At 66.1% G+C, this 113,225-nt stretch carries 91 protein-coding genes, 1 tRNA gene and 3 pseudogenes; 57 read left to right on the top strand and 38 right to left on the bottom strand.

The features are described from left to right. The first annotated feature begins 379 nt into the window (after window positions 1-379). From Q0316_RS16770 to Q0316_RS16685, 18 genes are all read left to right on the top strand, one after another. Window positions 380-841, top strand: a complete 462-nt coding sequence (locus tag Q0316_RS16770; protein WP_298674445.1) for a hypothetical protein — start codon at window positions 380-382, stop codon at window positions 839-841. A 51-nt stretch (window positions 842-892) separates the two neighbouring features. After that, window positions 893-4,093 carry a glycosyl hydrolase gene (locus tag Q0316_RS16765; protein ID WP_298674444.1) on the top strand — a complete coding sequence of 1,067 codons (3,201 nt, stop codon included), beginning with the start codon at window positions 893-895 and terminating at the stop codon, window positions 4,091-4,093. A 99-nt stretch (window positions 4,094-4,192) separates the two neighbouring features. Next, complete coding sequence (locus Q0316_RS16760) at window positions 4,193-5,083, top strand: hemin ABC transporter substrate-binding protein (protein ID WP_298674443.1); 891 nt, start codon at window positions 4,193-4,195, stop codon at window positions 5,081-5,083. Window position 5,084: 1 nt separating this feature from the next. After that, window positions 5,085-6,140 (top strand): iron ABC transporter permease, encoded by a 1,056-nt coding sequence (locus Q0316_RS16755; protein ID WP_298674442.1) that lies wholly within the window; start codon window positions 5,085-5,087, stop codon window positions 6,138-6,140. Then, window positions 6,140-6,937, top strand: a complete 798-nt coding sequence (locus Q0316_RS16750) for an ABC transporter ATP-binding protein (protein ID WP_298674441.1) — start codon at window positions 6,140-6,142, stop codon at window positions 6,935-6,937. The genes Q0316_RS16755 and Q0316_RS16750 overlap by 1 nt, the downstream gene beginning before the upstream one ends. 44 nt (window positions 6,938-6,981) lie before the next feature. Then, entirely contained in the window at window positions 6,982-9,165 is a 2,184-nt protein-coding gene (locus Q0316_RS16745) for a TonB-dependent receptor (RefSeq protein ID WP_298674440.1), read from the top strand. A gap of 244 nt (window positions 9,166-9,409) precedes the next feature. Beyond that, entirely contained in the window at window positions 9,410-11,482 is a 2,073-nt protein-coding gene (locus tag Q0316_RS16740; protein WP_298674439.1) for an FUSC family protein, read from the top strand. Continuing rightward, window positions 11,479-11,703, top strand: a complete 225-nt coding sequence (locus tag Q0316_RS16735; RefSeq protein ID WP_298674438.1) for a DUF1656 domain-containing protein — start codon at window positions 11,479-11,481, stop codon at window positions 11,701-11,703. The genes Q0316_RS16740 and Q0316_RS16735 overlap by 4 nt, the downstream gene beginning before the upstream one ends. 2 nt (window positions 11,704-11,705) lie before the next feature. Next, window positions 11,706-12,605, top strand: a complete 900-nt coding sequence (locus tag Q0316_RS16730; protein WP_298674447.1) for an efflux RND transporter periplasmic adaptor subunit — start codon at window positions 11,706-11,708, stop codon at window positions 12,603-12,605. Next, window positions 12,599-13,663 carry a TolC family protein gene (locus Q0316_RS16725; protein ID WP_298674437.1) on the top strand — a complete coding sequence of 355 codons (1,065 nt, stop codon included), beginning with the start codon at window positions 12,599-12,601 and terminating at the stop codon, window positions 13,661-13,663. The genes Q0316_RS16730 and Q0316_RS16725 overlap by 7 nt, the downstream gene beginning before the upstream one ends. Further along, on the top strand, window positions 13,590-14,036 hold the full coding sequence (locus Q0316_RS16720; protein WP_298674436.1) for a TolC family protein: 447 nt from the start codon (window positions 13,590-13,592) through the stop codon (window positions 14,034-14,036). The genes Q0316_RS16725 and Q0316_RS16720 overlap by 74 nt, the downstream gene beginning before the upstream one ends. Before the next feature lie 96 nt (window positions 14,037-14,132). Next, on the top strand, window positions 14,133-15,362 hold the full coding sequence (locus Q0316_RS16715; RefSeq protein ID WP_298674435.1) for a pyridoxal-dependent decarboxylase: 1,230 nt from the start codon (window positions 14,133-14,135) through the stop codon (window positions 15,360-15,362). A gap of 60 nt (window positions 15,363-15,422) precedes the next feature. Beyond that, the gene (locus Q0316_RS16710) at window positions 15,423-17,693 is read left to right on the top strand and encodes an arylsulfatase (protein WP_298674434.1); all 2,271 of its coding nucleotides are present in this window, start codon (window positions 15,423-15,425) and stop codon (window positions 17,691-17,693) included. A gap of 704 nt (window positions 17,694-18,397) precedes the next feature. Then, window positions 18,398-20,710: a TonB-dependent receptor gene (locus tag Q0316_RS16705; RefSeq protein ID WP_298674433.1), complete on the top strand. Its 2,313-nt coding sequence runs from the start codon at window positions 18,398-18,400 to the stop codon at window positions 20,708-20,710. Window positions 20,711-20,743: 33 nt separating this feature from the next. After that, window positions 20,744-21,445, top strand: a complete 702-nt coding sequence (locus Q0316_RS16700) for a response regulator (protein ID WP_298674432.1) — start codon at window positions 20,744-20,746, stop codon at window positions 21,443-21,445. Next, window positions 21,429-22,847 (top strand): sensor histidine kinase, encoded by a 1,419-nt coding sequence (locus Q0316_RS16695; protein ID WP_298674431.1) that lies wholly within the window; start codon window positions 21,429-21,431, stop codon window positions 22,845-22,847. The genes Q0316_RS16700 and Q0316_RS16695 overlap by 17 nt, the downstream gene beginning before the upstream one ends. 729 nt (window positions 22,848-23,576) lie before the next feature. After that, the gene (locus tag Q0316_RS16690; protein WP_298674430.1) at window positions 23,577-25,859 is read left to right on the top strand and encodes a TonB-dependent receptor; all 2,283 of its coding nucleotides are present in this window, start codon (window positions 23,577-23,579) and stop codon (window positions 25,857-25,859) included. 16 nt (window positions 25,860-25,875) lie between these two features. Continuing rightward, window positions 25,876-26,061, top strand: coding sequence for a hypothetical protein (locus Q0316_RS16685; RefSeq protein WP_298674429.1), 186 nt, complete (start codon window positions 25,876-25,878; stop codon window positions 26,059-26,061). Here the strand turns inward: Q0316_RS16685 and Q0316_RS16680 are convergent. The 4 genes from Q0316_RS16680 to mgtA form a co-directional block, all read right to left on the bottom strand. Continuing rightward, window positions 26,058-26,672, bottom strand: coding sequence for a response regulator (locus Q0316_RS16680; RefSeq protein ID WP_298674428.1), 615 nt, complete (start codon window positions 26,670-26,672; stop codon window positions 26,058-26,060). The two genes, Q0316_RS16685 and Q0316_RS16680, sit on opposite strands and share 4 nt — an antisense overlap. After that, on the bottom strand, window positions 26,669-27,760 hold the full coding sequence (locus Q0316_RS16675; protein WP_298674427.1) for a HAMP domain-containing sensor histidine kinase: 1,092 nt from the start codon (window positions 27,758-27,760) through the stop codon (window positions 26,669-26,671). The genes Q0316_RS16680 and Q0316_RS16675 overlap by 4 nt, the downstream gene beginning before the upstream one ends. Window positions 27,761-27,907: 147 nt before the next feature. Continuing rightward, window positions 27,908-28,213: a hypothetical protein gene (locus tag Q0316_RS16670; protein ID WP_298674426.1), complete on the bottom strand. Its 306-nt coding sequence runs from the start codon at window positions 28,211-28,213 to the stop codon at window positions 27,908-27,910. Further along, window positions 28,204-30,918 (bottom strand): magnesium-translocating P-type ATPase, encoded by a 2,715-nt coding sequence (gene mgtA / locus Q0316_RS16665; protein WP_298674425.1) that lies wholly within the window; start codon window positions 30,916-30,918, stop codon window positions 28,204-28,206. The genes Q0316_RS16670 and mgtA overlap by 10 nt, the downstream gene beginning before the upstream one ends. Before the next feature lie 562 nt (window positions 30,919-31,480). Between mgtA and Q0316_RS16660 the strand changes: the two genes are divergently transcribed. Continuing rightward, window positions 31,481-31,609: a hypothetical protein gene (locus Q0316_RS16660; RefSeq protein WP_298674424.1), complete on the top strand. Its 129-nt coding sequence runs from the start codon at window positions 31,481-31,483 to the stop codon at window positions 31,607-31,609. A 29-nt stretch (window positions 31,610-31,638) separates the two neighbouring features. Next, window positions 31,639-32,154, top strand: a pseudogene (locus Q0316_RS16655) (transposase); the annotation flags it as partial. A gap of 281 nt (window positions 32,155-32,435) precedes the next feature. On the opposite strand, the gene Q0316_RS16650 reads toward Q0316_RS16655, so the two are convergent. Next, window positions 32,436-32,951 carry a hypothetical protein gene (locus Q0316_RS16650; RefSeq protein WP_298674423.1) on the bottom strand — a complete coding sequence of 172 codons (516 nt, stop codon included), beginning with the start codon at window positions 32,949-32,951 and terminating at the stop codon, window positions 32,436-32,438. Then, window positions 32,941-33,309 carry a MerC domain-containing protein gene (locus Q0316_RS16645; protein WP_298674422.1) on the bottom strand — a complete coding sequence of 123 codons (369 nt, stop codon included), beginning with the start codon at window positions 33,307-33,309 and terminating at the stop codon, window positions 32,941-32,943. The genes Q0316_RS16650 and Q0316_RS16645 overlap by 11 nt, the downstream gene beginning before the upstream one ends. A gap of 121 nt (window positions 33,310-33,430) precedes the next feature. On the opposite strand from Q0316_RS16645, the gene Q0316_RS16640 reads away from it, so the two are divergent. After that, window positions 33,431-35,479 carry a TonB-dependent receptor gene (locus Q0316_RS16640; RefSeq protein ID WP_298674421.1) on the top strand — a complete coding sequence of 683 codons (2,049 nt, stop codon included), beginning with the start codon at window positions 33,431-33,433 and terminating at the stop codon, window positions 35,477-35,479. 213 nt (window positions 35,480-35,692) lie between these two features. Here the strand turns inward: Q0316_RS16640 and Q0316_RS16635 are convergent. The 3 genes and pseudogenes from Q0316_RS16635 to Q0316_RS16625 all read right to left on the bottom strand — a co-directional run. Further along, window positions 35,693-36,151 (bottom strand): annotated as a pseudogene (locus tag Q0316_RS16635) (transposase); the annotation flags it as partial. 315 nt (window positions 36,152-36,466) lie between these two features. Beyond that, the gene (locus Q0316_RS16630; RefSeq protein ID WP_367179704.1) at window positions 36,467-37,114 is read right to left on the bottom strand and encodes a DNA methyltransferase; all 648 of its coding nucleotides are present in this window, start codon (window positions 37,112-37,114) and stop codon (window positions 36,467-36,469) included. Window positions 37,115-37,662: 548 nt separating this feature from the next. Next, window positions 37,663-37,737, bottom strand: a tRNA-Thr gene (locus Q0316_RS16625). Between the two features lie 81 nt (window positions 37,738-37,818). Between Q0316_RS16625 and Q0316_RS16620 the strand changes: the two genes are divergently transcribed. Continuing rightward, the gene (locus tag Q0316_RS16620) at window positions 37,819-37,971 is read left to right on the top strand and encodes a hypothetical protein (protein ID WP_298674419.1); all 153 of its coding nucleotides are present in this window, start codon (window positions 37,819-37,821) and stop codon (window positions 37,969-37,971) included. A 154-nt stretch (window positions 37,972-38,125) separates the two neighbouring features. On the opposite strand, the gene Q0316_RS16615 is transcribed toward Q0316_RS16620, so the two are convergent. Continuing rightward, window positions 38,126-39,925, bottom strand: coding sequence for an aminopeptidase P family protein (locus tag Q0316_RS16615; RefSeq protein ID WP_298674418.1), 1,800 nt, complete (start codon window positions 39,923-39,925; stop codon window positions 38,126-38,128). Between the two features lie 23 nt (window positions 39,926-39,948). Continuing rightward, window positions 39,949-40,890 (bottom strand): annotated as a pseudogene (locus tag Q0316_RS16610) (DUF808 domain-containing protein). Between the two features lie 444 nt (window positions 40,891-41,334). On the opposite strand from Q0316_RS16610, the gene Q0316_RS16605 reads away from it, so the two are divergent. Genes Q0316_RS16605 through Q0316_RS16595 form a run of 3 tightly spaced genes read left to right on the top strand, consistent with a single transcriptional unit; the run spans window position 41,335 to window position 44,344 of the window. After that, window positions 41,335-43,395 (top strand): S9 family peptidase, encoded by a 2,061-nt coding sequence (locus Q0316_RS16605; RefSeq protein ID WP_298674417.1) that lies wholly within the window; start codon window positions 41,335-41,337, stop codon window positions 43,393-43,395. Beyond that, a complete protein-coding gene (locus tag Q0316_RS16600) occupies window positions 43,392-43,952 on the top strand; it encodes a DedA family protein (RefSeq protein WP_298674416.1) in 561 nt (186 codons plus the stop codon). The genes Q0316_RS16605 and Q0316_RS16600 overlap by 4 nt, the downstream gene beginning before the upstream one ends. Continuing rightward, entirely contained in the window at window positions 43,949-44,344 is a 396-nt protein-coding gene (locus tag Q0316_RS16595) for a thioesterase family protein (RefSeq protein WP_298674415.1), read from the top strand. The genes Q0316_RS16600 and Q0316_RS16595 overlap by 4 nt, the downstream gene beginning before the upstream one ends. A 62-nt stretch (window positions 44,345-44,406) precedes the next feature. On the opposite strand, the gene Q0316_RS16590 is transcribed toward Q0316_RS16595, so the two are convergent. From Q0316_RS16590 to Q0316_RS16565, 6 genes are all read right to left on the bottom strand, one after another. Then, on the bottom strand, window positions 44,407-44,706 hold the full coding sequence (locus Q0316_RS16590; RefSeq protein ID WP_298674414.1) for a hypothetical protein: 300 nt from the start codon (window positions 44,704-44,706) through the stop codon (window positions 44,407-44,409). A gap of 74 nt (window positions 44,707-44,780) precedes the next feature. Beyond that, a complete protein-coding gene (gene ppc, locus Q0316_RS16585) occupies window positions 44,781-47,450 on the bottom strand; it encodes a phosphoenolpyruvate carboxylase (protein ID WP_298674413.1) in 2,670 nt (889 codons plus the stop codon). Between the two features lie 73 nt (window positions 47,451-47,523). Next, entirely contained in the window at window positions 47,524-47,757 is a 234-nt protein-coding gene (locus tag Q0316_RS16580; RefSeq protein ID WP_298674412.1) for a formate dehydrogenase subunit delta, read from the bottom strand. Continuing rightward, window positions 47,754-50,591: a formate dehydrogenase subunit alpha gene (gene fdhF, locus Q0316_RS16575; RefSeq protein WP_298674411.1), complete on the bottom strand. Its 2,838-nt coding sequence runs from the start codon at window positions 50,589-50,591 to the stop codon at window positions 47,754-47,756. Before fdhF ends, Q0316_RS16580 begins: the two co-directional genes overlap by 4 nt. Continuing rightward, the gene (locus Q0316_RS16570) at window positions 50,591-52,120 is read right to left on the bottom strand and encodes an NADH-ubiquinone oxidoreductase-F iron-sulfur binding region domain-containing protein (RefSeq protein WP_298674410.1); all 1,530 of its coding nucleotides are present in this window, start codon (window positions 52,118-52,120) and stop codon (window positions 50,591-50,593) included. Before Q0316_RS16570 ends, fdhF begins: the two co-directional genes overlap by 1 nt. Further along, window positions 52,117-52,614 (bottom strand): NAD(P)H-dependent oxidoreductase subunit E, encoded by a 498-nt coding sequence (locus tag Q0316_RS16565; protein WP_298674409.1) that lies wholly within the window; start codon window positions 52,612-52,614, stop codon window positions 52,117-52,119. Before Q0316_RS16565 ends, Q0316_RS16570 begins: the two co-directional genes overlap by 4 nt. A 135-nt stretch (window positions 52,615-52,749) precedes the next feature. Here Q0316_RS16565 and ald point away from each other — a divergent pair, with 135 nt between their 5' ends. The 4 genes from ald (at window position 52,750) to Q0316_RS16545 (ending at window position 56,788) form a co-directional block, all read left to right on the top strand. Further along, window positions 52,750-53,832, top strand: a complete 1,083-nt coding sequence (ald, locus tag Q0316_RS16560; RefSeq protein WP_298674408.1) for an alanine dehydrogenase — start codon at window positions 52,750-52,752, stop codon at window positions 53,830-53,832. A gap of 84 nt (window positions 53,833-53,916) precedes the next feature. Then, window positions 53,917-54,960, top strand: a complete 1,044-nt coding sequence (gene hrcA, locus Q0316_RS16555; protein ID WP_298674407.1) for a heat-inducible transcriptional repressor HrcA — start codon at window positions 53,917-53,919, stop codon at window positions 54,958-54,960. A 22-nt stretch (window positions 54,961-54,982) separates the two neighbouring features. Beyond that, window positions 54,983-55,522 carry a nucleotide exchange factor GrpE gene (gene grpE / locus Q0316_RS16550; protein WP_298674406.1) on the top strand — a complete coding sequence of 180 codons (540 nt, stop codon included), beginning with the start codon at window positions 54,983-54,985 and terminating at the stop codon, window positions 55,520-55,522. Between the two features lie 42 nt (window positions 55,523-55,564). After that, the gene (locus Q0316_RS16545) at window positions 55,565-56,788 is read left to right on the top strand and encodes a threonine synthase (RefSeq protein WP_298674405.1); all 1,224 of its coding nucleotides are present in this window, start codon (window positions 55,565-55,567) and stop codon (window positions 56,786-56,788) included. A gap of 18 nt (window positions 56,789-56,806) precedes the next feature. Here the strand turns inward: Q0316_RS16545 and Q0316_RS16540 are convergent, their stop codons facing one another. Together Q0316_RS16540 and Q0316_RS16535 are read right to left on the bottom strand one after the other, a co-directional pair. Further along, entirely contained in the window at window positions 56,807-57,262 is a 456-nt protein-coding gene (locus Q0316_RS16540; RefSeq protein WP_298674404.1) for a hypothetical protein, read from the bottom strand. A 146-nt stretch (window positions 57,263-57,408) separates the two neighbouring features. Further along, window positions 57,409-58,242 (bottom strand): TauD/TfdA family dioxygenase, encoded by an 834-nt coding sequence (locus tag Q0316_RS16535; protein WP_298674403.1) that lies wholly within the window; start codon window positions 58,240-58,242, stop codon window positions 57,409-57,411. 74 nt (window positions 58,243-58,316) lie between these two features. Here Q0316_RS16535 and Q0316_RS16530 point away from each other — a divergent pair, with 74 nt between their 5' ends. Both Q0316_RS16530 and Q0316_RS16525 read left to right on the top strand, forming a co-directional pair. Further along, window positions 58,317-58,967: a Crp/Fnr family transcriptional regulator gene (locus Q0316_RS16530; RefSeq protein WP_298674402.1), complete on the top strand. Its 651-nt coding sequence runs from the start codon at window positions 58,317-58,319 to the stop codon at window positions 58,965-58,967. Between the two features lie 124 nt (window positions 58,968-59,091). Beyond that, window positions 59,092-59,832, top strand: coding sequence for an SDR family oxidoreductase (locus Q0316_RS16525; protein WP_298674401.1), 741 nt, complete (start codon window positions 59,092-59,094; stop codon window positions 59,830-59,832). A gap of 184 nt (window positions 59,833-60,016) precedes the next feature. Here the strand turns inward: Q0316_RS16525 and Q0316_RS16520 are convergent, their stop codons facing one another. Both Q0316_RS16520 and acs read right to left on the bottom strand, forming a co-directional pair. Next, entirely contained in the window at window positions 60,017-60,250 is a 234-nt protein-coding gene (locus Q0316_RS16520; RefSeq protein ID WP_298674400.1) for a hypothetical protein, read from the bottom strand. A gap of 137 nt (window positions 60,251-60,387) precedes the next feature. Next, window positions 60,388-62,325 (bottom strand): acetate--CoA ligase, encoded by a 1,938-nt coding sequence (acs, locus tag Q0316_RS16515; RefSeq protein ID WP_298674399.1) that lies wholly within the window; start codon window positions 62,323-62,325, stop codon window positions 60,388-60,390. 120 nt (window positions 62,326-62,445) lie between these two features. Here acs and Q0316_RS16510 point away from each other — a divergent pair, with 120 nt between their 5' ends. Then, window positions 62,446-63,462, top strand: coding sequence for an NAD-dependent epimerase/dehydratase family protein (locus Q0316_RS16510; RefSeq protein WP_298674398.1), 1,017 nt, complete (start codon window positions 62,446-62,448; stop codon window positions 63,460-63,462). Between the two features lie 6 nt (window positions 63,463-63,468). Here the strand turns inward: Q0316_RS16510 and Q0316_RS16505 are convergent, their stop codons facing one another. Together Q0316_RS16505 and Q0316_RS16500 are read right to left on the bottom strand one after the other, a co-directional pair. Next, entirely contained in the window at window positions 63,469-63,954 is a 486-nt protein-coding gene (locus Q0316_RS16505) for a GNAT family N-acetyltransferase (RefSeq protein WP_298674397.1), read from the bottom strand. A gap of 25 nt (window positions 63,955-63,979) precedes the next feature. Then, entirely contained in the window at window positions 63,980-65,338 is a 1,359-nt protein-coding gene (locus Q0316_RS16500) for a short-chain fatty acyl-CoA regulator family protein (protein WP_298674396.1), read from the bottom strand. Between the two features lie 236 nt (window positions 65,339-65,574). Between Q0316_RS16500 and Q0316_RS16495 the strand changes: the two genes are divergently transcribed. From Q0316_RS16495 to Q0316_RS16465, 7 genes are all read left to right on the top strand, one after another. Then, a complete protein-coding gene (locus tag Q0316_RS16495; RefSeq protein ID WP_298674395.1) occupies window positions 65,575-67,101 on the top strand; it encodes an acyl-CoA carboxylase subunit beta in 1,527 nt (508 codons plus the stop codon). A 27-nt stretch (window positions 67,102-67,128) separates the two neighbouring features. Beyond that, window positions 67,129-67,548, top strand: coding sequence for a methylmalonyl-CoA epimerase (gene mce, locus Q0316_RS16490; protein ID WP_298674394.1), 420 nt, complete (start codon window positions 67,129-67,131; stop codon window positions 67,546-67,548). A 10-nt stretch (window positions 67,549-67,558) separates the two neighbouring features. Continuing rightward, complete coding sequence (locus Q0316_RS16485; protein ID WP_298674393.1) at window positions 67,559-68,347, top strand: enoyl-CoA hydratase-related protein; 789 nt, start codon at window positions 67,559-67,561, stop codon at window positions 68,345-68,347. Between the two features lie 20 nt (window positions 68,348-68,367). After that, window positions 68,368-70,509 (top strand): methylmalonyl-CoA mutase, encoded by a 2,142-nt coding sequence (gene scpA, locus Q0316_RS16480; RefSeq protein ID WP_298674392.1) that lies wholly within the window; start codon window positions 68,368-68,370, stop codon window positions 70,507-70,509. Further along, on the top strand, window positions 70,506-71,783 hold the full coding sequence (locus Q0316_RS16475; protein ID WP_298674391.1) for an O-acetylhomoserine aminocarboxypropyltransferase: 1,278 nt from the start codon (window positions 70,506-70,508) through the stop codon (window positions 71,781-71,783). The genes scpA and Q0316_RS16475 overlap by 4 nt, the downstream gene beginning before the upstream one ends. Beyond that, a complete protein-coding gene (gene bioB / locus Q0316_RS16470) occupies window positions 71,780-72,787 on the top strand; it encodes a biotin synthase BioB (protein WP_298674390.1) in 1,008 nt (335 codons plus the stop codon). Before Q0316_RS16475 ends, bioB begins: the two co-directional genes overlap by 4 nt. A 73-nt stretch (window positions 72,788-72,860) precedes the next feature. Further along, window positions 72,861-74,840 (top strand): acetyl/propionyl/methylcrotonyl-CoA carboxylase subunit alpha, encoded by a 1,980-nt coding sequence (locus tag Q0316_RS16465; RefSeq protein WP_298674389.1) that lies wholly within the window; start codon window positions 72,861-72,863, stop codon window positions 74,838-74,840. 123 nt (window positions 74,841-74,963) lie between these two features. On the opposite strand, the gene Q0316_RS16460 is transcribed toward Q0316_RS16465, so the two are convergent. From Q0316_RS16460 to Q0316_RS16440, 5 genes are read right to left on the bottom strand one after another with little or no spacing between them, the layout of a single operon-like run. Further along, window positions 74,964-75,566: a nucleotidyltransferase family protein gene (locus Q0316_RS16460; protein WP_298674388.1), complete on the bottom strand. Its 603-nt coding sequence runs from the start codon at window positions 75,564-75,566 to the stop codon at window positions 74,964-74,966. Then, complete coding sequence (locus tag Q0316_RS16455) at window positions 75,553-76,476, bottom strand: XdhC family protein (RefSeq protein ID WP_298674387.1); 924 nt, start codon at window positions 76,474-76,476, stop codon at window positions 75,553-75,555. Before Q0316_RS16455 ends, Q0316_RS16460 begins: the two co-directional genes overlap by 14 nt. Next, entirely contained in the window at window positions 76,476-78,674 is a 2,199-nt protein-coding gene (locus Q0316_RS16450) for a xanthine dehydrogenase family protein molybdopterin-binding subunit (protein ID WP_298674386.1), read from the bottom strand. The genes Q0316_RS16455 and Q0316_RS16450 overlap by 1 nt, the downstream gene beginning before the upstream one ends. After that, window positions 78,671-79,639: a xanthine dehydrogenase family protein subunit M gene (locus Q0316_RS16445; protein ID WP_298674385.1), complete on the bottom strand. Its 969-nt coding sequence runs from the start codon at window positions 79,637-79,639 to the stop codon at window positions 78,671-78,673. The genes Q0316_RS16450 and Q0316_RS16445 overlap by 4 nt, the downstream gene beginning before the upstream one ends. Further along, entirely contained in the window at window positions 79,636-80,136 is a 501-nt protein-coding gene (locus Q0316_RS16440) for a 2Fe-2S iron-sulfur cluster-binding protein (RefSeq protein ID WP_298674384.1), read from the bottom strand. The genes Q0316_RS16445 and Q0316_RS16440 overlap by 4 nt, the downstream gene beginning before the upstream one ends. 118 nt (window positions 80,137-80,254) lie before the next feature. Here Q0316_RS16440 and Q0316_RS16435 point away from each other — a divergent pair, with 118 nt between their 5' ends. Continuing rightward, complete coding sequence (locus Q0316_RS16435) at window positions 80,255-81,247, top strand: glycerophosphodiester phosphodiesterase (RefSeq protein WP_298674383.1); 993 nt, start codon at window positions 80,255-80,257, stop codon at window positions 81,245-81,247. Then, window positions 81,244-81,495, top strand: coding sequence for a hypothetical protein (locus Q0316_RS16430; protein ID WP_298674382.1), 252 nt, complete (start codon window positions 81,244-81,246; stop codon window positions 81,493-81,495). The genes Q0316_RS16435 and Q0316_RS16430 overlap by 4 nt, the downstream gene beginning before the upstream one ends. A gap of 234 nt (window positions 81,496-81,729) precedes the next feature. On the opposite strand, the gene lpdA is transcribed toward Q0316_RS16430, so the two are convergent. From lpdA to pgi, 3 genes are all read right to left on the bottom strand, one after another. After that, window positions 81,730-83,124: a dihydrolipoyl dehydrogenase gene (gene lpdA / locus Q0316_RS16425; RefSeq protein ID WP_298674381.1), complete on the bottom strand. Its 1,395-nt coding sequence runs from the start codon at window positions 83,122-83,124 to the stop codon at window positions 81,730-81,732. A gap of 79 nt (window positions 83,125-83,203) precedes the next feature. Beyond that, complete coding sequence (gene gorA, locus Q0316_RS16420; RefSeq protein WP_298674380.1) at window positions 83,204-84,553, bottom strand: glutathione-disulfide reductase; 1,350 nt, start codon at window positions 84,551-84,553, stop codon at window positions 83,204-83,206. Window positions 84,554-84,644: 91 nt separating this feature from the next. After that, window positions 84,645-86,138, bottom strand: coding sequence for a glucose-6-phosphate isomerase (pgi, locus tag Q0316_RS16415; RefSeq protein WP_298674379.1), 1,494 nt, complete (start codon window positions 86,136-86,138; stop codon window positions 84,645-84,647). Between the two features lie 111 nt (window positions 86,139-86,249). Here pgi and lepB point away from each other — a divergent pair, with 111 nt between their 5' ends. The 3 genes from lepB to era all read left to right on the top strand — a co-directional run bounded on the left by lepB (window position 86,250) and on the right by era (window position 88,751). After that, a complete protein-coding gene (gene lepB / locus Q0316_RS16410) occupies window positions 86,250-87,107 on the top strand; it encodes a signal peptidase I (RefSeq protein WP_298674378.1) in 858 nt (285 codons plus the stop codon). Then, window positions 87,062-87,790, top strand: coding sequence for a ribonuclease III (gene rnc / locus Q0316_RS16405; RefSeq protein ID WP_298674446.1), 729 nt, complete (start codon window positions 87,062-87,064; stop codon window positions 87,788-87,790). The genes lepB and rnc overlap by 46 nt, the downstream gene beginning before the upstream one ends. Before the next feature lie 67 nt (window positions 87,791-87,857). After that, window positions 87,858-88,751, top strand: coding sequence for a GTPase Era (gene era / locus Q0316_RS16400; protein WP_298674377.1), 894 nt, complete (start codon window positions 87,858-87,860; stop codon window positions 88,749-88,751). Window positions 88,752-88,987: 236 nt separating this feature from the next. Here the strand turns inward: era and Q0316_RS16395 are convergent, their stop codons facing one another. Both Q0316_RS16395 and rpsD read right to left on the bottom strand, forming a co-directional pair. Continuing rightward, complete coding sequence (locus Q0316_RS16395) at window positions 88,988-89,710, bottom strand: NAD-dependent deacylase (RefSeq protein ID WP_298674376.1); 723 nt, start codon at window positions 89,708-89,710, stop codon at window positions 88,988-88,990. Between the two features lie 92 nt (window positions 89,711-89,802). Further along, window positions 89,803-90,417: a 30S ribosomal protein S4 gene (rpsD, locus tag Q0316_RS16390; RefSeq protein ID WP_298674375.1), complete on the bottom strand. Its 615-nt coding sequence runs from the start codon at window positions 90,415-90,417 to the stop codon at window positions 89,803-89,805. 196 nt (window positions 90,418-90,613) lie between these two features. On the opposite strand from rpsD, the gene Q0316_RS16385 reads away from it, so the two are divergent. Genes Q0316_RS16385 through Q0316_RS16375 form a run of 3 tightly spaced genes read left to right on the top strand, consistent with a single transcriptional unit; the run spans window position 90,614 to window position 94,484 of the window. After that, window positions 90,614-90,913: a chorismate mutase gene (locus tag Q0316_RS16385; RefSeq protein WP_298674374.1), complete on the top strand. Its 300-nt coding sequence runs from the start codon at window positions 90,614-90,616 to the stop codon at window positions 90,911-90,913. 56 nt (window positions 90,914-90,969) lie between these two features. Beyond that, the gene (locus Q0316_RS16380; RefSeq protein WP_298674373.1) at window positions 90,970-93,432 is read left to right on the top strand and encodes a DegT/DnrJ/EryC1/StrS family aminotransferase; all 2,463 of its coding nucleotides are present in this window, start codon (window positions 90,970-90,972) and stop codon (window positions 93,430-93,432) included. Beyond that, window positions 93,429-94,484, top strand: a complete 1,056-nt coding sequence (locus Q0316_RS16375; protein WP_298674372.1) for a glycosyltransferase family 2 protein — start codon at window positions 93,429-93,431, stop codon at window positions 94,482-94,484. The genes Q0316_RS16380 and Q0316_RS16375 overlap by 4 nt, the downstream gene beginning before the upstream one ends. Here the strand turns inward: Q0316_RS16375 and Q0316_RS16370 are convergent. Further along, on the bottom strand, window positions 94,466-95,107 hold the full coding sequence (locus Q0316_RS16370; RefSeq protein ID WP_298674371.1) for a murein L,D-transpeptidase catalytic domain family protein: 642 nt from the start codon (window positions 95,105-95,107) through the stop codon (window positions 94,466-94,468). The two genes, Q0316_RS16375 and Q0316_RS16370, sit on opposite strands and share 19 nt — an antisense overlap. Before the next feature lie 174 nt (window positions 95,108-95,281). Here Q0316_RS16370 and Q0316_RS16365 point away from each other — a divergent pair, with 174 nt between their 5' ends. The 4 genes from Q0316_RS16365 (at window position 95,282) to Q0316_RS16350 (ending at window position 100,871) form a co-directional block, all read left to right on the top strand. Next, entirely contained in the window at window positions 95,282-96,418 is a 1,137-nt protein-coding gene (locus Q0316_RS16365) for a nitronate monooxygenase family protein (protein ID WP_298674370.1), read from the top strand. A 107-nt stretch (window positions 96,419-96,525) separates the two neighbouring features. Beyond that, a complete protein-coding gene (gene ptsP / locus Q0316_RS16360; RefSeq protein ID WP_298674369.1) occupies window positions 96,526-98,802 on the top strand; it encodes a phosphoenolpyruvate--protein phosphotransferase in 2,277 nt (758 codons plus the stop codon). Window positions 98,803-98,918: 116 nt separating this feature from the next. After that, the gene (locus tag Q0316_RS16355) at window positions 98,919-99,881 is read left to right on the top strand and encodes a helix-turn-helix domain-containing protein (RefSeq protein WP_298674368.1); all 963 of its coding nucleotides are present in this window, start codon (window positions 98,919-98,921) and stop codon (window positions 99,879-99,881) included. Between the two features lie 66 nt (window positions 99,882-99,947). Beyond that, entirely contained in the window at window positions 99,948-100,871 is a 924-nt protein-coding gene (locus Q0316_RS16350; protein ID WP_298674367.1) for a hypothetical protein, read from the top strand. A gap of 260 nt (window positions 100,872-101,131) precedes the next feature. Here the strand turns inward: Q0316_RS16350 and Q0316_RS16345 are convergent, their stop codons facing one another. Continuing rightward, on the bottom strand, window positions 101,132-102,007 hold the full coding sequence (locus Q0316_RS16345) for an MBL fold metallo-hydrolase (RefSeq protein WP_298674366.1): 876 nt from the start codon (window positions 102,005-102,007) through the stop codon (window positions 101,132-101,134). Between the two features lie 72 nt (window positions 102,008-102,079). On the opposite strand from Q0316_RS16345, the gene Q0316_RS16340 reads away from it, so the two are divergent. From Q0316_RS16340 to Q0316_RS16325, 4 genes are all read left to right on the top strand, one after another. Beyond that, complete coding sequence (locus Q0316_RS16340; protein ID WP_298674365.1) at window positions 102,080-102,391, top strand: helix-turn-helix transcriptional regulator; 312 nt, start codon at window positions 102,080-102,082, stop codon at window positions 102,389-102,391. Window positions 102,392-102,395: 4 nt separating this feature from the next. After that, a complete protein-coding gene (locus tag Q0316_RS16335) occupies window positions 102,396-102,914 on the top strand; it encodes a rhodanese family protein (RefSeq protein ID WP_298674364.1) in 519 nt (172 codons plus the stop codon). A gap of 7 nt (window positions 102,915-102,921) precedes the next feature. After that, on the top strand, window positions 102,922-103,701 hold the full coding sequence (locus Q0316_RS16330; RefSeq protein ID WP_298674363.1) for a sulfite exporter TauE/SafE family protein: 780 nt from the start codon (window positions 102,922-102,924) through the stop codon (window positions 103,699-103,701). A gap of 302 nt (window positions 103,702-104,003) precedes the next feature. After that, window positions 104,004-104,978 (top strand): L,D-transpeptidase family protein, encoded by a 975-nt coding sequence (locus tag Q0316_RS16325; protein ID WP_298674362.1) that lies wholly within the window; start codon window positions 104,004-104,006, stop codon window positions 104,976-104,978. A gap of 24 nt (window positions 104,979-105,002) precedes the next feature. On the opposite strand, the gene Q0316_RS16320 is transcribed toward Q0316_RS16325, so the two are convergent. Then, the gene (locus tag Q0316_RS16320; RefSeq protein WP_298674361.1) at window positions 105,003-105,575 is read right to left on the bottom strand and encodes a NifU family protein; all 573 of its coding nucleotides are present in this window, start codon (window positions 105,573-105,575) and stop codon (window positions 105,003-105,005) included. 155 nt (window positions 105,576-105,730) lie between these two features. Further along, complete coding sequence (locus Q0316_RS16315; RefSeq protein ID WP_298674360.1) at window positions 105,731-106,561, bottom strand: aspartyl/asparaginyl beta-hydroxylase domain-containing protein; 831 nt, start codon at window positions 106,559-106,561, stop codon at window positions 105,731-105,733. Window positions 106,562-106,792: 231 nt separating this feature from the next. Here Q0316_RS16315 and Q0316_RS16310 point away from each other — a divergent pair, with 231 nt between their 5' ends. Continuing rightward, complete coding sequence (locus tag Q0316_RS16310) at window positions 106,793-109,690, top strand: pitrilysin family protein (RefSeq protein WP_298674359.1); 2,898 nt, start codon at window positions 106,793-106,795, stop codon at window positions 109,688-109,690. Window positions 109,691-109,820: 130 nt separating this feature from the next. Here the strand turns inward: Q0316_RS16310 and Q0316_RS16305 are convergent, their stop codons facing one another. Next, the gene (locus tag Q0316_RS16305) at window positions 109,821-111,611 is read right to left on the bottom strand and encodes a long-chain fatty acid--CoA ligase (RefSeq protein WP_298674358.1); all 1,791 of its coding nucleotides are present in this window, start codon (window positions 111,609-111,611) and stop codon (window positions 109,821-109,823) included. Between the two features lie 146 nt (window positions 111,612-111,757). Here Q0316_RS16305 and Q0316_RS16300 point away from each other — a divergent pair. Then, window positions 111,758-113,225: gamma-glutamyltransferase family protein (locus Q0316_RS16300; RefSeq protein ID WP_298674357.1), on the top strand; the 1,468-nt coding region annotated here is incomplete at its 3' end.

The following is a 113,225-nucleotide window of genomic DNA, read 5'->3' as shown; positions in this document are numbered from 1 at the left end:
CGCCAACTATTTCGCTAACGCCGGCTACGATGCAGACTGATCGAAAACCGCTCTAGCGTTTCGGCCGGCATCCCGGCCGTCGCAGGCCTGCCCAAATTGCCGCGTTGTCCGTCGCGACCTTCGATCCATGATCCTTCAAATGCGGGATCGCGCTTTATCGGAGATATGGCGGATTGCGGATGCTTCGTGCTGGAGAGCGCCGGGGCCGTGGCTTGTCGAACGTGCAGCTGCATCTGAATCCAGGTGGCGCGTGCCCTGCATCCGGCGCCGCGCCTGAACTTGGCTGAGCGCGAGTATCTCCGGCAAAATCTGCGACATACGATTGACACCCGCTTTCCGGTGAGTAATTTTAATAGCGTTCGTTGTTATTTAAGAACCGTTGCGCGGCGCGAACCGTGAGCGGAAACGAAGAACAGCGGGCCAACTGCGCCATGAGGCGTCCGGATGCGCGGCGGTCAACGTCGAAGCGGAACGGAAAAAAGGTGAATTGAGTCGCCGGGAGGGGTTTGTGTCGGACGTTCTTCGCGTTTCATCCATTGAAAGCGCCTGGCGTCTGGCGATCGACCCGCTCTCTGGCTCGCGGTTCCGTTGCCCCATCGCCGCAACCGGGCCGAAGCGCATAGCGAATATCCGGCGGGCGCCGGCTGCCATCCATCCCGCGACCATCGGCGCGCCGTCCGGCGAGGGCGTCGCTGGTTCGCTGACGGCTGCGCAGCGAAGCCGTGATTTTCACCGGAGCGGGCGGCGTATTTTGAACGGCATCGATCCGGGCGACCGCCGATGGCGCAATCCGGCGGGAATCGCGATGCGCCGCATCGGGCCATCAACCACGATACAATAGCATAACGCCCGCATCGAAACGGGCGATTGGGACACCAAGGGGGAGCATATGATGAAAAAGAAGATTTCTTTCGCGGCATATCTGTTGGCGGGAGCACCTCTCCTTCTGTCCGTGCCGATCGCCGCGAAGGGCAAAGCCGAACCTGTTCGGGCGACAAGTGAGGCGGCGGCCACCTTTGGCGGCATGGAATATCGCCAGATCGGCCCGTTCCGTGGCGGGCGCGCCACCGGCGTGGCCGGCGTGCCGGGCGATCCGACGATCTATTACGGCGGCATGGCCTCCAGCGGCGTATGGAAGACGACCGATGCCGGGCGCACCTGGGTTCCCTTGTGGGACAAGTTCCCGGAAGCATCGCCGGCGGTCGGCGCGCTGGTCGTATCGCCGTCCAATCCCAATGTGATCTATATCGGCACGGGCGAGGGCGGGGCGCCGCGTGGCAATGTCGTCGGCGGCAACGGCGTCTATAAATCGACCGACGCGGGCAAGACCTGGTCCTTCGCCGGTTTGCGCGGGTCCGAGTTCATTGGCCGGATGGCGATCAGCAACACCGATCCCAATCTCGTTTTCGTTGCCGCGGGCGGGCCGCTGTTCCGCGATGGCGGCGAGCGTGGCGTCTATCGCACCCGAGATGGCGGCAAGAGCTGGGAGCGCGTTCTGTTCGTCGACGACAAGACAGGCGCGGTTGATGTGCAGATTGATCCGACCAATCCCAATATCGTCTGGGCCGCGATGTGGCAGGTGCATCGCAAGCCGTGGATCATGGAAAGCGGCGGCCCCGGCAGCGGCCTCTATCGCTCGACCGATGGCGGCGCGACCTGGCAGAAGATGGCGGGGAACGGGCTGCCGGAGGGGATTCTCGGGAAGATCGGCGTCGCGCCGACCTCCGATCCCAAGCGCGTCTATGCGCTGATCGAGGCCGAGAAGGGCGGCCTTTATCGCACCGACGATGGCGGCGCTTCGTGGCAACGGATCAACGACGACAACAGCTACCGGCAGCGCGCCTGGTATTACACCAACGTGTTCGCCGATCCGAAAGACCCGAACAAGGTGTTCGTGATGAACACCGGCGCCTACAAATCCACCGATGGCGGCAAGACGTTCAAGTCGATGCCCACCTTCCACGGCGACAATCACCAATTGTGGATCAATCCGCTCGACACCCGTTACATGGTGAACAGCAACGATGGCGCGGTGAACGTCTCGGTCAACGGCGGGGAAAGCTGGACCAACGGGGATAATCAGCCGACCGGGCAGATCTATCACATCGCGGTCGACAATCAGGTGCCGTACAATATCTATGGCGCGCAGCAGGACAATTCGACGATCCGCATCGCTTCCGCCAATGTGGAAGGCGGGATCACCATGCGCGACTGGCGCCCGGTGGGTGGCGGCGAAAGCGGCTATATCGTTCCCGATCCGAAGGATCCGCACGTCGTTATCGCGGGCAGCTATTGGGGCGAGGTCACCCGCTTCGACGATCGCACCGGGCAGGCGATTCCGATCAAGCCCTGGCCGCATGAGACGATGGGCTGGGCGCCGAAGGATCTGAAGCATCGCGGGCAGTGGACCGAGCCGCTTCTGTTCTCCCCGCATGATCCGAAGGTGCTCTACAACGCCAACGAAGTGGTGTTCAAATCGACGGATGACGGCCAGTCGTGGGAAGTGATCTCGCCGGACCTCACCCGTAACGACAAGAGCAAGCAGCTTGCCTCGGGCGGTCCGCTCACCAAGGACAATACCAGCGTCGAACTGTACGGCACGGTTTTCTCGCTCGTCGAATCCCCGGTGCAGAAAAATCTGCTTTGGGCGGGCACGGATGACGGACTGGTCCATATCACCACCGATGGCGGCAAGGTGTGGGCCAACATCACGCCGAAGGACATGCCCGAATGGGGCACGGTCGATATGGTGGAGGCGCATCCGCACAAGGCGGGCACCGCCTATATCGCGGTGGAGCGGCACAAGATGGGCGATTACAAGCCCTATGCTTTCCGCACCGATGATTTCGGCAAGACCTGGGTGTCGATCACCGACGGTCTGCCGGCGGACGCCTATGTCCATGCGGTGCGCGCCGATCCGGAGCGTGAGGGGCTGCTTTATGCCGCCACCGAGAACGGCATTTTCTATTCGTTCGACGATGGCGCGCACTGGAAGCCGCTCCAGCTAAACCTGCCGCGCGTGCCGGTGCATGATCTCGTCGTTCATCCGCGCGGCGACATCGCGGTGGCGACGCATGGCCGCGCTTTCTGGGTGCTGGATGATCTCAGCCCGCTGCGCCAGTGGACGCCGGGTATCACGCAGGAGCCGGCGCACCTGTTCAAGCCGCGTCAGACGATCCGCATGGTGTTCACCGGGCGCGGCGATTCGATGACCAAGTTCACCGGCACCAATCCGCCGCAGGGGACGATCCTCTATTACAACCTCAAACAGGATGTGGCGCCAGAGGCGATCAAGCTGGAAATCCTCGATGCGTCGGACAAGGTGATCCGCACCTTGAAGGCGGCCACCAAGCCCGCCCCGAAGGCGGGCGGGGATGACGATGAGGATGAAGCGCCCCGCACCCCCGCGCCGTCGCTCGGCACCAAGGCGGGGCTGAACCGCTTCGCCTGGGATATGCGCGTGCAGGGGCCGGTGCACGTGCCGAAACTGGCGATGTGGCACGCCTCCACGCTCGGGCCGGTTGCCATTCCGGGGCAGTATAAGGCCCGGCTCACCGTCAACGGCAAATCGGTGACGCAGCCGTTCGAGATCGTGGCCAATCCGAACGTCAAGGTAACCCAGGCGCAGCTCAAGGAGCAGTTCGACCTTGCCATGGCGGTCAACACCGAGCTGAACGCGGTGCAGAACGCGGTGCTGGAAATCCGCGAACTACACGAGAAGCTGGCCGAGGCGCGCAAGGGCGCGAACGGCAACGCGGCGATCGTTCAGGCCGCCGATGCGCTCGACGCCAAGGCCAGCGCGATCGAGGAGAAGCTGACCCAGAAGCTTTCCATCGCGTCGCAGGATCCGTTGAACTTCCCGGTTCGCCTGAACAATCAGCTCGCCTCGCTGGCGCTCACCGTCGGCACGGGGGACAACCCGCCGACCAGGCAGGCCTATCAGGAGTTTGAAGACCTGAAGGGGCAGGCGACCGCCCATCTCGCCGAATGGAACCAGTTGAAATCAGGCGAGCTTGCCGGATTCAACACGCAGATCGGGCGGGTGAAGTTGCGACCGATCACGATCACGCCGCACGTTTCGACCGGCATCTGATCCGTCACGAAAAGGGGGGCCGCGCGATCGGCGGCGCCCCTTTTCCTTCATTGCCCGGCGCTGTGACGGCGCAATCCGATCCGGGAGGATCCTTGTATCATGTCTTCAGACCACGCGTTTCTTTCCCGCCGCGATGCCGGTCGGCTCCTTCTGGCGGCGGGCGCGGCAGCGGCGTTCCCGATTGCGGGCCGGGCCGCCGGGCCGGGCAACCGGGTGGTGTGCGTATCCAAGCAACTCAACGAGTTCGTCTTCGCGATCGGTGCGCAATCGCATCTGGTGGCGCGCGATCTCACCTCAATCTATCCCCCGCAGATCACCCGGCTCTCGTCGGTCGGCTATCACCGCGCGCTGAGCGCGGAGGGCATCATCTCGATGCGACCGAGCGTCCTGCTCACCGATGGCAATGTCGGGCCTGATCCGGTGCTGGCGCAGGTGCGCGCGGTGGGCATCCCGGTCGAAACCATGGAGCCGGGGAAAACGCCCGCGACCGCGCAGCAACTGATGCTGAAGCTCGGCGCCTATTTCGGTCGCGAGGCTGCGGCGAAAGCCATCGTCGCGCGCTGGCAGGCGGAAATGAAAACCGCGCTCGCCGCGATGACGCCTTATGCCAGAACGCCGAAGCCGCGCGTGCTGATGATCCATTTCGGGCAGATCGTGAACAATTATCTCGGCGTGACGCGCGGCAGCGCCGCCGATCAGATCATCACCTGGGCGGGCGGGGTCAACGCGCTCGATCAGGTGGGCGGCATGTCGCGCCTGACGCCCGAGATCATCGCCCGTTCCGTGCCGGATATCATCATCGCCACCGATGTCGGCTTCGATCGCTATGGTTCGGCGGCGAAATTCCGCGAATTGCCGGGCATCGCGCTTACGCCCGCGGCAAAGAGCCTGAGCATCCACCGCATCGACGAAACCGAGATCATGTATTTCGGCCCGCGCACGCCGCGCGCGCTGCGCAAGATCGCGGGCTGGCTGCACCCCGGGCGCTGAGATGGGCGCCAGCCGATTATCATGGGGGCGGATTCACCTTCTGCTGGGATGCGGATTGCTTGGCGCGGCGCTGCTGTCGCTGTGCGTCGGCTCCTTCTATTTCTCGCCGGCGCAGATTCTCCGTTTCATCCAGCATTGGCTTGGCCTTGCGCCGATCGGCCCGGACGAGGCGCTGGACCTGAACGTCTTCGCCACGCTGCGTCTGCCGCGCGTGCTGCTCTGCGCGGTGACGGGGGCGACGCTCGGTCTGTCGGGTGCGTTGATGCAGGGGCTGTTCCGCAATCCGATCGTCGAGCCGGGGCTTGCGGGCACCTCGTCCGGCGCGGCGCTTGGCGCTTCCATGGTGTTCGTGTTCGGAAATTCCGCGCTTGCCTTCACCTCGCCGCTGGGCACGGCGGCTGTGCCGGTGATGGCGTTCGTCGGCGGCTTTCTTGCGACGCTGCTGGTCTATCGGATCGCAACCTTGTTCGGGCATACCGACGTGCTGGCGCTGCTGCTCGCCGGCATCGCGGTGAACGCGGTGTGCAACGCGGGCACCGGATTCCTGTCATACATCGCCCGCGATCCGCAGGCCCGCAACATCACCTTCTGGAACCTCGGCACCTTCACCACCGCGGACTGGCGGGGCACGCTGCTCGTCACCGCGATCTTCGTGCCGTGCCTGCTGTTCATCCTGCGCCGCGGCAAGGATCTGAACGCGCTGATGCTGGGTGAGGACGATGCCGCGTTCATCGGCTTCGATCCCGACAGGCTGGTGTTCCGGCTGCTGATCCTGAACACCCTGATCGTTTCGGTGGCGACCGCGATGGTGGGGGTGATCGCTTTCGTCGGGCTGATCGTGCCGCATATGATGCGGCTGCTGCGATCGTCGGACTATCGCTTTCTGCTGCCCGCCTCGGCGCTGTTCGGCGCGCTGCTGATGGAGGTGGTCGATCTGGTCGCGCGGCTGGTCATCCGCCCGGCGGAACTGCCGGTGGGGATCATCACCGCGCTGATCGGGGCGCCGATCTTCCTGTGGATATTGCTGGCCTATCGCCGCCGGGTGACGACGTGGTGATGGCGACCACACCGACCATCGTTCTGGATGAGGTGCACTGGTCGACCGGCGGCGCGTCGATCCTTCAGCCGATCAGCCTCGCCTTCGCCGCGGACAAGGTGAACGTCATCCTTGGCCCCAATGGCGCGGGCAAATCCACGCTGATGAAGATAGCGGCGGGCCGCCTGAGGCCTAGCGGCGGCGCGGTGCTGCACGGCGATCGGGATATCTTCTCGATCGAGGCGAAGGAACTCGCGTTGCAGCGCGCCTTCCTGTCGCAGCATGTGGAGATCGACTTCGCGATCACCGTGGAAGAAGTGGTGCTGATGGGGCGCTATCCGCATTTCGCGCGCGCGCCGGGCCGCGAGGATCGCCGCATTGTCGATGCCGCGCTCGATCTGGTCGGGATGGGCGACAAGCGCCGTCAAATCTATCCCACGCTCTCGGGTGGCGAACAGCAGCGCGTGCAACTCGCCCGCGTGCTCGCGCAGGTGTGGAGTGACGACGCGGCGCCGGCGCCACGAACCATTTTCCTCGACGAACCCGTCGCCAGCCTGGATATCCATCACCAGCTTCAGATTCTCGATCTCGTGCGCTCGCTGCCCGCCCGGCGCTGCACGATCGTCGTGACGCTTCACGATCTTAACCTCGCCATGGATTATGGCGACAGGTTCATCTTCCTGCGCGACGGCCGCCTGCAGGCGATCGCCGAGGAGCCGGCGGCGGTTTCCGCCGATCTCATCCAGCGCATCTTCGATGTCCGCGCCACCAGCCTCGACACCGAAGACGGTGGGCGGGTGCTGCGCTTCGGCCTTTAGGCATTGAAAAAACGAAATATTCTGGAACATTCGGGAGTGTCGCAGTGAAATTGTCTCTTATTCACGGATCATCACTTTGCGTCCTGGCGGTCACGCTTGGCGGCGCGCCGGCATGGGCAGCGCCGGAGCCATCGGATGCCACCGTCGTCGTCACCGCCCCGTCGACCACGCCGTTCGACGCGGCGGCGGGGCTCGACAAGACGGGCACCGCGCTTTTCGATGTGCCGCGCAGCATTCAGATCGTGCCGCGTGAACTGATCGACCAGCAGGGCGCCACCCAGCTCAAGGATACGCTGCGCAATGTCAGCGGCCTTGTGCAGGGCGGGCAATATGGGTTCGGCTTCTATGACCGTTTCGTGTCGCGCGGGCTGAACGTCACCTTTTTGAATGATGGTCTGCCGGATACGACCTCCGATCTCGGCGGCTATGTTCATTCGCTGATCGGCGTGGAACGGGTGGAGGTGCTCAAGGGGCCGGGTTCGGCATTGTTCGGCACCAGCGCGCCGGGCGGCACGATCAACCTCGTTCATTATCGCCCGACCGCCAAGGCGTCCGCCAGCGCCGCTATCCAATATGGCTCGTTCGATACGATCACCGCCAGCGGCTCGCTGAACGGGGCGCTTGGCGATGGCGTGAATGCGCGCGTCGACGGCCAGTTCCAGCGTTCGGACGGCTTTCGAGGCACCCGCGGCAGGAGCGGCGAGGTTTATGGCTCGCTCGGCTTCCAGCCGGCGAATCACGATATCCTCGCGCGGTTCGAATATCATCGGATCGAGGCTCGCCCGGATGCGATCGGCTTGCCGTTTTCCCCGCCCGGCGGCACCGGGCTGCCTGCCGATGTGAACATCAACAATCGCTATTACACGCCGTTCGCTTATGCCGATCAGTCGATCAAGCGCGCGTTTCTGAGCGACGCATGGGCGGTGAACGACAGCCTCACCGTCAATTTGCGCGCCGCCTATACCGATCGGGACGTTGATCTGGCGCGCAATGCCGGGGGGCGTCTGACGGCGGCGGGCGGCACTTATGCGCTCACCGGGCGGCAGCTTCGCCGGCAGAAGGACAATATCCACGATTTCGTGTTCCAGGCGGAGCCGACGTGGAAGTTCATGGCCGGGTCGATGCCGGTCACGCTGCTCACCGGCTTCGAATATCGCAACGTCAGCGCGACCACACGCCGCAGCACCGCCGATCTCGGCAATATCGCGGACATATATCATCCGGTGACGCCGGAAGCGGGGCTGGCCGCGCTCAATTTCCTTTGCGACAAGACCCATAGCTGCAACGACGCGAAGGTCGATGGCCGCTTTTACGGCCTCTACGCGACGGCGCAGATTGATCTCACCCCCCGGCTGAAGCTGCGCCTGTCGGGCCGGGAGGACTGGTTCAAAACCGCCGCCGAGGGGCGCTCGGCGATCCCGCTCAACCCCGGCTCGGAGCATCCGTGCAACCCGCCACAGGCCACGGCTACCTGCCCGTTCGTGCCCGGCCAGCCGGTGGTGCGCAAGGACGATCGTTTCGAATGGGATACGGGCGCGGTCTATCAGGTTACGGATTCGTTCGCGCTTTTTGGCGGCTATGCCAACAACAGCTATCCGATCTTCAATACCGAGGAGCCGCAGAGCATCGGGCAGGTGCCCGAAAAGGGCACGCAGGTGGAGGCCGGGCTGCGCGTGCGCCAGGGAAGCTGGCTGTCGCTCTCGACCACGCTGTTCCGCACCACGCGCAAGAACGTCTATGTGATCCTGCTCAACGAATCGGAAACTTACTCCTATCGCGTGAAGGGGTGGGAAACCGATCTCAGCCTGCGCCCGCTGACGGCGTGGAACATCAACGCCAATTTCACGCTGCAGGATGCGGTGCTGGCTGATTATCCGCAGAATGTCGCGCTCATCGGCAATCGCGTGCCGAGCGTGCCGAAGCGGATCGGCAACGTCTGGACCAGCTATGATATCGCGTTGCCCCAGCGAGCGGGCACGCTCCAACTCGCCGCCGGTTTGCGGTATCGCGGGGATTATTACGGCGATGCCGGCCAGACCCGGCTCCTTCCCGGCGCCACGATGGCCGATCTCTCCGCCGCGTTCCTCAATGGCCCGTGGACGATTCGCGGCGGCGTGAGCAATATCGGTGACGCGCGGAACTATGCTTATGCCGCCGGGGTGGGGAGCGGCGCCATTCCCGGACCGGGCCGCACGTTCTTCGTTTCCGTCGGCCTGAAGACATTCTGAAAAAGGGGCAGGGGGAGCTTGAGCGGCTCCCCCGCGCCGACGCGCTCTATCGGAAAAGCGCACGGACCGGAGGCGATGAAAGCGCAGAATTTTTGCGCTTATCAAACAATATTTCGATTTATGAAATCAATCCCGGAGGCGGCTAAGGCGCCGCTCCGAACGAGGGGGAGGCGTTGGCCACGGCTCCCGTTGGTCGCGACGATCCCGATTTCGCCCAGATCTCCCGTTTTCACGATTGCCAGCGATGCCATCCTCGCCCGCCCTTGCAGCAACAGGTCGCGTCCGCCTGTCGCTGCCGTCCTTCGCGATCGACCCGCAGAAGCTGCTGTTTTCGGCCAGCAGCTTCATCGCGGCGGCGATCACGCTCGCGATCGCGTTTTCGGCGAGCCTGCCGCGCCCGTGGTGGGCACTGCTGACCGTCTATGTCACCGCGCAGCCGATGGCGGGCGCGTTCCGGCCGAAGGTGCTTTACCGGCTGGGCGGGATCGCGATCGGCGCGATCGTCACGATCCTGCTCGTCCCCAATCTCCAGAATTCGCCCGAATTGCTGGTACTGTGTCTCGCCGTCTGGACGGGCCTGTGCATGTATCTTGCCGTGCTCGATCGCACGCCGCGCGCCTTCCTGTTCCAGATGGCGGCGTTCAGCGCGGCGGTCATCAGCTTTCCCTATCTCGACGATCCGCGGGATATTTTCGACACCACGATCGCGCGGGTGCAGGAGATGACGTTGGCGATCCTGTGCGTCACCGCGGTTCATGCGCTGCTCCAGCCATGGAGCGCCACCCCGGTGATTCGCGATCGGGCGCAATCCTTTCTGGCGCACGCGCGGCGCTGGGGCGCGGAGGCGCTGGGCAGCCGGCACACGCGGCTGGAGAACGAGCATCGCCGGATGCTCGCCGCCGATGTGACCGAACTGGGCATGATCGCGATCCATCTGCCGTTCGATCAGCGCTGGGCACCGGCGACGCGACGGCGGGTGACCGCGTTGCAACAGCGGCTGGCGCGCGTCCTGCCGCTTGCTTCGGCGGCGGCGAACCGGCTCGATCTGCTGCGCAGCGATGCCGGTTTATCGCCCGAACTTGATGCGCTGCTCAAAGATATCACACGCTGGCTGATCGAGCATGACAGCCAGATCGGCCAGGTCGGGCCGCTGATCCGGCGGTGCACCGCAATGGCCGAAACGGCGGAGGCGAAGGGTGACTGGACCGCGCTGCTCACCGCGAGCGTCTGTATCCGGCTGGCGGAGTTCCTCGCCGCGCTCGCCGCGAGCCGGCGGCTGGCGGCGCGGATCGGCTCCCCCGGTCGCCCCAATCTGGCGGGCGTGGCGAAGGCGCCGTTCGCGCTCGCGCGCGATCATGGCGTGGCGGCGCTGGCCGGGCTGGCGACGGCGAGTGCGATCATCCTCTATTGCGCGGTATGGATTCTGCTCGCCTGGCCCAGCGGATCGGCGACGGCGGCATTCGCGGCGCTCATCACCTGTTCCTTCGCGACGCAGGACGATCCGGCGCCGGTGATCGGGCGCTATCTGATCGCGACGCTCAAGACGTTTCCGCTCGCCGCGCTCTATCTGTTCGTCATCCTGCCGCGCGTCGATGGTTATGAGATGCTGGTCATCACGCTCGCGCCGGCGTTGCTGTGGATGGGCTATATCCAGGCCGATCCGCAACGCTCGCCACAGGCGCTGCCGATGTTTTCCTGTTTCATCGTCGCGATGGGGTTTCTCGCCCGGTTTCAGGCCGATTTCGCGCTGTTCATAAACACCGGGCTGGCGCAGCTCGGCGGAATCGTCGCCACGCTTGCGGTAACGCGGATGTTCCGGTCGGCGAACGTGCTGTGGACGGCGCGGCGCATCCTGCGCGCCAATTGGGCCGATCTCGCGCAACTCGCCGACATTCGACGGCCCTTTCGGCCCGATCGCTGGACGGCGCAGGCGGTCGATCGGCTCGGGCAGGTGGCGGCGCGGATGGCGGTCGCGGCGCCGGGGGATGCACTGCACGCGGCGGACGGGCTGGCGGACCTCAGGATCGGGCGCAACATCATCCCGATCCGCCGCGCGCTGCCGCACGTCCCGCATGGCGAACGACATGCGCTCGGCGCGCTGCTTGCCGGGCTGGTGGAATTCTATCGCGCGCGGTGGCGGCGCGATCGGGTGGATCCTCCGCCGCCCGCGCTGCTCGGGCTGATCGATCGTGCGCTGAACGCGCTGCTGGCGCTCCCGCGCGAGGAGCCGCGCCGCCACGCGATGCGCGCGCTGGTCGGGATGCGGTGCAACCTTTTTCCCCTCGCGCCGCCGCTGATGACGGAGCCACGCGGATGATCGAGGAGATTCACCTGCTCGGCGTCTATATGCCCGCGGCGCTCGGTTGGGGCGTGCTTGCGGCGGTGCTGGTTCATTTCCTGCGCGCGCCCTTGCAGCGCCTGCCGCTCCACAAGCTGCTGTGGCACCCGGCGTTGCTGGAACTCGCGTTGTTCGTCGCCTTGTGGTGGGGGCTCAGCGCCTTCGCTGACACATTCCTCCAAGGATGGTTCGCAAGCTAATCATGTTTCACCGACAGAATCTCCTGCGCTCCGCCGGGACGCTGCTTGTCCTGCTCGTCATTCTTGCCGGCATCTACGCGCTCTGGCTGCGCTATCAGGTCGAGCCGGTGACGCGCGACGGCAAGGTCCGCGCGGATATGGTGCCGGTCGCTGCGGACGTGAGCGGGCTGGTCGCGGAGGTGCGCGTGACGGACAACCAGGCGGTGAAGAAGGGCGATGTGCTGTTCGTCATTGATCGCCCGCGTTATCGCCTGGCGCTGGAACAGGCGCAGGCGAATGTCGCGAGCGAGCAGGCAGCGCTGGCGCAGGCGGTGCGCGAGGATCGCCGCAACCGCGCGATGCCGGAGGCGTTGGCCGCCGAGGTGATCGAACAGGGCCGCGCGCGGGTGGAACAATTGCGCGCGGCGGCGGGGCAGGCGGCGGCGGCGCGCGATCTGGCACGGTTCAACCTCGAACGCACGCTGGTCCGCGCGCCGGTTGACGGCACGATCGCCAATATGACGCTGCAACCCGGCGTCTATCTCACCGCGGGTAAGGCGGCGCTGGCGCTGGTTTACGATCGTTCGATGCGGGTGGAGGGCTATTTCGAGGAGACCAAATTGCCCGCGATCCGCGTCGGCGATCCGGCGAGCATCTATCTGATGGGCGTCGGCGAGGAGATCGCCGGGCATATCCAGAGCATCGCCGGCGGCGTCGAGGATCGCGAGCGTGCCGGCGGCGAAGGGCAGCTTGCCAATGTCAATCCATCCTTCACCTGGGTGCGGCTGGCGCAGCGCATTCCGGTGCGCATCGCGGTCGATCGCGTGCCGGCCAATCTGCGGCTGATACCGGGGCAGACCGCGACGATCGTTATCCACCCGCGCGACGATGGCCGCAACATCCGCCGGAGCCTGCCGTGGTAAGGCGCGGATGGGCGCTGCTGCTCGGCGCGCTGCTCGGCGGCTGCGCGGTGGTGGGGCCGGATTATCGCGTGCCGGATCGCGCTTTGGTCAACGCCGCGCCGGCGCAGGGCGCGTTCCTTTCAGGGGGCGCCGCGGTCAAGGCGGAGCCGCTGCCCGATCATTGGTGGGCGCTGTACAAGGATGCCACGCTCGATCGCCTGATTGGCGAAGCGTTCGCCGCCAATACCGATCTGCGCGTGGCGCAGGCCAATCTTGAACGCAGCCTTGCGCTGCTCGGCGAGCGGCGGGCCGGGCGCGAGATACAGGGTGGCGTGGATCTCGAAACGAGCTGGGCGCAGCGTTCGGCGGAGGCGGAATTGTCGCATGTCCAACCGCCCGTGCGGCAGATTTACAATCTCGGCGCGGCGGCGAGCTATGACCTTGATCTGTTCGGCGGGCTGAAGCGCGGGATCGAGGCGGCGGGCGCCGATGCCGAGGCGGCGGTCGCGGCGCGCGATCTGGTCCGCGTCAATGTCGCGGCGGAAACCGCGCGCGCCTATGCCGATATCTGCAACGCTGGTTATCAGCTCGATGTGCTGGCGCGGCTCATCGCGGTGCAGCGGCGCGGCGTGGCACTCACCCGGCTGCTGGTTGCGCATGGCCGTGCCGCGTCGTGCGAGCTTGATCGCCGGCAGGGGCTGCTGGAGGCGGGAGAAGCGCGGATGCCACGCCTCGCCGCCCGGCAACGAGGCGCCCTGTTCCGGCTCGCCGCCTTGACCGGGCGGGTTCCGGCACAGGCGGACGCCAGCTTGTTGTCATGCCGCCGCCCGTTGCAACTGGCGCAGGTGATCCCGGTTGGTGACGGCGCGGCGCTGCTCAGGCGCCGCCCCGATATCCGCATGGCGGAGCGGCGGCTCGCGGCGGCGACCGCGCGGATCGGGGTGGCGACGGCGGCGCTTTATCCCGATATCCGGCTCGGCGCGTCGATCGGCTCGACCGGGGGCGATGGCGGATATGTTCTCGCCGCTTGCCAATCGGTTTGGCCTTGGCCCGCTGATCGACTGGACGCTCAACCGTAATGCGGCGCGCGCGCGGATCGCCGCCAGCGAAGCTGAGGCGCGCGGCGATCTCGCGGCGTTCGATGGCGTCGTCCTGAAGGCGTTGCGCGAAACGGAAAGCGCGCTCGACGATTATGCCGCCGGAATCGAGCAGCAGCAGCGGCTGGAACGCGCGCGCGCCGATGCGTCGCGCGTCGCATCGCGCACCGCCGAGTTGCGGCGCGGCGGGCGGATTGCGGAGCTGCCGGCGCTGGAGGCGGAGCGTGATCTGGTCGTGGCCGAACAGGCGGCGGCGGAGGGCAGGGCGGCGCTGAACGACGATCAACTAGCCTTGTTTCTCGCGTTGGGGGGCGGATGGACGGTCGATCAGCCACCCGCCCGCGACGGGCTTTAGCGGGGGCTGCCGCCGCGATGGCCGCTTAAAACGGGTGGTCAGACGAAATCGCTTTGGCACAATGGCCGAAACGATTCGAGCGGAGGGAAGCGGAGCATGAACCAGCCATTGCCCTTGACCGGCACTCCCTGGCCCGAACTGCGCGAGCGCATGGCCGCGATGGGCGGCGGCGATGTGAAATGGCGGGATGGGCGCGCCGCCGTCTATGTGTTCAATGCCGGGGCCGAGATCGAGCAGGTGCAGAAAGAGGCCTATACCCTCTTCATGTCCGAGAATGGGCTGGGGCCGTCCGCATTCCCCAGCCTTGCCGGGATGGAGCGCGCGGTGATCGGATACGGCCTTGCGCTGCTCAACGCGCCGTCTGGCGCGGCGGGCAACATCACCTCGGGCGGAACCGATTCGATCGCGATGGCGATGAAGGCCGCGCGTGATTTCGCCCGCCGGGAAAAGGGGCTTTCCGGGCCGTTCAACATCGTGCTGCCGCGCTCTGCCCATCCCGCGTTCGACAAGGCTGCCGCGATGATGGAAATCGAGGTGCGGCGCACTCCCGTGAAAAATCTGCTGGCCGATCCCGCCGCGATCGACGCGGCGGCGGATAGCGCGACGATGATGATCGTCGGGTCCGCGCCCTGCTTCCCTTATGGGCTGATCGATCCGATCGCGGCGTTGAGCGATCTTGCCGTCGCGCGCGGCCTGTGGCTGCATGTCGATGCCTGCGTCGGCGGCTATATCGCGCCGTTCGTCCGCATGAACGGCGCGGATTTGGCGCCGTTCGATTTCTCGCTGCCCGGCGTGCATTCGATGTCGGCGGATCTCCACAAATACGGCTATTGCGCAAAGGGCGCCTCGACGGTGTTCTTCCGCACCGAGGCGCTGCGGCAGTTCATGGTGTTCAACTGCAACGACTGGCCCGGCGGCGCGATGATTACGCCGACGCTGGCGGGCACGCGGCCCGGCGGCGCGATCGCGGCGGCATGGGCGGTGATGAACTTCCTCGGCGTGGCGGGGTATCGCGCGCTGCACGCGAAGGTCATTGATGCGCGGGAACGGATTCAGCGCGGTGTCGAGGCGATGGGTTATCGTGTTCTTGGCGAGCCGCAACTTGGCCTCATCGCCTTCACACGGGATGGATTGAACCTCGCCGCGACCTGGGCGCACCTTCATGCGCACGGCTGGTTCATCAGCGTCACCACCGATCCTCCCGGTCTCCATCTCATGCTGTCACCGATCCACGCGCAGGTGGTGGACGAATACCTTGCCGCGCTGGCAACGGCGCCGCGCGAAGAAGTGTCGCCGGGCGCGCCAACACCGGGATACGCGGGATAACGTCGCGCGCGGCGAAACCGAAAAGGGATTGCATAAACCGACCGCACAAGGCCGAATGGCATGGCCGTCAACGCGCGGCAGGAAGAGGATCGGCATGGTGGCTTTTTCATGGTGAACGCGCGTGATCCGCTGGCGACGCCGCACAAGCCGCATTGGCCCGTGCCCCCGCGCGCGCCGGATGGGGCGCCCAATATCGTCGTCATCCTGTTCGATGATGTGGGGGTCGCCGATTTCGGCTGTTACGGATCGTCGATCCGCACGCCCGCGATAGACGCGATCGCGGCGCGCGGCCTGCGCTATTCAGGATTTCACACCACCGCGATGTGCTCCACCACCCGCGCCGCGCTGATGACCGGGCGGAACCATCATTCGGTCGGCATGGGGTGCCTCGCCAATTTCGATAGCGGCTATCCCGGCTATCGCGGCAAGATCCGCAAGGAGGCGGGCACGCTGGCGGAGATGCTGCGCCCGCACGGCTACAATAATTACATGGTCGGCAAATGGCACGTCACACCGCTGGGCGAGACCGGCCCGGCGGGGCCGGTGGACGGATGGCCGCTGGGGCGCGGGTTCGATCGCTTCTATGGCTTCATGGATGCCGAGACCGATCAATATGCGCCCGAACTGGTGCGCGACAATACGCCGGTCACCCCGCCGGGAACCTATGAAACCGGCTATCACCTGACGACCGACCTCACCGACGAGGCGATCCGCTTCGTCGGCGATCATATCGCGGCGAAGCCCGATGCGCCGTTCCTGCTGTGGCTCGCCTATGGCGCCTGCCATGCCCCGCATCAGGCGCCGCAGGATATCATCCGGCAATATGATGCGGAGTTCGGCCACGGCTGGGATATCGAGCGCGAGCGCCGCCTCGCCGCGATGAAGGACGCCGGGCTGGTTCCGCCCGGCACGCGGATGCCGCCACGCAATGATTTCGTGCAGCCGTGGGACAGTTATGGCGCGGATGAGCAGCGCCTCTTTACGCGGTTGCAGGCGGCCTATGCCGCGATGCTCGACCACGCCGATCGCAATATCGCGCGGCTGATGGCGTTCCTCGATCGCGCCGGGCTGACCGACGATACGCTGGTGCTGGTGCTGTCCGACAATGGCGCGAGCCAGGAAGGGATGCTCTACGGCTTCGTCAACGCGATGGGGCCGTATAACCAGCGCCCGGAGCCGATCGAGGAGAAGATCGCGCGGATCGACGATATCGGTGGCCCCGATACGCACGCCAATTTCCCGCTCGGCTGGGCGATGGCGGCGAACACGCCGCTCAGGCGCTACAAGCAGAATACGCATGGCGGCGGCATCCGCGATCCGCTGGTGGTGAGCTGGCCGGCGCGCATCCCCGCGCGGGGCGAGATGCGCCATCAGTTCGCGCATTGCGTCGATGTGGTGCCCACCTTGCTCGATCTCATCGGCCTCACGCCACCCGATCAGGTCAACGGCGTGCCCCAGATGCCGCTGGAGGGGATAAGCTTCGCGGCCAGCCTGTTCGACGCCGGCGCGCCCGCGCGCGATGCGCCGCAATATTTCGAGATGTTCGGCCATCGCGGCATCATCCATCAGGGCTGGAAAGCGGTCGCCTTCCACCCGCCGGGCACGCCTTACGACAGCGATAAGTGGGAGCTGTTCCACCTCGACAGCGACTTTTCGGAAACCAATAATCTCGCCGAGGCCGAACCGGAAAAGCTCGCCGCGCTGATTGATCTGTGGTGGCGGGAGGCACAGGCGCATGATGTCCTGCCGCTGGACGATCGCTTCGGCCCGCGCTTCGCGGAAAATGCCGCGCGGCGGCTCGGCGCGCGGCGCGTGTTCACCTTCCACAAGGGGATGGGGCATATCCCCACCGATATCGCGCCCGATCTGCGCGCGCGAAGCTACCGGATCGAGGCACATGCCCGTCTTCGCCCCGGCGACGAGGGCGTGCTGATCGCGCATGGCGACGCCACCTGCGGCTACAGCCTGTTCCTGCGCGACGGCCATCTGCATTTCGACGTGAACGTGGGGGAGCATCAGATCGTGCGCTCCGACACGCCCGTCGCTCCCGGCGATCACGTCCTCGCGGTGGAGGTTGTTCACGGCGCGCCGGCGAAACTCACGCTCAGGGTCGATGAAACGGCGGTGGGCGCGGGGGCGATTCGCCACGGCTTCGTCAATTTCATCTCCTGGTCCGGGCTCGATATCGGGCATGACCGATCAAGCCCGGTGTCGGATTACGCCGCGCCGTTCGCCTTCACCGGGGAGCTTCGGAAAGTTGTCGTAACCATCATCGACGACCCATCCGGAGACGATGAAGCGGCGGCCCAGGTGTTGCTCGCGCGGGAGTGATCGGGGGCTGGTGGGTCCGCTGCCTACCACCATCATCGCGATATTTGGCGGATTTCCAGCAATTTCTGTAACCGCTACCGGGCAAATGCCCCCATGAACGCCCCGCGAAAAATTTATTAACATGCATGGAGATACCACATGGGGTGGGGCACTCCGAAAGTTCCTAGCCGCCAATGGATCGCGTAAACCCCAATGTCGTTCCTCTGCTTCCTGCCTCCGACCCATTGTCGCGAACGAATGCATATTAGGCGAGTCAGAAAAAAGACGAACCCCTTGTTCTCGACGCTGAGCGAATGTGGGCCATGCCAAAGGGTCTGCGTATCGTAAACGGAACCGGCGCATTGGCTTTTGGCGCGCTCATTCATCTGTCCCCTTATTGCATCCTACTATGATGAATCACCTCTCAACGCGACAGCCACGCCCTCTTGGAGCAGCCTACCAGAGCATCTTCAACGTATGTTTCGTGCGAACCGCCGCCTGCGCCGGGGCGATAATTTCATCCTTAAAAACAGCATGTTCATTAGAGTTTTTCGCGCGGATGATGCAAATATCCGGGCTATCAGCCGTTTATCAGGAACAGCGCCTAACGTCGCGGCCGAGACATTCCTCTCGGACAGCAAGAGCACGTTTGGGCATTATCGATGAAATTCAATTCCCCTATCGCCTTATCGATCGTGGTCGCGTCGCTGATACCCGCAACGGCTTTGGCACAGCGGAGTGTGGGCAAGGAACAGGCCGCGGGCAAGAACGCGAAATCGAACGACTCTGCCCTTCAGGAGGATATCGTCGTCTCCGCCAGTACGCCGCTGCTGGGTACCGGGCTCAACGCGGACAAGGTGCCCAACGCTACCCATGTCTTTGGTCGTCATGATCTGGCGCGCACGGGTGAGGCAAGCCTGACGGGCACGCTCGACAACCTCGCGAGCAGCGTCAACCTGAACTCGACGATCGGCAACCCCAACCAGCCCGATCTTCAGTTCCGTGGCTTCACAGCCTCGCCCTTGCAAGGATTGCCGCAGGGGCTTGCCGTTTATCAGAACGGTATGCGCATCAACGAATCCTTCGGCGATACGGTCAACTGGGACATGATTCCGATGGCGGCGGTGGATTCGATGAACCTCACCAGCTCCAATCCGGTCTTCGGCTTCAACGCGCTGGGTGGCGCGGTTGCGTTGCAGATGAAGAACGGCCGCACCTGGCAGGGCAATGTCGCCGAGGTGTCGACCGGCTCTTTCGGCCGCTTCAACGCCACCGGGGAGGTCGGGCGGCGGTGGGACGACTGGAACGCCTATCTGGCGGCGAGCCGCTTCAGCGACAGCGGCTGGCGCGAGCGCATGCCCTCGCGCGGCGTGCAAGTCTATTCCGACTTCGGCTATGATAACGGTGCCAGCAAGCTGCATCTGACGTTCAACGCGGCGGACAATTACCTTGTCGGCACGGGACCGACGCCGGAGGCACTGCTGGAGCGATATCCGCGCACCGCGCCGGGGCTGAACTATCCGGCGTCGAACAAGAACCGTATGTACATGGCCGGGCTGCAGGGCGAACACGATCTGGCGGATCAGTTGCGGCTTCAGGCCAATCTCTATGTTCGCTGGTTCCGCCAGAGGCTCATCAACGGCAATGTGACCGACGCCAGCCCGTGCGAGGACGATCCGACCATCTTCTGCTCCAGCGGTACCGACAATGATGAATTCCCGCTCTACGATCCCTCCGGCCGCCGCGTCCCGGTCACGGCGGGCGGCGACTATCCCGCCGAGCTGGACTGGGCGCACACCGGGACGCTGAGCCGGGGCGGATCGCTGATGCTGACGCGCAATGCGCAGCTATTCGGGCATGACAACCATCTGGTGATCGGTGCGAGCCACGATCGCGGGACCAGCACGTTCGACGCCGGAGCGGAGATCGGCACCTTCGATCTCGATCGCGTCACCCACGGGAGCGGGCTTCAGGTCGATTCCGAAGGCGCGATCCGGCAGACGCGGCTGCGCACGTGGACGCAATATACCGGCATCTATCTCAGCAACACATTCGACATCGACGATCACCTCTCGCTGACAATCAACGGACGCTACAATATCGCGGGCATCCGCTTGCGCGACCGGCTCGGTGGCGCGCTGAACGGCGATCATCGCTTCAGCCGCTTCAACCCTGGTGTCGGCGCGACCTGGCGCTTCGCCGCTCACGCGACGGCCTACGTCAACTATGCCGAGACCAACCGCGTGCCGACGGCAGCCGAACTCTCGTGCGCAGACCCGGAAATCCCCTGTACGATGGCGAGCTTCTTCATGGCCGATCCGCCGCTCTATCAGGTCGTGTCGCGCACCTGGGAGGGCGGCCTGCGCGGCACGGCGTCGTTGGGCGCGAAGAACAGCCTGAAGTGGAGCGCCAGCCTGTTCCGCACGGTTAACATCAATGACATCATCGAGATCGCCAGTTCGATCCCAGGGCGCGGCTATTTCCAGAATGCTGCCAGGACTCGCCGGCAAGGTATCGAGATCGGCACCAACTATCGTAGCGAACGCCTGCAATTGTTTGGTAACTACAGCCTGATCGACGCAACCTATCGCAGCGCGCTGACGTTGAGCAGCCCGTTCAACCCGGGGGCTAACGACGATGGCGAGATCTTCGTCACATCCGGCGATCGTATTCCGGGCATTCCGCGCCACCGTGTGAAGCTGGGCGCTGATTATCTCGTCATGCCCGGGCTGACAGCGGGCTTCTCGGCGCAGGCGGCGAGCAATCAGGTCCTGTTCCAGGATCAATCGAACCAGACTCCCCGGTTGCCCGGCTATGTTGTGGTCGGTGTGCATGGCAGCTATGAATTACTGTCGGGCCTGTCGCTGTTCGGCAGTGTCAGCAACTTGTTCGATCGTCGCTACTCGGTGTACGGCACCTGGACTGATGCGAGCGGCGTGCCCTTCCCGCAATTGCCGGGTGGCGAGATCGGCGTGACCCGATCGTTTGGTGCCGCGCCGCCGCGCGCGATCGTGGTCGGCATCAAGGCAAGGATATAGGCGGGAGCCGATTAGTGTCGGGGAGGTCGGCGCATGCTGCGTGTCCGCCTGACTGCCAGAAGGATCGCGATGCGCCTGTTATTGGTTGAAGACGATGCGATCATGGCCGAGGGCATGTGTCGGGGGCTGGCCGAGATGGGCCATGCCGTCGAGCATGTTGATACGGCCGAAGGCGCGCGTCTGGCGCTGGACATGGTGCCGTTCGACCTCGCCATCATTGACATCGGCTTGCCTGATGAATCGGGGATCAGCCTGGTCCGGGGCCTGCGCCGGGCGGGCAACCCGCTGCCGGTGCTGATCGTCACCGCGCGGGATTCGGTGACGGATCGCGTTGATGCGCTCGATCTCGGGGCGGACGATTACCTCGTCAAGCCGTTCTCGCTGCTGGAGCTTGCCGCGCGGTGTCGCGCGGTGGTGCGACGGATCAGCGCGGCGGCCAGTTCCGAACTGGCGATCGGTGATCTTCGCCTTCATCTCGCCGATCGTAGCGCGACTCTGGCCGACGCGCCGCTGGCGCTGACGCCGCGCGAATGGGCGGTGCTGGAATGTCTCGCGATCCGGGCTCGCCGTGTCGTGCCGAAGGAACGGCTGCTCGCCGCGATCAGCGGCTGGGATCGTGATCTGTTGCCCAATACGGTGGAGGCGCTGATATCGCGGCTGCGGACCAAGCTGGGGGACAAGGCATGCATCACCACGTTGCGCGGGTTCGGGTATCGCCTTGACGACGCCCAGTGATCACACGACTGGCGCGCGATACACGATCCGACGCCGGCTACTCGCGTCGCTGCTGCCCCCGTTGGTGGTGCTGCTCGCGATCGGGGTGGTGCTCGATTATCGCAACGGGGTGGCGCCACTCAACCTGGCCTATGACCATGCGCTCGCCAATGCGGCACATGCGCTCGCATCCTCGGTGCAGGGGAACGCGCATGGCATCGCTCTGCCTGAGCCAGGCCGCGCGTTGGCCAAGCTCGAAGCAAGCGCGGCCGGCTATAGCAGCTATTATCGCGTGCGGCGGCCGGCGGATGGCGCCGAGATCGGCGATGCCGGACTTCCGGAGGCGCCCGGCGGGCATGAGCGTGTCGCCTATGCCGATCTCGAATATCTTGGGCAGGCGTTGCGTGTCGCCAGCTACCGCGTCGATGGCCCGGCGGGGCGGCTGGTCATTACCGTCGCCGAATCGAAGCATCAGCGCATAGGAGCAAGCTGGCGTATCGTCGGCAGCCTGGTGTTGACCGATATCCTGCAACTCGGCGCGACAGTGCTGCTGGTGCTGTTCGGTGTGAGACAGGGGCTGAGGCCGCTGCGACAATTGCGCGATGAGATCGCCCGGCGTTCGCCTAGCGCGTTGGGGCCGCTGGACCCGTGGAGTACGCCGGAAGAGGTCCGTCCGATCGTCGAGGAACTCAATCGCCTGTTCGCGACCGTGCGCGACAGCGCCGCCGCGCAACAGCGCTTTCTGGCCGATGCCGCGCATCAGATCCGCACGCCGCTCGCCGGACTGCGCTCACGCCTCGACCTGCTGCTCAGGAACGCCGGTGACGATACCCTGCGGGAAGATCTGGAGGCGTTGCAACTCAGCGTCGGACGGCTGACACGGACAACGCATCAATTGCTGGCTCTGGCGCGGGCGGACCCGACGGCTGGCGCGTTGCTCACCGGCGCGCCGGTCGCACTGTTTACGCTCAGCGCGGAGGTGGTCGAAGGCGAACTCGATCATGCGGTGTCGCGCGGTATCGATCTGGGGTTGGAGGCCGAACCGCTTATCATCGACGGCATCGCCTGGCTGTTGCGAGAATTGCTGGTCAATTTGCTCGACAACGCGATCCGCTACACGCCTGAAGGTGGCCGGGTAACCGTACGTTGCTTTTCGCGCGATGGGATGGCGGTGCTGGAAGTGGAAGATAGCGGACCCGGCATCTCCCTTGCCGAGCGGGATCGCGTTTGCGAACGTTTCTATCGTCTGCCGGGGACAAAGGAATCCGGATGCGGCCTGGGGCTGGCGATCGTTGCCGAGGTCGCGCGTATCCACGGGACGCGTCTGATGATCGCGGAAGGAGAGGGAGGGGCTGGCGCGCGCCTGTCCCTGGCGTTTGCGATGGAGACATCCGGTGGAAAGCTGGCGCCGTCATTTTCATAGCCGGTCGATGCGCCCCGCTAAGGCGCGACGATCGAAGGATGATTCCAGCCCTCGCTGATGAACCGCTCGCGGCGAACACGGTGTGCAAGAACATCCCTGGGTTGCGAGGCGTCTCAAGCACATCACGAACGGTGCCCTTGACGGCCAGTAGTGCTGCGATCTTCTTTTGATGGTGCAGGTGAACGTCGCCCCGCCGCGCGTTGGTTGCGTTCGGCTATACTATCGTAGCGTTGAACCATACCCACCTTCGAGAATAACTCCGTCAGGCGAAACGGGCTGACGCAACTGATGTTAGGCCGGTGCAAAACAAAGGGGATTTGATGAATCCGCGGACCGACAACCTGCCGGACGATGGTGATAATAGGCGCAGCGCCCCTCGTTTCACATCGTTCGGTCCCCATCACGGCGGGGATGACGACAGGCAGTTCGGCCTCGACGCGGGAAGGCCCGCAGCGAGCTGATCGCCGTTGCCTCCCGGCCGCTCCCGAGGAGGCAAGGATGAACGCCTGATCATTCCCTCGCCGGCTGCCCGCAAACGGTGCCGGCGACATCTATCCAATCGCGCAGCCGTGTTTCGCCGCGCGAGAACCATTCCAGCCCGCGCTCCTCACCCTGCTGCCCAGATGCGGCGGGGAAGTGTCGCGCGTGCCGTCGTCAGAAAGCATTTGCGTGATCCAGTTCCCGAAGCTCCTTGCCGCATGCGGCACACCCGCCCTGGTTGCCGCGATGATGACCGGCATCGCCGTGCCCGCTCGGGCTGAAGTTTCCAGCATCACATCCGCGACGGATATAGAGCCCCAGCCGATCGATGAGATAACGGTTACGGCCGCGCGCCGTGCGCCCGCCTATGGCACCGCAAGACCGGCCGAGGGTGGCGGCTACAGCCTGACGGGAGACGACTGGTCGGACGTGTTGTCGGGCAGCAGCGCTTTGGCGCTGGTGAAGAACCTGCCGGGCGTCACCTTTACCTCCACCGACGCCTATGGTCTCGACCTGTCCGACGGTTTCCTGCTTGTGCGCGGCTTCCGCCAGAACGAACTGGCGATCACCTTCGAAGGGATTCCGCTGAACGACGGCAGCTATGGTAGCGTCACCGGCACCGCGCCGCTCAACATCGGCGTCGCTGCCGATATCGGTACCGTCAAAATCTCCCCCGGCTCGGCGGCGGTGAGCACATTCTCGAACACCGGCAACGGCGGCGAGATGCGTTATACGACCGCCGATCCCAAGCCGCGCTTCGCGCTGGATATCACGCAAGGCTTCGGCGGCGACAACGCCTTCGTGACGAGTGCGACGGTCAACACCGGTCAGATCGGGGAGGCGGGGCCGCGCGGATTGTTCGGTATCGAGCGGATTTCGAAGGACAAATATACCGGCGCGGGGACGCAATATATGCTGCGCGCCAACGCCAAGCTGGTTCAGGATGTGCCGTGGGGCGATTTCACCGCCTTCTTCTCCTTCGCCCGCGCCGAGATCTACGGATATAACAACACGTCGTTCGACATGCTGTCCAAGCTCGGCTGGAACGGGACCGACATCTTCTATCCGAACTATGCCCGCGCGGTTTACATCGCCTCGCCCGAGCATGCGAATCTATCGTGCGGCGCCTATACCTGCGGCGAACTGGCCGAACTCATTCCCTATGATACCGGCCAGACGACCGGCGATGTCGTCGGGAACGTAGCGCATCGCTTCAAGCTGACCGATCAACTCTCCGGCAGCGTGATGGGCTATGCCGCGATCAGCCGCTCGGACGTCGAGATATCCGACGTTTCCACGCCCTCGCAAACCGGGGCGCCTTTCTCCGCGCAGGTGTGGCAGACACGCCCGCAGCGTTTCGGGGGCACGGTCGATCTGACCTGGACGGGCGGGCGTCACACCATTTCGGCTGGCGGCTGGCTCGAGCGCGTCTCGTCGACCTCGCGCTTCGCCTCGTACAACGAGCCGCTTCCGGGGCAGGGCGCGCCGCTCAGCACGATGGGGCCCTATGATGTGTACGGGCCAGCCTTCCAGATCGCCAATGACTCACGGTGGAAGACCCGCTCGTTCCAGCTTTATGTGCGCGACCTCTTCAAGCCGACCGATACACTGACGATCGATGCCGGGTTCAAGTCGGTCGACTTTGCGACGAGCGGCGGCGGGATCGGCGCGGATCAGGCGCCGAACGGCACGCTGACGACCGCCGATCCTTTCCTGCCGCATCTGGCGATCGACTGGCGCCCGAACGCGCGCAGTGGGCTCTATCTCGATATCGCCAAGACGGCGGTGGGCTATCGCGTATCATCGCGCGGCAATATCGGCCCGGTGTCCTCCGCCTGGGCGGCCGACAGCCAGGAATTGTTCGACGCCGCGCTTGCGACGCTCAAGCCGGAGAAGGACTGGAATTTCACCGTTGGCGGCTATCATCGCTTCGGCCCGCTCAGCATCAACGTGGACGCTTATTACGGCATCATCCTCAACCGCCTGCTTAACGGAACGAGCGGGCCCCAGTTCAACCCTGTGCGCACCGTCGGCGTCGTGCCGCGATCGACGCTGATCGGCGCGGATGCGATCGTCGATCTGAAGCCGGTCGCGTGGCTGGATATCTCGCAATCTTTTTCGGTCAGCAAGCTGCGTTACGCGGACGATCTGGTGGTGGCCGGGGATATCATGCCGCTCAAGGGGCATTACCAGCCGGGTTATCCGGGCGTATCAATGATCACCCAGATAGCGGCGAAGCACGGCCGGTTCGACGCCGGGGTGACGAATACGCTCTATCTCGACAATCCCTTCACCTACACCAACGACATCTACGTGCCCAACTATTGGCAGGTGAATGCGCGCGCCTCGTATCGGTTGCCGCAGAACGGCCACAGGCCGGAACTGCTGTTCCGCGTGGACGTCAACAATCTGCTCAACCGCAACAATATCGGATCGGTCGGCATCGGCGGCTATTCGGTGTCGGGCGACTATCAGACCTTCATGCGCGCGGCCCCGCGCACGATCCTGCTCAGTATCAACACGAAAATTTGACCCAAGGAGAGCGGCAATGTCACTGGATCATTCCCACGCCCCTATGTCGCCACAGCTTCGCCTACGGCTGTGGTTGCTCGCCTGGCTGGAGGCGCTGCTGCTACCCCATCGCCGCCGGAGCCGCACCGCGGCGGACACGTTGGCGTGGATCGAGCGGGAATATGCTTGCATCCATCGCGACCTTCATCGCGATAAAAGCTAAATGTGGATGCGATCATAAGCGCGGACGAGATCGGGCAATGTCCGCGCCTCCATCTTTCGCATCAGATTGCCGCGCCGCACCTTCACCGTGATCTCGCTCAGCCCAAGCTCGGCCGCGATCTGCTTGTTAAGCAGCCCGCGCACCACCAGTCGCGCGACGTCGCGCTCGCCGGGGGAAAGAAATGCCCATAATTCGCGCAGCCGGCGCGTTTCCTCCGTCGCCGCGCGGCGCGCACGATCGATCCCGATCCCGCGGTTGATCGCATCGAGCAGATCCTGGTCGCGGAACGGTTTGGTGAGGAACTCGATCGCACCGTCCTTCATCGCGCGCACGCCCATCGCGATATCGCCGTGGCCGGTGATCATCACGGTTGGCACGGCAAGGCCACGTTCGGCCATATGCGCGAGGAACTCGATCCCGCTCTGCCCCGGCATCCGCACGTCGAGGACGAGGCAGGATGGCGCATCCGTGCGCGCGGCGGCCTCGAATTCCTGCACCGACGCGAAGGTCTGTGTGCGCAGCGACACCGAGGAGAGCAGATCATCCAGCGCCTCGCGCACCGAACGGTCATCATCAACGATATAGACGATCGGTGCTGCAGGATTGGTCATGCCGCCGTTTCCCCCGGGGTGTCAGCGCGCGCAATCGGCAGGGTGAAAAAGAGCGTCGCGCCATTCATGTCGTTCTCTTCCGCCCAGATCCGCCCGCCATTGGCTTCGATGATCGCGCGACTGATGGTAAGGCCCAGCCCGATGCCGTCCTGCTTGGTCGTCCAGAAGGCGTCGAACAACCGTTCCGCCTCGCCCGCGCGAAAGCCGATGCCCGAATCCGCGACCGCCAGCGTCACGCCCTGTCCGCCTTTGGTGATCGACGCGATCACTTCGATCTCGTGTCCACGTGCCGGCTCCGCGATCACCGCGTCGATCGCGTTGAGCAGCAGATTGCCGATCACCTGCCCGATCTGCACGCGATCACCGAACACCGCCGGCAGGTTTTCCGGCAAATAGAGACGCAGCAGGATATCGTGGCGATCGATCTGACCGCGCGCCAGATCGACGATCTCGTGGACCAGTGCGTTGAGGACGAACCGCCCGCGCATCGGGGCCTTGCCACTGGCGAGGCCGCGCACCCGCGCGATCACCTCGCTGGCGCGACTGGCTTCGGCGACGATCCGCTCTGCGGCGCGTTCGGCCTTCTCGATATTGGGCGGATCGGCGGCGAGCCAGCGCTGGCAGGCGCCGGCGCTGGTCATCACCGCGGCGAGCGGCTGGTTCACTTCATGGGCGATCGAGGCGGTCAGTTCGCCAAGGCTGGTCACACGCGCGATCCGCATCAGCCGTTCGCGCGCGTCGTGGATCGCCGCCTCCGCCGCGACGAGCTTGAGCGAGAGATAGGCCGTCACCGCTATCGCGACGATGCTGATCGCGGTGTTGATGATCCCCACCTCGTACAGCCCTGAATGCGTGAGCACGAAGCTGAGTATCGTCAGCACGCCGCACAGCGATGCCAGTATGACGACCGATCGGGGACGCAGCAGCCGCGTCGCGAGCAGGATTACCGCGACGTAGAACACCGCCGCCGCGATGGCGTAATCCGTCACCGTATCGACCACGAAGATCGCGGCGATCGCGATGGTGAGCATAGCCACCATGATCGCGCGACCACGTCGCGCGCTGGTAGTCGCGACACGGTCAGTCATCCCGCTGTTCTCCGGTTCATTGCCCAGCCTTACGATGCGACCGTACCGCGCTAATCGGCGATTGCGCCTATGCCGCGCGCATCGCCTGCCGTCGATGACCCTGCGATGCCCGCGCCGCCGCCGCCCGAATAACACGCCGCGCATCGCTCACCTTACCTTGCGCAGCACGACAAGGGCAGCGCGTTGCAGACCATGGCTGGCCGACGACAGGCGCCGCCATTGCCTGCGCGAGACAACCCCGTGCCGCGCTAGCATCGCCGCGAGCGCCAGCAGCCGTGTCGCGGCGGCGGCCAGCGCCCAGGAAAGCAGCCGCCCGAGCCGGTCGCGCCACGACGGCTCCGGCGGCCGGCCGGACCCGCGGCGCGGCGTGCCCGATCCGTCGCGCCGCCGGTTGGCATGCGGCGAACCTTCCTGAAACGCCAGCGCGGCGCGGTATCGCCGGCTCAGAACCATTGCCCGAACCGCCGGATGTAAAATGCCTTCATCGACTGCGCGACGACGCAATAGCCAAGGAGGATCGCGACCAGCCACGGAAAGTAATTCCACGGCAGCGGTTGCAGTCCGACCATCGTCCCGAACGCCGAGAAGGGGATGAACACGCCGAGCGTGCAGATCAACGCTGTCATCACCAGCACCGGCAGCGCGGCGATGCTCTGGAAGAAGGGGATGCGCTGGGTGCGCAGCATGTGGACCACCAGGGTCTGCGAGAGCAGCCCCTCGACGAACCAGCCCGACTGGAACAGCGACTGATGCGCCGGGGTATTGGCCCCGAACACGAACCACAAAAGCGCGAAGGTCGCGACGTCGAAGATCGACGAGGTTGGCCCGATCCACACCATGAACCGCCCGATGTTGCGCGCATCCCATTTGCGCGGGCGCTTCAAGAATTCGCGGTCCATCCGGTCCCACGGCAGCGCGAGCTGCGACACGTCGTACATCAGATTCTGGATGAGGAGCTGGATCGCGAGCATCGGCAGGAACGGGATGAACGCGCTGGCGATCAGCACCGAAAAGACGTTCCCGAAATTCGAGCTCGCGGTCATGTTGAGATATTTGATGATGTTGCCGAACGTCTCGCGGCCCTTGAGCACGCCCTCCTCAAGCACCATCAGGCTCTTTTCGAGCAGGATGATATCGGCGGATTCCTTGGCGATATCGGTGCCGCTGTCGACCGAGATGCCGACATCGGCATCCCGCAAGGCCGGCGCATCGTTGATCCCGTCGCCGAGGAAGCCGACGGTATGGCCATTGGCCTGCAACGCCTTCAGCACGCGCGATTTCTGCAACGGGGTAAGCTTGGCGAAGATCGTCCGCTCGTCGACCAGCGCGCGCAGCCGCGCATCGTCGAGCGCCTCGATCTCGCGTCCGAGCAGTGGCTGCCCCGGCTCCAGTCCGACCTCACGGCAGATGCGCGCGGTGACCACCTCATTGTCGCCGGTCAGCACCTTCACCGTGACGCCGTGATCGGCAAGCGCGGCCAGCGCGGGCGCCGCGCTCTCCTTCGGCGGATCGAGGAAGGTCAGGAAACCCTCGACGATCAGGTCGCGCTCGTCTGCGATCCCGTACAGCGGCTTGCGCGCGTCGCCCGGCACCACCCGCGTTGCGACGACCAATACGCGAAAGCCGTCCGCATTCATCGCCCGCGCGCGGGCGACTAGCGTGGCGCGCTCCTCGTCGCCGAGCGGGCGCACCGCGACGCCGTCACGGATCGCGCCGGAGATGGCGAGCATCTCCTCCACTGCGCCCTTGCAGACGATGAGGTGCGCGCCGTCCGTATCGTCGACCACCACCGACAGCCGGCGGCGGATGAAATCGAACGGCAGTTCGTCGACCTTCTGATAATGTTCCGCCGGCCGCACCACCTCGGGCAGTTCGCTCGCGAAGCGCACCACCGCCTGATCCATCAGGTTGCGCACGCCGCTCTGGTGATGGCTGTTGATCCAGGCATAGCGCAGCACCGCATCGTCGCGTTCGCCATGCACGTCGAGATGCCGTTCGAGGATGATGCGATCCTGCGTCAGCGTGCCGGTCTTGTCGGTGCACAGCACGTCCATCGCGCCGAAATTCTGGATCGCGTTGAGCCGCTTCACCACCACCTTGCGCCGCGCCATCGCCACCGCGCCCTTGGCGAGGTTCGACGAGACGATCATCGGCAGCATCTCGGGGGTGAGTCCCACCGCCACCGCGAGCGCGAACAGGAAGGCGTTGGTCCAGTCGCCTTTGGCAAAGCCGTTGATGAGCAGCACGATCGGCACCATCACCAGCATGAAGCGGATCAGCAGCCAGCTGACCGAATTGACCCCGCGATCGAACGCGGTTTCGGCGCGCGAGCCGACGATCGCCTTGGCGAGCGAGCCGAAATAGGTCCGCGCGCCGGTCGCGACGACCACCGCGGTGGCGGTGCCACTGACGACATTGGAGCCCATGAAGCAGATCGTCGGCAGATCGAGCGCGGCGGTGTCCTCATCGGCCGCCGCATCGGCCGACTTGCCCGCCACTGCGCCGAGCGTATCGTATTTCTCGACCGGCAGCGCCTCGCCGGTCAGCGCCGCTTGGCTGACGAACAGGTCGCGCGATTCGAGCAGCCGCACGTCGGCCGGGATCATGTCGCCGGCCGAAAGATGGACGATGTCACCAACGACGATCTCGGCCATCGGAATCTCGGCGAGGCGGGCTTCCTCGCCGTCATCGGCCCGGCGCCGTACCGTTGCCGTGGTACGCACCATCGCCTTCAGCGCATCGGCCGCTCTGCCGGAGCGATATTCCTGCCAGAAGCGCAGCAGCGCGCTCAGCATCACCATCGTCACGATGATGACGACGCTGGTGTAATCGGCCGTTTCGCCTTCGCGCAGTGGAAGGAGGATATCCGTCACCGCCGAGATCGCGGCCAGCGTCATCAACACCGCGATGAACGGATTGACGAAGGCATGGAGGAACTGGGCCAGCGCGTGGGGGCGGCGATCGTGCGCCACCTCGTTCGGGCCGTCCTTCGCCAGCCGGGCCGCCGCTTCCGCACCGGAAAGCCCGCCGCCGTGCGCGCGGAAGTTCGCCAGCGTCGTCTCGACGCTGTTGTGCGCCTCGCGGATCGCTCGCATCGACAGGCGGCGGTCCCGCGGCCGGGCGCCGCCGACCGGCGCGACCTTCGTCATCAGGTTCATGTGAGTTTCCCGGATCTGTCAGCGTGAGGGCGAGCGCAGGATGGCTTCGATCCGCGCCGCGAGCGGCATGGGGCCGGACGCCGCAACGCACGGATCGTCGACCTGAACCACCCAGCGGCATTCAATCCGCTTCAAGCCGGCATCGACGTGCCAGCGAAGCACCGGCGCCCGCCGTCGTTCTTTCTCATGCCCGTTGAATCTGGCACACCGGGGCAGCAGGACGCATTTGCGCGTCGCTTTCAGGATATTCATATCACACCTCGCTGTCGCGCCACCGCGCCGCCAGCGGGGTGCCGGAACTCAGTCCCGGCCGGACGGCGGCAGCGACGCGCTCTTTCGGCTACTGTCGCATGACATTGTTGCGGGTCCTTCGAAGCCGCCCGAGGCATGCAAAGCCACGGGTTGCGGCGTTCTGCTTAATATTCAGCCCTGGAGCTGGCCAGCAATCGTTGCGGCATCAGCGCTATCCATTCGCGTCGCTTCAATATACAAAAGTATGTCTGCACCATGTCGAGTGGCATGGCGCCTTGTCGAACGAAGGTCATTCGATCACGGTCCAGCGATGCTTTATCTGGTGACGAAGGCGGCCATCTCCGGCGTGCTAATCGCGGCCGCATCAACCTTGGCCAAGCGTTATCCCGGCGTTGGTGCGCTGGTCGTGATCTTCCCTCGGTTTGACGGACACCGATGATAGGCTCTTTGGAGCCAGGAGGTGTTTTGATGGCAAAGACGACGAAGCGTTTGTTCACTGACGAGTTCAAGCGCGAGGCGGTCGCGCTTTGGGAGACGAGCGGTCGCTCGCAGACCGAGATAGCGGGCGAGCTTGGGATCATGCCGAAGATGCTGCGTCGCTGGCAGCGCAAGTTGCAGGAGGGCGGCATGCCCGCGAACCCGGCGGCGAAGCCGCCAGTATCGACGATGGCGTTGCCGGCGGATCAGGCGTCGGAGATTGCCCGACTGCGGCGCGAGTTGGATCGGACTCGAATGGAGCGCGATATTTTAAAAAAGCCGTCGGCATCTTTGCGGAGATGCCGCGGTGAAGTTCGCCTTTATCGAGCAGCATGCGTCCACCTGGCCGGTGAATGTCATGTGCCGCATGCTCGGCGTGTCGCGCAGCGGCTATTACGATTGGCGTGGTCGCTCGCCAAGCGCGCGGACGATGGCCAACCTGGCGCTGCTGACAACGTGCGTCGGCTCCAGAAGCGCCATCAGGGGCGATACGGCAGCCCGCGGATATCTCACGCCCGAACAGGCCGAACAGCGCATGACCGGCTAACCCAGCGTGTCCGCCGATCCGGGGGAAGATCAAGGCTCGCGAGCCCGGATATTCGCTGCATCGTCCACCTGCCGGTGAAAGCAGCTGAACCGGACGATCTGCTGCAGCCCAATCTCTCGCCGAAATCCGTCCGAGCGGAATCCACCCAAGCTTAGCCGTGCAAACTGCCGCCGATCCTCCCTCGCTCCTTCGGGAATGCCGACGTGAACGCATGGCCTAATTTAGCCTATCTCGGTGTCTTTCAAATCGGCATCAGGCCACTGATGCGCACCCCTTGTCCCTTTCCGGTCGTAACCGACCGACCCATCATTTCTCTTTGACCGTCGCATTCGGCGCAGAGACCCCATGTCTCAACAATCTGACGCGTCGGCGAAAGGTAGGCCGCACGACACAGCCGTTGAAGCGCTACCTGCAACGCATCGATGGGAAAGGCCTGTACAGAACGGCATGACTGGCAAACCATGAATCCCTGCCGGGTCCCGTGCCTTGGAAGCCATGCCGAGAGCAGTTCGACGCGCTGGATTCTCTCATCAGCGTCTAGGCGATCGAGCACGCGATAGACTTGCATCGGCTTAATATGCGATCCTTTTTCGCTGCTTCGACGAGCAATGTCATGGGCGGTCAGCGGCTGATTGCTTTCCGTAAGCAGAGCCATCACCATCGCATCGAGAACAGCGGCCGCCCGGTAGCGTCGATGTGGTTGACGTAACGTCCGATGCTTTACGCCCACATTCTTGGTAGCCGGATCAGTGCGCATGGGATCGCAAGCGCCAGTTCATGATATGGCCGGTCACTAGAAACAGGCTTCCTGTAACCGTAAACCAACGCTCGGTGCTCGCGCGCGCACCCGGCAGAAGGACGATCACCAGGCAGCCTAAGCCAGCCAGTCCAATCAGCGCCGGCAGCACGGCTCCGTGCCACTTATATCCGAGCAAGAACGCCGCAAGGGCGCTCGGCACAATCAGTACCAGCGCGACATAATGAAAGGTCGCTGATTGCGCGAAGGTGCCGATGATTCCGGGCAGCAGGAGCAGCAGGAACGGCAGGGCGAGGCAATGCACCAGGCATAGGAGCGATGCGGAGATCGCTGCCCCCTCGACCACATTGGTATGCAATTCGCTCCCGCTGTTGGACGACTTATTACTCGCACGCATAAAATCTATCAAAACCCCGCTTGCGTAATGTTATATCGTTTCCTATTCGGGCCCCGAACTCAAGCGCAAAAGGGGGTTGTTCGTGAAAATTCGTGTCCTGCTGTTGTCGGCCGCTTCCGCGTTGGCTCTATTGCCGCATGTCGCGCTGGCATCCGCAGAAGCTGGCAGTGCCGGCGATCGCGACATCGTCGTGACGGCTCAAGGCCTGGAACAGACAGTCGATGCGACCGCGACGCCGGTCATCATCCTGTCGGGCGATGATCTCGCGCATCGTCGGCAGGCGACCCTGGGTGATACGCTGGCCGGACAGCCCGGCATCAATTTCGACAATTTCGGCGGCGGCGCTAGCCGACCGGTCATTCGCGGCCAGACTTCGCCCCGCGTTCAGGCTCTCTCCGATGGGGCGAACGTGCAGGATGCTTCCGCCATCTCGCCGGACCATGCCGTGACCACCGAGCCCCTGCTGCTGCGCGGGATCGAAGTGCTGCGTGGGCCCTCCGCCCTGCTTTACGGTGGCGGCGCGATCGGCGGCGCGATCAATCTGTTGGATGACAAGGTGCCGACCGCGATCCCTGAGGGCGGGATTTCGGGGGTTGCGGAGGGGCGGCTCGGCACGGCGGATAAGGAACGCTCATTGGTCGGCGGACTGACCGCTGGTGGCGGTTCCTTCGCTTTCCATCTTGAAGGCGTCCATCGCGGTTCCGAAGACTACCGGATACCGAAAAAGTTCGGCGAGCGCCGTGTGCCTGGTTCATATAATGATACCTCAACCTTCACCGTCGGTGGTTCCTGGATTGGGTCGGACGGTTATCTCGGTGTGGCCTATACGCGCCAGCGCAGCGAGTATGGGCTGCCCGGCCACTCTCACGAATATGAATCCTGCCATCCGCACAAGAACAGCCTGCATTGCGGTGGCCACGACCACAATCATGGCGTCGACGATCACAACCATGATCTTGCGCACGATCATGACGAGGTGCCGTTCGTGAAGCTCCGGAGCGATCGCTTCGACATCCGCAGTGAGTATCGCGATCCGCTGCCGGGATTCGAGAAGATGCGCTTCCGCATGGCGTTCACCGACTATGAACATGACGAGATCGAGCATGACGAAGTCGGCACCACCTTCAAGAACAAGGCACACGATATACGTTTCGAACTGACCCACAAGCCGATTGCGGGTCTGCGCGGCGTGTTCGGTATCCAGCATTCCAACAGCGCATTCAGCGCGGTGGGCAAAGAAGCCTTCCTGCCCAAAAGCGAGACCAGCAATACGGCTCTCTTCCTGATGGAGACGCTGCGGGCCGGTCCGGTCCGATTTGAGATCGCGGCACGCCACGAATGGCAGACGGTTGAGACCACGCTCAATCGCAAGGTCAGCCGCCGGCCCTTCTCGATTTCGGGCGCGGCAGTGTGGGACATCAATAGCGACTATTCGCTGGCGCTCTCGCTCGCCCGATCGCAGCGCGCGCCTAATGTTCAGGAACTTTATGCGCGCGGTGTGCACCTTGCCACTAACACTTACGAATTGGGCACGGCCACGCTGGGCAAGGAAACGGGGAAGTCGATCGATCTGACCTTCCGCAAGACGGCAGGGGCAACGACCTTCACCATCGGCGCCTATCATCAGGATTTCGACAATTATATCTTCGCCGACACACTCGATCGCTTCGAGGATTTCCGCCTGATCCGCTACACGGCGGCCGATGCGAAATTCACCGGTATCGACGGTGAGCTTCGCCGGCAACTTACGCCCGATTTCGGCGTGTCGGTGTTTGGCGACTATGTGCGAGCAAAGCTCAAAGGTGGCCTCGGTAACCTGCCACGCATTCCCGCTGGCCGGCTGGGCGCGCGTGCCGATGGCAAGTGGGGGCCGCTTTCTGCCGATCTCGAATATTATCATGTCTTCGAGCAGGGCAAGATCGCCGCATTCGAAACGCGCACGTCGGGCTATGACATGTTGAATGCCACGCTGGCTTACAAGCTCGAGCTGGGGCGGAAGGCCAATGCCGAGCTGTTCGTGCGGGGAACAAACCTGGCGAACGAGCTGGCCTACAACCATGCCTCGTTCATCAAGAACGCATCGCCGCTGCGCGGCAGGAGCTTCGTGCTCGGGCTGCGTACTGGCTTTTGACGGGAGATGGCGCTCCCTTGGCCTCAAAGCACGGAGGGGCAGATCGATCTCCTGCCCCTCCGCCCCACATAAAAGCGACGCGATGAATATGGGTCTCGGCACCAAATAGCCTGAGCCTCATGGACCGGCAAAGCGGGAGAAGGAGCGGTTCGGAAGCGTGCCGTATGGCTCGATCCGCTTGGACCGCTGCTCAAAAACCTGCCGATCACGGGTGAGCGGTGCCGGCAGTCTGTCGGCGAGGAACAACGCATTATAGCCGGCATAGGCATCAGCCTGGAGAATGCCTCTCCAGCTGCGCAGATGGCTCACAGGATGTTCGCCTTGCCGGTCGCGGGAATAATGGAAGATCGCTGCTGGCGGCGCTGGTCCGCCGAAAGGTCGGTCGTCCCGAACATAGGTCCCGTTCCGGCCCGTATCGGTCCTGGTCTTCGCCAGCACCGGCACCGTCGTATCGTCACCGTGCAGTCGCTCGGCGGCCAGGACATGCGCCTCGATCAGGAGATAGAGCGGCATCAGCGCGGCGGTGCAGGCACCAACCTGATCGGCCAGGGTGGAAAGGCTTAGGTCCACGCCCTCGCGGGCATAGCGGTCGCGAGGGCGGTTGAGCGGCTGATGCGCGCCGCCCTTCTCGAACAGCGGCATCGCCAGGAAGCTGGGGCCAAAGAGCCCGCGGGTATCCGGCGGTAGCGAAATGTGTTCCAAGTGTAGATCAGCTCGAAACCGTCCGGCCAGTCGGCATCAATGTCGCCGCATCGGCCGTCAAACAAGATATGATGGCGGGCCTGATATAGCCGAAGCTCTATCGGCAATGTGTCCGCCTGCTCGGGGATTCCCCGCCAGGGCAGATCATCGATACTTTCGCCTGCTTCGCGGCAACCGCCGTGTGATCGGGGGTGATGATCCAGTGCGTGATATGATTGGTGGCGCCCGCCGTGAGGACGGGCGCCGATAAACGAAAGGAGAGGGATCAGGCTACTTCCCCGCCGATCAGACCGGCCAGCCGCCGCCGCGCGGTGCGATAATGGCCGTTGTCCAGCTCGATGCCGGTCCAGTGGCGCGCGAGCCGCTGCGCTGCGTCCAGCGGGAACCGCTGCCGCAAAACGGGTCCAGCACGAGATCCCCCGGTCGCGTAAACGCCGCAATCAGTGGCATCAGTGCCCCGACGGGCTTCTGGGTCGGGTGAAGCCGGTTGCCGGTATAGGGGAAATCCAGCACGTCGGGGACCGGATGCGCCGGCAGGTTCGGCTCGCCTTTCGCCAGCAAATAGGCCTGCTCGTGTTCGTAGCGAAGGAAACGCTCCGACGACGCATAGTCCTTGCGGAACACGATATGCCCGACGACGCGGAAGCCTGCCTCTTTCCACGCCTCGAAAAACAGGTCGATCTTGTTCCAGCTGTAGAAGCTGACGCAGAAAGCGCCTTCCTTCAAAACGCGGTGCATCTGGTTGAACGCGGGGCGAAGCCAACGGGCATTGTCGTCGTTGGCGACGGTCCGGCCGTCCCGGCTGCGATAGCGGGTGATATAGGGCGGATCGGTCACGATCATGTCCACCGATGCCCGGTCGAAACTGCGCATCACGTCGATGCAATCCGCATTGAAGATCACATTGCGGGGCGCCTTTGCATTGCCGGTCATTTCCACAATCCCAGGTCTGAAGGTCAGCGAAGCGGTGTGCCGCGCCTGACCTTCTGGCCGTCGCCGAGACTGGGGTAGCAAAGCGCAAGGGCGGCCGGGGCGGAGGGGGATCACCCGGCCTGCACAAGCCGAAGGCGCGGAAGGCTGGGGATACCGCCCCGGACGGCGAAGCTTCCCTTGCGCAACGCGAGGGCAAGGCCCTTAGTGTTAAGGCGCAGCGGCAGCAGCGCCATAACGAAGCGCCGGGCTCGTAATCTACGGGCAGGCTCGGACCAGTTTTGGTGGGGAGAGTTCATGCGCCCTGGTGACGCAGTTGGCACTTCAAGAGCAGATGCCTGTGCCATAGCGGGAGCATCGCGGATCCGCTTGAAGCCCAACGCGATGGGATCCTGCGCGTGAATACCGAACCTGCAATTCTTCGCTACCAGGTGTAGCCGATAAGAGCCGATTGCGCTCTTTCCACTGGATACGAATTGGAGACGAAGGGCTTCGTATCCAGCTTCGCGTCCCCAGAAGGGGCGGTTTATCGCTGATATCTGGGGGAAAAATGGTGCTGCCGGTGAGGATTGAACTCACGACCTCAGCCTTACCAAGGATGCGCTCTACCACTGAGCTACGGCAGCACTGCCCGTTGGGCGAGGGCGCCCTAGAGACGAGGTGGGCGGCATTGTCAAGGCGTTCGCGCACGCGCAATAGCAGATCGCATGTCAAACAATGACGACCAGCGCGCCGCGCGGCTTGCGGAGCAGCTCCGCGCGAATCTGAGGAAGCGCAAGGAACAGGCGCGCGGCAGGCCCGCCTCTCCGGGCGAGCAGGCGGATCAGCCCGATAATGCGCGCGATCCGGCGGAGCGTTAGGCGGACCGGCATTCAACCGCACGTCACGCGAAATGCCGCCACGCATAGTCGAAGGTCGATCAGCCTTGGACGGCGCGAACATGCGGCGATCGGGCCGATCGCGCCGCAACCGTCGTCAATGCCGGATAGCGTTCGGAGTCGCGACGCTATCGGCTCAATGCGTGATCGGCTGGCACCGCGCGAGTAGCCATGCGCGGTCATCGTCCGCCAGCGCCGCGCCCAGCGCTTCCGCGACGCGCGCGTGATAGGCGTTGAGCCACGCGAGTTCGGCGGCATCGAGCAATGTCGCGTCGATCAGGTCGCGGTCGATCGGGGCCAGCGTCAGCGTCTCGAAGGCGAGCATCGGCGTTTCGCCGCCGGAAATCTCGCGCTCGACGACCAGCAGCAGATTCTCGATACGGATGCCGTAGTCTCCGGCCTTGTAATAGCCAGGCTCGTTCGAAAGGATCATGCCGGCACGCAACGGCTCCTGCGGGCCGCCGCCGCCATAGCTCGGCTTGGCGATCCGCGCGGGGCCTTCGTGGACCGAAAGATAGCTGCCGACGCCGTGGCCGGTGCCGTGCGCGAAATCGAGCCCGGCTTGCCACAAAGGCAGCCGTGCGAGCGCGTCGAGCTGCTGCCCGGTCGTGCCATGGGGAAAGACGGCGGTGGCGAGCGCGATATGGCCCTTCAGCACGCGCGTATAGCGATCACGCATTTCGGGGGTCGGCGCGCCGATCGGCACGACGCGGGTGAGATCGGTGGTGCCATCCGCATATTGGCCGCCCGAATCGATCAGATAGAGCTGGCCGGCAAGGATCGGCGCATTCGATTCATCGGTGACGTGATAATGCGGGATCGCGCCGTGCGGGCCGGTGGCGGATATCGTGTCGAAGGAAAGATCCTTGAGCACGCCGGTTTCCTCGCGGAATTGCCGGAGCTTCGCGGCGGCGGATAGTTCGGTCTGGCCGCCCTTTGGCCCCTCGCTCGCGATCCAGCGCAGAAAGCGGGTGAGCGCGGCGCCGTCACGCAGGCTCGCGGCCTGATGCCCCGCGATCTCGGCGGGGTTCTTGCACGCCTTGGGGATCACCACCGGATCGCGCAGCGGCAGCACCGTGCCGCCGCCCGCTTCGATCGCCAGCGGGATCGCCGCGACTGACAATGACGGATCGACCGCGATCCGCTTGCCGGCGAACGCGCCAAGCGCCGGCGCGAAGGCGGCGCGATCATGTACGCGGACCGCATTGCCGAGATGCTGGCGCACCGCGTCGCTCATCTTTTCAGGCGCGACGAACAGATCGGCGGTGCCATCCGCGTTGACGATCGTATAGGCGAGCGCGACCGGCGTGCGCGCGACATCGGCGCCGCGCACGTTGAGCAGCCAGGCGATCGAATCGAGCGCGGCGAGAACAACTGCGTCGGCCTTCTCCGTCGCCAGCCAGTCGGCGATCACCCCGCGCTTGTCAGCCGAGGAGCGCCCGGCGAGCGCGTCGTCATGGACGGAAAGCGTCGCAGCGGAAGGGGCGGGGCGATCGGGCCAGATCGCATCCACCGGATTGGCGTCCACCGGCACGAGCGTTGCGCCGATCTTCGCCAGCGCGGCGGATGCTTCGTCAACCCACTGGCGGGTGTGAAGCCAGGGATCGTATCCGATCCGCGCGCCCTGGGCGGCATGATCGCCCAGCCATTGCGCCACGCTCGTTTCGGGCACGCCCACGAATTGCCAGTCGCCGCCGTCCACCTGCTCACGCACCTGCAACGTATAGCGGCCATCGGTGAAGATCGCGGCTTGGGCGGGCAGCACCGCCGCCGTGCCGGCCGATCCCTGAAACCCGGTGAGCCATGCGAGCCGCTGGGCATAAGCGCCGACATATTCGCTCATATGCTCATCGGTGAGCGGCACGACGAAGCCGTCGAGGCGCTGCCGGGAAAGCTGTTCACGAAGGGCGGTGAGGCGGGCGGAATGGGTCGACATGGATGCTTCCCGTTTTTTGAGCGTCAGCGGCGGCGTGGCGCGAGATGGAGTGCGCCAGCGATCAGGCTGCCCACGATAAGGCCGAAAACCGCCGAGAGGAAGGCGCCCGCGATTCATGCCGCAACCCCGCCGAAGCTGCCCGCCGCGCCGGTCGCATGATGCACCCAGCCGGGAATCGGCGTGAGGTGGAATTCCTCCAGCCCGTGGACGATGATTTGCCCGCCGACCCACAGCATCGCCGCCACGCCGATATTGGCGAGCGCGCTCAGCACCACGGGCATCGCGGCGACCAGCCCGCGCCCGATCGCCTGTATCGCCCGACCGGGACGGCGGGCGAGCGCAAGGCCGATATCATCCATCCGCACGATCAGCGCGACGGTGCCGTAAACACCCGCGGTCATCACCACCGCAACGATCGTGAGCGCGATCGCCTGGTTGAGAAACGGCTGATCAGCGAGCGAGGAAAGGGCGATCGCCATGATTTCGCCAGACAGGATGAGATCGGTGCGGATCGCCCCGGCAACCTGCCGGTCTTCGAGTTGCTGCGCATCCGCAGCGGCGATCTGCTCGCTCGCAGCGGCATGACCCAACAAGGCGCCGATCACCTTTTCCGCGCCCTCGAAACAGAGAAACGCGCCGCCCGCCATCAGGATCGGCGTGATCGTCCATGGCACGAAGGTGGAAAGGATGAGCGCGGCGGGAAGCAGGAACAGCAGCTTGTTGCGCAACGAGCCAAGCGCGATCTTGCCGATGATTGGCAATTCCCGCGCCGGTGAAATGCCAACGACATAGCGCGGGGTGACGGCGGTATCGTCGATCACCACCCCGGCGGTCTTTAGTCCCGCGCGGCCCGCTGCGGCGGCAGCATCGTCTAGCCCGGCGGCGGCCATGTCGTCGATGCTGGCGGCGGCGAGTTTTGCGAGCATGGCGATATCGTCGAGCAACGCAACAAGGCCAGCGGCCATTAATCAATTCCCTCGTGGATTGTGGTGGGGAAGGCTGGTTTTGCGCATCGGCGCGGGCGCGCGCAAGCGGCCAGCCACATAAAATAACATGCGAATCAGGACGGTTGGGGACGAAACGGGGGAGAGCGACCGCGCGGGAGTGGCGCTCTATCCCCCGTACTGTTGCCCCGCCGGTGCCGGTCTTACCGGCGGCTCCACTCCAAATCGTTATTTTGATTCGGCGCGCCTCAGCATAGCTACCCTGCGCGTTCGCGAAGCAAAAAGAAAGGCCAGTCGTGAGACCGGCCTTTGAAAGTTTTTAGGAGAGGATGCCTGAAAGGCCCGATCCTTGTGCGTCGCAGCATAAAATTTCGCAAATGCAAACAATTCGTTCTTAATTGCAAAAATTGCAATCGTAACGCGCGAACGCATCGACAAGGCGGAATCGGCGGTTATGGAGGATGGATGACTTTCCCCGCTCCCCCGCGCGCCGAGACGCGTCCGCATCAATATGTCCGCCATGGCATCACGATCGACGATCCATGGGCCTGGCTGAAGGATCCGGGCTATCCCGATGTGACGGACAAGGAAATTCTCGCCTATCTTGAGGCGGAAAACGCCTATTTCGAAGCGGTGATGGCGCCGCTCAAGCCGCTGACCGAGCGAATCAACGCCGAGATGCGCGGGCGAATCAAGGAAGACGAAGCGACCGTGCCGCAGAAGGACGGGGATTGGCTCTACTGGACGGCATTCGACACCGGCGGCCAATATCGCAAATGGTGGCGCCGCCCGGTCGCGGGTGGCGCGGACGAATTGCTGCTCGACGAACCCGCGCTGGCGGAAGGGCACGAATATTTCCGGCTCGGCGCGTTCGCGGTATCGAACGATGGCACCAAACTCGCTTACGCGATCGACGATTCGGGCGCCGAACGGTTCGAAATCCGGGTGAAGAACCTCATCACCGGCGAGCATCTGCCCGAGGTGATCCCCGATATGCTCTCCGATATCGTGTGGACGGCGGACGACACGGGTTTTCTCTATGGCCTCGCCAACAAGGAATGGCGCACGGACAATGCGCGCTTCCATCGGATCGGCACCGATCCGGCAGAGGATATCGAGCTATATCATGAGAATGACGAGGGCTATCGCGTCGCGGTTTCCGAAACCGGCGACCGCAAGTGGATCATGATCGCGACCGGTGATCATGTGACGAGCGAGGTGCGATTGCTTCCCGCGAACGATCCCTTCGCCACGCCGATCATGGTCGCGCCGCGCCTGTCGGGCCGCGAATATGATGTCGATGCGCATGGGGACACCCTGTTCATCCATACCAACGATATTGATCCGATGTGGCGGCTCGTCACCGCGCCGATCGCCGCGCCGGGCGAGTGGAGCGAACTGATCGCGCCATCGGCGGATTTCTACATGACCGGGGTGGAATGCTACCGGGACTTTTTCGTGGTGGAGGGGCGCGAGGACGGCCTCGATCAGATCGCCATCCACCGCTACGACGCGCCGACCGAAGGCCGGCGGATCGCCTTCCCCGAGGCAAGCTATACCGCCGGCCTTGGCGACAATCCGGAATATGACCAGCAGGTGCTGCGGCTCGGCTATGAATCAATGGTCACGCCGGGGACGGTCTATGATTATGATGTCGCGACCGGGGCGATGATCACGCTCAGGGTGCAGGAAATCCCGTCCGGCTACGATGGTTCGAAATATCGCACCGAACGGCTGAAGATCGCGGCGCGTGACGGGACGCTGGTGCCCGTGTCGATCGTCTATCCGGTCGATTTCCCGAAGGACGGATCGCGCCCGCTCTTTCTCTACGCCTATGGCGCTTATGGTCATGCGATTCCGCCGGGTTTCTCGACCGGGCGGCTGTCTTTGCTCGATCGCGGCTTTGCCTATGCCATCGCGCATATCCGCGGCGGCGATGATCTGGGCCAGCAATGGTATCGCGATGGCAAGCTGGAGAAGCGCACCAACACCTTCCACGATTTCGTCGACGTGGCGAGGGGGCTGGTCGCACAAGGCTGGACCAGCGCAGGCCGAATCGCGATCGCGGGGCGCTCGGCTGGTGGCGAACTGATGGGCGCGGTGGTCAATTCCGATCCCGAATTGTGGGGCGCGGTGATCGCCGACGTGCCGTTCGTCGATGTGCTCAACACGATGCTCGACGAAACGCTGCCGCTGACGCCGGGTGAATGGCCCGAATGGGGCAATCCGATCACCGACAAGGCGGCGTTCGAACTGATCCACAGCTATTCGCCTTACGATCAGGTGAAGGCGCAAGGCTATCCGCCGCTGTTCATTTCGGGCGGGCTCAACGATCCGCGCGTCACTTATTGGGAGCCGGCGAAATGGGGCGCCAAGCTGCGCGCAACCAAAACGGACGATAATGTCCTGCTGCTTAAGACCAATATGGGCGCGGGCCATGGCGGCAAATCGGGGCGGTTCGACAGCCTGTACGAGGGGGCGGAGGAACATGCCTTCGTGCTGTGGCAACTGGGTGTCGAAAAATGACGATCGAGGCCATCGTCGCGAAATACGGGCTGGTCGCGCTGTTTCTGGGCGCCGGGCTGGAGGGCGAGACGGTGGTGGTCGCCGGCGGGATACTCGCGCATCGCGGGCTGTTTCCGCTGGTCGGCGCGATGGCGGCGGCGGCGGCGGGGTCGTTCGTGATCGACCAATTGTGGTTTCTGCTGGGGCGCAGGTTTCACGATCACCGTTTCGTGCGCAAGGCGTATGAGAAGCCGGCGTTCGCCAAGGCGCTCGGGTTCCTTCAACGGCATCCGATCGGCTTTATCTTCGCGTTTCGCTTCATCTACGGCTTCCGCACGGTGAGCCCGATCGCGATCGGCACCACCGATGTTCCGGCGCGATTGTTCATGATCGTCAACCTCGTCTCCGCGATTGTGTGGGGGATCATCTTTTCGGGGCTCGGCTTCATATTCGGGCGCGGGTTCGAGCAACTGCTCGGGCGGCTGGAGCCGGATACGCATGTGTTGCTGATGTTGCTCGGCGCGGTGATCGTCGCGACCGGCGCCTATTTCGGCTATCGTTACTGGCGCAAGGCATGAAGCGTTTCACGCATGGCTTCACCGTTGCTTCCGGCGACATCGACGAACTAGGCCACGTCAACAACGCGGTGTGGGTGCGCTGGGCGCAGGATCTGGCGGTGGCGCATTGGGAGGCGGTCGCTACGGTCGAGCACCGCGATGCCTTCATCTGGGTCGTGACGCGGCACGAGATCGACTATCGCGGCAACGTCGGCGCGGGCGAAACGGTGATGGGCGAAACCTGGGTGCCCGATGCGCCGCATGGCGCGCGCTTCAATCGCCATTTCCGCTTCACCGGCGCGGACGGGCGCGTGAAGGTGGAGGGCGTGACGACGTGGGCGCTGATCGACCGGGCAAGCGGGCGCCTGCTGCGCGTCAGGCCCGAGGTGGCGGCGCCGTTCCTCGAAGATTAGATCGCGCGGAACGCGCGCCGGGACGGGGAGGCGGCTTGCGCGCGCCTCCCGCCATTTCCTCGTCAGCTATAGTGGCAACGCTTCTTGGCGGTCATCGTGCGGTCGATCGCGCGGCCCGCGAGTGCGCCACCGGCGGCGCCCGCTACCGTTCCGAGCGCGCCATGGCCGAGCACCGAACTGCCGATCAGCGCGCCGCCGACGCCGCCGGCGACAAGCCCGGTCGTGCCGCTCGATCGACGGCAACGCTTCACGCCGCGATATTTGTGCTTGTAGGTCTTGGCCTGCGCGTCGCTGCTCGGGAAGGCCATCGAGACAGGCACGGCAAGCGACATCGCGCCCAGGGCAAGCATCAGTTTGCGCATGATCGGCATCCTTTTTGATCGAGCGGAGATGGTAACGCCAACCGGCCGGGGATCAAGTGCGGTGCGAACTCGCCTCAGCCGGAATTGCGCAAGGCGGTGGCGATCGCGTTGATCGACAGCAGGATGCCCTGGCTGATGCGCTCGTCGCGCTCGCCCGCGCGATGGCGCCGCATCAATTCGATCTGGAGCAGATTGAGCGGCTCGATATAGGGCAGCCGCAGCCGGATCGAGGCTTCGAGCGCGGGCGCCTTCTCCAGCAATCGCGACTGGCCGGTGATCGCGAGCAGCCCGTCATGCGTGCGCATCCAGCCTTCGCGGATCGCGCCGAACAACTGGTTGCGCAACGCCTTATCCTCGACCAGCCCGGCATAGCGCTCCGCGATTCCCATATCGGATTTCGCCAGCACCATCTCCATATTGGCAAGCGTGGCGGCGAACAGCGGCCAACCTTGTGCCATTTCCGCCAGCAGCGCCTTATCCGGAAAAGCCGCGATGGCCTGGCCCACGCCATACCAGCCCGGCAGCATCACGCGCGCCTGCGCCCAACTGAACACCCAGGGGATGGCGCGCAGATCCTCGATCCGATGGCTTTTGGTGCGGCTCGCCGGGCGGCTGCCGATCTTGAGGCCGGAGATTTCGGCGATCGGCGTCATCTGGCGGAAGAAGGCGGTGAAGCCATCGGTGCCGTAAACCAGATCGCGATAGGCGTGGAACGCGGTGTCGGACAAAGCGTCCATCGCGCGCCCGAACGTCTCATTCTCCGCCGACGAAAGCTGCTCCGGCTCCAGGCTGGCGAGCAGCGTGGCGGACGCCATCGCCTCCAGATTGGTCGCGGCGCTTTCGCGTGTTCCGTATTTGCCCGCGATCACCTCGCCCTGTTCGGTGATGCGGATGCGGCCCTGCACCGTGCCTGCCGGCTGCGCGAGGATCGCCGCGAAGCTCGATCCGCCGCCGCGCCCCACCGCCCCGCCACGCCCGTGGAAAAGCTGTATCCTGACGCCAGCCGCCTCGAACACCGGCTTCAACGCGGTCGATGCCTTCGACAATTGCCAGGTGGAGGAGAGATAGCCGCCATCCTTGTTCGAATCCGAATAGCCGATCATCACTTCCTGATGCCCGCGCGCGGCGACGATCTGGCGGATTTCGGGCAGCGCGAACCATTCAGCCATGATCGCGGGCGCCGCTTCCAGATCGTCGATCGTCTCGAACAACGGCACGGCCATGATCGCGGCGCTGGCGGGCGGGCCAGGGCGGTAAAGCCCGGCCTCCTTGAGGAGCAGATTGACTTCGAGCAGATCGGAAACCGACTTGGCCATCGAGACGATATATTGCCGGATCGCGCCCGCGCCGTAGCGCGCATGCGCCTCCGCCGCGGCGGCGACGATCGAGAGTTCCGAGCAGGTCTCCGCCGAATATTCGGCATAGGGCGATCGCAACGGGCGCGGGCTGGACAGTTCGTGACGCAGCAGCACGACGCGCTGATCCTCGGAGAGCGCGGCATAATCGTCGCACACGCCCGCGACCTTGAGCAGTTCGCCCACGACGCGTTCGTGCACCGCGCTGTTCTGGCGCATGTCGAGCGTTGCAAGGTGGAAGCCGAACACCTCCACCGCGCGGATCAGCCGCCCGATCGCGCCACTCGACGCGAGCAACCCGTGGCCGATCGCGGTGAGCGGATGGGCGAGGGTGACGAGATCGGCGCGCAGCGCGGCGGGATCGGCATAGGGTTCACCCGTGAGCACGCCGGGGCGCGGCGCGGGCTTGCCGGTGAGCGCCAGATGGGTCGCGGCGAGGCGGGCATAGATGCCGGAGATCGCGCGGCGATATGGTTCGTCGCTGCGGCTTTCGGCGCGATCGCCGCTCTTTTCGGCCAGCGCCAGCACCGCATCGTCAACCGGCGCCAGTTCGGTGGAGATCGAAAGTTCGGCGCCCAGCGCATGAAGCTGATCGAGATAATATACCAGCACCGTCTCGCCCGCGCGCGCGATCGCGGCGCGCAGCGATTCCGCGGTGACGAAGGGGTTGCCGTCGCGATCGCCGCCGATCCAGCTTCCGGGGCGCAGGAAGGAAGGCACGCGCCCGCCCATCGCGCGATCCCATTGCTGATAGAGCGCGGGCAGCACCGGCAGGAACACATCGCGCAGATAGCTGAGCGACGTTTCCACCTCATCCGCGACATACAGCCGCTCGCGGCGCAGCACGCGGGTTTCCCACAGCAACGCCACCTGCCGCACGATCGCTTCGTCGACCTGATCGCCATCCGGCGTCGTCTCCACGCCGCGATCGCGAAAGGCCATCAGTTGCGCGATGCGATTGCGATGGTCGATCATCGACTTGCGCCGCACTTCGGTGGGGTGCGCCGTCAGCACCGGGACGACCAGCGCATGATCGAGCAGCGCCGCTACCGCGGCTCTATCCACGCCCGCGCGCGCCAGCCGGTCGAGCACGGCGGCGACATCGGCGCCATGCTCGGCGGCGACGCCCTGCCGGTCCTCGGCGAGATTGGCGAGCATCGAGAACAGCATGAAGCCGCGCACGAAATCGAGCGTCTCGTCGAGCGTCAGCGCCTCAAGATGGTGATCGACCGGCGGCCCGCCAGCGCGATGCCGCTCTACCGAAGCGGAGCGGATCGCCTCGGTCGCCGCGAACAGCCGCTCGCCCCCCAATGCGCGGATAACGTCGCCCAGCACGCGGCCGAGATAGCGCACGTCCGGGTTATTGGTGATCGGGGGAAGCTCGGCCATGCTTGCGTGCTGCACTGCAATATGATCGTGGTCAACCGCTTTGGCGACGTTTAGTTGCGCCTGATCGCGGCGATTATACGGATTCGTTGCGCAGCCGCTCCACCGCGGCGCGCGCGTGGTCGCTGAACGCGGCACCATGGGTGTCGAGACAGGCGATGATCCGCTCACGCATCAGCGGATCCCAATAGCGCCGCAGATGCGCGCGCGTCGCCTCGATCGCGCGGTCCTCGCTCTCGGTCGCGAAGGCGCGCGCGATCTGGTTCGCCATATGCACCAGCCGATCGGTGGTGGACATCATGCCGCTCATTCCGCCGCCTCGATCCGCCGCGCGCGCCTCGCCTGCTCGGCATAGGAACGCTGCCATTCGCTCGCGCCGTTGGATGGCGCGACCTGCACCGCCGTCACCTTGTATTCGGGGCAATTGGTCGCCCAGTCCGAATAATCGGTGGTGATGACATTGGCCTGCGTATCGGGGTGGTGGAAGGTGGTATAGACCACGCCCGGCGCGACGCGATCGGTGACGAGCGCGCGCAGTGTCGTTTCGCCCGCGCGGCTTTTCAGGCTCACCCAGTCGCCGTCACGCAGCCCGCGGTTTTCGGCGTCATGCGGGTGAATCTCCAGCCGGTCCTCATCGTGCCACGCGACATTCTCGGTCCGCCGGGTCTGCGCGCCGACGTTATACTGGCTCAGGATGCGCCCGGTGGTGAGCAGCAGGGGGAAGCGGGGGCCGGTCTTCTCGTCGGTCGGGATATAATCGGTGACGACGAAGCGCCCCTTGCCCCGCACGAAGCCATGGACGTGCATCGTCGGCGTGCCGTCTGGCGCTTCATCGGTTACCGGCCATTGCAGCGAGCCGTGTTCGTCGAGCGCGGCATAATCGACGCGCGCGAAAGTGGGGGTGAGCGCGGCGATCTCGTCCATGATCTCGGACGGGTGGGTGTAGTTCCACGCCAGCCCCATCGCCTGCGCGAGCAATTGCACCACCTGCCAATCGGCATAGCCGTTCAACGGCTCCATCACCTTGCGGACGCGCTGGATGCGGCGTTCGGCGTTGGTGAAGGTGCCGTCCTTCTCCAGAAAGGTCGATCCGGGCAGGAAGACATGCGCGTAATTCGCGGTTTCGTTGAGGAACAGATCCTGCACCACCACGCATTCCATCGCCGCGAGGCCGGCGGCGACGTGATGCGTATTGGGATCGGATTGCAGGATATCCTCGCCCTGGATGAACAATGCGCGGAACGTGCCGTCGGTCGCGGCATCGAGCATATTGGGGATGCGCAGGCCGGGTTCGGGATCGAGCGCGACGTCCCACGCATCCTCGAACTGCGCGCGCGTCGCGGGATCGGAAACATGGCGATAGCCCGAATATTCGTGCGGGAAGCTGCCCATGTCGCATGAGCCCTGCACGTTGTTCTGCCCGCGCAGCGGGTTCACGCCGACGCCCTCGCGCCCGATATTGCCGGTCGCCATCGCGAGATTGGCGATCGCCATCACGGTGGACGAACCCTGGCTGTGCTCGGTGACGCCAAGCCCGTAATAGATCGCGCCATTGCCGCCGGTGGCGAACAGCCGGGCGGCGGCGCGCAGATCGGCGGCGGGCACGCCGGTCAGCGCCTCGGTCGCTTCGGGCGAGCGATCGGCTTGCGCGACGAACGCGGCCCAATCCATATATTCGTCCCACTCGCAACGCTCGCGGATGAACGCTTCGTCGGCCAGCCCCTCCGTCACCACGACATGCGCCATCGCGGTGAGCAAGGCGACATTGGTGCCGGGCCTGAGCGGCAGATGGTGCTCCGCGGCGACATGTGGGCTGCGCACCAGATCAATGCGGCGCGGATCGGCCACGATCAGCCGCGCGCCTTCGCGCAGCCGCTGCTTCATCCGGCTGGCGAACACCGGATGCGCATCGGTGGGATTGGCGCCGATCACCATGATGACATCGGCCTTGGCCACGCTGTCGAAATCCTGCGTGCCGGCGGAGGTGCCGAAGGTAGCCCCCAGCCCGTAGCCGGTCGGCGAATGGCAGACGCGCGCGCAGGTATCGACATTATTGTTGCCGAAGCCCTGCCGGATCAGCTTCTGGACGAGGAACGTCTCCTCGTTGGTGCAGCGCGACGAGGTGATCCCGCCGATGCTGCGCGTGCCGTGCGCCGCCTGTATCCGGCGAAATTCGCGCGCGGTGTGGGCGATCGCCTCCTCCCACGAAACCTCGCGCCACGGCTGATCGACGCCTTCGCGGATCATCGGCGAAAGGATGCGCTCGCGGTGATTGGCATAGCCCCAGGCGAAGCGGCCCTTGACGCAGCTATGCCCGTGATTGGCCTTGCCGTCCTTCCACGGCACCATCCGCACGAGTTGCTGCCCGCGCATCTCCGCGCGGAAGGTGCAGCCCACGCCGCAATAGGCGCAGGTGGTGACGATCGCGCGATCGGGCGTGCCGATCGCCGTGACCGATTTCTCGATCAGCGCCGAGGTGGGGCACGCCTGCACACAGGCGCCGCACGATACACATTCGGAGGCGAGGAAGCCCTCGTCCGCGCTCGCCGACACCTTCGATCCGAAACCGCTGCCGTCGATCGTCAGCGCGAACGTGCCCTGCACTTCGTCGCAGGCGCGCACGCAGCGCGAACAGACGATGCACTTGGCGGGATCGAAGGTGAAATAGGGATTGCTCTCGTCCTTGTCGGTCGAAAGGTGATTGGCGCCATCATAGCCATAGCGCACGTCGCGCAGGCCCACCGCGCCCGCCTGATCCTGCAACTCGCAATCGCCATTGGCCGAGCAGGTGAGGCAATCGAGCGGGTGATCGGAGATATACAGCTCCATCACGCCGCGCCGCAGCTTCGCCAGTTTCTCGCTCTCGGTGCTGACCACCATGCCCTCGGCCACCGGCGTGGTGCAGGATGCGGGATAGCCGGCGCGGCCCTCGATCTCGACCAGGCACAGGCGGCACGATCCGAATGGTTCGAGCCGGTCGGTCGCGCACAATTTGGGGATGCTGGTGCCGCGCAGCGCGGCGGCGCGCATGATCGAGGTGCCTTCGGGCACCGTCACCCGCTCGCCGTCGATGTGCAGCGATATGGCGCGGGCCGTGGCGCGCGGCGGCGGGGTGCCCAGGTCGCGTTCACCGATCCATGCCATTACGCCTGCTCCCCGAAATCCTGCGGGAAATGATCGAGCGCGCTCAGCACCGGATAGGGGGTGAACCCGCCCAGCGCGCAGAGTGATCCGAATTTCATCGTATCACAAAGATCGCGCAGCAGGGCGATCTCCTCCGCGCGCGAACGGGGGCGGGGGGCGGCGTTGCGCATCTGTGGGATGGTTTCGATGCGATCCGGCGCCCGCCCGCCCGCCATGATGCGCTCGATCGTCTCCACGCCGCGCACCGATCCGATCCGGCATGGCGTGCATTTCCCGCAGCTTTCGTGCGCGCAGAATTCCATCGCGAAGCGCGCCATGTGGGCCATGTCCGCGCTATCGTCGAACACGGTGATGCCGGCATGGCCGATCAGCCCGCCGGCGGCGGCGAACGCCTCATAATCGAATGGCAGATCGAACATCCTTGGTGGGAAATACGCGCCGAGCGGGCCACCGACCTGCACCGCCTTCACCGGGCGGCCGCTCTCGGTGCCGCCGCCGATCTCCTCCACCAACTCGCCCAATGTGATGCCGAACCCGCATTCGAACAGCCCGCCGTTCCGCACATTGCCGGCAAGCTGGATCGGCATCGTGCCGCGCGATCGAGCGAAGCCGACCGCCGCATAGGCCGCCGCGCCTTCCGCGATGATGAACGGCACGGCGGCGAGGCTCAGCACGTTGTTGATGACGGTGGGCCGGCCGAACAGCCCTTCCATCGCGGGCAATGGCGGCTTGGCGCGGACCTGCCCGCGCTTGCCCTCGATCGAATCGAGCAGCGCGGTTTCCTCGCCGCAGACATAGGCACCCGCGCCCACCCGCACCTCCAGCACGAAGGGCGCGATGCGCGGGGCGGCGAGCGCGATCGCCGCCTCCATCGTGCGGATCGCGAAGGGATATTCGGAGCGGATGTAGATGAATCCGCGCCCCGCGCCGACCGCGTGGGCGGCGATCGCCATCCCCTCGATCAGGCAGAAGGGATCGCCTTCCATCAGCATCCGATCGGCGAAGGTGCCGCTATCGCCCTCATCGGCGTTGCACACGACGAACTTTTCGGGCGCCGCCGTGTCGCGCACCGTCTGCCATTTGATCGCGGTGGGGAAGCCCGCGCCGCCGCGCCCGCGCAGCCCGCTTTCCTGCACCGCGTCGATCACGGCTTGCGGCTGGCGCGCGCGGGCCAGATCGAGCCCGCGCCAGCCGCCGTGCGCGGCATAATCGTCAAGGCTCAGCGGATCGATCACGCCGCAGCGCGCGAAGGTGAAACGCTGCTGCCGGGCGAAGAAGGGGTGCTCCTCGATCCGCCCGATGCGATTGGGGTGGGTGCCGCCGAGCACCGCGCCCACCTCGTCCGGCGCGACCGGGCCATAGCCGATGCGCCCGTCCGCGGTTTCGATTTCCACCAGTGGTTCGAGGCGGAACAGGCCGCGACTGCCGGTGCGGATCACCGTGACGCCGCGCGCGGTGAGCGCCGCCGCCACCTCATCCGCGCCGAGCGCGATCGAGGCCATGTCCGCACTGACGAAGGCGCGCGTCATGCGAGCCACTCCGTCGCGATCCGCTCGATCTTCGCGGCGTCGAGGCGCGAGACGGGGCGCCCGTCGACCAGCGCATTGGGGCCGCTCGCGCACAGGCCGAGGCAATAGACCGGCTCGATCGTCACGCGGCCGTCCGCGCTCGTCTCGCCCATGCCAAGCCCGAGCCGCCCGGTCGCGTGGCGCTCGATCGCCGCGCCGCCGCGCGCCTGGCAGCTTTCCGCGCGGCACAGGCGGATGACGTGTCGGCCAGCGGGCGTGCGGCGGAAATCGTGATAGAAGGTGACGACGCCGTGCACGTCCGCGCGGCTGAGGTTGAGCGCGGCGGCGACCGGCGCGATCATCGCCTCGTCGATATGGCCGAACTCCGCCTGCAACGCATGGAGCAGCGGCAACAGCGCGTCGCGACGCGGCGCGCGATCACCCAGGAAGCGCGCGATCGCGTCCGCATGGGCGGCGGACGGGCTATCCGTTCGGGCGGTGCTGGTCTGGGTCATCGCCGTCTAAAGGTCGCACCGCGCGGCGGGGCGATCAACGGATATTATGCGCGCCCAATCGTTCCGGCGGTGGAATTTGGCGCGATTCCCCCATCCGCTGGTTGTATAGCACGGATGACGAACAGGAGATTCCCGATGCTGGTGGGCGTTCCGCGCGAGATCAAGAACAACGAATTCCGCGTCGGGTTGACGCCGGGCGCGGTGCGCGAATATCGCCACCACGGGCACCAGGTGATCGTGGAAACCGGCGGGGGGGCCGGGATCGGCGCGGGCGACGAGGTTTACGCGCAATCGGGCGCGGAGATCGTCGCCACGCCGCAGGAGGTGTTCGCGCGCGCCGAGATGGTGGTGAAGGTGAAGGAGCCGCAGCCGCACGAATGGGTGCAATTGCGCGAGGGGCAGATTCTGTTCACCTATCTCCACCTCGCCCCCGATCCCGATCAGGCGCGCGGGCTGATGGCGTCCGGCGTCAGCGCGATCGCCTATGAGACGGTGACTGACCGTTCCGGGGGGCTGCCCCTGCTCGCGCCGATGAGCGAGGTGGCCGGGCGGCTGTCGATCGAGGCGGGGGCGGCTGCGCTGCGCGCCGTATCGGGTGGGCGCGGCCTGCTGCTCGGCGGGGTGCCGGGGGTGCCGCCGGCCAATGTGGTGATCCTGGGCGGCGGGGTGGTCGGCACCCATGCCGCGCGGGTGGCGGCGGGGATGGGTGCGCATGTCAGCATCTTCGATCGCTCGCTGCGCCGGTTGCGCCAGCTCGACGACATGTTCCACGGGCGGGTGGATACGCATTTCTCCACCATCGCCGCGATCGAGGAGGCGCTCGCCACCGCCGATGTCGTGATCGGCGCGGTGCTGGTACCGGGCGCCGCCGCGCCGAAGCTGGTGACGCGCGCGATGCTCGCCCTGATGAAGCCGCGCGCCGTGCTGGTCGATGTCGCGATCGACCAGGGCGGCTGTTTCGAGACATCGCACCCCACCACCCATGCCGACCCGACTTATGAGGTGGACGGCGTGATCCATTATTGCGTGGCGAACATGCCGGGCGCGGTGCCGCTGACATCGAGCTATGCGCTCAATAACGCGACCTTGCCTTATGGCCTTGCGCTCGCGGCGAAGGGGCTGGGGGCGCTGGATGACGATCCGGGGCTGAAGGAGGGGCTGAACGTCGACAAGGGGCGGATCGTCAGCGCGGTGGTGGCGCAGACATTGGGGTTTTGAACTCTCCGCTCCCCTCCCTTTCAAGGGAGGGAGGAAGTGCGGTGCGGTTGAGCGATCGCCCCCACACGCCTACATCCCTCCACAATGACCGCCGCCACCCCCGTTTCCGAACTGAGCGATCGCGCGCGGGATATCTTCCGCCGCGTGGTCGACAGCTATCTGGAGAGCGGCGCGCCGGTGGGATCGCGCACTTTGGCGCAGGCGGGGCTGAACCTCTCTCCCGCGTCGATCCGCAGCGTGCTCGCGCAGCTAGAGACGGTCGGGCTGCTCGCCGCGCCGCACACCTCCGCCGGGCGGATGCCGACCGAGCTTGGCCTCAGGCTGTTCGTCGATGGCATGATGCAGGTTTCCGAACCAAGCCGCGAGGAGCGCGCCGCGATCGAGGCGCGCGCCGCCGCCGGCGGCCCGGTTGAGGAGGCGCTGGCCGCCACCACCGCCGCGCTTTCCGGGCTGTCCGCCTGCGCCGGGCTGGTGATGGTGCCCAAGCATGAACAGGTGCTGCGCTCGATCGGCTTCGTGCCATTGTCGCCCACCCAGGCGCTGGCGGTGCTGGTGAGCGAGGATGGCGCGGTGGAAAATCGCGTGATTGATCTGCCGCCCGGCGTCGGCCCGTCCGCGCTGATCGAGGCGGGGAATTACATGTCCGCCAAGCTCGCGGGCCTTACGCTGGCGCAGGCGCGCGCGCGGATCGAGCATGAGCTTGCCGCCGGCCAGGCCGCGCTCGACGCGACCGCGCAGGCGCTGATCCAGCGCGGCATCGCGGTGTGGAGCGAGGATGGCGGGCGCCGCGCGGTGCTGATCGTGCGCGGGCAGGGGCGGCTGCTCGACGATGCCGCCGCCGCCGATCTGGAGCGGGTGCGCGATCTGCTCGACGATCTGGAGGGCAAACAGGAGATCGCCGCGCTGCTCGATTCGGCGCGCGCGGGCGATGCCACGCGCATCTTCATCGGCGCGGAGACGAAATTGTTCGCGCTTTCCGGATCCTCCGTGATCGCCAAACCGTTTCGCGGGCAGGATGGCCGCGTCGTCGGCGTGGTGGGCGTGATCGGCCCGACCCGGTTGAACTACGCGCGCGTCGTGCCCATGGTGGATTTCACGGCAGCAACGCTCGCCCGCCTGATCGGGTGAGCCGCCAACAGACAGGAATATGATGACCGACGAGAATACGACCGAGAACCTGCGCGACGAAACCGCCGAGGCGGCGCCCGAAGTGGCGGAGCACGATCGCGCCAGCGAACTGGAGGCCGCGCTCGCAGAGGCGAAGCAGCAGGCGCTTTATGCGCAGGCGGAGGTGCAGAATGTGCGCCGCCGCGCGGAAAAGGACGCCGCCGACGCGCGCGCCTATGCCGCGACCAGCTTCGCGCGCGATATCCTGTCGGTGAGCGACAATATGGAGCGCGGGTTGGCGGCGATCCCGGCGGAACTGCGCGAGGATGAAAAGCTCAAGGGCCTCGTCGCCGGGCTGGAGGCGACGATGCGCGAACTGGCCAATGTGTTCCAGCGCCACGGCATCACCCGGATCAACGCGCTGGGCGAGCAGCTCGATCCCAACCGGCATCAGGCGATGGTCGAGATTCCCTCGACCGATGCCGCGCCCGGCTCGATCGTGCAGGAAATGCAATCGGGCTGGATGATCCGCGATCGGCTGCTGCGTCCGGCGCTGGTCGGTGTCGCCAAGGCCGCCGGCTGAGCGCGCTTTCCCACGAATTCTCAAAAAAGGGGTATTGGCCGGATGAACGCGAACCTCACGGCTGACCGGCCAACCTTCGTCACGCATCTCGAATGCTCGCTGACCGGCGAGCGTTACGAGGCGGATCAGCTCCACGGCCTGTCGCGCGCAGGCCGGCCCTTGCTGGTGCGCTACGATCTCGCGGGCGTGAAGGCGGCGCTCAGCCGTGATACGCTTTCCGCACGCGAAACCGATCTGTGGCGCTGGCGCGAATTGCTGCCGGTGCGACGGACGGAAAATGTGGTGAGCCTCGGCGAGGTCGAAACGCCGCTGGTGCCGATCGCGGCGAGCGGCGGCGCGAACGTGCTGGTGAAGGACGAGGGGCGATTGCCGACCGGCAGCTTCAAGGCGCGCGGGCTGGTGATGGCGGTGGCGATGGCGAAGGAGCTTGGCGTCACCCGCATCGCCATGCCGACCAACGGCAATGCCGGCGCGGCGCTCGCGGCCTATGCCACGCGCGTGGGGATCGAGACGATCGTGTTCTGCCCGGAGGATACGCCGGAAGTGAACGTCCGCGAAATCGCGGCGCAGGGCGCGCGGGTGTGGCGCGTCAACGGCCTGATCGACGATTGCGGCGCGATCGTCGGCAAGGGCGCGGGCGAGGGGCGCTGGTTCGATTTCTCGACGCTCAAGGAGCCGTATCGGATCGAGGGCAAGAAGACGATGGGGCTGGAACTGGCCGCGCAACTCGGCTGGCGGCTGCCCAGGGCGATCTTCTATCCCACCGGCGGCGGCACCGGCCTTATCGGCATGTGGAAGGCGTTCGACGAGCTGGAGCGGCTCGGCTGGATCGGCAGCGAGCGACCGCGCATGTATGCCGTGCAGGCGGCGGGTTGCGCGCCGATGGTGCGCGCGTTCGAGGCGGGTGAGGAACATGCCGAGCGTTGGGAGGATGCGCATACCGTCGCCGCGGGCATCCGCGTGCCGCGCGCGGTGGGCGATTTCCTGATCCTGCGCGCGGTGCGCGAAAGCGGCGGCAAGGCGCTCGCGGTCGGCGATCCCGCGATCCTGCGGGCGGTGGACGATTGCGCGCGCAAGGACGGGCTGCTGCTCTGCCCCGAAGGCGGCGCGACGCTCGCCGCCTATCGCCAGGCGCTGCGCGACGGCGAGGTCGATGCGGATGAGGAGGTCGTGCTGTTCAACTGCGCCACCGGGCTCAAATATCCGATGCCGGAAGCGCCGCGCACGCTCGACCGCCACACGCCGATCGACTTCGACCGGCTGTGACGGGCGGGCGGGAGCGCGCTATTTGGCGAACCGCACTTCCTGATAGGTCGCATCGTCGATGAAGGTGCGATATTTCTCATAGCCGGAGACGGCGGCCTTGGCGTCGGCCTCGCTCATGCCGGCGGTGATTTCCTTCTCGATCGCTTCGTCGCGCGCCTTGTTCGGCTCCATCGCGTCGGCGCTGGTGAAATGCGCCATGATGACGACGCTCGGCGAATTCTTCACATAGCCGTTGCGGGTGAGGAATTTATAATCGTCGATCAGCCCGCGGCGTTTCAGCGCCTCGAAAACGGGCGCCTGGGTGCGGCGCAGCCCGGTGAGATAATCGTCGACATGATTGGGATCGCATTCGATCGCGTTGATCTCCCAAAAGCCCTTGGCCGGTGAATAATCGACCCATTGCTTGGCGGTCGCGGCGGTCACGCAAAGGGCGCCGGCGATGCCGGCCAGCAGATATGAGGATTTGCGGATCATCGTCATTCTCCCGCTCGGCGGGGGATTGATGCCAGCATCAGCGCCCGCGAAGCGAATATGGTTTCACGCACGCATTTACGAAGGCGAAACGATATCCCATCGCGGGCACGGTGTTGATTGGGGGAATTACGTAGGTCTTTCCCCGCTTATTCCAGTGGTTCTCCCGCGATCGTGATACGGTGCATCAGCCGGCGGTGCCCCTGATAATCGTTCATCGCATAATGCCAGGTGGAGCGATTGTCCCACACCGCGATCGAGCCGGGCGCCCATTGCACACGGCAGTGAAATTCCGGTCGCATCGCCACGCTGTAGAGATATTGCAGCAGCGGCATACTTTCCTCGCGCGTCCAGCCTTCGAAATGCAGCGTGAACGCCGGGTTGACGTACAGCAGTTCGCGGCCCGTGCGCGGATGGCGCAGCGCGACGGGATGGACGGCGTGGGTGTGGATATCATGGCCCTTGAGATCGGCGGCCTGATCGGTCTGCGCGTAAATGCCGTCGGCGCTGTAGATATGATCCGCCGAATGGACCGCGCGCAGCCCGCGCAACGTCTGCTTCAGCCCGTCGGACAGCGCATCGAACGCCGCGCCCATGCTGGCGAACAAGGTGTCGCCGCCGGTCGGCGGGGTTTCCCGCGCGAGCAGGATCGAGCCCATCGCCGGCACCTGATCGTAAGTGTGATCGGTATGCCAGCCGCCGCCGATATTGGTGGTCTGCGTCTCCGATTTGCGGACCTCGGCGATCTCGGGATAGCTGCCGTTGGCGGGGAAATAATTGTTGACGTCGATATCGCCCCAGCGCCGCGCGAAGGCGATATGCTGTTCGGGCGTAAGCTGCTGATCGCGGACGAACAGGATGCCGTGATCGGCCACCGCGCCGCGCAACGCGCCGAACGCGGCGTCGTCGATCGCGTTCAGATCAATATCGAGCGCCTCGACGCCGACATGATCGGCCAGCGGGCGGAAATGTACGTCGCTCATCACATCCTCTCCTTGTTGCGCGCATTCTATCGCGGGCGCTGGCAATGGAATGTCACCTTGGTTACATTCATGCGATGGATGTCGAAGCCCTCGCGCTGCGCGGTATCTGGTTCGCGCACCTGCCCGCGTCGTTGCGCGCGGCGTTGCTGCGCGCGGGGCGCGTCGTGCGGCTGGGCGCGGGGCAGTGGGTCTATGGCGAGGGCGATGAGGAAACGGGCGTGGTCCTCGTGCTCGACGGCGCGCTCCGGATCGAAGCGTCGCTGGGCAGCGAGCGCGACGTGCTGGTCAACCTCGCGCCCGCCGGAAGCGCGTTCGGCCAGTCGCGGCGCGGCGGTGGCGGCCCGCGCATCGCCACCGCGCGCGCCGCCCGCCGCGCGACCGTGCTGCTGATCGCGGACAGCGCGCTGGAACGCATCGCGGCGGACCATCCGCTGCTGTGGCGCGCGGTGAGCGAACTCGTTTACGGCCAGCTTGACGCGATGGTGCATCTCGCCGCGCAACTGATCGGGCTTCCCCCGCGCGGCCGCATCGCGGCGCGGCTGCTCGCGCTGGGCGGCGCGGGCGCGGCGGCGGTGAGCCAGGCTGACCTTGCGGAAATGTGCGGCCTGTCGCGCAAGGCGACCAACGCGCACCTCGCCGCGCTGGAGCGGGGTGGCGCGATTGGGCGGGGTTATGGGCGGATCACCATCGTCGCGCCCGCGATCCTGCGGCGACTGGTGGAGTGATGGCGCGCGGCTGGCGGCGTGAATTGGGTGGGTTCGGGTTTGACGGGCTCTGGAAACCCGTGCTGGTAAGCCGCCCTTGTGCTGCCTACGCTGCCCTATTCTCAAGCCGATAGCGGGAGATGGAATGGGGTCGCTAGTTGGAAAGGTCGCCCTTGTGATCGGTGGGACGCGCGGGATCGGCGCGGCTATCAGTCGAAGAATGGCATCAGACGGTGCGTCAGTCGCGATTGTCTATCTGAGTCGCTCCGCCGAGGCGGAGAGCCTTGGAAGCGAACTGATTGCTCAAGGGGCTGCGGTTTGCATGGTCCAAGCCGATGTCGGCGATTCAGCCGCCCTTATCGACGCGATCGACAAAGTGGTATTGCACTTTGGCCGTCTGGACGTTTTGGTGAATGTCGCTGGTATGGCAATCGTCGGCCCGCTCGGCGCATATGCCGATGACGCTTTCGATCGCACCTTCGCGCTCAACGTCAGAGCGCCATTCCTTGCGGCCCAAAAGGCGTCGAGCGTGATGGAAGCAGGCGGGCGCATCATAACGATCGGCAGCATCGTAGCGGACCGAATGCCCGGCGACGGGGGAACGCTCTATGCTGCGAGCAAAGCCGCGCTAGGAGGTATGACTCGTGGTTTGGCGCGCGATTTGGGGGCGCGAGGCATCACGGCCAACCTAGTGCAGCCGGGGCCGATCGATACGGAGCGCAATCCAGCGGATGGCCCTAACGCCGTCGCCAATCGTACACCGCTGGCCATTCCCCGACACGGCACGGCAGACGAAGTCGCCGGTCTCCTTGCCTATCTCGCGTCCCCGGACGCTGGCTTCATCACTGGAGCCACATACAATATTGATGGCGGGTGGAGCGCGTAACCGAGCGGTCGCGGCGACGGCTCCGGATAGCGCATCGGGAACGGTCGCAACTGCAGTGAAACCCGCTGCACCGCCCCACAATGATTGCGATGACCCAAGCCCCGAGCGATATCGTTGTGGCCAGCAAATGCTCACGCTGTCCGAGGTAGGCCGGCAGACGTGAGTGGGCTAACTCGCCCCGCCCTTACGCCATCGCCGCCATGTAGTGCGCGCATTTGCGGCGGCGTTCCTGGCCTTGCAGGGTCAGCACGATATGGCCGAGCTGGCGGCGGATCAGCCCTTCGTCGGTGAGGGCGTCGATCGTTGGCTGGGGCTGCTCGCGCGGGAGAATCAGGATCGTGCCGGCGCGGCGCGCCGACCACAGAATGCGCTCAATCTCCTCCGGCGGAAGTGGTGTGCCGGAACCATGCTTAGCCATCTGACCCCCCGACCCGGGACGCTTGCGGCATCTGTTTACGCGCCGCTGTCCCCATTCCGGACCGATTCGAATCGATTCGTCAAGGGCGAGCCTGGACGAAAGATGTTTCTGAAAGGTGAATCGGGGGATTCGAAGGATTAACCGACTCTGTTTACGACCAGATCCTCCACCACGGAGGGGTCGGCCAGCGTGGAAATGTCGCCGAGGTTCGATGTGTCGCCCTCCGCGATCTTGCGCAGGATGCGGCGCATGATCTTGCCCGAGCGCGTCTTGGGCAGGCCGGGCGCGAACTGGATCGCGTCGGGCGTGGCGATCGGGCCGATCTCCTTCCTCACCCATTGCCTGAGCGCGGCGTTAAGATCATCGGACGCCGCCTCGCCCGCATTGAGCGTGACATAGGCGTAAATGCCCTGACCCTTAACCTCGTGCGGCATCCCGACCACGGCGGCCTCGGCCACCTTGGGATGAAGCACCAGGGCGCTTTCCACCTCCGCGGTGCCCATGCGGTGGCCCGAGACGTTGATTACATCGTCGACCCGCCCCGTGATCCAGTAATAGCCGTCCTCGTCGCGGCGGCAGCCGTCGCCGGTGAAATATTTGCCGCGATAGGTGGTGAAATAGGTCTGGAAGAAGCGCGCGTGATCGTTCCACACGGTGCGCATCTGGCCGGGCCAGCTCGCGGTGATGCACAGATTGCCGCTCGTCGCGCCATCCAGCACCGTGCCCGCTTCGTCGACCAGTTGCGGCTGGACGCCGGGGAGCGGGCGGGTCGCCGATCCGGGCTTCAGATCGGTCGCGCCGGGGAGCGGGGCGATCAGCGCGCCGCCGGTCTCCGTCTGCCACCAGGTGTCGACGATCGGCGAGCGGCCCTCGCCGACGACATCATGATACCAGCGCCACGCTTCGGGGTTGATCGGCTCGCCCACCGTGCCGAGCAGGCGCAGCGACGCGCGGCTGGTGCGATGGACCGGCGCGTCGCCCTCCTTCATCAGCGCGCGCAGCGCGGTGGGCGCGGTGAAGATGGTGTGGACCTGATGGCGATCGACCACCTGCCAGATGCGGCTCGCGTCGGGCCAGTTGGGCAGCCCTTCATACATCAATGTCGTCGCGCCGTTCGCCAGCGGGCCATAGAGGATATAGGTGTGCCCGGTGACCCAGCCGATATCGGCGGCGCACCAGAAGACGTTCCCCGGCCGGTAATCGAACACCAGATCGTGGGTGAAGCTCGCCCATAGCAGATAGCCGCCGGTGGTGTGCAGCACGCCCTTGGGCTTGCCGGTCGAGCCGGAGGTGTAGAGCACGAACAGCGGGTCTTCCGCGCCCATCGGCTCGGGCGGGCAATCGGTGGACATGCCGGCGGCGGCATCGTGATACCAGATGTCGCGCGCGCCCATCGCCACGTCGCCGCCGGTCGCCTTCACCACGATGACCTTTTCGAGGCTCGGCGCGCGATCCGCCGCCACATCGACATTGGCCTTGAGCGGCACCCGCTTGCCGCCGCGCCGGCCCTCGTCTGCGGTGATGACGAGCTTCGAATCGCAATCCTGGATGCGCCCGGCGAGCGCATCGGGGGAGAAGCCGCCGAACACCACCGAGTGGATCGCGCCGATCCGCGCGCAGGCCAGCACCGCGAACGCGGCCTCGGGGATCATCGGCAGATAGATGGTGACGCGATCGCCCTTCCTCACCCCTTGCGCCTTCAGCACATTGGCGAAGCGGCAAACCTCGGCATGGAGCTGGCGATAGGTGAAGCGCTTCGGCTCCTCGCTGGGATCATCCGGTTCCCAGATGATGGCGATCTGATCGCCGCGTTCGGCAAGGTGGCGGTCGATGCAATTGGCCGCGACGTTGAGCACACCGTCCTTGAACCATTCGATCCGGAAATCGGCCTCGTCGAAGGACCAGTCGCCGGCCCTGGTGGGGGCGGCGATCCAGTCGAGCCGCCGGGCCTGTTCCAGCCAGAACCCGTCGGGATCGCTGAGGCTGGCCTGATACATCGCGTCGTAACCCGCGCGATCGACCTTCGCGTTCGCGCTCCACGCGGCGGGGACGGGGTACAGTTCCTGCTCGACCATCAGACTCTCCTTCGCGGCCCCCGTAACCGCGCCGCCGCCGGGGGACAACTTGGCAGTGCATCGGTTTCGCTATAAAACCCATCGCGCCGCGCAGGAGACGCGGACAGGAGAGGATTGCGAATGGCTGGCACCGTGCTCGTGACCGGAGGCAGCGGTTATATCGCTGGCTTCCTCATCCAGCGGCTCACAGAGCGCGGCTGGAACGTGAATGCAACAATCCGCAACCTCGCGAAAGAGCCGGAAGTCCGCGCCGCGCTGGGCGTGCCGGCGGACAGATTGCGTTTCTTCGCCGCCGATCTGGAGCATGACGCGGGCTGGGCCGAGGCGATGGCCGGATGCAGCCATGTCGCGCATGTCGCCTCGCCTTTTCCGCTGGGCAAGGTGACGGACGAGATGCTGATCCCGCCCGCGCGCGATGGCGCGCTGCGCGCGCTGCGCTTTGCGAAAGCGGCCGGGGTGAAACGCTTCGTGCTCACCTCCTCGATGGCGGCGATCGCTTATGGCCATGCGCCGGCGAATGGCGTCGCCTTCACCGAGGAGGAGTGGACTGACGTGAACGCACCCGGCGTTGCGCCTTATACGAAATCAAAGACGATCGCCGAACGCGCCGCGCGCGACTGGATGGCCGAAAACGGCGCGGGGATGGAATTCTGCTCGGTCAATCCCAGCGCCGTGCTCGGCCCGGTGATGAGCGGGGATTTCTCCACCTCGATCCAGATCGTCGAGCGGCTGCTCAACGGCTCGATCCCCGGCTATCCGCGCATCGGCTTCGCGGTGGTCGATGTGCGCGATCTCGCCGATCTCCATGTGCTGGCGCTGGAAACGCCGGGGCTGGATGGCGAACGCTTCCTTGGCGGTGGGCGCTTCATGATGATGGAGGAAGCCGGCGCGGTGCTGCGCGCGCGGCTGGGCGACAAGGCGCGCAAGGTGCCCAAGCGACGCATCCCCGATTTCGTCGTGCGGCTGATGGGGCTGTTCGACGGCAGCATCAAACAGGTGGTCGGCGAGCTTGGCCGCGTGCGCGCGGTCGATCCCGAACATACCGCGAAGGTGCTCGGCTGGCGGACGCGGGATGAGGAGCAGTCGATCGTCGATACCGCCAACAGCTTGATCGAGATGGGAATCGTGAAGGTGTGAAGCGGATCAGCCGCGCGCAACGGGCCGATGCATGAGCCAGGTATCCGCGCCATAAGGCGCGGGGCCGGCGTAAACGAAACCCTGTGCCGCCCAGAATTTGTCCGCGCCGTTGACCGCGATCAGCGCGATCTCGCCAAGCCCGGCGGCGCGCGCCTGATCCATCGCCAGCCCGATCGCCGTGCGCCCGGCGCCGCTGCCGCGCGCGGATGGCAGCAGCGCGATATCGTGTAGGTAATAGCTGTCCGCGTCGGCCGGGATCGCGCCGAGCGTCGCGCCAAGCGCGGGCGGGGTGGCGCGATGCCACGGATGGGCGATGAGATAGCCCGCGATCTCGCGCTGCCCGGCAAGAACCAGGCAACCGGCGGGATATAGCGCGAGCCGCTCGGCATAGACCGCGCCGTCTTCGGTGAAATCGCCGTGGACGCGATCGGAGATCGCGGCGACCGTCGGCAGATCGTCCGCTGTCATCGCGCGCCATTGATATTCCGGCATGGGATCACTCCTGCTTTCGGCTTGCTTATACCACGCGATACGGAACGACGCGGCGGATCGCCGGCTCCACCGCGATCGCGCGGTCGGTCGGCGGGAAGGCGCGCTGGTCGCAATCGTCGCGCGGGCACAGGCGGCAGGAAATGCCGATCGGTGTTGGCGCGCGTGTGCGGTCCACCGCGTCGGCATAGACGAAATCGGCGGCGTGGGTCGCCTCGCAGCCCAGCACCACGGCGTAGCGGCGCGGGCTGCGCGCGAAGCTGCCCGATGGCTTCACCAGCCCCTTCGCCATCGAGATATAGCGCACGCCATCGGGCGTCTCGGCGTGCTGGACGAGGATGCGATCGGGGATCGCGACCGCTTCATGCACATGCCACAACGGGCAGGCGCCGCCGAACCGCGCGAATTGCAGCCGGGTGGCGGAATGGCGCTTGGTGATGTTCCCCGCCATATCGACGCGGCAGAAATAGAAGGGCACGCCCTCCGCTCCCGCGCGCTGGAGCGTGGAGAGGCGATGGCACGCCTGCTCGAAGCTCACTCCGAAGCGGCGCGAGAGCCGGTCGATATCGTGGCGCAGCCGCCGCGCCTCGGCGCGAAACGGGGCATAGGGCATCACCAGCGCCCCCGCCGCATAATTGGCGAGCCCCACCGCGAGCAGCCGCCGCGCCTCCGCGCCGGGCACGTCGGCACCGGCCACGATCGTCTCGATCTCGTCCGCGAAGGCGGTGGCGGCGAGGCGGTGGGCGATCAGGAAGCGGCGGCTTTCGGGCGGCAGCGCGGCGTTGAGCGTGAGGGTCGCATGGTCGAACCGGGCGAGGGGGGCATCCTCGTTCTTGTCCTCGGCGAGCGCGATGCCGTGATCGCGCAGCGCGTCCGCCAGCCCGTTGTGTGCGGCATCGGCCAGCGCCTCCGCCGCGCGATCGAGCGGATCGACGTAATTCCCCGCTTCGTGGAACCAGTCCCGCACCGCCTCCCACGGCAGGCGCGCGCCGGTGCCCGCGGTCATCGATTCCTCCGCGATGGCGAGGCGTTCCTCCGCCGCGCGCTTGGCGGCATGGAGCGCGATCAGCCGATCCGCGAGATCGGGGCGCTCCTCCGCCAGCCGCGCGGCCTCATCGGCGTCGAGCGGGGCGAGCGCGGGATCGGCCAGCGCCTCGCCCAGCGCCGCCAGCCGCCGCGCGGGCGCCTCGCCCTCGATCGCCGCCAGCGCATGTGGATAATGACGCGCGAGCGCGGTGGTGACGGCGGGGGTGAGCGGGCGCTCCCCGGTTTCGAGCTGCGAGAGATAGCTCACCGACAGCCCGAGCCGCGCCGCCATGGCGCGCTGGTTCAGCCCCGTGGTGAGGCGCAGGGCGCGCAATTGCTGGCCGGCGTAAAGTCTGGGCATCGCCTCTTTCCCGTCATTCCCCGCGTTTCCCGTCATTCCCGCGCAGGCGGGAATCCATTCTTCCACGCCTTTGCGGTGGAGCCGTAGTGGTCGCGCATCTGGATTCCGCCTGCGCGGGAATGACGATAGTGCGGTTCGGGAGTGTTCGCAAATCGCGCTTTCGCAAATTCGCAAGTTCACATTTGCGCTTCCCGCCCGCGCACCTATGGAAGGGCGCGTTGCACCCGGAGAAGCGTATGTCGTCGACGATCGAGGAACTGGAACGCAAGCGCGCCGCCGCGCGGGCGGGAGGCGGGCAGAAGCGCATCGACGCGCAGCACGCCAAGGGCAAGCTCACCGCGCGCGAACGCGTCGAGGTGCTGCTCGACGAAGGCTCGTTCGAGGAACTCGACATGTTCGTCGAGCATAATTGCGTCGATTTCGGGATGCAGGATCAGGTCTTCCCCGGCGATGGCGTCGTCACCGGATCGGGCACGATCAACGGGCGCCTCGTGTTCCTGTTCAGCCAGGATTTCACCGTGTTCGGCGGGTCGCTGTCCGAGCGCCATGCGCAGAAGATCTGCAAGGTGATGGACATGGCGATGAAGGTCGGCGCGCCTGTCATCGGCCTGAACGATTCGGGTGGTGCCCGGATTCAGGAGGGCGTGGCCTCGCTCGGCGGCTATGCCGAGGTGTTCCAGCGCAACGTGCTCGCCTCGGGCGTGGTGCCGCAGATCAGCGTCATCATGGGGCCGTGCGCGGGCGGCGCGGTTTATTCGCCCGCGATGACCGACTTCATCTTCATGGTGAAGGATTCCTCGTACATGTTCGTCACCGGGCCGGACGTGGTGAAGACGGTGACCAACGAGGTGGTGACGCAGGAGGCGCTGGGCGGCGCCGTCACCCACACCACCAAGACGAGCGTTGCCGACAATGCGTTCGACGACGATATCGAGGCGCTGCTCGCGGTGCGCGATTTCGTCGATTACCTGCCGGAATCGAACCGCTCGCCCGTGCCCGAGCGCCCGACCGACGATCCGTGGGACCGGCTGGAGCCGAGCCTCGATACGCTGATCCCGCCCTCTGCCAACCAGCCGTATGATATGCACGAGCTGATCCGCAAGGTGGTGGACGAGGGCGAGTTCTTCGAAATCCAGCCGGGCCATGCGGCGAACATCATCTGCGGCTTCGGGCGGATCGAGGGCAAGTCGGTCGGCTTCGTCGCCAATCAGCCGATGGTGCTGGCGGGCGTGCTCGATATCAATTCATCGAAGAAGGCGGCGCGCTTCGTGCGCTTCTGCGACGCGTTCGATATCCCGATCGTCACGCTGGTGGACGTGCCGGGCTTCCTGCCGGGCACGAGCCAGGAACACAACGGCATCATCAAGCATGGCGCCAAGCTGCTGTTCGCTTATGCCGAGGCGACCGTGCCCAAGATCACCGTCATCACGCGCAAGGCCTATGGCGGCGCCTATGACGTGATGGCATCGAAGCATCTGCGCGGGGATCTGAATTACGCGTGGCCGACCGCCGAGATCGCGGTGATGGGCGCGAAGGGCGCGGTGGAGATCATCTTCCGTGGGCTGAACGAGGAAGGCATCGCGGAAAAGACCCGCGAATATGAAGCGCGCTTCGCCAACCCGTTCGTCGCGGCGGCCAAGGGCTTCATCGACGAGGTGATCCAGCCGCATTCCACCCGCCGCCGCATCGCGCTGGGCTTGCGGAAACTCCGCGGCAAGAGCCTGGAGAACCCGTGGAAGAAGCATGACAATATTCCGTTGTGATATTGCCGCTCCGGCGAGGATGAAGAAATGAAGCTAGGCCGCCTCAACCATGTCGGCGTCGCGACGCCGTCGATCGCCAAGTCGATCGAGACCTATCGCCTGCTGCTCGGCGCGGAGAAGATCGGGGAGCCGTTCGACCTGCCCGCGCAGGGCGTGAAGGTGTGCTTCGTCGATGCGCCCAACACGCAGATCGAGTTGATCGAGCCGTATGACGAGACATCGCCGATCGCGGGGTTCCTGAAGAAGAACCCGGCGGGCGGGCAGCATCACGTCTGCTTCGAGGTGCCGGATATCCACGAAGCGGTGGCGCATATGAAGGCGAACGGCGCGACCGTGCTCGGCGAGCCGCGCATCGGCGCGCATGGCACGCCGATCGTGTTCGTCCACCCCAAGGATTTCGGCGGGATGCTCGTCGAGTTGATGGAGTCGCCCAAAGGCGACCACTGAGGAGAGAGACATGGCCGAATATGAAACGATCCTGACCGAGAAGAAGGGCGATGTCCTCGTCATCACGCTCAACCGCCCCGATCGGCTGAATGCCGCGTCGTTGCAGATGGCGGAGGATCTCTCCACCGCGCTCTACGATCTGCAAGGCGCGCGCGCGGTGCTTATCACCGGGGCGGGGCGGGCGTTTTGTTCGGGCGCCGATCTTCAGGCGCGCGGCGGGGCGAGTGCGGTGAGCGGGGGCGACGCGAGCCACCGCGCGCTGATGAATTATTACAATCCGGCGCTGTCGCAGATCATGCGGCTTGGCGTGCCTGTCGTCACCGCGGTCAACGGCCCGGCGGCGGGGGTCGGCTGCTCGATGGGCCTCGCTGGCGATTTCGTGCTTGCGGGCAAGAGCGCCTATTTCCTTCAGGCGTTCGTCAACATCGGGCTGGTGCCCGACGGCGGATCGACCTGGCTGCTCGCCAAGGCGATCGGCAAGGCGCGCGCGACGCGGATGATGATGCTGGGCGAGCGGATCGGCGCGGAACAGGCCGAAAGCTGGGGGCTGATCTACAAGGCGGTGGATGATGCCGCGTTGCAGGACGAGGCGCTGGCGCTGGCGACGCGGCTCGCCGCCGGGCCGACCGTGGCGCTGGCGACGATGCGCCGCAACGTGATGACCGCGCTCGACGGTTCGTTCGACGAGGTGCTGCGCGCCGAGGCGGAGGGCCAGCGCATCGCCGGTGGCACGGCGGACGCGCGCGAGGGCGGCATGGCCTTCCTCCAGAAGCGCAAGCCGGAGTTCAAGGGCGCGTAACGCCCCGGAGTTAGAGTGACATGACCGACAGCAAGCCGACGCTCGACAACTGGTCCGCCGCCGCCGCCAAGGAGGTGAAGGGCAGGGATCTCACTTGGCACACGCCGGAGGGGATCGCGGTCAAGCCGCTCTACACCGCGGATGACGTGGGCGTAGATCCGGGCCTGCCCGGCTTCGCGCCGTTCACGCGCGGCGTGCGCGCCTCCATGTATGCGGGCCGCCCGTGGACGATCCGGCAATATGCCGGCTTCTCCACGGCGGAGGAATCGAACGCTTTCTATCGCCGCAATCTCGCGGCGGGGCAGAAGGGGCTGTCGGTCGCGTTCGATCTCGCGACGCATCGCGGGTATGACAGCGATCATCCGCGCGTGACGGGCGATGTCGGCAAGGCGGGCGTCGCGATCGACAGCGTCGAGGACATGAAAATCCTGTTCGACGGCATCCCGCTCGATCAGATGAGCGTGTCGATGACGATGAACGGCGCGGTGATCCCGATCCTCGCCTTCTTCATCGTTGCGGGCGAGGAACAGGGGGTCGAGCGCAAATTGCTCGACGGGACCATCCAGAACGACATCCTCAAGGAGTTCATGGTCCGCAACACCTATATCTACCCGCCGGAACCGTCGATGCGGATCATCTCGGACATCTTCGGCTATACCAGCCGCGAGATGCCGAAGTTCAATTCGATCTCGATCTCCGGCTATCACATGCAGGAAGCGGGCGCGACGCAGCTTCAGGAGCTGGCGTTCACCATCGCGGACGGCGCGGAATATGTGAAATACGGCGTCGCCTCCGGCCTTGATATCGACAAGTTCGCCGGGCGGCTCAGCTTCTTCTTCGCGATCGGCATGAACTTCTTCATGGAAGTGGCGAAGCTGCGCGCGGCGCGCGTGCTGTGGCACCGCGTGATGACCAAGCTGGGCGCGAAGGACGAACGCAGCAAGATGCTGCGCACGCATTGCCAGACCAGCGGCGTGTCGCTGACGGAGCAGGATCCGTACAACAACGTGATCCGCACCACGATCGAGGCGATGGCGGCGATGCTGGGCGGCACCCAGTCGCTCCACACCAACGCGCTCGACGAGGCGATCGCGCTGCCCACCGATTTCTCCGCCCGCATCGCGCGCAACACGCAGATCGTGATCCAGGAAGAAACCGGGATGACCAAGGTGGTCGATCCCCTCGGCGGCTCCTATTACATCGAAAGCCTGACGCAGCAGCTCGTCGATGGCGCGTGGGAGATCATCGAGCGCGTCGAGCGCGAGGGCGGCATGGCGAAGGCCGTGGCGGCGGGCTGGCCCAAGGCGATGATCGAGGAAGCATCGGCCGGGCGCGCCGCGCGGGTCGATCGCGGAGAGGACGTGATCGTCGGCGTCAACAAATATCGCCTCGCCAACGAGGACGAGATCGAGATTCTCGATGTCGATAACCATGCCGTGCGCGAGGCGCAGATCCGCCGCATCAATCAGGTGAAGGCGACGCGCGATCAGGCGGCGTGCACCGCCGCGCTCGATGCGCTGCGCGAGGGCGCGAAGGGCGACGGCAATCTGCTGGAACTGGCGGTCGCGGCGGCGCGCGCGCGCGCCACGCTCGGCGAAATCTCGCTTGCGATGGAGGATGTGTTCGGGCGCTTCGGCACCTTCCCCACGCCGGTGAAGGGCATCTATGGCGGCGCCTATACCGATGACGAACGCTGGGCGCGGCTGCTGCGCGGCGTCGATTCCACCGAGCGGCGGCTTGGCCGGAAGCCCCGCATCTTCGTCGCCAAGATGGGGCAGGACGGGCATGATCGCGGCGCGAACCTCGTCTCCTCGATGTTCGGCGATCTCGGTTTCGAGGTGGTCGCCGGGCCATTGTTCCAGACCCCGCAGGAAGCCGCCGCGCTGGCGCTGGACAAGGATGTCGACGTGGTCGGCGCCTCCAGCCTCGCGGCGGGGCACAAGACGCTGATCCCGGAGTTGATCGGCCATCTGAAGGATGCCGGCCGCGCCGATATCAAGGTGGTGGCGGGCGGCGTGATCCCGGCGCAGGATTATCAGGCATTGTACGATGCCGGGGTGCAGGCGATCTTCGGCCCCGGCACCAATCTCATCAAGGCGGCGGAGGATGTGTTGCGGCTGCTCGGCCACAACATGCCGCCCGAAGCGGAGGCAGCGGAATGACCGCGCAGCATATCGAAACGCTCACCGTCCACGCCGGGACGGAACCCGATCCGACGACCAAGGCGCGGATCACGCCGATCTACCAGACGGCGTCCTATGTGTTCGACGATGTCGATCACGCGGCGGCGCTGTTCAACCTCGATGCGCCGGGCAACATTTACACGCGGCTGATGAACCCCACCAGCGGCGCGCTTGAGGGCAAGGTCGCGGCGCTGGAGGGCGGCGTCGCCGCGCTTGCGGTGGCATCGGGCCATGCCGCGCAGTTCCTCACGTTCCACACGCTGATGGAGCCGGGCAAGCATATCGTCGCCTCGAAGCGGCTTTATGGCGGATCGCTCAACCAGATCGGATCGAGCTTCAAGAAGATGGCGTGGGATTCCACGTTCGTCGATGCGGACGATCCCGCCAATGTCGCCGCCGCGATCACCGCCGATACCCGCGCGGTGTTCATCGAGAGCCTCGCCAACCCCGGCGGCGTGGTGCAGGATATCGCGGCGATCGCGAAAGTGGCGCATGACGCTGGCGTGCCGCTGATCGTGGATAACACGCTCGCCACCCCGGTGCTGTGCCGCCCGATCGAGCATGGCGCGGACGTGGTGGTGCATTCGCTCACCAAGTTCCTGAACGGCCACGGCAATTCGATCGGCGGCGTGATCGTCGATGCGGGTAAGTTCGATTGGGCGAAGGGCGGGAAATATCCCTATCTCAGCCAACCGAACGCCTCTTATCACGGCAAGGTGTTCACCGAGGCGTTCGGCAACGCCGCCTTCATCCTGGCGTGTCGCGCGCTGGGGCTGCGCGATCTCGGGCCGGCGCTGGCGCCGATGAACGCCTTTCTCGCGCTCACCGGCATGGAAACGCTGGCGCTGCGCATGGAGCGGCATTGCGATAACGCGCTGGCGCTCGCGCAATGGCTGTCGAGCCATCCCAAGGTGGCCTGGGTTTCCTATGCCGGGCTGCCGGGGGACAAATATCACGCGCTCGCGCAGCGTTACCTTGGCGGCAAGGGCGGGGCGGTGTTCACCTTCGGCCTGAAGGGCGGATATGACGCGGGCATCGCGCTCGTATCGAAGGTCAGGCTGTTCAGCCACCTCGCCAATCTCGGCGATACGCGAAGCCTCATCATCCATCCCGCCTCGACCACCCATCGGCAGCTTCCCGATGCGGAGCGCGCGGCCTCGGGCGCGGGGCCGGACGTGGTGCGCGTTTCGGTGGGCATCGAGAATATTGCCGACATCATCGCCGATCTGGCGCAGGCACTGGACGCAGCATGACCGACATGACCATCCGCAACGACTGGACGCGCGACGAGATCGCGGCGCTGTTCGACCTGCCGTTCGATGAGCTGATGTATCAGGCGCAGACCGTCCACCGCGCGCATCACGCGGCGGGCGAGGTGCAGATGTGCACGCTGCTCTCGATCAAGACCGGCGGCTGCCCGGAGGATTGCGGCTATTGCTCGCAATCCGCGAGCGCCGAAAGCGGGGTGAAGGCGACCAAGCTGATGGACCCGCGCGCCGTGCTCCAGATGGCGGCGCAGGCGAAGGACTCCGGCTCGCAGCGCTTCTGCATGGGCGCTGCGTGGCGCAACCCCAAGGACAGGGACATGCCCGCCATCATCGAGATGGTGAAGGGCGTGCGCCAGATGGGCATGGAAACCTGCATGACGCTGGGGATGCTCACCCCCGCGCAGGCGGCGCAGCTCGCCGATGCGGGGCTGGATTATTACAATCACAATATCGACACCTCGCCCGAGCGTTATGATTCCGTCATCACCACGCGCACCTTCGCCGATCGGCTGGAGACGCTGGAGAATGTGCGGCAGGCCGGCATCAACGTGTGCTGCGGCGGGATCGTCGGCATGGGCGAAACGCGTGCGGATCGCGTCGGCTTCGTCCACGCGCTTGCCACCCTGCCGCGCCACCCGGAAAGCGTGCCGGTCAACGCGCTGGTGCCGGTGAAGGGCACGGTGCTGGGCGACATGCTCGCCGACACGCCGCTCGCCAAGATCGACGATATCGAATTCGTCCGCACCGTGGCGGTGGCGCGCATCACCATGCCGATGAGCATGGTGCGCCTGTCGGCGGGACGCGAGAGCATGTCGGAAGCGACGCAGGCGCTCTGCTTCATGGCCGGCGCGAACTCGATCTTCACCGGCGACAAGCTGCTGACCACCGGTAATCGGGGCGACAGCGCGGATGCGGCGTTGTTCGCCAAGCTCGGCGTGCGCCCGATGGAGGCCGAGGAACCGATGCGGGTGTGTGCGGCGGCTGAATAAGCCGTCCAGCATGACGATTAGTGGGATTAGGTTCCGGCGTGTTCGCGCCCGGCGAATGATTTGAGGAAGCTGAATGTTCAAGAAAATCCTTGTCGCCAATCGTGGCGAAATCGCTTGCCGGGTGTTTCGTACGGCGAAGAAGATGGGGATCGCCACCGTCGCGGTCTATTCGGATGCGGATGCGCGCGCGCCGCATGTGCTGATGGCGGATGAGGCGGTGCGGCTTGGGCCGGCGCCGGCGGCGGAGAGCTATCTCAAGGCCGATCTGATCCTCGAAGCCGCCAAGGCTACGGGTGCGGACTGCATCCACCCCGGCTATGGCTTCCTTTCCGAACGCGAGAGCTTCGCCAAGGCTTGTGCGGACGCGGGCATCGCCTTCGTCGGCCCGCCGCCCAAGGCGATCGCCGCGATGGGCGACAAGATCGAATCGAAGAAGCTCGCCAAGCAGGCGGGCGTCAATGTCGTCCCCGGCTTCCTCGGCGAGATCGCGGATACCGAGGCGGCGGTGAAGATCGCGTCCGATATCGGCTATCCGGTGATGATGAAGGCCTCTGCCGGCGGCGGCGGCAAGGGGATGCGCCTCGCATGGTCCGAAAAGGACGTGCGCGAGGGCTTCGAGGCGACCAAGCGCGAGGGGCTGGCGAGCTTCGGCGACGATCGCGTGTTCATCGAGAAGTTCATCGAAAGCCCGCGCCACATCGAAATTCAGGTGCTGGGCGATCAGCACGGCAACGTCCTTTACCTCAACGAGCGAGAATGCTCGGTGCAGCGCCGCCACCAGAAGGTGGTGGAGGAAGCACCGTCGCCGTTCGTCACGCCCAAGATGCGCAAGGCGATGGGCGAGCAGGCGGTCGCGCTGGCCAAGGCGGTGGGCTATTTCAGCGCGGGCACGGTCGAACTGATCGTCTCCGGCGCGGACAAGACCGGCGAGAGCTTCTACTTCCTCGAAATGAACACCCGGCTTCAGGTGGAGCATCCGGTGACGGAGGAGATCACCGGGCTCGATCTGGTCGAACAGATGATCCGCGTCGCGGCGGGCGAGAAATTGGCGTTCGGCCAGAAGGACGTGAAGATCAACGGCTGGTCGGTCGAGAACCGCGTCTATGCCGAAGACCCCTATCGCGGTTTCCTGCCCTCGATCGGTCGCCTCGTGCGCTACAATCCCCCCGCGGCGGGCGATGGCGTGCGCGTCGATGACGGCGTGCGCGAGGGCGGCGAGGTCAGCATGTTCTACGATCCGATGATCGCCAAGCTCATCACCCACGGCAAGACACGTGAGGAGGCGATCGACAGGCAGATCGCCGCGCTCGATGCGTTCGAGATCGCCGGGCCGGGGACCAACCTCGATTTCGTCTCCGCGCTGATGCAGCATCCGCGCTTCCGTTCGGGCAATATCACCACCGGGTTCATCGCGGAGGAATATCCCGATGGCTTCCACGGCGCGCCGGCATCGGATGCGCTGGTGCGCACGCTGGCGGGCGTCGCGGCACATGCGGCGGCTGAATGGGCGGAGCGCGCGCGGCTGGTCGACGGCCAGCTTGGCGGCCCGCTTGCGGCACCGGCTGACTGGGTGGTGCGGATCGGCAAGAGCGATCACGCGGTGACGGTCGGCACCGATGGCGTGACGGTCGATGGCGTGGCCGTGGATGGCGACATCGCTTACGCACCCGGCGACCGCATCGCGACGGTGGGCGGCAAGGAGCCGCTCACGGTGAAGATCGCGCGCACCAGCACCGGCTTCACGCTCAACGCGCGCGGCGCGACGCACAAGGCGCGCGTGCTGCCCGCGCGGATCGCGCCTTATGCGAAGCACCTGATCGAGAAGGTGCCGCCCGATCTGTCGCGCTTCCTGATCGCGCCGATGCCGGGCCTGCTCGTGCGGCTGGACGTGAAGCAGGGCGACAAGGTGGAGGCCGGGCAGGCGCTCGCGGTGGTCGAGGCGATGAAGATGGAGAACATCCTGCGCGCCGAGAAAACCGCCGTGGTGAAATCGGTCAATGCGGCGGCGGGCGACAGCCTGCAGGTCGATCAGGTGATCCTGGAACTGGAATAAGGGGGCACTGAAAGTCCCCTCCCCTTCAGAGGCGGGGGAGGGGGTGGGGGATGTCTCTCAGAGACCGTCCACCTGCCGTATCTCGCTGTCCCATCCCTGCGCCTCCGCCAAAGGAGAGGGGCTTTACTGGCGCCTCGCCTCGGGCGCATGGACCAGCGCGCGGAGTTGCTCCAGTTGCTCCGGCGTATCCACGTCGATCAGTTCCTGTTCGTGGGCGACGACATGGACGCCAGCGCGGATCAGATCGCGCGCGCCCTGATCGCCCTCGATCGACAATACCTCGCCGAACCGCGCCGCGCCGAACAGGACGGGCGGGGAGGGGTGGCGGCCGTTGCTGGAGGCGACCACCGCCTCCGGCCCCGTCGCCGCTTCGAGCAGGCGATAGATATGCGTCGCGGTGACGCGCGGCATGTCCGCCAGCGCGATGATAACCGCAGCCGCGCCGTGCTCGCGCGCTGCATCCACCCCGAGCCGCACCGATGATGCCATGTCGCGCGAGGGATCGTTGTTGGGGATGATGGTGAAACCATGGTGCGCGAAATCAATCTGGCAGCCGGCGACGATCGCAATCCGCTCCATGAACGGCATATCCTCCAGCGTCACGGCGACATGCAGCCCGAGCGGGCGGGAGAGGAACGGTTCGTCGAGCTTGCTGCCGACATCGCCGAACCGCTCCGATTTCCCCGCGGCGAGCAGCACGAGCACGGTTTTTTCAACCTCGATCATTGAATCGTCCTATCATTGCTGCGGCGATGGAAAGCGCGATCTCCGCCGGGCCGATCGCGCCGATATCGAGCCCCACCGGCGCGTCGATGCGATCGAGCGCGCCCGGCGCCACGCCCGCCGCGCCCAGCCGCTCGCGTCGCGCGGCGTGGCTGCGGCGGCTGCCGAGCGCGCCGACATAGCCGGCGTCGCTGGCGAGCGCTGCGATCAGCGCGGGATCGTCGATCTTGGTATCGTGGCTCAACGTCACGATCGCGGTGGAGGGGCCGGGGCGGTGGGCGGCGATCGCCTCGTCGGGCCAGCGATCGTCGAGCGTCGCGGCGGGGAAACGCTCGTCCGTCAGGAAGCGCCCGCGCGGGTCGATCACCACCGTTTCGATGCCGAGCGTATGCGCCAGCCTGACCAGCGCCTGCGCGATCTGCACCGCGCCGACGATCAGCAGCCGGCGCGGCGGATCATAGCGGTTGACGAAGCTGTCGGCGCTGGCGGGCAGGTCCACGCCGCTCCGCCCGGTGGCAAGATCGGTGGTGACGGCCAGCGCCATTCCCGCATCGCGCGCGGCGCGGATATTATCGAACAGCGCGGGGTCGAAGCCCGCTTCCGATACTGGCTGCACCAGCACCGCGATTTCGCCGCCGCACGGCAGGCCGACCTCCCATGCGCTGGCATCCGCCACGCCGTAGCGTTTGAGCTGGAACGGCGCACCCGCGATCACCTGCGCGGCGGTGTCCAGGATATCGCTTTCCACGCAGCCGCCCGAAACCGATCCTTCGAACCGCCCATCGGCATGGACGAGCATATGGCTGCCCCTCGGGCGCGGCGCCGAGCCCCAGGTCGAAACCACGGTGGCAAGCGCCATCGGCGCGCCCCGCCACGCTTCGGCGGCGTTCAGGACTGTATCATTGTCGGCCATCAGATCGGCGGAAGCCCCATCAGCAGTTTATCCGGTGTGATCGGCATGTCGCGCACGCGTACGCCGCACGCATCGAAGATCGCATTGGCCACCGCCGCGCCCGCGCCGGAAATGCCGAGTTCGCCGATCCCCTTGGCGCCAAGCGGATTGGCGTGGCGATCGACTTCCTCGACGAAATATGCCTCGATCTGTGGTACATCGGCATTGGCGGGGATGTGATATTCGCCGAAATCGCGGTTGACGATCGCGCCGCTGCGCGGATCGACATGCGCTTCCTCGTGCAGCGCATAGCCAAGGCCCCAGATCATCCCGCCGATCGCCTGGCTGCGCGCGGTTTTGTGGTTGAGGATGCGCCCGCAATCGAACACGCCGAGCATCCGCTTCACGCGCACTTCGCCCGTCACCGCATTGACCCATGCCTCGCAGAATTGCGCGCCATGCGTCGCCTGCGCGAAGCGCCGGTTGTTCGCGCCGGGATGGATCGTGCCGATCGCGGAAAGCGGCGCGGCGCCGACCAGTTCGCCCAGCGGCACGCGGCGGTTGCCGGCGATGGCGTGGCCGTCCTTCAGCGTCATATCCTCGGGCGCTGCGCCCATCGCTTTGGCCAGCTTCGCCACGATATCCTCGCACGCCAGCGCGACCGACGAGGCGGAGGAGGCGGCGCCGAACGATCCGCCCGATCCGGCGCCGGTCGGCAGATCGCTGTCGCCCAGCCGCACCGCGACGCGCTCGATCGGCAGGCCGAGCGCCTCGCCCGCGACCTGCGCCAATATCGTATAGGTGCCGGTGCCCAGATCGGTCATGTCGGTCTCGACGATCGCGCGGCCCTCGGGCGACAGCGTCACCCGCGCGCTTGAATCCGCGAGGAAATTCACCCGCGCGGCGGTAGCAACGCCATGCCCGATCAGCCATTCGCCCTCGCTCCGCCGCTCGCGCGTGGCCCAGCCGAAGCGCCGCGCGCCCTCGTCGAAACAGTCGATCAGGCGGCGGGATGAAAAGGGGCGCCCGGTGGTGGGATCGTTTTCCGGCTCGTTGCGGCGGCGCAGCTCGATCGGATCGAGGCCGAGTTCGCGCGCCAGTTCGTCCATCGCGCATTCCAGCGCGATCATCCCCACCGCCTCGCCCGGCGCGCGGACCGGGCCGTGCGCGACGAGGTTGACCGGCGCGATCCGCGTCGTGAAGCTGCGATGTTCGCCGCGATAGAGCGCCACCGCGCCGAGCGCCACCGGCTCGAACGAGCGCGCGCCGACCTTCTGGCTGACAAGGCTGTCCTGCCCGCAACCGATCAGCCGCCCATCGGCGTCTGCGGCGAGGCGGATGCGCTGATATGTGTCAGACCGGCCATAACAGGCGTGGAATATCTGCTGCCGGGCAAGCGCCACCTTCACCGGGCGCCCGAGCCGTTTCGCCGCCACCGCGGCAAGCAGCGCATCGGCGCTGACATTCTTGCCCCCGAAGCCACCGCCGATGAAGGGGGAGATCAGCCGGATATCCTCCGCCGGGATGCCGAGCGAATTGGCCAGCACCGGGCGCGCCATGCGGAAGATCTGGATCGAACAGCGCAAGGTCAGCCGATCGCCATCCCATTCGGCGATCGTGCCATGCGGCTCCATCGCGGCATGAACCTGGCGCGGGGTGGTGTAATTCACGTCGATCGCCACCGCCGCATCGGCCATCGCCCGATTGATATCGCCGCGCACGATATTGGGGAGCAGCGCGCCTTCCTGCGGATCGAAGGCATCGTCCGCGCCGTCATGCGTGGTGAACACGCCGTCTTCGCGCGCGCAGGTGACGATCACCGCGCGGGCGGCGGCGCGCGCCGCCTCGAAACTTTCCGCCACCGCGATGCCGACTATCTCGCCCCAGCTTTCGATCGCGCCGTCATAAGGCTGTGCCCGATCCTGCCCGAACACCGGGGTCTGGCGGGGGAGGGCGGCGTCGCCGGCGTAGATCGCGATCACGCCGGGCATCTTCTCCGCCGCGCGCGTGTCGATCGCGGTGACGCGGCCCTTGCCGATAGCGGCGGTGATCGCGACGCCCCAGGCCATGTTGTCGAGTCCGTGCTCCAGCGCATAGGTCGCGCTGCCGGTCACCTTCGCCGGGCCGTCGATCCGGTCGAGCGGCTTGCCGAGCACGCCCTGCACCTCGCGATCGAGCGCGAGGCCGGCGTGCGCCTCGTCCATCCGATATTCGGTCATGCGGTCAGATCCCGAAGGGCCGCGATCAGCACGCGGCGGGCGAGCGGCAGCTTGAAATCGTTATGCCCGAAGCCGCGCGCGTCCTTCAGCAATGCCTCGGCGGCGTCGGCGAAGGCTTCGGCGGTCGGCGCCTTGCCGACCAGCGCCGCTTCCACCGCCGGATCGCGCCACGGCCGTGGCGCCAGCCCGCCGAAGGCGAGTGCTGCTGATGCGATCCTGCCGCCCTCCATCCGTACCACCCCGGCCAGAGAGACGAGCGCGAAGGCATAAGACGCGCGATCGCGCACCTTGCGATAAAGATGCCGCGCGCCCGGCACGGGCGCGGGCAACTCGACATGGGTGATAAGCTCGCCCGGTTTCAGCGCGGTTTCCACCTGCGGCGTGTTGCCGGGCAGGCGATAGAAATCCGAAATCGGCAGTCGCCGCCTGTCTCCGCCGGGCGTGAGCGTGACGATCACCGCGTCGAGCGCCTGCATCGCCACCGGCATGTCGCCGGGATGGGTGGCGATGCACTGATCGCTTGTCCCCAGGATCGCATGGATGCGATTGAACCCCTCGCGCGCGTCGCAGCCCGATCCGGGCGCGCGCTTGTTGCAGCGCGCGGCGGTGTCGTAGAAATAATAACAGCGCGTTCGCTGGAGCAGATTGCCCCCGGTCGTCGCCTTGTTGCGAAGCTGGCCCGATGCGCCCGCGAGCAGCGCGCGGCTCAGCACCTCGTAACGCTCGATCACGCGCGCGTCGGCGGCGAGATCGCTGTTCGGCACCAGCGCGCCGATCGTCAGCCCGCCGTCCGCGCGCTCCTCGATCCGCGCGAGATCGAGCCGGCTGATATCCACCAGCCGCTCGGGCGTCTCCACCTCCAGCCGCATCAGATCGAGCAGGTTGGTCCCCCCCGCGATGAAGCGACCGCCCGCCGCCACCGCGCCTTGCGGGCTTTCAGCGCGGGAATAGGCGAACGTCCTCATGCCGCCGTCTCCCGCGCCACGTCGCGGATCGCATCGACGATATTGGGATAGGCCGAGCAGCGGCAGAGATTGCCGCTCATCCGCTCCGAAATCTCGTCATCGTTGAATGCCGGATGCGCAAGATCGGCGGAAACATGGCTCGGCCAGCCCTTCGCCACCTCGTCGAGCATCCCCACCGCCGAACAGATCTGCCCCGGCGTGCAATAGCCGCATTGATAGCCGTCATGCCGCACGAATGCCGCCTGCATCGGGTGGAGATCGCCGATCGCGCCCAGCCCCTCGATCGTGGTGATGGCATCATCCTGATGCATCACCGCGAGCGTGAGGCACGCGTTGATCCGCCGCCCGTTGACGAGGATGGTGCACGCCCCGCACTGGCCATGGTCACAGCCCTTCTTGCTCCCCGTCAGCCCGAGATGCTCGCGCAGCAGATCGAGCAGCGAGGTGCGGATATCCACATCCGCCTCGTATCGCGCTCCATTGATCGTAAAATACATGGCTCGCTCTCCGTCTGCCGACAGGGTAACGCTGGGTGCAATGTTGGTGTCCATGCGAAAGATAACCATCCCGTTGGCGTTGCTGGTATCGGCGTGTGGAACCGGGCAGGATCGGCGGATGCCCGATTCGATTGCGCCGCTTTCCGATCCCATTGTTATCGCGCATCGCGGCGCGAGTGGAGAGCGCCCGGAACATACGCTCGCCGCCTATGAACTGGCGATCGTGGAGGGCGCCGATTTCATCGAACCCGATCTGGTGCCGACGAAGGACGATGTGCTCGTCGCGCGGCACGAGAATGAAATATCGGGGACGACCGATGTTGCCGATCACCCCGAATTCGCATCGCGCCGGACAACCAAGACGATCGACGGCCAGAAGCAGACCGGCTGGTTCGTCGAGGATTTCACGCTCGCCGAGCTGAAGACGTTGCGCGCGAAGGAGCGCCTGCCGGTGCTCCGCCCCGACAACCGCCAATATGACGGCAGGTTCGCGATCCCCACGCTGGCCGAGATCATCGCGCTGGCGAAAGAGCACGATGTCGGCATCTATCCCGAAACGAAGCACCCGGCCTATTTCGCGTCGATCGGCCATCCGACCGACGAATTGCTGGTGCGCCAGTTGCAGGCGGCGGGGTGGAATACGGCGAAAGCGCCGGTGTTCATCCAGTCGTTCGAGGTGAATAATCTGAAGCGCATCCACAAATTGACCGGCATCCGCCTGATTCAGCTTGTCGACAAGGAAGGCGGCCCGGCGGATGGCGCCGCGCCAAGCTATGACGCGATGCTGACGCCAGACGGGCTGCGCGATATCGCGAGCTACGCTTTCGGCATCGGCCCGAACAAGGCGATGCTGTGGGACGGGAAGGTGCCGACCGGGCTGGTCCGCGCCGCCCATGCCGCTGGCCTGCGGGTCCATCCATGGACGTATCGCGCGGAGAATTATTTCCTCCCCTCGGGCTATCGCGACGGGCTCAATCCGCGCGGCCATGGCGATCTCGATGGCGAGATTTCCGCCGCGCTCTATCGCGGGCTGGATGGCTTCTTCACCGATTTTCCCGCGATCGGCGTGGCGGCGCGCAACCGTGCGCGTGAAGCGCGGCACGCGAAATGAGGCGCGGGGTCATGGGCGTGCTCGCGCTTGGCGTGCTTGTCGGCACGGCGGGCTGCGTGCGGACCATCGCCAGCGTCGTCACCGCGCCGGTGCGCGCGACGAGCAAGGTGATCGACTGGAGCACCACCAGCCCATCCGAACGGGATCGGAAATATATGCGCGAGATGCGCAAACGCGAGGAACGCTGCCGCAAGCATCCGGATGAGTGCCCGGCGGATTCGGGATATCGGGCGCCGCCGCAGCGCTAAGCGGAGAATTTCGCCACCCCGTTCGCCCTGAGCTTGTCGAAGGGCTGTCTTTCTTCGTCCGCAGAAAAGGGCAGGGCTTCGACAGGCTCAGCCCGAACGGAAATGGGGAGGAGTTGAATCTGGCCTGGTGCCCGGCGCGGCAAAGCCGCGCCGTCGGTCGGCGCTTTTGGCGCCGCCGGCCGATCTGACCGCGCCGAGGCCGCGCCGCAGCCCTTGGGCTGCGGCTTGGCGCGGTCAGATGTGAATCGGCTTGCCGCGCACGGCCATCGCGGCTTCCTTGATCGCCTCGCTGTGCGTCGGATGCGCGTGGCAGGTGTAGGCGATGTCCTCGCTGGTCGCGCCGAATTCCATCGCCTGCGCGGCCTGCGCGATCATCGTGCCGGCGACGCTGGCGATGCACCACACGCCGAGCACGCGATCGGATTTGGCGTCCGCGATCACCTTCACGAAGCCGTCCGGCTCGTGGTTGGTCTTGGCGCGGCTGTTGGCGAGCATCGGGAATTTGCCGACCTTCACCTCGCCGCGTTCCTTCGCCGCTTCCTCGGTCAGCCCGACGCCGGCGATTTCCGGCCAGGTATAGACGACCGACGGGATCACATCATGGTTCACGATGCCGTGCTGGCCCGCGATATTCTCCGCCACCGCGATGCCCTCGTCCTCCGCCTTGTGCGCGAGCATCGGGCCGGGGATGACATCGCCGATCGCCCACACGCCCGAAACCGCGGTGCGGAAATCGTGATCGGTCTCGATCTGGCCGCGCTGGTTGGTGGCGAGGCCGATCCTGTCGAGCGCAAGGCCATCGGTGTTCGGCTTGCGGCCGATCGACACCAGCACGCAATCCGCCTCGATCGTCGCCGCATCGCCGCCCGCCGCCGGCTCCACCGTCAGCGTCGCCTTGCCGCCATCGACCTTCACGCCCGTAACCTTGGTGCCGAGCTTGAACTCGATGCCCTGCTTGCGGAAGATCTTGTTGGCTTCCTTGCGGACTTCGCCGTCGAAGCCGGGCAGGATCTGGTCGAGGAATTCAACGCAGGTCACCTTCGCGCCGAGCCGTCGCCACACCGAGCCAAGCTCCAGCCCGATCACGCCGCCGCCGATCACCACCATATGCTCGGGCACCTTGGGCAGTTCGAGCGCGCCGGTCGAATCGACCACGACCTTCTGGTCGATCTCCACGCCCGGCAGCGGGGTGACCGACGATCCGGTGGCGATGACGATATTCTTCGCGGTTACCTTCGCCCCGCCGACCGAGACGGTATGCGCATCCTCGAACGAAGCGCGGCCCTTCAGCCAGGTCACCTTGTTCTTCTTGAACAGGAATTCGATGCCGCCGGTAAGCTGCTTCACCGCATCGGTGCGCTGGCCGTGCATCGTGCCGAGATCCAGCTCGGGGGTTACCTTGATGCCCATCTTGGCCATCGAGCCATTGGCCGCGGCATCGAAATATTCCGATGCGTGGAGCATCGCCTTCGACGGGATGCAGCCGACGTTGAGGCAGGTGCCGCCCAGCGTTTCGCGCGATTCGGCGCACGCCGTTTTCAGGCCGAGCTGCGCCGCGCGGATCGCCGCGACATAGCCGCCGGGGCCTGCGCCGATCACCAGCACGTCAAAGTCGAATTCGTCAGCCATGGTCGCTCGCTTTATGGATATGGGCAGTTTAGGCGGGACATAGACCTTGCCCACCGTGAGGCAACCCCCGGCGTGCCCGCTATTTCAGCAACACCAGTTCCTCCGCCATCGTCGGGTGGAGCGCGACGGTTGCGTCGAACTGCGCCTTGGTAAGCCCGGCTTTCACCGCGATCGCCGCCGACTGGATGATTTCCGCGACATCCGGCCCGATCATATGGATGCCGACGACGCGATCGCTGTCGCCATCGCACACCATCTTGTAGAGCGCGCGTTCCTCGCGCCCCGCCAGCACGTTCTTCATCGGGCGGAAATCGGAGGAATAGACCTTTACCGAGCCGAATTTGGCCCGCGCCGCCGCCTCGGTCAGCCCGACGCCCGCGATCGGCGGGTGGCTGAAACAGGCGTTGGGCACGCTATCGTAGTCGACCGATGCGCCGCCCTTGCCGAACAGATTTTCCGCCAGCGCCTGCCCCTCGCGGATCGCGACGGGGGTAAGCTGGATGCGGTTGATGACATCGCCGATCGCGTAGATCGACGGGCAGGCGGTGCGGTTGTCCGCGTCCACCTTCACCGCGCCATGCGCGTCAACTTCGACGCCGGCATTTTCCAGCCCGAGCCCTTCGGTATTGGGCAGGCGGCCCGTGGCATACATCACGCAATCCACCGTCACCGGCTCATGGCCGGACATATGGACGGTGAGGCAGCCGTCATCGCCCTTCACGATCTTCTCGAAATGCGCGTCGAAGCGGAATTCCATCCCCTTGGTGAGGCTGATCTGGAGCAGCCGGTCGCGGATCTGGCGATCGTAGCCGCGCAGGATTTCCTTCGATCGGTTCATCACGATCACATGCGCGCCGAACTGGTGGAAGATGCCCGCGAACTCGTTGGCGATATAGCCGGCGCCCGCGATCAGCACGCGCTTCGGGATCGCCTCCAGATGGAACGCCTCGTTCGAGGTGATGCCATGCTCGTTCCCCGGAAAATCGGGGATATGCGGCCGCGCTCCGGTGGCGATCAGGATCGTCTTCGCGGTCTTCACCGTCCCGTCCGCGAGCGTGATCTCATTGGGGCCGGTGATGGTGGCGCGCTGGTGGATGATCTCCACCGCGTTCGATTCGAGCGTCGTCGTATAGGCGCGGTTGAGCCGGTCGACCTCCGCGAGCACATTCGCCTGCAACGTCTTCCAGTCGAACGCGCAATGCTCCGGCACGTTCCAGCCGAAGCGGCGAGCGTCCTTCAGATCCTCGGCGAAATGCGCGCCATAGACGAGCAGCTTCTTGGGCACACAGCCGCGGATGACGCAGGTGCCGCCGACGCGATATTCCTCCGCCACCGCCACGCGCGCGCCATGCGCCGCCACCACCCGGCTGGCGCGGGTGCCGCCCGATCCGGCGCCGATGGTGAACAGATCATAATCGAAATCGGCCATTCGTTTCTCTCCGCGCGGGTTCCGCCCGCAGATATGGGGGCGAAGCCTCGCGCGGAAGGGCGGAAATGTCGATCACTGTGAAAGGCGGGTGTCAGCCAAGCCCCGCGCGCCGGATCAGATCGTTGGTGGAGGGATCGAAATCGCCGCCGCCCTTCGCCGCGGCCTTGGCCATCTCCTTGCCCAGTTCCACGCCGAACTGGTCGAACGAATTGATGCCCAGCAGCACGCCGTTCACGAACACGCGATGTTCGTAGAAAGCGATGAGCGCGCCCAGCGTCCGCGCGTCGAGCTGATCGAGCAGCAGCGTGGATGATGGCCGGTCGCCGGGATAGGCGCGCGCCGGATCGCCTGGATTAGCCTTGCCCTGCATCAGCGCGGCTCCCTGCGCGAAGGCGTTGAGCAGCAACTGGCGGTGATGCTCCTCCGGCAGCGTGTCGGCCTGTTCGATCACGCACAGGAACTCGACCGGCACGAGATGCGTGCCCTGATGCAGCAACTGGAACACCGCGTGCTGCGCATCGGTGCCCACCCCGCCCCAGGTGATCGCGGCGGTGGGGCAGGAAACGGGCTGGCCGTCCATCGTCACGCCCTTGCCGTTCGATTCCATCTCAAGCTGCTGGAGGTAGCTCGGCAGCAGCCGCAGCCGCTCGTCATAGGCGAAGGGCGCGCGCGTCTCGGCGTGGCGCACCTGCGTGTAATAAAGGTCGGCGAAGGCGGCGAGGGCGGGGGCGTTTTCGTGCAGCGCGGAAAGGCGGAAGTGGCGATCCATTTCCGCGGCCCCCTCCAGCAATTCCTCGAACTGGTCCCAGCCGAGCTTGATCGCCGCCGGAAAGCCGATCGACGACCATAGCGAATAACGCCCGCCCACGCCTTCGCTGAACGGCAGCACGCGGGTTTCGTCGACGCCCCATTCGATCGCCTTGTCGGGGCTGGCGGTCAGCGCGATGACGCGGCCATAAGGGTCTTCCACGCCGTGTTCGATCATCCACGCGATCACGCTTTCGGCGTTCATCATCGTTTCGGTGGTGGTGAAGGTCTTGGAGGCGACGACGAGCAGGGTGGTCGCCGGATCGAAGCGGTCGAACACGTCTTCCAGCGCCATGCCGTCGATGTTCGAGACGATCGCGACATCATAGCGATCCGAATCGCGCCCGAGCGAATCGACCAGCAGATGCGGGCCGAGCGCCGATCCGCCGATCCCGACATGAAGGATGTGGCGCACCGGGCCGAAGGCGTCCGCCTCGATCGCGTCGATCAGCGCCCGCATCCGCGCGTGATAGGCGCGCGCGCGGGCCACGCTTTCGGGATTGCCCTCGCCGCGCTCGGCGGTGTGCTCCACCGGGCGGTCTTCCGTCGCGTTGACATGCGCGCCGCCGAACATCGCCTCGCGCTTGCCGGCGAGGTCGCTCGTTTTCGCAAGCGCCTCGAATGCCGCCACCATCGCGGGCGTGAGATGCGTCTTGGACAGATCGAAGTGGATGCCCGCCACGTCGAGGCTGAACCGCTTCAGCCGGTCGGCATCGTCGGCGAACAATTCCGTCAGTTTCGCCTTCGGCAATGCTTCGATCGTGGACCAGTCCGCCATGTCAATCATCCTGATTTTCGTGCCGTGATAAGGCCGAACCGCCGTTACCGGCAGAGCGTTCCACGCGCCAGCGGCTTGACGCGGGCGCGGGCATAAGCGACGCCCCGCCTTATGGCCGATCAGGATACCCCGCCCGACGATATTCCGCAGCCGATCGGCAAGGCGCCGGCAGGCGCGCCGGTGAAGAAGAAATCGGAAACCGGCGATACGATGCGCTTCCTCGTGAAGCTGGCGATCATCGTGTGGCTGTTTCGCAGTTTCCTGTTCGCGCCTTTCTCAATTCCTTCCGAATCGATGCTGCCGCGCCTGCTGATCGGCGATTATCTGTTCGTCTCGAAATGGAATTACGGCTATTCGCGCTGGTCGCTGCCGTTCGGTTTTCCGCCGATACCGGGGCGGGTGTTCGGCAACGCCCCGGCGCGCGGCGATACGGTGGTATTCCGTGGGCCGCCCGCCAATGACCATGATGTTATCAAGCGCGTGATCGGCCTTCCCGGCGATACGGTGCAGATGCGCGGCGGCGTGCTGATCCTGAACGGCAAGCCCGTGCCCAAGGATCATCTGCCCGATTTCATCGTGCCGCTCACCCCCAATTACGGCGCGGACAAGTGCCAGCCGCAGTTTCAGGATGTGCAGAACGGCAAGCAGATCTGCCGCTATCCGCGCTTCCGCGAAACGCTGCCGGGCGGGCGCTCTTATGAAGTGCTCGATATGGGGCAGACGATCGCGGACGATACCGAGCTGTTCACCGTGCCCGCCGGCCACGTTTTCCTGATGGGCGACAATCGCGACAATTCGGAGGACAGCCGCTTCAGCCAGGCATCGGGCGGCTTCGGCTATGTCCCGATGGAGAATATCGAGGGCAAGGCGGTGGTGATTTTCTGGTCGACCGATGGCTCGGCCAATTGGTTCCTGCCATGGACCTGGATCACCGCGACGCGCTGGAGTCGGATCGGAGGCGGGTTCTGAGCGCGGCGGCAACGGGCGACGATCTGGCCGATTGGCTCGCCGGGGCGCTCGGCCATCGCGCGCCCGATCTCGCCGATTACGAACGCGCGCTGACCCACGGCAGCCGATCAGACGCCAATTACGAGCGGCTGGAGTTCCTGGGCGATCGCGTGCTGGGGCTGGCGATCGCGGAATGGCTCTACGAATGTTTTCCGGGCGAGCCGGAAGGCGCGCTGTCGAAACGCTATAACGCGCTGGTCACCGGCGCGGTCTGCGCGGATGTGGCGCGGGGGCTTGGCGTGCCGGCGCGGCTGCGGCTTGGCAAGCAGGCGCGCGACGATGGCGCGCATGACAGCGACAATGTGCTGGGCGATGTGATGGAGGCGCTGCTCGGCGCGCTCTATCGTGATGCCGGGTTCGATGCCGCGCGCGCCGCGATCCGCCGCTTGTGGGCGGCGCGCATCACCGCCGACGCCGCCGCGCCGCAGCACCCGAAATCCGCGTTGCAGGAATGGGCCGCCGCGCATCAGCGCAAGCCCCCGGTCTATGAGGTGGTCGATCGTTCCGGCCCCGGCCATGCCCCGCGCTTCACGGTGAAGGCGACGATCCCCAAGCTGGCGGAGGCGCTGGCGGAAGGCGGCAGCAAGCAGGAAGCCGAAACCGCCGCCGCGCGGGCGCTGCTGGAAAAGGTGAAGGCGCGATGATCCAGCCTACGCCACCGTTCGCCCTGAGCTTGTCGAAGGGCGATCTGACACAAATATGGAAGTTGAAATGACCCAATCCTGTGGCCTGGTCGCCGTGGTCGGCGCGCCCAATGCGGGCAAGTCCACGCTCGTCAACGCGCTGGTCGGGCAGAAGGTGGCGATCGTCAGCCCCAAGGCGCAGACGACGCGCACCCGGCTGATGGGCGTCGCGATCGAGGGCGATACGCAGTTGCTGCTGGTCGATACGCCCGGCATCTTCGATCCCCGCCGCCGCCTCGATCGCGCGATGGTCGCCGCCGCATGGGGCGGCACGGAAGGGGCGGACGTGCTCGGCTTCGTCGTCGATGCCAAGGGCGGGCTCGCGCCCAAGGTGATCGAGATCGCCGAGCGGCTAGCCGAGCGCAGGGAGCCGCGCTTCCTGATCCTCAACAAGGTTGATCTGGCGGATAAGCCGCGGCTGCTGCTCCATGCCGAAAAGCTCAACGCGCTCGTGCCGTTCGTGGAGACGTTCTTCATCAGCGCATCGACCGGCGATGGCGTGCCCGAGCTGAAGCGCGCGCTGGCCCGCGCGATGCCGAAGGGGCCGTGGCATTATCCCGAGGATCAGGTTTCCGATGCCACCGAGCGCGCGATGGCGGCGGAGGTGACGCGCGAACAACTCTATCTCCAGCTTCACGCCGAGCTGCCCTATGCCAGCACGATCGAGACCGAAAAGTTCGTCGAGCGGGAGGACGGATCGGCGGAGATCCACCAGCAGATCCTCGTCGAGCGCGCGACGCAGCGTGCGATCGTGCTGGGCAAGGGCGGCGCCCGCATCCGCGAGATCGGGGCGAAGGCGCGTGCCGAACTGGCCGTGCTGCTCGATCGCCCCGTCCACCTCTATCTCCACGTCAAGGTGAAGCCGGGCTGGGACGAGGATCGTGGCGTCTATCGCGATATCGGGCTGGACTGGGTGGACTAGGGTTCAAACTCAATCAGAACAGCGCCGTGACGGAGCGGATTGTGGTGTCAGGCAAGGAGCTAAGGAGGGAGCGATGCTCAAGCATCGTGACCGACGCAGCGACGCCGCATGGCGCCACAAGCCGCCCGCCCCGAAGGGGTCGCGCGGAGAAGCCCGCTGGTCGGCGTCGCTTGCTTGCGCGTAGCGAAAGCTACGCGACTGCGCTGCGCTTCTTGCCAGCGGGCTTCTCCGCGCGATCACGGCGCTGTTCTGATTGAGTTTGAACCCTGAGGCGCGAGCATCTCCGCCACCCATGCCGTCACCAGCGCGGATGCCGGGCCATGGCGGGTCTCGCCGAACCACGCGCTCCCCGCTGACGGCTCCAGATTGAGTTCCAGCGTCGCCGCGCCGTGATGGCGCGCGGTCTGGACGAAGCCCGCCGCCGGATAGACCGCGCCCGAGGTGCCGATCGAGACGAACAGATCGCACGCCGCCAGCGCGCGCTCGATCCTGTCCATGTGATACGGCATCTCGCCGAAGAACACGATGTCGGGCCGCAATGCCGGCGCGGCGCAGGCGGCGCAGCGGGTGCCGGGCGGCAGCGTTCCCGGCCAGTCGATGCGCATGTCGCAGGCGGCGCACAGGGCCGAGTTCAACTCGCCGTGCATGTGGAGCATCCGCTGCGTGCCCGCGCGTTCGTGCAGATCATCGACATTCTGCGTGACGATCAGCAGCCCGCCCAGCCATTCGCGATCGAGCCGCGCCAGCGCATCGTGCGCCGCATTGGGCCGAACGCTGCCAAGCGCGGCGCGGCGCTCGTCATAGAAACGATGCACCAGCGCCGCATCGCGCGCCAGCGCCTCGGGGGTGCAGACATCCTCGACCCGGTGCCCCTCCCACAGCCCGCCCGGCCCGCGAAAGGTGGCAAGGCCGCTCTCCGCCGAAACGCCGGCGCCGGTGAGGATGACGATATTGTCCATCGCCCCTTCCTATCCGTTTTGGCATGGAATGCGGATACGAAAAGGGCGACCCCGTCGCCGGAGCCGCCCTTTCGCTTGCCCGATGGGCCGGATCAGCGCGAGTAGAACTCGACAACCAGGTTCGGCTCCATCTTCACCGGATAGGGCACTTCGTCGAGCGCCGGCACGCGGATGAACGTCACCTTGGCGTTGCCGTCCTGCGCGACGTAATCGGGAACTTCGCGCTCGGCGAGGGCCTGTGCTTCCATCACCAGCGCCATTTCCTGCGCCTTCTTGCCCAGCGTGATCTCGTCGTTGAGCGAGACGCGGCGCGACGCGATGTTGCACTTCACGCCGTTCACGTAAACGTGGCCGTGGCTGACGAGCTGGCGCGCGGCGAAGATCGTCGGCGCGAACTTGGCGCGATAGACGATCATGTCGAGGCGGCGCTCGAGCAGGCCGATCAGGTTCTGCGAGGTATCGCCCTTCATCCGGGCGGCTTCGTCATAGCACTGGCGGAACTGCTTTTCCGTCACATCGCCATAATAGCCCTTGAGCTTCTGCTTGGCGCGGAGCTGGATGCCGTAATCGGACATCTTGCCCTTGCGGCGCTGGCCGTGCTGGCCGGGGCCGTATTCGCGCTTGTTGACCGGGCTCTTGGGGCGACCCCAGATGTTTTCGCCCATCCGGCGGTCGAGTTTGTACTTGGCGCTGTTGCGCTTCGACATGATCTTTCCTTCATTCTGCGAACGACGTTGTTCCCGGTATCGCTCTGCCGTTTCACAGAAAGGAAACGCAGGGCCACCGCTTCACCGGGGATACGGGGCCGAATTGCGAAGGCGCGCGACTACGCTCGTGCGGCGGAGGAGTCAAGTTTGGCGGCGCCGCTGGACAGCGGGGGCTTCGCCCGGCACAGCGCGCGCCATGACTATCCTTTCCGGATCGCAATGCGCCACCATGGCCGAAGTGCGCGCGGGCGTCGATCAGGTCGATCGAGAGCTTGTCGCGCTGCTGCGCCGCCGTTTCGACTATATGGATGCCGCCGCACGGATAAAGGCCGAGCGCGGCGCGGTGCGCGATGAGCCGCGCAAGGCGCAGGTGATCGCCAACGCCCGCGCCACCGCCATCGCCGCCGGGCTGCCGGGGGATGAGATCGCCGCGCTGTGGGATGCGCTGGTCGAGGCGTCGATCGCCTATGAACTGAAGGCGTTCGACCGGCGCTAACGGCTCTTTAGTATGCGTGGCTGCATGAGCGATCCCCGGAAAGGATTCGCCCGACGATGCAGCGCCTGCCCCTGATCTTGCCCAACCCGCCGCGCATGGCGGAATATCAAGCCGCGGTGGAACGGATCGAAGCATCCGGCATCTACAGCAATTTCGGCCCCGAGGCGCGTCGCTTCGAGGAAGCCGCGACCGCGCGATTGTTCGGCGGGCATGGCGCGTGCCTCACGGTTGCCAATGCCACGCTCGCGCTGATCCTCGCGCTCAAGGATGCGGTGGGGGAGGGGCGGGGCCGTTATGCGCTGATGCCCGCGATGACCTTCGCCGCCACCGCGCAGGCGGCGTGGTGGGCGGGGCTGACGCCGTTGATATGCGATATTGATCCAGTCGACTGGACGGCGTGCGCAGCGGCGGAGGAGCGGCTGCTGCATCAGCACGGCGATCGCATCGCGGCGCTGGTGCCTTATGCCGCGTTCGGTCGCGCGATCGACCTCGATCGCTATTCATGGCTGTCGAAACGCCATGACGTGAAGGTGGTGGTCGACGCCGCCGCCTCGCTCGGCACCACCGATGCGGCGGGCAACGGCTTTGGCAGCGATGCGCCTTTCCCGGTGATATTCTCGATGCACGCGACCAAGCCCTTCGCGGTGGCGGAGGGCGCGCTGATCCATTGCGGGGATCGCGACACGATCGAGCGGCTGCGCGCGATGGCGAATTTCGGCTTCGCGGGCGCGCGCAGCGCCAGCGTGCCCGGCCTCAACGCCAAACTGCCAGAGGTGCTCGCCGCGATCGCGAACGCCAAGCTGGAGACGTTCGAGGAAACCTGCGTCGCGCGCGAACAATTGGCCGCCGCCTATCGCGCGGCGATCGGCGGGCGTTATGCGATCCAGCCCGCGCCGGTGGGGCGGCAGGCGCTCGGCTTCTTCCAGCTCCTGTTGCCGCCGGGCACCGATCGCGCGCGTGTCGCCGCCGCGCTGGATGCGGACGGGATCGGCAGCGGCGCCTATTTCAGCCCGCATATCGGCCAGCAGCCATGGGTGCGGCAGGTGGCGATGATCGAGCCGACCCCGGTGGCGGACGACGTTGCCGCGCGCATCCTCTCGCTGCCGCTCAGCGATACGATGACGGCCACCGATGTCGCGCGCGTGATCGCCTCGCTCGATCGCGCCTGTGCAGCGCCGCATATCGTCGCCTCGACGGAGCCGTCGCGGATCGCGGAGACGCTGGTGGTCGGCGGCGGCCCGGCGGGCACCGCGTTGCTCACCGCCGCCAGCAAGCAGGGCCTGCTCGCGGCGCTCGCGCCGGGACTGGTGGTGGTCGAGCGCGATCTGGCGATCGGCGGCGGGCAGCTCGGGCGCTACGCGATCACCTCGGATTCGACCGCGCAGACCTTCCTCACCGCCGTCACCGACAATCATTATCCCGAGATCGCGGCACTTGCCGATCATCCGGCGGCGCGGGCGGTTGACGGCTATCGCGACGCGCTGGGAGTGCCGCTCGCCGAGGTCGGTCCGCTGCTCCGCGCGACGGGGGACCGGCTGCACCATCTCGTCACCGAACACGGCGGCACGGTGCTTACCGGCCATGAGGTGCTCGCGATCCGGCGTGATGGCGACGGCCTGTGGCGCGCGACGCTCCGCTGCGTGGCGACGGGGACCGAGCGAGAGCAGGTCGCGCGCAACGTGGTGATCGCGACCGGCGGGCATCAGCCGCTCGACCGGCTGGTCGCGCAGCGCGTCGCGGGCGCGTCATTGCCCGATCTGGCGCGCCACCGGCTGGTCCAGTCCGATGACGTGCTGACGATCGGCGGGTTCGAGAAGGTCGCCGATCTGCTCGGCAACACGCGCGCGCCGCGCATCGCGGTGATCGGCGGATCGACCAGCGCGCTCGCCACCGTCGCGCTGCTGCTGAAGCGCCAGCCCGCGCTGCCGCTTGGCGCGGGCGGCATCACCCTGTTGCACCGGCGCCCGCTGCGCCCCTTTTATCATTCGGTCGAAGCGGCGGCGGCGGAGGGGTTCGACGATTTCGGGGCGGGGGATATCTGCCCGGTATCGGGCTTCGTCTATCGCCTCGCCGGGTTCCGGCTGGAGGCGCGCGAACTGGTGCTGCGGATGCTGCGCGTCGACGGGCGCGAGCCTGATCCGCGCGTCGCGCTCCACCGTATCGGCGATGACGAGGCGCGCGCGCGCGAAGTGATCGCCGGCGCCGATCTGGTGATCGCGGCGCTCGGCTATCGCCCGCGCGCGCTGCCGATCGAGCAGGTCGATGGCACGCCGCTGCCGCTCGCGGCGGAGGATGGGCGCGCGATGGTCGATCGCCACTGCCGCGTCGTCGATGCCGCCGGCTGCGCGGTGCCGGGGCTGTACGGCATCGGGCTGGCGGCGGGATTCGTGCCATGGGGCAGGCTGGGCGGCGAGGCCAGCTTCGCCGGCCAGGCCAACGGCCTGTGGCTGTGGCAGAATGACGTTGGCATGATGATCGTCGAGCAATTGCTGGCGAGCCGCGGGCGCCGCGCGGCGTGAACGCGCCGACCGTCAGCGTCGTCATGGCGGCGTATAACGGCGCCGCGCTGATCGGCGAGACGCTGGAAAGCCTTGCCGTTCAGACGATGGGCGATTTCGAGGCGATCGTGGTCGACGATCGTTCGACCGATGATACGCTGGCGGTGCTGCGCGGCTGGCCGGATCAACGCGTCCGCGTCATCGCGCTGGAGGAGAACGGCGGCCCGGTCCGCGCGCGCAACCGCGCCTTCGCGGAGGCGCGCGGGCGCTATATCGCCGGGCTGGATCAGGACGATCTGTGCCGCCCGGAGCGGTTCGCCCGGCAGGTCGCCTATCTCGATGCCAATCCCGATGTGGCGCTGATCGGCAGCGATACCGCGGTGCTGAGCGATGGCGTGATCCGCCCGCCGCGCCATCCGGCGAACACCACGCCGCGCCTCACCGAATGGCTGCTCCGGATCGAAAATCCGCTGGTATGGTCATCGGTGATGGTCCGCGGCGATGTCGCGCGCGGGCTGGCGCCGTTCACCCGCCCCGAATTGCTCTATGCGGAGGATTTCGATCTCTATCACCGTATCGCCCGGCTTGGCCGCGTGGCGCGGGTCGATGCGGATCTGCTGATCTATCGCCAGCATTCGGGCGGCGCCTCGCAACGCTATGTGACGACCATGACGGAGAGCGCGACGCGCGTGCTGGCGGAGGCTTATGCCGATGTGCTGGGGGATGAGGCGGGGGAGGCCGCCGCGCTGGTGGCGCGCAATCTGATGGGCCGCGCGCCGCCGCCGGATCGCGCGACGCTGCGCCGGCTGGGCGAGGTGATGGTCACGCTGCAGGAGGATTTTTTCGCCAGCCACGCGTGCGTGGCGCATGACGTGCGGCTGATCCGCTGGGAAACCGCGCGGCGCTGGGCGGCGGTGGCGCGCGCCGGGCTGCGCGCCGGTACGCTGACATTGGGCGACGCGCTCGCGGTGCGCCCGCCGCATATGGGGCTGGGCTATGCCGGGTTCGAGGAACTGATCGTCGCGCGGCTCATCGGCGGCACGCGAAAGCTGCGTCAGACCTTCGCGGCGTAGATCATCCGCCCCGGCCCAAGCCGCTCGAACACTTCCGCCAGTTCCCGCTCGCCCACCGCGAAACACCCTTGGCTGCGCCCGAGCATCCCGCGCGTGCTGACCATGTCGCGATTGGCATACCATGCGCCATGGACGACGATCGCGCGGGCGAGCGCATTGTCGTTGGTCGGATCAAGCCCGATCAGCCGCTGCGAGCGGCCATGCTTGCCGACATAATAATCGGATGCGAGGAAGGCGCCTTCCGACGAGGCGTTGGAGCCGTTCTGGTTGGAAAAGCGGTGCAGGAAGCCGGTATGCGCCGGATCGGACCCGCTGCCATGTGCGACGAGCCGGGAAACGCTCGCGCCGCTCGCCAAGTCGATGAAATGGAAGCGCGGCTCAGCCGAGGGCGCGGCGAAATCGACGATCGCCATCCGATCGCGCTGCAAGCGGCTGCCGTGGCGCTCCAGCGCGGCCAGCGCGCGGCGCATCAATTCGGGGTTGATCGCGCGCGGCGGGGAGAGCGGCACCGCGGGCAGCGACGCGGCGCCCGCGGCCCTGGGCAGCATCGCGCCGGCGAGGATCAGCCCCCCCGCTTTCAGCAATCCGCGACGTGTTGGCGTCGCGCGGTCAATCACGCTCATCGGTCGGTAAAATCTCCACACCCGCTGCGATCGTTATAATGGCGATTTTTTACGATTTCATCACCCCGCCGGCTCGATCCGGCCTGTCATTTGCTTGATCCGTCGCGCCTTCGGCTCTTTCCTTTTCATTTCGGCGTCGCGAAACTGGCGTGAAATATATGGAGGGGAATCGCGATGCGCTCACCGATCTGCGCCATGCTGGGGATTGATTTTCCGCTGCTCGCCTTCAGCCATTGCCGCGATGTGGTGGCCGCCGTCAGCCGCGCTGGCGGGTTCGGCGTGCTGGGCGCGACGGCGCATACGCTGGAAAGCCTTGAGGCGGAGCTGGCGTGGATCGACGCGCATGTCGATGGCAAGCCCTATGGCCTCGACGTGCTGATCCCGGAAAATCTCGTCACCGGCGGGGCGAAGGGCATCACGCGCGCCTCGCTGGCGCAGCAGGTGCCGGAGCGGCACCGCGCCTTCGTCCGCGATCTCGCCGGGCGGCACCATGTCTCGCTGCCGGAGGAACGCGCGGACAACGATGCCCCCGCGCCGTTCGATCCCAATGTCGCGCTGGAGATGCTGGAAATCGCCTTCCGCCATCCGATCAGGCTGATCGCCAACGCGCTCGGCGTGCCGCCCAAGGCGATGATCGAGATGGGGCGGGCGCATAATGTGCCCGTCGCCGCGCTGGTCGGCGCGAAGGAACATGCGCTGCGGCAGGTCGCCGCCGGGGTCGATATCGTCGTCGCGCAGGGTGGCGAGGCGGGCGGCCATTGCGGCGAGGTGTCGACGATGGTGCTGATCCCCGAGGTGGTTCGCGCGCTGGAGCAGGCCGGCCATGGGAACGTCCCCGTCCTCGCGGCGGGCGGGATCATGACCGGCGGGCAAATGGCGGCGGCGATGGCGATGGGCGCTGCCGGGGCATGGACCGGATCGGTATGGCTCGCGACGCCCGAAAGCGAATGTTCGGATGTGTTTCGCGAAAAGATGGTCGCGGCCACCTCGCGCGATACGGTCCGCTCGAAAAGCCGCACGGGCAAGCCCTCGCGCCAGCTCCGCTCGGCGTGGACCGATGCGTGGGAAGCGCCGGATTCGCCCGGCGCGCTGCCGATGCCGTTCCAGTCGCTCATCAGCGAGCCCGCGATCCGCGCCGCGACCCGCATGGCGGAACAGGGCGATGCGGCGGCGCGCGAGATGGTGACCTATTTCGTCGGGCAGGGCGTCGGCCTCGTCGATCAGGTGCGCGGCGCGGGGCAGGTGGTGCAGGATTTCAAGGTGGAATTCGCCGAGGCGCTCGAACGGATGACCGGGCTGATGGCGGAATAGCGCCGCGATCCGGGCGGGCACGGGCGCGTCAGAAAAAATTCGCTTTGCACAGGCCAGCAACATTTTGTTGCGTGGCACCCAAGTCTCGGCTCTGATAGCTGGCGCTTATGCAGCTATCCGCCGCCGCCTCCGCCCGCGAGATCCTCGTTCGCCTCCACGATGTCATGGCCGCGCGTTCGAATGCGCAGGCGAAGCTCAATCAGGTGGTGGAGATCATCGGCGGGGCGCTGCACAGCGAGGTCTGCTCGATCTATCTGCTGCGTGAAGGCGTGCTGGAGCTGTTCGCGACGCGCGGGCTGGATACCAGCGCGGTCCACGTAACCAAGCTCGCGCTTGGCGAGGGGCTGGTCGGCACGATCGCGGGCGATGTGGAGGTGCTCAACCTCGATGAAGCCGCGAGCCATCCGCATTTCGCCTATCGCCCCGAAACCGGCGAGGATCGTTTCCAGAGCTTCGCCGGCGTGCCGATCATCCGGCGCGAACGCGCGGTGGGCGTGCTCGCCGTCCAGCATACCGAGGCGCGCAAATATGCCGATGTGGAGATAGAGGCGCTCCAGACGGTCGCGATGGTGTTGTCCGAACTGATCGCCAATGCCGGGCTGATCGACGAAGCGGGCGGGCGCGGCGATGCGCCGCAGCATTCCACCGCCAGTATGCGCATTCCCGGCCAGAAGCTGGTTGATGGCATGGCGGCGGGCTATGCGGTGTTTCACCAGCCGCGCATCACGATCGAGCATACGGTGGCGGAGGATACCGAGGCGGAGCGCCACCGCGTCTATGCCGCGTTCGACAAGATGCGCGAGCAGATCGAACGGATGACGCGCGAGGCCGAATTCGGCGTCGGCGGCGAGCATGAGGAGGTGCTCGCCACCTACAAGATGTTCGCTTATGACGAGGGCTGGGCGCGGCGCATCAACGAGGCGATCGACAGCGGCCTCACCGCCGAAGCGGCGATCGAGCGTGTCCAGCAGCGCACCCGCCAGCGGATGCGCCAGATAGACGATCCGCTGCTGGCGGATCGGATGCACGATCTGGAGGATCTCTCCAACCGGCTGCTGCGCATCGTTTCCGGGCAGATGGGCACCGCCGCGCAATTGGGCCTGAGGCGCGATACGATCCTGATCGCGCGCAATCTGGGGCCTGCGGAACTGCTCGAATATGATCGCCGCCGGCTGAAGGGCGTGATCCTTGAGGAAGGCTCGCTCACCGCGCACGTCACGATCGTCGCGCGGGCGATGGGCGTGCCGGTGCTGGGCCGCGTGCGCGATGTGCGGCGGCTGATCGCGGATGGCGATCTCGTGCTGCTGGATGCCGGCGAAAGCTCGGTCATCGTCCGCCCCTCCAACGCGATGGAGGAGGCGTTCGATGCCAAGCTCGCGCTCCGCCAGAAGCGCCGCGCCGCTTATGCCGCGTTGCGTGAGGTCGCGCCCGAAACGAAGGACGGGCATCGCCTGACCGTGATGGTCAACGCGGGGCTGCGCGATGACGTGGCCTCGCTCGATCTGACCGGCGCGGACGGGATCGGCCTGTTCCGCACCGAATTCCAGTTCCTCGTTTCCGCCACGCTTCCCTCGCGCGAACGCCAGCACCGATTGTATCGCGAGGTGCTCGACGCGGCGGGCGATCGCCCGGTGGTGTTCCGCACGATCGACATCGGCGGGGACAAGGCGTTGCCCTATCTGAAGGATAATCCCGCCGACGAGGAAAATCCGGCGATGGGCTGGCGCGCGCTGCGGCTGGGGCTGGAGCGCGAGGGGCTGATGAAGGTGCAGGCCCGCGCGCTGCTGGAGGCGGCGGCGGGGCGCACGCTCAACGTGATGTTCCCGATGGTATCGGAAGCATGGGAGTTCGATGAGGCGCAGGCGCTGTTCGAGGCGCAGCGCGACTGGCTCGTCTCGCGCGGGCGGCGGCTGCCCAATGAGATACGCTATGGCGCGATGCTGGAGGTGCCGAGCCTTGCCTATCAGCTCGATCTCTTGCTGCCGAAGCTCCAGTTCCTCTCGGTCGGCACCAATGATCTCACGCAATTCCTGTTCGCCGCGGATCGCGCCAATCCCAAGCTGGCGGAGCGTTACGACTGGCTGTCCACCTCGATCCTGCGCTTCCTCGCCAGCGTGGTGGAGCCGGTGCGCGCGGCGGGGGTTACGCTCACGGTGTGCGGCGAGATGGGCGGGCGCCCGCTGGAGGCGATGGCGCTGCTCGGCCTTGGGATCGAGCGATTGTCGATCACCCCGGCGGCGGTCGGCCCGATCAAGGCGATGATCCGCTCGCTCGATCGCGCGGCGTTGATGGCGGAGGTGAGCCGGCTGCTCGCGGCCCCGCCGCGCGATTTGCGCGCCGCGCTGAGCGAGTTCGCCGTCGCGCAGGGCGTTGAATTGGGCTAGATGCTGGATCAGCGACGGGCGCGCGCGATTGACACGCCACGCCGGCTTTGGGACACGTCATTCAATAGTGGGCCTGAAGTATAAGGCAGGGTCGCGGCCCGCAGCCGGAGATATCAATGACCGACGCCGCCACCGGCGAACAGACGACGCTTTTTCCCCGCCCGGTCGGGGAGCGATTGCGTAGCGCGCGTGAGGCACAGGGCCTGACGCTGGCGGAAATCGCCGCGCGCACCCGCGTGCCGCAGCGCCATCTTGAAGCGATCGAGAGCGGCGATTTCGCCTCGCTTCCCTCGCCCACCTATGCGGTCGGCTTCGCGCGCGCCTACGCCCGCTCGGTCGGGGAGGACGAGGTGGAGGTCGCGCGCGAAATCCGCGAGGAGGTCGCGCGCAGCGGGCGACCGACGACGCAATATCAGCCCTATGAGGTCGCCGATCCGGCGCGGGTGCCATCGCGCGGGCTGGTGATCGTTGCTGCTGGTGTGGCGCTGGCTGTCGTCGTCCTCGCGGTATTGTGGTTCGCGGTCGGCATGTGGCGCGGGAATGGCGCTGGCAGTGAGGCGCCGGCTGCGGCGCCCGCGCCCGCCGTCGCCGTCGCGGTTCCCGCCCCGCGCCCGTCCGCCCCGGTCGCCGGGGCAGGGCATGTAACGCTCACCGCGACAGACGATGTGTGGCTGCGCGTCTATGATGCCGATAACAAGACGCTGTATCTCGGCACGATGAAGGCCGGCGATCGTTATGACGTGCCGCCGGACGCGAAGGATCCGAAGATCAACGTCGGCCGCCCGGACAAGCTCACCGTCACGCTGAACGGCTCGGCGCTGCCGCCGCTTGGTGACGGATCGCACCCGATCAAGGATGTCGCGGTCAGCGCCGCCGCGCTCGCCGCGCGTGTCGCGGGCGCGCCCGCCGGGGTTGCCCCCGCGCCGAAACCGACGCCGGAGGCCGCGCCAGCGTCCAGGCCGAACCGGGCCGCCGCACCGGCGGCGGCGCGTCCTCCGGCATTCGTCGATCCGGCGCCGCACGGGGCGGATGCGAATGCGAATGCCGATCCGGCCCCGCCGCTCGGCGCGCGGGATTGATCGCGGGCGGTGGCAATGAAGTCTTGGTTGGCAGGGGGTGCGGTGACGCCCCGGGGGATGACGGCGATGCGCAAACTGGTGTTGTTGGCAGGTGTGGCGATGTGCTGGGCGGTGCCCGCAGCGGCGCAATCTGGGCTGGATGGCCGCGTCGGCAAGCTCGAAAGCGAGATGCGCGCGGTGCAGCGCAAGGTGTTCCCCGGCGGGGCCGGCGCGGTGCCCTCGATGGAACCGCAGATCACCGGCGCGCCCGCGCCCGGTCGTGAGATCGGAACCCCCGCCACCCCGGTGATCGCCGACCTCACCCAGCGCGTCGGCCTGCTCGAAGGGCAGATGGCCTCGATGACCGGGCAGATCGAGCAGACGCAATATCGTATGCGTCAGCTTGAGGAGCAGTTCGCCGCCTATCGCAAGGAAGTCGATGCGCGCTTCACCAGCGCCGCCCCCGCGCCGGGCGTCGGCGGGCCGGGCGAAAGCGCCGCCCCCGCCGCGACCACGCCGCCGCCATCACCGGGCCGGAAGCCGGAGGCGCCCGCGCCGGCAGCGGGCAAGGATCCGGCGCGCGCGAAGCTGCTCGCCGCGATCGAAAAGCCCTCCACCGCGCAGCCCGACGAGGATGATTATATCTACGGCTATCGGCTGTGGCAGGCGAAGCTCTATCCGGAGGCCGCCGCGCAACTGAAAAAGGTCGTCGCCGATTATCCCCGCTCGCGCCGTGCCAGCTTCGCGCAGAATCTGCTCGGGCGCAGCTATCTAGACGATGGCAAGCCCAGCCTCGCGTCGATCGCTTTCTACGACAATTACAAGAAGATGCCCGACGGCGAGCGCGCGCCCGAAAGCCTTTACTACCTCGGCCAGTCGCTGATGAAGCTCAACAAGCCGGCGGATGCGTGCAAGGTCTATGGCGAATTGACCGACGTGTACGGCACGAAGATCAGCGCGCAAATGCAATCCGACATCACCCGCGCCCGCGCAGCCGCGAAATGCAAGTGACGCGTGCGTGGGTGAGGGCGCAATAGCGGCGCGCGAGCTGGCGCTTACGTCGCAGTTGTCGCCATCGGTATGACCGAGCGCCGATCCCGAAAGCGGTCGCCCGTCGACGCGGCGCCGGATGGCTGGAACAGAGGATGACTGGAACAGGGGCATTTCTGCGCGGCGGTTTCCAGTAGCCGGAACCGGATGGCTGCCGCTCATTCACAAGCGGCCCTCAGGATACCGTTGCGGCAGGTCCGCGATCTCCCAACCATATCCGGCTAACCTTTGTCGCTTTTCCACTTCACGGGGATGCGTAGATAGGTGATGCCGTTCGCTTCCGCCTGATCGAAATGACCGGCGCGAATATTTACCTGGATCGAAGGCAGAAGCAGCTTCGGCACCGGCAGGCCAGCATCACGTTTCTCGCGCATGGAAACGAAATCGTCTTCGTTGACGCCGTCATGGACGTGGATGCTTGAGCGGCGCTGCTCGCCCACCGTCGTCTCCCAGCGATAGTCTTCGCGGTCCGGTGCCTTGTAGTCGTGGCACATGAACAGCCGCGTCGCGTCGGGCAGCGCCAGCAGGCGGCGGATCGAGCGATAGAGCGTGCGCGCATCGCCTCCGGGAAAATCGGCGCGCGCGGTGCCGTAATCGGGCATGAACAGCGTGTCGCCGACGAATGCCGCGTCGGCGATCCGATAGGCGATGTCGGCCGGGGTGTGGCCGGGGACGTGCAGCACCTCCACCTCCAGCGCACCGATCGCAAAGCGATCGCCATCCTCGAACAACCGATCGAAGTCCGATCCGTCCGTCTTCAGATCGTCCATCGCGAAGACGGGCCGGAAGATCTTCTGCACGTCGCGGATATGCGCGCCGATTCCGATCCAGGCGCCGGTGTGCGCCTTGATGAAGGGGGCGGCTGACAGATGATCGGCATGGGCGTGCGTTTCCAGCACCATCGCGATCTGCCAGTCATGCTCACGCGCGAAGGCGACGATCCGTTCAGCCGAGCGCGTGTCGGCGACGCCGCTCGCCATGTCGAAGTCGAGTACCGGGTCGATCACCGCTGCTGTCCGCGTCGCGGGGTCGCCGACGAGGTAGCTGATCGTGTTGGTCGGTTCGTCGAAAAAGGCCTCGATGAAGGGTTGGCTCATGAATGTTCTCCGTTAGCTCTTGCTAATATATTAGATGATGCTACATAAGCAACATCTAATGGAGTGGCGACGATGCTCAAGCCGATGGATCTGGCGACTTTCGAGGTGAAAGCCGGGCAGGTTGCCGATACGCTGAAGGCGATCGGCAACGCGCGCCGGCTGATGCTGCTGTGCAAGCTGGTCGAGCATGGAGAGGTGACGGTCGGCGATCTCGCCCGCGATGTCGGGCTGTCGCAATCGGCCTGTTCGCAGCACCTCGCCAGGATGCGTGACGAAGGCCTCGTCACCTATCGGCGTGAGAGCCAGACGCTCTGGTATGCCATCGCGGACGCTCGCGTCGAAACGCTGCTCGCCACCCTCTACCAGCTCTACTGCAAGGATTGATGCGATGACGCTTGCGACCCTTTCTCCCGCTGAAACCCGCGCCGCGATCGACGCCGGTGCGCGCCTGATCGACATCCGCGGCGCCGACGAACATGCGCGCGAGCATATCCCCGGCGCGATGAACGTACCGCTGGACCGGATCGGCGATCTGCCGCGTGACCGGCGCCCGATTGTCTTCCACTGCAAGTCCGGGATGCGCACCGCCGCCAATGCGGCGCAGCTCGGCGCGGCGGCGGATGGCGCCGCTGCCTATATCCTCGCAGGTGGTATCGACGCGTGGCGGCAGGCCGGACAGCCCACCGTCTGCGATCGGTCACAGCCGCTGGAGATCATGCGCCAGGTGCAGATTACCGCCGGTGCCTTGGTGTTGATCGGCGTGCTGCTGGGCGCGTTCGTCTCCCCCGGCTTCTTTGGTCTGTCGGCATTCGTCGGCGCAGGGTTGATGTTCGCAGGCGTGACGGGGTGGTGCGGCATGGCCCACCTGCTGCGGGTCATGCCGTGGAACCGGCGCGCGGTGTCCTGAGGCAATCATGGACGCAGCCGCCATTCTCGCCGCGCTCGTATCGGGGGGCGTGATCGGGCTTATCCTCGGCCTGGTCGGTGGGGGCGGCTCCATCCTCGCCGTGCCGCTTCTGATCTATGTTGTCGGCGTCGGGTCGCCGCACGCTGCGATCGGGACGGCCGCAGTCGCCGTCACGATCAACGCGCTCGCCAGTCTCGTTGGTCACGCGCGCGCCGGGCGGGTGAAATGGCGGTGCGCAGGGGTGTTCGCGGTGTCGGGCATGATCGGCGCGGCGTTGGGCGCGGAACTGGGCAAGGCGTTCGATGGCAAGCGGCTGCTCGTCCTGTTCGGGCTGCTGATGGTTGGGGTCGGCGTGTCGATGCTGCGCAAACGCCGCGCCGCGGAGGCGCCCGATGTACGATTGACGCGCGACAGCGCCGCGATGCTGCTCCCGCGCTTGGTCCCGATCGGGCTGGGCGTCGGGCTTGCCGCCGGCTTCTTCGGGATCGGAGGCGGATTCCTGATCGTTCCGGGGCTGATCCTCGCAACCGCGATGCCATTACCCTTGGCGATCGGTACGTCGCTGGTCGTCGTCAGCGCACTCGGGCTGACCACAGCCACGTCCTACGCCATGTCCGGGCTGGTCGATTGGAGCGTAACCGCGCTGCTGGTCGCGGGCGGGGTCGGCGGGACGATCGCGGGCATCGCACTCGGCAAGATGCTTGGCACTCGCAAAGGGCTGCTGGAGCGCGGCTTCGCCGCCGTGGTGATCGCGATCGGGGGATATATCGTCGCGTCGTCAGCATGACCCCCTTCCTGACGGTTCTCGCGAAGCTCGTTCGCGCAGGAGTTTTCCCGCAATTTGGTTGCCGGGAACCAGGAATGGGAACTGCCGACGCCGCGCGTGGTCGGCAGGTTTCCGGGAAAGCTGCGATTTAATGAATTAGTCGAATTCGGGTCGGGAGCCAGGGTTTGCGCCCGGTGTGAACAACGTCGGCTATCCTGTCATGTTCTCCCGGAAGCGGTGAGGCAGTATCCCAGCACCCCAAACCTCCCGCCCACGAATATCGGTGATTCAATCCGCCCACCTTTCGCGCTAAGCCTGTCTCCATGCCGATGTTCGCTTTCCTCGCTGCCGCCGCGATTCTGTCGCAGGCGGCTCCCGCTGGTGCCGCAGAGCCGAAGACGGTCACCGTCACCGCCCGCTCGACGCTCGATAACGCCTCGGTGCTGGGTGCGGCCAAGGCGTTGAAGGCGGGGGAATATCTGTGGGCGCCGCAGACCGCGCCGGCTGGGCCGATCCTGATGGTCGTCAATCTCGAAACGCAGCGCGCGGTGGTCTATCGCAACGGCCTGCCGATCGCGATCACCACCATCTCCTCCGGCAAGAAGGGGCATGAGACGCCGACCGGCATCTTCAGCGTGCTCCAGAAGGAGAAGATGCACCATTCGAACCTGTACGATAACGCGCCGATGCCGTTCATGCAGCGGCTGACGTGGGACGGGATCGCGCTTCACGCGGGGACGCTGCCGGGGCACGCCGCGTCGCACGGCTGCATCCGCCTGCCGGCGAAGTTCGCGCAGACGCTTTACGGCGCGACCCCGCTCGGCATGACGGTGGTGGTGACGAAGCGTGAAGCGCTGCCCGCCGTGGTGCCCGCCGGGGATGTGATCGCGGCGGCGGCGAAGGGCGGGGCGCCCATCCCCAGCGATCGCGATTTCTGGGAGCCGGCGCGATCGCCGACCGGCCCGGTTTCGATCGTCGTCAGCACGTCGGATCGGGCGTTGTTCGTCATTCGCGGCGGGTGGATCATCGGGCGCGCCGCGATCAACGCCAATCGCAAGATCAGCCACCCCTATCTCTATTCGCTGCAATCCGCCGATGCGGCGGGCGCGCGCCGCTGGGCGCGGATCGGCTTGCCCGGCCAGACGGTGGATGAGGATATGCAGCTTGGCGATATCGACATGACCGCCGCCACCCGCGCGGCGATAGACAGCGTGCTGGTGCCGGGCGCGACGGTGGTTATCACCCCCGATGCGCTGACCGATGTGAGCAGCCTCAAGGATTTCGTGATCGCGAAATAACGGCCCCGCCGGGCGCGCGCGGGATCAGATCGCGCGCACCTCGGTCACTTCGGGCACATAATGCCTGAGCAATTGCTCGATGCCGTTCTTGAGCGTGGCGGTGGACGATGGGCAGCCCGAGCAGGCGCCGTGCATCCGCAGATAGACCTTGCCCTTGTCGAACCCGCGATAGACGATATCGCCGCCGTCGTTTGCCACCGCTGGGCGGACGCGGGTGTCGATCAGTTCGCGGATCTGCGCGACGATATCGGCGTCGGCGGGATCGTCGGCGAAATCCTCCTCCGCGGGCGGGACGGAGAAATCGGCGGACGGGCCGTTGAACAGCGGCATCTGCGCGGTGAAATGATCGAGCAGGATCGCGAGCACATCGGGCTTCAGCCCCGGCCAGTCCACGCCCGGCGCGGCGGTGACGGACACGAAATCGCGCCCGAAGAATACGCCGGTCACGTCGCCCAGCCCGAACAGCGCCTCCGCCAGCGGGGATGCCTGGGCTTCCTCGGGCGTCGCGAAATCGCGGGTGCCGTTATCCATCACGGTGCGACCGGGAAGGAACTTCAGCGTCGCGGGGTTCGGGGTGGCTTCGGTCTCGATCAACATGGATGCAATGTGGAGACCGCCCGCCGCCGGATCAAGGATTCGTTGGGGTTTGTCTTGTCTTGCTCGCGGCGCCGGCCCGCTCCCCCACCCCGCCTCCCATTCAGGATACTGCTGTGGGAGGCGGGGTGGGGGAGCGGGCCGGCGCCGCTACCAAATCAAACGTCGAGCTGCTTCACCGCGGCGTTCCACGTCTGGATATTGTCGCGCGCTTCCTGAACGAAGGCGGATCGGCGGACGACGCGGAGGAACGTCTGCGCGATCCATTTCCCCGGATTGCGCAGGGGCCGCTCGAACTGGATCAGCAGCACGACGCGCGTGCCCCCGGTATCGTTCCACACCTCATGCTGATAGGTGTCGTCGAACACGAGCGTCTCGCCTTCGGACCAGCGCACGATGCGATCGTGCACCCGCATCCGCACATCGCCGTCGCGCGGCACGACAAGGCCGAGGTGGCAGGTGATAAGCCCCTTGGTCACGCCGCGATGATCGGGGATATGCGTGCCCGGCGCGAGGATCGAGAAAAAGGCGGAGTTCAGCCCCGGAATACGCTCCACCAGCGCGGCGGTGTTGGGGCAGCGATCGGCATTCTCGTCGATGCGAAAGCCATAGCCCCACAGGAAGAACGAGCGCCATTTGTTCACCTCCGCGATCGCGCGATGATCGGGCGAGATGGTGGCAAGGCTCGGGGCGGCGTTGCCGCGCAGCGCGACCGCGATCGCCTCGGCGCGGATCGCCTGCCAGTTCTCGCGCAGCATTTGCGTCCAGGCGAAATCGCGCACGTCGAGCACCGGCTGATTCGAAACGAGCGAGGAGGAAGCGATCAGCCGATCGAAGAAGCCGCGGAAATGCTTGCCGATCGAGATAATCAGCGGGCGGCCGCGCGCGGCCTTCATTTCGGCGCCGGGGGCGGGCGCGCCGGAAATGACGTTGAGATCGGGCACCATCAGCGGGTCGGCGGCAAGGGCGCTGCCCGAATTATGCCCCATTCTCTGGGGTGGCTGCCTTAGATCGAGATCCACGCGCTTTTCAGTCCATTCATTGCGCCGGTGGCACAAGTGCCGACGGGAGAACGCAGCGCCACGGCAAAGGGGTCCGCCGGGGCCACGGCCTGAATCGCTACCCCCGGTTCGGGTCCAAAACATGGCGTGAAAACGGAAATGTGGCGTTGATGTTGGGCAGCGTTGCCGATCGACCATGGCGACCGTACAAGTGGGGGCATGTCGTTCCTGATCCGCGCGGTGGCGACGCCGCTGGCCGCCTTCGCCCTCGTCGCCAACGCCGCCGCGCCCGCCCCGGTCGCGCGCGCCAAAAAGGCGGTTGCCGCCGCGCCGGCGCCGGTAACGGTCGATACCGCGCCATGGCTGTTCGAGCGATCGGATATCCCGCCCGATCCGCAATGGCATTTCGGCAAGCTTTCCACGGGGCTGCGCTATGCCGTGCGCAAGAACGGCGTGCCGCCGGGGCAGGTCGCGGTGCGCGTGCGGATCGACGCGGGCTCGCTCAACGAGCGTGATTCGGAACAGGGCTATGCCCATCTGATCGAGCATCTTTCGTTTCGCGGCTCGAAATATGTGCCCGATGGCGAGACGAAGCGGGTGTGGCAGCGGTTCGGCGCCACCTTCGGATCGGATTCGAACGCGCAGACCACGCCGACGCAGACGGTGTACAAGCTCGATCTGCCCGCCGCGACCGAGGATACGCTTGGCGAAAGCCTGAAGATCTTCGCGGGCATGATGGCGGAGCCGGCGATCACCGAAAAGGGCCTCGCGTCGGAACGGCCCGCCGTGCTCGCGGAGCAGCGCGAGGCGCCGGGGCCGCAGGTGCGCTGGTCCGATGCGATGCGCGCCTTGTTCTTCGCGCATCAGCCGCTGGCGGATCGCTCGCCGATCGGCAGCGTGAAGACGCTGGAGGCCGCGACCCCCGCGACGATCCGGGCGTTTCACGATCGCTGGTATCGCCCGGCACGCACGGTGGTCATCATTTCCGGCGATATCGACCCGGCGATCGCGGCGAAGCTGATCGTCAAGAATTTCGGAAGCTGGCACGGCAAGGGGCCGAACCCGGCGGATACCGATTTCGGCAAGCCCGATCCCGCCGCGCCCGAAACCGCCACGATCGTCGAGCCGGCGCTGCCCCCGGTCGTCTCGATGGCGGTGCTGCGGCCGTGGATCGCGCGCGACGATACGATCATCTTCAATCAGAAGCGTTTCATTGATTTCCTCGCCGTGCGCGTCATCAATCGCCGGCTGGAGACGCGTGCGCGCGCGGGCGGCAGTTTCCTGCAAGCCTCGGTCAGCCTCGATGACGTGTCGCGCTCCGCCAACGTCACCTTCGCCAATATCCTGCCGGTCGGCGATGATTGGCACGCGGCGATGAAGGATGTGCGCGCGGTGATCGCGGATGCGATGGCGCGCGCGCCGACCCAGGCGGAGATCGAGCGCGAATATGCCGAATTCGATGCCGCGATGCGCAACGATGTCGGCACCGCGCGGGTGGAGGCGGGGGCGAAGCAGGCCGACGATATGGTCGGCGCGCTCGATATCCGCGAAACGGTCGCCGGGCCGCAGGAATCATACAACATCCTGAAACAGGCGCATGACAAGGGCATGTTCACGCCCGAGGCGCTGCTCGAATCCACCCGCCGCATCTTCGCCGGCACCGCGACCCGCGCGATCGTCAACACCCGCACCGCCGACGGCGCGACCCCGGCGGCGGTGGCCGCCGCGCTCAGGGAGGATGTGTCCGGGCTGGTCGGCAGCCGCAAGGATCAGGCGAAGGTGGATTTCTCGCGCCTGCCCCGGCTGGGCAAGCCGGGCAAGGTGAAGTCGCGGGAGTTGGCGGGCGATCCGGGGCTGGAGAAGATCGTCTTCAAAAACGGCGTGCGCATGTTGCTCTACGCCAATTCGTCGGAAACCGGGCGCGTCTATCTGCGGGTTCGCTTCGGGCGCGGTTATTCGACGATGCCCTCGAAGGTGCCCACCCCGGCGTGGGCGGGGGATATGGCGCTGGTGCCGTCGGGCATCGGCGATCTCGATCAGGGCGATCTCGATGCGCTCACCAACGGGCGGCGGATCGGCATGGATCTCGATGTCGCCGACGATGCGTTCACGTTCAGCGCGATGAGCACGCCGGGCGATTATGCCGACAATCTGCTGCTGATGGCGGACAAGCTCGCCTTCCCGCGCTGGGATGCCGCGCCGGTGATGCGCGCGCGCGCGGCGATGCTCGCGGGTTATCCGGGGCTCGATGCCTCGCCCGATGGCGTGCTGAGCCGCGAGCTTGAACGCCGCATCCGCGATGGCGACGTGCGCTGGGGCACCCCTGCGCAAAGCGAGGTGGAAAAGCTGACGCCCGAAAACTTCCGCGCCTTCTGGGAGCCGGTGCTGGCGAAGGGGCCGATCGAGGTGGACGTGTTCGGCGACGTGAAGGAGGATGAGGCGATCGCGGCGGTCGCGCGCAGCTTCGGCGCGCTCAAGAAGCGCAAGGACGATAAGGTCCCGGTCGTGCCGGTGAACTTTCCGGCGCATGTCGACAAGCCGGTGATCCTCACCCACGGCGGCCCGGAAACCCAGGCCGCGGCGGTGATCGCCTGGCCGACCGGCGGTGGGGCGGCGGATCATGCCGAGATGCGGCGGCTGGATATCCTCGCCTCGGTTTTCGCGGATCGGCTGTTCGATCGGCTGCGTTCGGTCGCGGGGGCGAGCTATAGCCCCTCGGCGCAGAGCCAGTGGCCGCTCGGCATGGCGAGCGGCGGGCGGATCATCGCGGTGGGGCAGGTGCAGCCGGACAAGGTCGATCTGTTCTTCCGCCTCAGCCGCGAAATCGCGGCCGAACTGGCCGCAAAGCCGATCGACGCGGATGAATTGCGGCGCACCGTGGTGCCGACGCTGCAATATCTCGCGCGTGCCTCCTCGGGAAACCAGTTCTGGCTGATCCAGGCGAACGGCGGGGCTTATGACCCCGCGCGGCTCGAATCGCTCCATTCGATGGTCGATGATATCGCGAGCATCACGCCGGAAAATCTTCAGGCGACGGCGGCGAAATATCTCCGCCCCGACAAGGACTGGACGCTCGCCGTGCTCCCGCGCGGCAAGAGGGATGCGGCGGCGAAATAGGCTGCCCCTGAGCCGGGGAGCAGAGTCCACCCGTTCGCCCTGAGCCTGTCGAAGGGCTGCCCTTCTTCCGAAGAAGGCGGTGCCCCGCCAAGTTTGGGGACTGGCCCGCCAGTTACCGGGCGGCCCCCGCTTACCGATACAGTGCTTCCAGCCGCTCGCCGTAAACCTCTTTCAGCACATGCCGCCTGATCTTCAGGCTCGGCGTCAATTGCTCGTTCTCGATCGCGAACGGCTCGTCCGCCAGAATGAAGCGGCGGATGCGCTCGATCACCGACAATTCCTTGTTGGTGCGATCGACCGCGGCGCTGATCGCGTTGCGATAGGCGGCATTGTCCGCCAGCGCGGCGGCGTCGTTCGCCACGCCGTTTTCCGCGCACCATTCCTGGGTCCATTCCGGATCGGGCACGATCACCGCCACCATATGCGGCTTGCGATCGCCGGCGATCATCGCCTGCATGATCTCGGGCTGGAGTGTCAGCAGCCCCTCCACCTTCTGCGGGGCGACATTGTCGCCCTTGTCGTTGATGATAAGGTCTTTCTTGCGGTCGGTGATCCTGATCCGCCCGCGTTCGTCGATCTCGCCGATATCGCCGGTGTGGAGCCAGCCATCGCGCAGCACGCGCGCCGTTTCCGCCTCGTTGCGCCAATAGCCGTGCATGACGAGTTCGCCGCGCACCAGGATTTCGCCATCCTCCGCGATCCGCACCTCGGTATCGGGCAGCGGCGGGCCGACCGAATCCATCCTCAGCCCCGCCGCCGGGCGGTTGCACGAGATCACCGGCGCGGCCTCGGTCTGCCCATAGCCCTGAAGGAAGGTGACGCCGAGCGACTGGAAGAACACGCCCACCTCCGGCGTCAGCGGCGCGCCGCCGGAGACCATCGCCTTCATCCGCCCGCCGAATTTCTTGCCGATGCGCGGCTTGAACAGCGTGTCCACCAGCAGCGCCCTTGGCCGGTCGGCCAGCCCCAGCCGCCCCTCATAGCGTTTCGCGCCGACGTCCAGCGCCATGCCGAGCAGCTTCCGGCTCAGCCCGCCCTGTTTCTCGATCGCCTTGGTGATGCGGGTGCGCAGCACTTCGAACAGGCGCGGCACGACCACCATGATCGTCGGGCGCACCTCCTCCATGTTCGAGGCGAGCTTCTCCAGCCCCTCGGCATAATAGATCTGCCCGCCCACCCCGATCGGAAAATACTGCCCGCCGCTATGCTCATAAGCGTGGGAGAGCGGGAGGAAGGAAAGGAACACCTCGTCGCCCCAGCCGAAATCCTCCGCGATGATCCGGGTGCAGCCGGCGACATTGTGCAGGATCGCGCCGTGATGCTGCATCACGCCGCGCGGCGCGCCGCCCGTGCCGGAGGTGTAGATGATGCACGCCAGATCGTTGCGCCCGAAGCGCGTCGCGGCCTCCGTCGCCGCCGTCACGGGATCGGCGGGATGCGTGGCGATCAGATCGTGCCAGTCGAGGCAGGTGATGCCCGCCTGGCGCAGCCGTGGCTGGTCGATGCCGATCACGATTTCCGCATGGGTGGTGCGCACCACCGCGCGCATCACCACATCGGCGAGCTTCTGGTTGGAGACGATCACCGCGCGCGCGCCGGAATTTTCGATGATATGCGCGTGATCGCGCTCGGTATTGGTGGTGTAGGTCGGCACGGTGACGCAGCCGGCGGCCATGATCGCCAGATCGGAGATGCACCATTCGGGGCGGTTCTCGCTCACCAGCATCACGCGGTCGCCGGGCCGCAGCCCCGATGTATTCAGCGCGGCGGCGAGGCTCGCCACCTGGCGCGCCGCCTCGGCCCAGCTCGTCGCCTGCCACTGCCCGTCGCGCTTCGCCCACAGGAACGGCGCATCGCCGCGTTCGCGCGCGCGCGTGAAGAACATGGTGACGAGATTGGGGAAATGTTCGAGCGTTCGCATATCCTCTCCGGGATGCCCGATTTTCGGGCCTTTGTCTTGTCTCGGCGGTTTCTAGGCCGGATCGCGCGGCGGGGCCAGCCGGCGTGGACGCCGCCGCCGCCGCCCGCTATCCCCGCTTCAATCAAAAAGGTCGCAGGGAGCGCGCAATGAGGCTGGTAAAGACGCTGTATTCCACCGTTTTCGCGGTGGCGCTCGGCGCGTGCGCGGTAAGCGCCGCGCCGCCGGTTTCCACCGCGCCGGTCACCGCCGCGCCCGCCGCCACCGCGCGGATTTTCGTCGCGGCGGCCAATCCGCTGGCGGCTGAAGCGGGGATGGCGGTGTTGCGGCGCGGCGGCAGCGCGGTGGACGCGGCGATCGCGGTGCAGGCGATGCTCTCGCTGGTCGAGCCGCAAAGCTCCGGCATCGGCGGCGGCGCGTTCATGACCTATTACGACGGCGCGACGCGCGGCGTGACGATCTACGACGGGCGCGAAACCGCCCCGGCGGGCGCGACGCCGGATATGTTCCTGGACGATAATGGCCGCCCGCTGCCGTTCCCGGTCGCGGTGCTGAGTGGCCGGTCAACCGGCGTGCCCGGCGCGGTGAAGATGCTCGCGCTGGCGCATGACAGCCACGGCAAATTGCCGTGGCGCGATCTGTTCGGCGATGCGGAGCGCACCGCGCGCGATGGCTTCATCGTCTCGCCCCGGCTCGGCAAATTTCTCGGCAGTTCGCTCTACCCGCAATCGTCCGCGCCCGATGTCCGCGCCTATTTCGCCAAACCCGGTGGCGGGCTGGTCGGCGCGGGCGATCGGCTGCGCAATCCCGCCTTCGCCGCCTTCATCCACCGGCTGGCGAATGAAGGGCCATCCGCGCTCTATGCGGGCAGCACGGCGCGGGCGATCGTCGATCGCGTCCATGCCGGCGCGCACCCCGGCACGATGACGCTCGCCGATCTCGCGGGCTATCGCCCGGTGGTGCGCGAGGCGTTGTGCGGACCGTATCGCGTCTATCTCGTCTGCGTGCCGCCGCCGCCGTCGAGTGGGGTGGGGCTGCTCCAGTTGCTCATGCTGCTCGGCCATACCGATATCGACAAGCGCGGGCCGCAGGATCCCAAGGCGTGGTTCCAGTTCGCCGAGGCGAGCCGGCTGATGTACGCCGATCGCGATCGCTATGTCGGCGATCCGGCGTTCGTCCGCGTGCCGGTCGCCGGGCTGCTCGATCCGGCCTATGTCGCGAGCCGCGCGGCGCTGATCGGCGAGCGCGCCGGCCCGCCGCCCGCCGCCGGCACCCCGCCGGGGGCGACGCTCGCCGGGGTCGATCGCACGCTCGAGCCGATGGGCACCTCGCATTTCATCGTCGGCGATGCGCACGGCAATGTCGTGTCGATGACCACCACGGTCGAATCGATCTTCGGCTCGGGGCGGATGGTCGACGGCTTCTTCCTCAACAACCAGATGACCGATTTCTCCTTCACCCCGCGCGATTCCGACGGGCGGCCTGCGGCCAATGCGGTCGCCGGGGGCAAGCGCCCGCGCTCGTCGATGACCCCGCTGGTGCTGCTCGACGGCGAGCGCGGCTTCGCCGGCGCGCTCGGCTCGGCGGGGGGCAATGCGATCCTCGCCTATGTCGGCA

It is taken from the genome of uncultured Sphingomonas sp., assembly GCF_937871615.1.
GTDB lineage: Bacteria > Pseudomonadota > Alphaproteobacteria > Sphingomonadales > Sphingomonadaceae > Sphingomonas.
This window is presented reverse-complemented; position numbering and strand designations above follow the sequence as displayed.

What these genes read in the sequence shown, in the direction of transcription:
- Q0316_RS16765 (WP_298674444.1), top strand. Translation starts at nt 893, where the DNA reads ATGAAAAAGAAGATTTCTTTCGCGGCATATCTGTTGGCGGGAGCACCT.
- Q0316_RS16760 (WP_298674443.1), top strand. Translation starts at nt 4,193, where the DNA reads ATGTCTTCAGACCACGCGTTTCTTTCCCGCCGCGATGCCGGTCGGCTC.
- Q0316_RS16755 (WP_298674442.1), top strand. Translation starts at nt 5,085, where the DNA reads ATGGGCGCCAGCCGATTATCATGGGGGCGGATTCACCTTCTGCTGGGA.
- Q0316_RS16750 (WP_298674441.1), top strand. Translation starts at nt 6,140, where the DNA reads ATGGCGACCACACCGACCATCGTTCTGGATGAGGTGCACTGGTCGACC.
- Q0316_RS16740 (WP_298674439.1), top strand. Translation starts at nt 9,410, where the DNA reads ATGCCATCCTCGCCCGCCCTTGCAGCAACAGGTCGCGTCCGCCTGTCG.
- Q0316_RS16735 (WP_298674438.1), top strand. Translation starts at nt 11,479, where the DNA reads ATGATCGAGGAGATTCACCTGCTCGGCGTCTATATGCCCGCGGCGCTC.
- Q0316_RS16730 (WP_298674447.1), top strand. Translation starts at nt 11,706, where the DNA reads ATGTTTCACCGACAGAATCTCCTGCGCTCCGCCGGGACGCTGCTTGTC.
- Q0316_RS16720 (WP_298674436.1), top strand. Translation starts at nt 13,590, where the DNA reads ATGGCGGATATGTTCTCGCCGCTTGCCAATCGGTTTGGCCTTGGCCCG.
- Q0316_RS16715 (WP_298674435.1), top strand. Translation starts at nt 14,133, where the DNA reads ATGAACCAGCCATTGCCCTTGACCGGCACTCCCTGGCCCGAACTGCGC.
- Q0316_RS16710 (WP_298674434.1), top strand. Translation starts at nt 15,423, where the DNA reads ATGGCCGTCAACGCGCGGCAGGAAGAGGATCGGCATGGTGGCTTTTTC.
- Q0316_RS16700 (WP_298674432.1), top strand. Translation starts at nt 20,744, where the DNA reads ATGCTGCGTGTCCGCCTGACTGCCAGAAGGATCGCGATGCGCCTGTTA.
- Q0316_RS16690 (WP_298674430.1), top strand. Translation starts at nt 23,577, where the DNA reads ATGACCGGCATCGCCGTGCCCGCTCGGGCTGAAGTTTCCAGCATCACA.
- Q0316_RS16685 (WP_298674429.1), top strand. Translation starts at nt 25,876, where the DNA reads ATGTCACTGGATCATTCCCACGCCCCTATGTCGCCACAGCTTCGCCTA.
- Q0316_RS16680 (WP_298674428.1), bottom strand. Translation starts at nt 26,672, where the DNA reads ATGACCAATCCTGCAGCACCGATCGTCTATATCGTTGATGATGACCGT.
- Q0316_RS16675 (WP_298674427.1), bottom strand. Translation starts at nt 27,760, where the DNA reads ATGACTGACCGTGTCGCGACTACCAGCGCGCGACGTGGTCGCGCGATC.
- Q0316_RS16670 (WP_298674426.1), bottom strand. Translation starts at nt 28,213, where the DNA reads ATGGTTCTGAGCCGGCGATACCGCGCCGCGCTGGCGTTTCAGGAAGGT.
- mgtA (WP_298674425.1), bottom strand. Translation starts at nt 30,918, where the DNA reads ATGAACCTGATGACGAAGGTCGCGCCGGTCGGCGGCGCCCGGCCGCGG.
- Q0316_RS16660 (WP_298674424.1), top strand. Translation starts at nt 31,481, where the DNA reads ATGCTTTATCTGGTGACGAAGGCGGCCATCTCCGGCGTGCTAATCGCG.
- Q0316_RS16650 (WP_298674423.1), bottom strand. Translation starts at nt 32,951, where the DNA reads ATGCGCACTGATCCGGCTACCAAGAATGTGGGCGTAAAGCATCGGACG.
- Q0316_RS16630 (WP_367179704.1), bottom strand. Translation starts at nt 37,114, where the DNA reads ATGACCGGCAATGCAAAGGCGCCCCGCAATGTGATCTTCAATGCGGAT.
- Q0316_RS16620 (WP_298674419.1), top strand. Translation starts at nt 37,819, where the DNA reads ATGTCAAACAATGACGACCAGCGCGCCGCGCGGCTTGCGGAGCAGCTC.
- Q0316_RS16615 (WP_298674418.1), bottom strand. Translation starts at nt 39,925, where the DNA reads ATGTCGACCCATTCCGCCCGCCTCACCGCCCTTCGTGAACAGCTTTCC.
- Q0316_RS16605 (WP_298674417.1), top strand. Translation starts at nt 41,335, where the DNA reads ATGACTTTCCCCGCTCCCCCGCGCGCCGAGACGCGTCCGCATCAATAT.
- Q0316_RS16600 (WP_298674416.1), top strand. Translation starts at nt 43,392, where the DNA reads ATGACGATCGAGGCCATCGTCGCGAAATACGGGCTGGTCGCGCTGTTT.
- Q0316_RS16595 (WP_298674415.1), top strand. Translation starts at nt 43,949, where the DNA reads ATGAAGCGTTTCACGCATGGCTTCACCGTTGCTTCCGGCGACATCGAC.
- Q0316_RS16590 (WP_298674414.1), bottom strand. Translation starts at nt 44,706, where the DNA reads ATGCGCAAACTGATGCTTGCCCTGGGCGCGATGTCGCTTGCCGTGCCT.
- ppc (WP_298674413.1), bottom strand. Translation starts at nt 47,450, where the DNA reads ATGGCCGAGCTTCCCCCGATCACCAATAACCCGGACGTGCGCTATCTC.
- Q0316_RS16580 (WP_298674412.1), bottom strand. Translation starts at nt 47,757, where the DNA reads ATGAGCGGCATGATGTCCACCACCGATCGGCTGGTGCATATGGCGAAC.
- fdhF (WP_298674411.1), bottom strand. Translation starts at nt 50,591, where the DNA reads ATGGCATGGATCGGTGAACGCGACCTGGGCACCCCGCCGCCGCGCGCC.
- Q0316_RS16570 (WP_298674410.1), bottom strand. Translation starts at nt 52,120, where the DNA reads ATGACGCGCGCCTTCGTCAGTGCGGACATGGCCTCGATCGCGCTCGGC.
- Q0316_RS16565 (WP_298674409.1), bottom strand. Translation starts at nt 52,614, where the DNA reads ATGACCCAGACCAGCACCGCCCGAACGGATAGCCCGTCCGCCGCCCAT.
- ald (WP_298674408.1), top strand. Translation starts at nt 52,750, where the DNA reads ATGCTGGTGGGCGTTCCGCGCGAGATCAAGAACAACGAATTCCGCGTC.
- hrcA (WP_298674407.1), top strand. Translation starts at nt 53,917, where the DNA reads ATGACCGCCGCCACCCCCGTTTCCGAACTGAGCGATCGCGCGCGGGAT.
- grpE (WP_298674406.1), top strand. Translation starts at nt 54,983, where the DNA reads ATGACCGACGAGAATACGACCGAGAACCTGCGCGACGAAACCGCCGAG.
- Q0316_RS16545 (WP_298674405.1), top strand. Translation starts at nt 55,565, where the DNA reads ATGAACGCGAACCTCACGGCTGACCGGCCAACCTTCGTCACGCATCTC.
- Q0316_RS16540 (WP_298674404.1), bottom strand. Translation starts at nt 57,262, where the DNA reads ATGATCCGCAAATCCTCATATCTGCTGGCCGGCATCGCCGGCGCCCTT.
- Q0316_RS16535 (WP_298674403.1), bottom strand. Translation starts at nt 58,242, where the DNA reads ATGAGCGACGTACATTTCCGCCCGCTGGCCGATCATGTCGGCGTCGAG.
- Q0316_RS16530 (WP_298674402.1), top strand. Translation starts at nt 58,317, where the DNA reads ATGGATGTCGAAGCCCTCGCGCTGCGCGGTATCTGGTTCGCGCACCTG.
- Q0316_RS16525 (WP_298674401.1), top strand. Translation starts at nt 59,092, where the DNA reads ATGGGGTCGCTAGTTGGAAAGGTCGCCCTTGTGATCGGTGGGACGCGC.
- Q0316_RS16520 (WP_298674400.1), bottom strand. Translation starts at nt 60,250, where the DNA reads ATGGCTAAGCATGGTTCCGGCACACCACTTCCGCCGGAGGAGATTGAG.
- acs (WP_298674399.1), bottom strand. Translation starts at nt 62,325, where the DNA reads ATGGTCGAGCAGGAACTGTACCCCGTCCCCGCCGCGTGGAGCGCGAAC.
- Q0316_RS16510 (WP_298674398.1), top strand. Translation starts at nt 62,446, where the DNA reads ATGGCTGGCACCGTGCTCGTGACCGGAGGCAGCGGTTATATCGCTGGC.
- Q0316_RS16505 (WP_298674397.1), bottom strand. Translation starts at nt 63,954, where the DNA reads ATGCCGGAATATCAATGGCGCGCGATGACAGCGGACGATCTGCCGACG.
- Q0316_RS16500 (WP_298674396.1), bottom strand. Translation starts at nt 65,338, where the DNA reads ATGCCCAGACTTTACGCCGGCCAGCAATTGCGCGCCCTGCGCCTCACC.
- Q0316_RS16495 (WP_298674395.1), top strand. Translation starts at nt 65,575, where the DNA reads ATGTCGTCGACGATCGAGGAACTGGAACGCAAGCGCGCCGCCGCGCGG.
- mce (WP_298674394.1), top strand. Translation starts at nt 67,129, where the DNA reads ATGAAGCTAGGCCGCCTCAACCATGTCGGCGTCGCGACGCCGTCGATC.
- Q0316_RS16485 (WP_298674393.1), top strand. Translation starts at nt 67,559, where the DNA reads ATGGCCGAATATGAAACGATCCTGACCGAGAAGAAGGGCGATGTCCTC.
- scpA (WP_298674392.1), top strand. Translation starts at nt 68,368, where the DNA reads ATGACCGACAGCAAGCCGACGCTCGACAACTGGTCCGCCGCCGCCGCC.
- Q0316_RS16475 (WP_298674391.1), top strand. Translation starts at nt 70,506, where the DNA reads ATGACCGCGCAGCATATCGAAACGCTCACCGTCCACGCCGGGACGGAA.
- bioB (WP_298674390.1), top strand. Translation starts at nt 71,780, where the DNA reads ATGACCGACATGACCATCCGCAACGACTGGACGCGCGACGAGATCGCG.
- Q0316_RS16465 (WP_298674389.1), top strand. Translation starts at nt 72,861, where the DNA reads ATGTTCAAGAAAATCCTTGTCGCCAATCGTGGCGAAATCGCTTGCCGG.
- Q0316_RS16460 (WP_298674388.1), bottom strand. Translation starts at nt 75,566, where the DNA reads ATGATCGAGGTTGAAAAAACCGTGCTCGTGCTGCTCGCCGCGGGGAAA.
- Q0316_RS16455 (WP_298674387.1), bottom strand. Translation starts at nt 76,476, where the DNA reads ATGGCCGACAATGATACAGTCCTGAACGCCGCCGAAGCGTGGCGGGGC.
- Q0316_RS16450 (WP_298674386.1), bottom strand. Translation starts at nt 78,674, where the DNA reads ATGACCGAATATCGGATGGACGAGGCGCACGCCGGCCTCGCGCTCGAT.
- Q0316_RS16445 (WP_298674385.1), bottom strand. Translation starts at nt 79,639, where the DNA reads ATGAGGACGTTCGCCTATTCCCGCGCTGAAAGCCCGCAAGGCGCGGTG.
- Q0316_RS16440 (WP_298674384.1), bottom strand. Translation starts at nt 80,136, where the DNA reads ATGTATTTTACGATCAATGGAGCGCGATACGAGGCGGATGTGGATATC.
- Q0316_RS16435 (WP_298674383.1), top strand. Translation starts at nt 80,255, where the DNA reads ATGCCCGATTCGATTGCGCCGCTTTCCGATCCCATTGTTATCGCGCAT.
- Q0316_RS16430 (WP_298674382.1), top strand. Translation starts at nt 81,244, where the DNA reads ATGAGGCGCGGGGTCATGGGCGTGCTCGCGCTTGGCGTGCTTGTCGGC.
- lpdA (WP_298674381.1), bottom strand. Translation starts at nt 83,124, where the DNA reads ATGGCTGACGAATTCGACTTTGACGTGCTGGTGATCGGCGCAGGCCCC.
- gorA (WP_298674380.1), bottom strand. Translation starts at nt 84,553, where the DNA reads ATGGCCGATTTCGATTATGATCTGTTCACCATCGGCGCCGGATCGGGC.
- pgi (WP_298674379.1), bottom strand. Translation starts at nt 86,138, where the DNA reads ATGGCGGACTGGTCCACGATCGAAGCATTGCCGAAGGCGAAACTGACG.
- lepB (WP_298674378.1), top strand. Translation starts at nt 86,250, where the DNA reads ATGGCCGATCAGGATACCCCGCCCGACGATATTCCGCAGCCGATCGGC.
- era (WP_298674377.1), top strand. Translation starts at nt 87,858, where the DNA reads ATGACCCAATCCTGTGGCCTGGTCGCCGTGGTCGGCGCGCCCAATGCG.
- Q0316_RS16395 (WP_298674376.1), bottom strand. Translation starts at nt 89,710, where the DNA reads ATGGACAATATCGTCATCCTCACCGGCGCCGGCGTTTCGGCGGAGAGC.
- rpsD (WP_298674375.1), bottom strand. Translation starts at nt 90,417, where the DNA reads ATGTCGAAGCGCAACAGCGCCAAGTACAAACTCGACCGCCGGATGGGC.
- Q0316_RS16385 (WP_298674374.1), top strand. Translation starts at nt 90,614, where the DNA reads ATGACTATCCTTTCCGGATCGCAATGCGCCACCATGGCCGAAGTGCGC.
- Q0316_RS16380 (WP_298674373.1), top strand. Translation starts at nt 90,970, where the DNA reads ATGCAGCGCCTGCCCCTGATCTTGCCCAACCCGCCGCGCATGGCGGAA.
- Q0316_RS16370 (WP_298674371.1), bottom strand. Translation starts at nt 95,107, where the DNA reads ATGAGCGTGATTGACCGCGCGACGCCAACACGTCGCGGATTGCTGAAA.
- Q0316_RS16365 (WP_298674370.1), top strand. Translation starts at nt 95,282, where the DNA reads ATGCGCTCACCGATCTGCGCCATGCTGGGGATTGATTTTCCGCTGCTC.
- ptsP (WP_298674369.1), top strand. Translation starts at nt 96,526, where the DNA reads ATGCAGCTATCCGCCGCCGCCTCCGCCCGCGAGATCCTCGTTCGCCTC.
- Q0316_RS16355 (WP_298674368.1), top strand. Translation starts at nt 98,919, where the DNA reads ATGACCGACGCCGCCACCGGCGAACAGACGACGCTTTTTCCCCGCCCG.
- Q0316_RS16350 (WP_298674367.1), top strand. Translation starts at nt 99,948, where the DNA reads ATGCGCAAACTGGTGTTGTTGGCAGGTGTGGCGATGTGCTGGGCGGTG.
- Q0316_RS16345 (WP_298674366.1), bottom strand. Translation starts at nt 102,007, where the DNA reads ATGAGCCAACCCTTCATCGAGGCCTTTTTCGACGAACCGACCAACACG.
- Q0316_RS16340 (WP_298674365.1), top strand. Translation starts at nt 102,080, where the DNA reads ATGCTCAAGCCGATGGATCTGGCGACTTTCGAGGTGAAAGCCGGGCAG.
- Q0316_RS16335 (WP_298674364.1), top strand. Translation starts at nt 102,396, where the DNA reads ATGACGCTTGCGACCCTTTCTCCCGCTGAAACCCGCGCCGCGATCGAC.
- Q0316_RS16330 (WP_298674363.1), top strand. Translation starts at nt 102,922, where the DNA reads ATGGACGCAGCCGCCATTCTCGCCGCGCTCGTATCGGGGGGCGTGATC.
- Q0316_RS16325 (WP_298674362.1), top strand. Translation starts at nt 104,004, where the DNA reads ATGCCGATGTTCGCTTTCCTCGCTGCCGCCGCGATTCTGTCGCAGGCG.
- Q0316_RS16320 (WP_298674361.1), bottom strand. Translation starts at nt 105,575, where the DNA reads ATGTTGATCGAGACCGAAGCCACCCCGAACCCCGCGACGCTGAAGTTC.
- Q0316_RS16315 (WP_298674360.1), bottom strand. Translation starts at nt 106,561, where the DNA reads ATGGGGCATAATTCGGGCAGCGCCCTTGCCGCCGACCCGCTGATGGTG.
- Q0316_RS16310 (WP_298674359.1), top strand. Translation starts at nt 106,793, where the DNA reads ATGTCGTTCCTGATCCGCGCGGTGGCGACGCCGCTGGCCGCCTTCGCC.
- Q0316_RS16305 (WP_298674358.1), bottom strand. Translation starts at nt 111,611, where the DNA reads ATGCGAACGCTCGAACATTTCCCCAATCTCGTCACCATGTTCTTCACG.